A 99,603-nucleotide genomic window follows, 5' to 3' on the forward strand; every position below is an offset into this window, starting at 1 on the left:
CCGTGACCGAGGCTGTAGGATAAGTGTGTCCGGGGGAAGGGGCAGCTTGGCCATCAGCGGCTTTGTGCAACAGAGCCACACCGAACCTATAACTGCAGACTCGCCGGGCAGCGCCTCAAGCCCAAAAGGTTGCGGCACCACGGCGTTGCACAGGGGCCGGCCGATGCTCGCAGGAAGCCTTAATCACCCCATCGGAGAATTTGCCCCGTAACGCTATGTCATTCCGCAGCGAGGTGAAGCATGTTCGGACTAGGTATCAGCACTTTCAGCTTCGTGGCTGGTTGGGGTGTCGGAGTGGGGATGGCGACCCGTGCGACAGGTCTGCTGACCGGGGGCGACAGTCTCATGGCGGGCGCGTCCGGCGTGTCGCTCTGGGAGACGCTCGATGCCGCCAGCGGGCTGAGCATCAACAACATCGCGGTCGGCGGCAATAACATCACCGCGGTCCGATCCGAGTTCACGGAGCTGACAAACACCGAACTTCTGGCCTACCCGGTTGTGATCTGGGACGGATCCTACAACGGCTATGACGATCTGGAGGGGGACAAAACCGTCGCCTATGTCGACCTGATTGCCGAGGCCATCGCCGAAATCCCGCATGATCGCTGGCTGGTTGTTCCACCGATCAATCCTTATGGTTCGAGCTATGCTGGCTCCATCCAGGAGGCGATCTGGCTTGAGATGCAGTCGCGCTGGCCCGGGCATGTCTTTCACTGGTCAAACGGGCTGAACCATGACGCCTTCTCGATCGCGACGGATCAATTTGTCGATCCTCCGGCCGACGTTTTTCACTTGTCGCAACTTGGCGCGGACAACATGTCTGCGGCATTGCTTGCCGAGCTGCGCGCGCGCGGCTGGATCGTGACGCAGCGGTTTCACCCGACCGATCTGGCTGGCCTGGTGGCGCTGTACCTGCCGACGGCGGATGCGTCGATCCTTGCTGACAGCAGCGGCGGCAGCGCCGACCTGACGGCGGTGAACGCGGCGAGCTACAGCGCCGGAATGCTGAGTTTCGACGGCTCAGACGACCATTACACTGGTGGTCCGGTGCATGGCGCCGAGCGCACCATCGGCGTCGGTTTCCGAAAGCAGGACAGTCAAATGCGCATCCTTTACGGAGGCCGGTCTTCGACCGATGCGCGATCCTATATCAGCTACAGGGCGACGGGTACGGCGATGTCGGTCGGATCGAATTCGCAGGCGGTGCTGGTGCCGGTGATCAACAGCAATTGGCAGGCCGCAGTCGGCACGCATGACGGCAGCGAGGTCAGGATGCTGATCAACGGCTCGAAGATCTACAAAGCGGCACAGGCGGGTGTGACCACGCCGGGGGTACCTGCGATGCTGGGAACGCTGAATGACAACGGCGCGCCACTGGATGCCTATCACCGTGGGGATCTGTCGGTTGCGGTCGAATATGACAGGGCGCTGAACGACGAAGAGATGCGCAGCCTGTGCAGCTGGATCAGGCGACAGCACATTTGAGGCCACGCCGCGTCTTTCACCCCGGAGACGCGGGCAAGGTTGCCTCAGGGGTGCGGCTCGATCAGGATGGTCTGGCGAAGTTTTCCACTGGTGCGATCAAAGATCAGGATGCGGTTTTCATCGGTCACGACGGCGTACCAGTCGGGGCCTTGCGTATAGGCGGAGGCCGTCGCGCCGTCCGGCAGGGTGATGACATCGGGCAGCGGCGCACGCGCTGTCGTGTTCCGGATGACAACCAGCCCGAGGAGCGTTATCAGCCCGAGGATCATCACGCCCGTCAGCACCGTAACCAGAAGACGCAGGAAGCGCAGGTTTGGCGGCTCGGGCAGCTGTTCTTCGGGGTCGGGAGCCTGTGACATGGAAAATCCTCTGCGCATCGTCATCGGGGAGGCCCCGCCTGCGCGTCTTGATAAGGCGCTCGCCCGCGATGTGCCAGAGGAGGCGGCACTCTCGCGGACGCGGCTTGCAAAGCTTATCGCCGATGGCGCGGTGATGCGCCGGGGCGAGGTGCTGAGCGATCCCAAGGCAAAGGTCGTCGAGGGCGACGAGATCGCCATCATCCTGCCCAAAGCCGAGGAAAGCCATATTGGCCCCGAGGACATCCCGCTCGACATCGTCTGGGAAGATGCCGACCTTGTGGTCGTCAACAAGCCGGTCGGCATGGTGGTGCATCCTGCGCCCGGCACGCCGAAGGGCACGCTGGTCAACGCCTTGCTGCATCATTTCGGCGGCGCTCTGTCGGGGGTGGGTGGCATCGCCCGTCCCGGCATCGTGCACCGTATCGACAAGGACACATCCGGCCTGCTGGTGGTGGCGAAATCCGACCGGGCCCATCACGGGCTTGCCGCGCAATTCGAAGCGCATAGCGCCGATCGGGCCTATCTGGCGCTGTGCCATGGCGCACCCAATGCGGGCGATCCGCGTTTGCTGGGCACGCGGGGCGTTTCGATGGAATCGGGCAATGTGATCCGCATCCAGTCCGGGCTCGCCCGCCACAAGACCGACCGGCAACGTCAGGCGGTGTATTTCGACGGGCAGGGCCGACATGCGGTGACCCGGGCGCGGGTGCTTGAAAGCTTTGGCACGCCAGCGTCGCTGGCGCTGGTGGAATGCCGGCTCGAAACCGGGCGCACGCACCAGATCCGCGTCCACATGGCCCATGCCGGGCATGGGCTGGTCGGCGATCAGACCTATGGCGGGCGGCGCAAGCCCTCGCCAGCCGCCTTGGGCGAAGCCGCCGCCGCAGCGGTCACCGGGTTTCCCCGCCAAGCGCTGCACGCCGCCGAGCTGGGGTTCGACCATCCCGTGAGCGGCGAACAATTGCTGTTCGAGGCACCTTTGCCCGAAGATATGGCCAGACTTCTATCCGTGCTTCGCGGTGAAGTTTGAGCGCATATGCACATATTGGCTGCATTATTTGCGAATTCCGCTTCATGCGCACAGCTGACATAGTATTCCCGATACCGTGAGTCAGGAAATAATGCGAACCCGGCGACGGAATTTCGCGTTATCTTCGTAACACTCAAAGATGGTCCTGTTCGGTGGCGCCGTCGCGCTACCGCCGGGCCGACCCTTGAAAAACGATCCGGGCCTTCCCATCTGGGATGTTAAGCCCCATAACATTGGAGGTAACAGGGCACGTGAGCAATATGAGCAAATACGCCAATCTTCCGGCTCCGTCGCCGGAAGCAGGCCTAAGCCGCTACCTGTCCGAGATCCGGAAGTTTCCGCTTCTGGAACCCGAAGAAGAATACATGCTGGCCAAGCGCTGGGTCGAGGATGGCGATTCCGCCTCGGCGCACCGGATGGTCACATCGCATCTGCGGCTGGCCGCCAAGATCGCCATGGGCTATCGCGGCTACGGTCTGCCGCAGGCCGAGGTGATCTCCGAAGCCAATGTCGGCCTGATGCAGGCGGTGAAACGCTTTGACCCGGAAAAAGGCTTCCGCCTTGCCACCTATGCGATGTGGTGGATCCGGGCGTCGATTCAGGAATACATCCTGCGGTCGTGGTCGCTGGTCAAGCTGGGCACCACATCGGCGCAAAAGAAGCTGTTCTTCAACCTGCGCAAGGCCAAGTCGCGCATCGGCGCGCTTGAAGAGGGCGATCTGCGCCCCGAGCATGTCGAGAAGATCGCCACCGATCTGGGCGTGACCGAGGCCGAAGTCATCTCGATGAACCGGCGTCTGTCGGGGGGCGATGCCTCGCTGAACGCCACGGTCGGCAGCGACGACGATGGTTCGATGCAATGGCAGGACTGGCTGGAAGACGAAAGCGCCGATCAGGCCACCGATTACGCCGAGCGCAACGAGCTCGACGCGCGGCGCGCCCTGCTGGCAGAAGCGATGGATGTGCTGAACGAGCGCGAACGCGATATCCTGACCCAGCGCCGTCTGGCGGAACAGCCGGTGACGCTTGAGGATCTGTCGGGCGTCTACGATGTCAGCCGCGAACGCATTCGCCAGATCGAAGTGCGGGCGTTCGAAAAGCTGCAAAAGCGCATGCGCGATCTGGCGCGCGAGCAAGGCATGATGGCCACGGCCTGATCTGCTGACACGGCCCTCCGGAAACGGGGGGCCTTTTTTTCATCCCCAGCGAGGCGCAGCATGCCAAGGGTTGTTCTGGTCACCGGCGGTGCGCGTGGCATCGGCCATGCCATCGCCGCGGAGTTCGCCCGCGATCATGCGGTCGCTATCACATGGGCCACCACCGTTCCAAGGGGCCTGCCGGACGAAACGCTGGCAATCCGCGCCGATCTGCTGGCGCAAAGCGCCGCCGAGGCGATTGTGTCGCAGGTGTTGAACCGGTTCGGCGCGCTTGATGTGATCGTCAACAATGCCGGGCAGATCGGCATGTCGCCAGCGCAGGACTTCGATGCTGCGCCCCTGCAAGACATGCTTGGCGTCAATCTGCTGGCGCCGCAGGCGCTGCTTGCGGCGGCTTTGCCACATCTGAAGCCGGGCGCGGCCATCGTGAATATCTCGTCGGTGAATGCCGTGCTGCCGCCGCACGGCGCGTCGATCTATGGCGCCAGCAAGGCGGCGCTGAACTTGTGGACCCGTGCCATGGCCAAGGAATTGGGCCCGCAGGGGATTCGCGTCAACGCCGTTGCGCCGGGGGCGATCGACACGCCGGAATCCTCGCGCTCCGATGATCTCAAAGGGTTGTTCGTGAAGGACACCGCGCTTGGGCGGATCGGACAGCCACAGGATGTCGCGCGCGCGGTGCGCTTCCTCGCCAGCGAAGAGGCCGGGTTCATCACCGGCGAAATCCTGACCGTCTCGGGCGGCTATCGACTGTAGCAAAGACACCCCGCCGCCGGTTCGCGGCGGCGGGGCATTGGCTCAGATCTGGCGAACAGCGCCCTTTGCGGCGCTGGTGGTCAGCGCGGCATAGGCCTTGAGCGCCTTGGACACCTTGCGCTTGCGCTTTTCCTCGGGCTGCCAGCCGGCTTCGTCGCGCTTGAGGCGGCGTTCGGCGATCACCGCATCATCGACGGCAAGATGGATCTTGCGGGCCGGGATGTCGATCTCAATCAGATCGCCTTCCTCGACAAGGCCGATGGCGCCGCCCTCTGCCGCCTCGGGCGAGACATGGCCGATGGACAGGCCCGAAGAGCCGCCCGAAAACCGCCCGTCGGTGACCAGCGCGCAATCCTTGCCCAGCCCCTTCGATTTCAGGTAGCTCGTCGGATACAGCATTTCCTGCATTCCCGGCCCGCCGCGCGGCCCCTCATAGCGGATCAGCACCACGTCGCCGCGATGGATCTTGCCGGTCAGGATCGCGCTGACAGCCGTGTCCTGCGATTCAAAGATCCGTGCCGGGCCGGAGAAAACGAGGATCGATTCGTCGACCCCGGCGGTCTTCACGATGCAGCCATCCTCGGCGAGGTTGCCGTACAGAACCGCAAGCCCGCCATCCTTGGAAAAGGCGTGCTCCGCATCGCGGATGACGCCGTTCTGGCGGTCGAGATCCAGCGTTTCGAAGCGCCGATCCGTCGAAAACGCCTGCGTGGTGCGCACGCCGCCGGGCGCGGCGCGGAAGAAGTCATGCACCGTTTCGGAATTGGTGCGCGACACATCCCAGCGATCCAGCGCGTGGGCCATGGTCTCGGCATGCACGGTGGGCACCGAGCTGTCGATCAAGCCCGCCCGGTCGAGCTGGCCGAGGATCGCCATGATGCCGCCGGCGCGGTGCACGTCTTCCATGTGCACGTCGTCCTTGGCCGGTGCGACCTTGCACAGCACCGGAACATTGCGCGACAGCTTGTCGATGTCGGTCATATCAAAAGCGACCTCACCCTCGCTGGCGGCGGCCAGCAGGTGCAGCACTGTGTTGGTCGATCCGCCCATGGCGATATCCAGCGTCATCGCGTTCTTGAACGCCTCGAAGGTGGCGATGGAACGCGGCAACACCGACGCGTCGTCCTGCTCGTAGTAGCGCTTGGCAAGATCCACGATCAGATGACCGGCTTCGACGAACAGGCGCTGGCGGTCGGCATGGGTGGCAAGGGTCGACCCGTTGCCCGGCAACGACAGGCCAAGCGCTTCGGTCAGGCAGTTCATTGAGTTGGCGGTGAACATCCCAGAGCAGGACCCGCAGGTCGGGCAGGCGGCTTCCTCGATCGCCTGCACCTGTGCGTCGGTGTACTTGTCGTCGGCGGCAGCGACCATGGCGTCGACCAGATCGAGCGCCTTTTCCTCGTCGTCCCAGACGACCTTGCCCGCTTCCATCGGCCCGCCAGACACGAACACCACCGGGATGTTCAGCCGCATCGCCGCCATCAGCATGCCCGGCGTGATCTTGTCACAGTTCGAGATGCAGACCATGGCGTCGGCGCAATGGGCGTTGACCATGTATTCCACGCTGTCGGCGATGATCTCGCGCGAGGGCAGGGAATAGAGCATGCCGTCATGGCCCATGGCGATGCCATCATCGACCGCGATGGTGTTGAACTCCTTGGCGACACCGCCAGCCTTCTCGACCTCGCGCGCGACCATCTGGCCGAGGTCCTTCAGGTGCACATGGCCGGGCACGAATTGGGTGAAGCTGTTGACGATGGCGATGATCGGCTTGTTCCAGTCGCCGTCGGTCATGCCTGTGGCACGCCACAGGCCGCGGGCGCCGGCCATGTTGCGGCCGTGGGTGGTGGTGCGGGAACGGTAGGCGGGCATGGGTCTCCCCCTTCTTGGCTGTATCGGCGTTGTGTAACGCCCGCCGACCGTTGCGGCAAGGGTGCCGCCAAAAGGGGGCCAGCCCCCCTCGGCCTTGCGGCCTCACCCCCCCGGGATATTTCCTGCCAGAAGAAGTTGGGCGCCGCGCTCTGGTTTCTTCTGGCTCAAAAATATCCCCGCCGGAGGCTGGCCGTCGCTCTCAGCTCGCGGGGCTGTCCGGAACGGTGCGCCGCGCCCGCGCGCGCGAGGGCCGGGGGGCGACCTTTGCTTCGATGTGGTCGATCACCATTCCGGCGATGTCCTTGCCGGATGTGCGCTCAATGCCTTCGAGCCCTGGAGAACTGTTGACCTCGAGTACCTTCGGTCCGTCATCACCGCGCAGCAGGTCGACTCCGGCCACGTCGAGTTTCATCGCGCGGGCGGCGCGGATCGCTATCTCGCGTTCTTGTTTCGAGATCTTCGCCGACTCGGCCGTGCCGCCCTGGTGAAGGTTGGAGCGGAAATCGTCGGGCTTGCCGATGCGGCGCATCGCGGCGACCACTTTGCCGCCAACGACAAAGCAGCGGATGTCTTCGCCAGCCGCTTCCTTGACGAAGCTCTGCACGAGGAAATCCGCGCGCAGGCCCTGAAAGGCCGAGATCACCGATTCCGCCGCCTTCTTGGTTTCCGCCAGAACCACGCCCTTGCCTTGCGTGCTTTCCAGCAGCTTGAGCACCAGCGGCGCCCCGCCGACAAGGCTGATGACATTGGCCGAATCCTTGGGGCTGCGCGCAAAGGCCGTGGTCGGCATGCCGATGCGGTGGCGTGCCAGCACCTGATGGGCGTGCAGCTTGTCGCGTGAAGTGGTGATGCCTTCGGAGCCGGCAAGGCAATAGGTGCCGATGGTCTCGAACTGGCGCACCACCGCCGTGCCGTAGGAGGTGATCGACGCCCCGATGCGGGGGATGACCGCATCGTAATGGGGCAGCTTGCGCCCGTCGTAATGCACTTCGCCGCCGACCGAGTGGATGTTCATGTAGCAGCGCGAAGTGTCGATGACCTCCATCGTATGGCCACGCATCTCGGCGGCGGCAATCAGCTTGCGGGTCGAATAATTGTCCGGCTCGCGGGTCAGGATTGCAAGGCGCAGCGCGCGGCGGTGGCGTTCGTTGCGCGGAATGCCGTGGTAGGCATCGAAGGACAGTTCCGGCTGGCAGAAGCTTTGCGTCGGCTGCACCACCATGTCTTCATCCAGCGCGGTGCGGCCCAGCAGCATCCGATAGGCCATCGATCCGCGGTCGGTCAGCGTGACCTCGATCGGCCATGACCGATCGCCCATGGTCACCGTGGTCTCGATCACGAAGCGCAGTTCGGTCTCGCCGTTCGACGAGGTGACCTCGCGCCGGTCCTTCATTGGGGCCGAGCAGATCATTTCCAGCAGCGGATCGCCCGGATCGGGGTGGATCGCAAAGCGCACCATCGGCTTTCGTGCCGAGCCGAAGGGTTCGATGGCAAAGGCATGCAGCGCCGAGGTGCGCGCGCCGGTGTCCACCTTGGCGCGCACCGCTGGCAGGCCTAGGTCGGGCATCGAAAGCCATTCTTCCCATCCAAGCGTGAACTGCGTCATGAGGTTTCCTTTCAGACGGTCGGTTGCGCGCTTTAGCGCTGCTGTGTGACGGGGACAATACGAAGGCTGCAAGAGGCAATCTACCGCCCTTTGCGTGGCTTTCCGGGCGCAGCTTTGGCAAAATTTTCCGGTGAACTGATCAAGCGTCATGCATGTTTTGGGGATCGCTGCGACATGCGGCGAGAAAACCGCAGGCATTGCGGGAATAATCATCGGTGTTCGGACATTTCGCGGGCACACTGGCCGCAGGATTCAACAAACAGGAGGCTGCCATGGCGGCGACACTTCGGGATGGCGACGGAAAACTGTCGCTGACGACGCGGATCATGATCGCGATGTGCGCCGGACTGGTGCTTGGAGTGATCCTCAATATTGCCCAGATCGGGTTCATCAACACCCATGTGGTGGGTGGGCTGTTCTACATGATCGGCCGGATGTTCGTGAACGCGCTGCAGATGCTGGTGGTGCCGCTGGTGTTCTTCTCGCTGATCTGCGGTGTGGCGGGCATTGGCGATGTGCGCATCCTCGGGCGGGTCGGCGGCAAGAGCTTTGCGCTGTACCTCGCGACCACCGCCACGGCGATCGCGGTGGCGATCCTGATCGCACTGGTGGTGGCGCCCGGCAACGGCTTTGTCATGGATGGCATCGACACCTCGGGCGTGTCGGGCAGGGAGGCCCCCAGCGTCTGGGACACCTTTGCCAACATCGTGCCACGCAACCCGGTCGCGGCCTTTGCCAATGGCGAGATGCTGCAGATCATCTTCTACACCATCACCCTTGGCGTGGCCGTGCTGATGCTGGCAGAGCGTTCGAAGCCCTTCGTCGAAGCCTGCGAGTACATGAATGAGGTGATGATGAAGATCGTGCAGATCGTCATGGCCTTTGCGCCCTATGGCGTGTTCTGCCTGATCGCGAAAACCTTTACCGAGCAGGGCATCGGGCTGTTCCTGCCGGTGCTGTCCTATGTTCTGGTGCTGGTCGGGGCGTTGCTGCTGCATCTGTTCGTGACGCTGATGCTGTTCCTCAAGCTGTTCTCGGGGCTGAACCCGTTCATCTTCCTCAAGAAGATCCGCCCGGCGCAGATCTTTGCCTTTTCGACGGCCTCGTCGAACGCGACCATCCCGATCACCCTGCGCTGCGTGACGGAACGCATGGGCGTGAAAAGCGGTGTGGCGTCCTTTACCGTGCCGTTCGGGGCGACGATCAACATGGATGGCACCGCGATCATGCAGGGCGTGGCGACGGTGTTCCTTGCCAATGTCTACGGCATCGACCTTGGCCTTGGCGGCTATATCACGGTGATCGCGATGGCGGTTCTGGCGTCGATCGGCACCGCCGGTGTGCCGGGGGTTGGCCTTGTGATGCTGACCATGGTGCTGGGGCAGGTGGGGCTGCCGATCGAGGGCATCGCGTTGATCCTTGGCGTCGACCGGCTGATGGACATGATCCGCACCGCGGTGAACATCACTGGTGATGCGGTGGTGTCGACCATCGTCGCCAAGGGCGAGGGGCAGATCGACATGGAGGTCTACGGCGATCCGCTCGCTGGCGAGCAGCGGGAGGATGATCTGCACATCGACGAAGAGGCCGAGGTGGTTCTGGCGCGCGCGGCGCAAAAGCCCGGCGAATGAGGTTTGCGGATGGCCGGGGCGATCCCGGCCATCCGGTTTAGAACACGCTTTGCCGGGCTCTCGACAGAAAGAAGCCATGGCCACTGTCGTTGCGGCACTCGAGCCCCTGCCGGCTCGAGCTGCACAGGATCCCCCCGATATCCCAGCGCTGACCGTATTGCAAAACCTGCGAGCCGGGGTCGCTCGGGCGGGCATAGGATTTGCCCGGCTGGTCGCATTCGAGGGTGACCGGGCCGCGGTTCAGCATCGACACGGTGTGCCCGGCGCTGCGGCAGTTGCCGGGGCGCGGCAGGGTCGGCGTGCGCTCGTATATGGTGCAGAAAATGTCGGAGACGTTGGCTTCGATTCCCACCGAGCAGTGAATATTACCCGACGGGGTGCTGAAGAAATCCACGTCGGCGACGGCGGGGCTGGCAAGAAGGCAAAGGATAAGGGTGGGTCTGAACATGGGATCACCTGAAACCAAGGGGCACTATGCCAACAAGGGTTCCGCAGTCCTGCCCCTGCGTCAAGTTCAGAACACGCCCACCGCATCGCGGGCCAGCACGAACCCGTGCCCGTCGGCATTGTGGCACATCAGCCCGCCCGGGTCCGAGGTGCAGCGGATCGGCCCCCAGTTGGCCGAGATGCCATAGGGCGCGATGTCCTGCCGCGCGGCGCGCCCTGCCGGACCGCCACAGATCAGGTGGACCGGGCCTTCGGACAGCAGCACGTAGCGGTGGCCCCAGTCGCTGCCGCACTCGCGCGGCCCTTTGCCGGACAGCGGCACCGCAAGGTCGAACACCGAACAATCCAGCGATCCCGACGTGAGGCGGCATTCCACATCGCCCGAAGGGGTGGCGAAGGGCATGGGTTCGGCCTGTGCGGGCAGGGTGGGCAGGGAGGCAAACAGGGCCAGAGCGGCAAGGCGATACGACATGGACAGGCCTTCAGACGAAAACGAGGCAGGTCCTCCCTGCCTCGAACCCTGCGCCTGTCGCGGTTTCCGATCAATGAGCGCCGCCTGCGCGGCATCGGCAATCAGCCCGCGGCGATCAGTTCCGCCTGTTTGACGATCACTTCGGCCTGCTTGATCGAGGCAATGTCGACAAGGCGGCCCTTGTAGACCGTCGCGCCCTCGCCCTTGGCCTTGGCGGCATCCATCGCGGCGAGAATCTCGCGCGCTTCGCTGACGGCCTTGTCCGACGGGGTAAAGACCTCGTTGGCCAGCGTCACCTGCTTGGGGTGGATCGCCCATTTGCCGACCATGCCCAGCGTGGCCGAGCGCAGCGCCTGCGCGCGGAAGCCCTCGTCGTCAGAGAAATCGCCGAACGGGCCATCGACCGGCAGCACGCCATGGGTGCGGCAGGCGGCGACGATGGCGGCCTGCGCCCAATGCCACGGGTCCGACCAGTGCTTGGCCCCTTCGTGCAGCATGTAGTAATTTTCCTGCGTGCCGCCGATGCCGGTGGTCGACATGCCCATGCTTGCCGCGAAATCGGCAGCGCCAAGGCTCATGGCCTCAAGGCGGGGCGAGGCGGCGGCGATCTCCTCGACATGGGCGATGCCGGCGGCGGATTCGATGATCACCTCGAACTTGATCGGCTTGCTGCGGCCCTTGGCGCGTTCCACCGCCGTTACCAGCGCATCGACGGCATAGATGTCGCCCGCGCAGCCGACCTTGGGGATCATGATCTGGTCGATCCGCTCGCTGGCCTGTTCCAGCAGGTCGACCACGTCGCGATACCAGTACGGCGTGTCCAGCCCGTTGATCCGCACCGACAGGGTCTTCTTGCCCCAGTCGATATCGCCGATCGCCTGAATGATGTTGGCGCGGGCGCTGTCCTTGTCGGACGGGGCGACGCTGTCTTCCAGATCGAGGTTGATCACGTCCGCCGCCGAGCCGGCCATCTTTTCAAAGATCGCTGGGCGCGAGCCCGGTCCGAAAAGCTGGCAGCGGTTCGGGCGGGCCGGGGGGGCGGGCTGAATGCGGAAGCTCATGAGGTCTCCTCGGGGCTGAATGGCGGTGAAAGGATGTTTCGTTTTGTGCTGCCTATGGGTTATTAAATTGCGGATCGGCAAGCAAGGGAATTTTGCTGCAGGTGCGACATGTCGTGGAATACCGCTTTGCGCGGGCAGTGTTGATCGCGGGCAACGCCATCGTTTCAGCTGTTGCGGTCGGTCCGATGCTGTCGCTACGGTCCCGGGCGAACACTGCCAGAGATGAGACATCCACGTTATGACTGAATTGACCGGGGCATGCCTGTGCGGGGCCGTTGCCTATTCAATGGCCCAACCCCCAGCGAGAACGACGATCTGCTACTGCAACTTCTGCCAGCGCGCGACCGGGGGCGCGCAGGGCATTCTGCCAATCGCGCCGCTGGCCGATCTTGCCGTGACCCACGGGGCGCCGGACACCTATGCGCATGTCTCCGAGGGCAGCGGTAAACAGGTTATCCTGCATTTCTGCGCGTCCTGCGGGACAAAGCTCTACATGACCTACGAACGCTGGCCGGATATGGTTGGTCTCTATGCCGGCACGCTTGACGATCCGGTGGCGGTCAGGCTCGATCCGGCGAACAGCAAGCAGATCTTTGTCGCCTCCGCCCGGCCGGGAACGGTTGTGCACGCCGGAATTCCGGCCTTCTGGGAGCACGCGGCGACAGCGGATGGCCTGCCCGAACCGTCGTTTGTTCTTGAGACTCCGACAGCGGTCGAAGACCTGAAACGAGGGTGACGCCCTGTGCCCGGCGCGACCTGCATGGCGGTCGGCGGGGGCAGGCAGGGCGGGCTTTATGATGTGCTTTCAGCATCGGGCGCGGTCTGACGCCCGGCGGTTGCTGGCGATTGGTAAAAATTTTGAGCAGATCGCCCCATCGCGAAAGATTCTTCGCAAGCATCCCTGCTGCAAGTGCGAAAACGACATCGCTTTGCGCAGGGCGCACGCTAGGTTCGGCCCAATCGCATGACGGGGCCGCGCGGCCCCGAACGAACAAGGAGACTGCCATGATCGAGACCCCCTATCTGCTATTCCTCGGCGACGCGCCCGACCCGCTCGCTGCCAAGGTCGCCCAGGGGATCAAGGACTGGCGTCCGGAAAACTGCGTTGGCCAGCTGCGTCTTGAGGGCTGCAAGGCCGACATGAAGCTGCCCGACATGACGCTGGCCGAAGCCAAGGCTGCCGGTGCCAAGACGCTGGTGATCGGCGTGGCAAACCGCGGTGGGATGATCTCGCAGACTTGGAAAAAGGTGCTTGTCGAGGCGCTTGAAGAGGGCTTCGATCTGGCCTCCGGCCTGCACAACCTGCTGCGCGAGGAAGAAGACCTTGCCGCCGTCGCCAAGGCCACCGGCCAGAACCTTTGGGACGTGCGCATCCCGCAGGTGAAATACCCCATCGCCAACGGCGAGCCGCGCAAGGGCAAGCGCCTGCTGGCTGTCGGCACCGATTGTTCGGTCGGCAAGATGTACACCGCGCTGGCGATGGATGCCTGCATGCGCGAAAAGGACATGAAATCGACCTTCCGCGCCACCGGCCAGACCGGCATTCTGATCACCGGCGACGGTGTGCCGCTGGATGCGGTCATCGCCGATTTTATGGCTGGCTCGATCGAATACCTGACCCCCGACAACGATGATGACCACTGGGACATCATCGAAGGGCAGGGCAGTCTGTTCCACGTGTCCTATTCCGGCGTGACCATGGCGCTGGTGCATGGCGGTCAGCCCGACGCACTGGTGCTGTGCCACGAGCCGACCCGCACCCATATGCGCGGTCTGCCGGGTTATCAGCTGCCGACGCTCGAAGCGGTGCGCGATGTCGCGCTGACGCTGGCGCAGGTGGCGAACCCGGCGTGCAAGGTGATCGGCGTGTCGATCAACACCCAGCACATGGGCGACGACGAGGCACTGGCCTATTGCGCCGAGGTCGAGGCGCGCCTTGGCCTTCCGACCGTCGATCCGTTCCGCCACGGCGCTGATCGCCTTGTCGAGGCGCTTGCCGCCTATTGATCCCTTTGACAGGGGTGTAACCATCACGGGCGGCGGCGCGTTCGGGCGCCGCCGGGCCGTACGTATATACTGGAAAGATGAAAGGGCAAGCGCATGATCGAAGTGACGCGGGACACGTTCAAACTGGCGCAGGTCTTTACCATTTCGCGCGGCAGCCGGACCGAGTCCAAGGTGCTGACGGTCAAGGTGACGCAGAACGGCGTGACTGGCTGGGGCGAATGCGTGCCCTACGCGCGCTATGACGAGACGCTGGACAGCGTCGAAGCCGAAATCATGGGGCTGCCGGGCGATGTGAGCCGCGAGGCGCTGCAATCGCTGCTGCCCGCCGGTGCCGCACGCAATGCTGTCGATTGCGCGCTGTGGGATCTGGAAGCCAAGACCACTGGCAAGCGGGTGTGGGAGCTGCTCGGGATGCCCAAGCCCGGCCCCGAGATCACCGCCTATACCCTGTCGCTCGACACGCCCGAAGCGATGCGCGCGCAAGCGCAGAAAAACGCCTTTCGCCCGCTGCTCAAGATCAAGCTGGGCACGCCCGACGATATGGCCCGGCTTGAAGCCGTGCGCGAGGGCGCGCCGAAATCCACCATCATCGTCGATGCCAACGAAGGCTGGTCGGCGCAGGTATACGCCGATCTGGCGCCGCATCTGGTGCGGCTGGGCGTGGCGATGGTCGAACAGCCGCTGCCTGCCGGAGAGGACGAGGCGCTGATCGGCATGGATCGTCCGGTGCCGGTCTGCGCCGATGAATCCGCCCATGACCGGGCCTCGCTGCCGGGGCTCAAGGGCAAGTATGACATCGTCAACATCAAGCTCGACAAGACCGGCGGGCTGACCGAGGCGCTGGCCCTGCGCGAGGCCGCGCTGGCCGAGGGTTACGGCATCTTTGTCGGCTGTATGGTCGGCTCGTCGCTGGCCATGGCACCCGCCGTGCTGCTGGCGCAGGGGGCCGGGTTCACCGATCTGGATGGCCCGCTGCTGCTGGGCGAGGATCGCGCCGTGCCGCTGCAATTCGACGAGGCCGGGGTGCACCCGTCCTCGCCGGAGCTCTGGGGGTGAGCGGTGTCAGTCGACGCTCAGCGACATGCAGGCTTCGTTGCCGCTCAGCGTGACGGAGTCGCGCCGGGTGATTTTCGGGTCTTCGACGCTGACGCAAAGGCTGAACTCCTTGTCCGACAGACGCAGGTAGCGGATGTCGCTGGCCATTGCGGTCAGGGTCTCGGGGTGATCGGCGCAGCTCAGCGGGTCGATGGTTTCGGGCAGGGCGGGCTTGTCGCGCAGGCAGGTCCGCAGATCCCAGGACAGCGCGTTCAGGTCACTCAGGCGGGCGGCGTCGCGCGCCTCCAACCGGCCCCGTGCCGGGCCGCCGATGCTGGCGTATGTGGCGCCGAGCACCAGCACCACAAGACCGAGCAGCCCTGCCGCAGCGGGCAGACGACCCCGCTCCTGACGGAAATAGCCCAGCACCAGCGCGGCCATGGCCGCGACCGCCAGCGATTTGCCCAGAAACCGCGATGTCACCATGCCATCGAGGAACGTGTAGATCAGCCACAACGCGTCGCTGAGCAATGTGATGGCCGCGATCAGCAGCGCCAGCGAGCTGAGCCAGCGGCGCACGGTGCCGTGCCGCCGCGCCGGGTCGGCGTCAAGGCTGCGCCGGTCGGCCCGGTCGAGCAGCCAGAACGTCGGGGCGAAGACGATCAGCGCCGCCATCGACCAGCGCGCCCCGCCGCTGCTGCCGCCGCTGCGGCTGGCCGGATCGGCAAGGTGACTGTCGATCTGCGCGAAGAGCAGCGCGATGACATGGCCCGCCACCATGCCGAAAGCCACGAACAGCAGCGCGTAGAACAGCGCATCGCGCGCCGCCGTGCTGCGCACCGGGCGGGGGATCGCACCCGCCGGGCCGGTGCTGTCGGACCAGCCCGCCAGCGCGGCGTCGGTTTCGCGCGCCGTCCAGCCCTCGGCCTGCAACTGGCTGCGCAGGGCTTGCTTGGATACGCCCTGCGCCATTGCCCGGCCGATATAGGCCGCAAGCCTGTCGTCTTCCACCATGTCTGCCCCTCTTGCATTGGTTGTTCTGCGCATAGATGGGCATTCGGCATTTGTCATCCAACCGCGCGCGGGCTAACGCTTTCCCGCCGCGACGTCATACGCGGCACTGCCGCCCCCCAAGCCAAGGAGCTTTGTTCATGACCCGGACCGTCTATCTCAACGGTGAGTATCTTCCCGAGACCGAGGCGAAAGTGTCGATCTTCGACCGCGCCTTCCTGATGGCGGATGGCGTCTACGAGGTGACCTCGGTGCTGGGCGGCAAGCTGATCGACTTCGAAGGCCATCTCAAGCGGTTGGAACGCTCGCTGAACGAGCTGGACATGAAGAAGCCCGCTGCCTTTGACGATCTGCTCGAGATCCACCGCAAGCTGGTGGAGCTGAACGGCATCGACGAGGGGCTGATCTATCTGCAGGTGACGCGCGGCGCGCCCGGCGATCGCGATTTCGCCTTTCCCGACCCCGAGACCACCGAGCCGACGCTGGTGCTGTTTACCCAAAGCAAGCCGGGGCTGGCCGACAACCCGACCGCGAAAAAGGGCATCAAGGTCATTTCGATCGATGACATCCGCTGGGGCCGCCGCGACATCAAGACGGTGCAGCTGCTCTACCCGTCGATGGGCAAGATGATGGCCAAGAAGGCTGGGGCCGACGATGCCTGGATGGTCGAGGACGGCTTTGTCACCGAAGGCACGTCGAACAATGCCTATATCGTCAAGGACGGCAAGATCATCACCCGCAACCTGTCGACCGACATCCTGCACGGCATCACCCGCGCTGCGGTTCTGGCCTTTGCCCGCGAGGCGCAGATGGCGGTCGAAGAGCGGCCCTTTACCATCGATGAGGTCAAGGCAGCGGACGAGGCGTTTTACACCTCGGCGTCGTCCTTCGTGATGCCGGTGGTCGAGATGGATGGCGCGGCCATCGGATCGGGTACGCCCGGCCCGGTCGCGGCGCGGCTGCGTGAGATCTATCTGGCGGAAAGCCTGAAGGTCGCGATCTGACCTTTCGAAAGGTTTGACAGGCGGCGCCCGGTTTTCGGGCGCCGTTTTGCGTTGTGGGCTGCCTCCGGCGGGAGTTTATCTGGCAAGATGAAGCTGCGGGCGCGTCAGGAAACGAAGCGTGCTGCGGCTTGTCCGGCCCAAAGCCCGGTGGCAAGGCAGGCATTCAGCAGGTAGCCGCCGGTGGGGGCTTCCCATTCCAGCATCTCTCCGGCGCAGAAAGTGCCGGGGCGGGCGGTGAGCATCAGATTTTGATCGAGCGCCGCAAAGGGCAGGCCCCCGGCGGTCGAGATCGCCTCGTCGAGCGGGCGCAGCCCAGCATAGGGGATGGGCAGCGCCTTGAGCAGCTTTGCCAGCGCCTGCGGATCGCTTGGCAAGGGGCGGGCGCATTCCATCAGCAGGGCGCGGGTTTGCGCATCGAGGCGCAGCTGTTTGCGCAGGTGGTTGGACAGGCTCTGCTTGCCGCGCGGCTTGCTTAGCTTGGCGATGAGCGCGTTGGTGGTCAGGTCGGGGGCAAGGTCGGCGTTCAGCGGCGCGCCGTCGCGCAGCGCCGAGGTCAGCGGGTAGAGCCCGCCGCCTTCGAGCCCGCGGGCCGAGATCACCGCTTCGCCGCGCGAGGTCAGCGCGCCTGCGTGCCAAGCGATGCCTTTCAGCGGTGCGCCGAGATGCTGGGTCATATGGGCGGACCAGCGCATCACCAGCCCGGCATTGGCGGGTGAAAACGGGGTGAGGGCGATGCCGTCACGCCCAAGGATCTGCGCCCAGCCGCCATCCGATCCAAGCCGCGCCCAGCTTGCGCCTCCAAGCGCCAGCACGGTGACTTTGGGTGTCAGCGCGCGGGCGCCTTCCGGCGTGTCGAAGGTGCAGGCGGCGCCGTCCCAGCCCGTCCAGCGCCAGCGGGTGCGGGTCATCACGCCCATCGCGCCGAGCCGCGCGGCCCAGGCGCGCAGCAGTGGCGAGGCCTTCATCGCGACCGGAAACACCCGCCCGGTGGAGCCGGTAAAGCAGGGCTGGCCCAGCCCTTCGGCCCAGCCGCGAACGGCGCTGGGCGGGAAGCTTTCCAGCATCGGGCGCAGATCGGTGGTGGCCCGGCCATAGGCGGACAGGAAGGTTTCGAACGGTTCGTCCTTGGTCAGGTTCAGCCCGGATTTTCCCGCCATGAGGAATTTGCGCGCCACCGAGGGTTTGTGATCGGCAATCAGCACCGACAGTCCGGCTGCGGCCAGCGCATCCGCCGCCATCAGCCCGGCGGGGCCTGCGCCGACAATCAGCGCGTCTGGGCTGTCTTGATCCATATCGCCTCTTGATTGCAGCGGGTCAGGGGCCAGTCTGTAGCCCTGCGCGCCCCTGCGGCGCAAGAGGTGCCCGATTGACCGACGAGAACGCCCCCATCTGCCCGCTATGCCTGCGCCCGATCCCGCGCGAGGCCCGGCAAAGCCTGCACCATCTGGTGCCGAAGCTGAAAGGCGGCAAAGGCGGGCCGACCGTGCTGCTGCACCAGATCTGCCACAACGAGATCCACGCCAGCTTTACCGAAGCCGAACTGGCGCGGGAGTTCAACACCCCCGAGGCGCTGCGGGCGCATCCCCGGATGGAGCGATTCCTGAAATGGGTGGCGAAACGGCCACCGAGCTTTCATGCAAGATCGAGCGGCGGACGGCGCAAGCGGTAAGCCACGAGCGGGGGCGCGACGGTTGGGCCCCCCGGCGGCCACGGGGGACTTGACGGATTTGCACTGTCGATGAAACTCGGACCCAGGTTGCAGTTTTGCGTTTTCCATCATGAGGTGACCGATGTCTCGGTGTCTTTCCCTTGCCCTTCTCCTCGTGGCGGGGCTGTGCAGTGCCCGGCTTGCAAACGCGCAGCAGAGGCTGGACACCGTGCCAGAGCCGATGCGGGGGATCTGGGTGCAGTCCGAGCACGCGGCGGATTGTTCGAGCGGGCGTCACAATTTCTGGATCCTGGGCCCGGCGTCGGACCTGTACTATATCGGTCCGGCCGAAACCTACACGATGACCTACACGGACATCCCCGCCTATGACGGCGATCGCATCCACCTTGTCTTCGAGGACGATACCAGCGAAGTCGTGCAGCTTGGGGGCGAACGCCTTGCAACCTATTTCATCGAAGACCCGAAGCCGATTCCGGCCGAGGAGATCGAAGCGGCGATGAATGGGGCCAAGCGAGTCGCCTACACGCGCTGTGAGGGCTTGTCGGTGGAGGGCGGGGCGTTGCTGCTGGCGGAACTGGCCGCGCTACACCTGAGCGATGTGGTGCCGGTCTGCCTCGCCGGTTCCGCAGGCTGCGGGGATGCGGTGTTCGGGTTTCTCGACCTGTCGGGGGATGGCGCCCTGTCTGCCGCCGAACTGGCACGCGGCCTGCGCGTGGCAACACTGGCCAGCGTCAGCGCAGAGGACATGGAGCCGCGTACGCCCCTTCCTTCGAAATTCCGGAGCTTTCAGACACTTCCGGAGACCGCCGCCCGGATCGTCGCGCAGCTTGACTACGACGGGTCGGGCACGATCGGGCGCGACGAGCTGGATGCCGATCTCGGTCGCTTTGGCGGGAACGAGATCTGGCAGTTGATCTTTGCGCTGCTGACCGGCGAGGCAGGTCCCGACGATATCGCAAAGATCCGAGCCGCGTTTCCGGTGCGCTGAGCCGCGTCGCTGCTCAGTCCTGCACCGGCCTTGGCGTCAGCGTTGCCAGCTGTTCGACCCAGGCGATGTGGCGCGGCAGGCAGCGGGTCTGCAGATCGTAATGCTCGCGCACGAAGGCACGGGCCGCCTTGCCCATGCGGTCGCGGGCCTGCGGATCGTCAAGCAGGGCGCAGGTTTTTTCGATGATGCCGTCGACGTCGAAGAAATCGACCATCACGCCGGTCTCGCCCTCGCTCAGCACCTCGCGCACCGGCTTGGTGCCCGAGGCGACGATGGCGCATTCCGCGCTCATCGCTTCGAGCAGCGACCAGCTGAGCACGAAGGGATAGGTCAGGTAGACATGCACCCGGCTGATCTGCATCATCGCCAGAAAGCGCTCATAGGGCACCCGGCCAAGGAAATGCACCCGCGCCCAGTCTTCGGGGGTCATGCGCTCGGCGATCTCGTCGATGAAGATCTGCTTCCATGTCTTGCCGTCAGGGGCTTTGGAGCCATAGCTGACCTCGTCGCCGCCGATCAGCACCACCTGCGCGTTCGGGCGCCGCTTCAGCAGCTCGGGCAGGGCGCGCATGAAGATGTGATAGCCCCGGTAGGGTTCCAGATTGCGGTTGATGAAGGTGATGACCTCGTCGTCGCGGCTGAGCACGCGGCCATCGGTGACCTCGAGCGTTGCGTCCGGCTTTGGCACCACCAGATCGGTGTTCACGCCGTCATGCGCCACGGTGATGCGGTCTTGCCAGTGGCCCGGAAAGGTTTCGGCCTGAAACGCGGTGGGCGAGATGCCCGCATCCATGATTTCCTCGTGCAGGCGGTTGTTGAGGTTCTTCAGCCGCAGCCGCAGCGGGTCGGACTGGGTCTGGGCGCGCTGGAATTCGGGATCGAACGCGGTGAAGTCGGGCAGGCTCTGGTGGTAGAGTTCGCAATACAGCCCCATGCGGGCACCCGGCCAGACATCCTTGAGGAACAGGCTCTCGCCCCAGCCGTGATGGGCAAGGATCACATCGGGGGTGAAGCCGCGCTCGCGCAGCGCCAGCGCGCCGTTGCAGCACGAGGTGGCGCGGATCAGCTTGGTTTCGAAATCCTGAAGCCATGGGTGGATGTCGGGGGCCGACTTGCCGCGGATCGCATAGGGCAGGATGCTGACCCCCTGCCATTTCGTCGGCTTCTTGACCTTGAGTGTCAGGGCCACGACCTCGTGCCCGCGGGCGGCCAGCGCCGGGGCGAGATGCTTGTACTGTCCGGGGAAGTTCTGGTGGATGCAGAGGATCTTCATGGCGGCCCGCGCTTGCTTGTGCTTCGATTGGTTGTCGCATGGGCAAGCCGTTCGGCCAATGCGCGACTATGCGGATGGCGGCGGTGCGTTGCGGGAATGTCGCCCGCAGGCGGGGGCCTGTGTGGGGGCGGGTCGGCCCAGTGGTGGAAGACCGGGCGGTCGCCACAAAGCCGCCCTGTCGCCCGCGAAACGGCACGCTTGAGGCTGGACTTTGCGCGGGGATGGGGTTCCCTTCCTGTGCGAACGATCAGAAAGGACCCCCGATGCAGCTGCTTTTCGAACACGACGAATACCGCGCCCGCGTGGCAAAGGTGCAGGCGGCGATGCGGGGGCGGGGGATCGACGTCTTGCTGGTGTCGAACCCGGCAAACCAGTTCTGGCTGACCGGCTATGACGGCTGGTCGTTCTATACGCCGCAAATGGTGGTGGTGCATGTCGATGCCGCCGAGCCGTTCTGGTTCGGGCGCAAGATGGATGCGGTCGGGGCGAAGTTCACCGCCTATCTGGCGGAAGAAAACGTCATCCCCTATCCGGACAAATACGTTGGCAGCGACACGCTGCACCCGATGCAATACCTTGTGGACCTGCTGAAGCAAAAGGGCTGGGACAAGGGGCGCATCGCCGCCGAGCAGGATGATTATTACTATACCGCCAAGTGGAATCGCATCCTTGTGGCGGGGCTGGGGCAGGGGGAATTCGATGACGGGTTTCTGCTGGTCAACCGCTGCCGCATGGTGAAATCCGAGCGCGAATTGATCTACATGCGGCAGGCCGGACAGATCGCCGCGCTGGCGCAGGACGCGGCGCGGCAGATGTGCAAACCCGGCGTGCGGCAATGCGACGTGATGGCAGAGCTTTACCGCGTGACCACATCGGGCACGCCGGAATTTGGCGGCACCTTTCCGTGCAAGCCGCCCAACGCCATGGTGGGCGAGCGCGCCTCGGCCCCGCATCTGAGCTGGACCGACGCGCCGCTAGAAGAGGGCGAGATCTTTTACATCGAGATGGGTGGCATCCGGCACCGGTATCACGCGCCGCTGTCGCGCTGCGTCTATGTGGGAACGCCGCCTGCGGAGCTGGTCGAGACGACGAAGATCATTCGCGAGGGGCTGGAGGCCGCGCTGGACGTGGTCAAACCCGGCATCGCCTGTCAGGACATGGCAGCGGCTTGGGACGCGGTGATCCGCAAACATGGCATCGAGAAGGACAGCCGCATCGGCTATCCGGTCGGCATCGGCTTTCCGCCGACATGGGGCGAGCTAACCTGTTCGCTGCGCGCCGGAGACATGACAATCATGGAAGAGAACATGACATTCCACTGCATTCCGGCGCTCTGGCGCGACACATATGGGCTGGTGGTCTCCGAGACCTTTGCCGTCACGCCGCAGGGGGCAGAGTGCTTTGCCGACTGCCCGCGCGAATTGCTGGTGGCATGATGGGGTTCACGACACGCCCCGAGATCCGCGGCACGTTTGGCGTGGTGACATCGACCCACTGGATTGCGTCTGCGGTCGGCATGGCGGTGCTGGAAAAGGGCGGCAATGCGTTTGATGCCGCCGTGGCCACGGGGTTTGTCCTGCAGGTGGTGGAGCCGCATCTGAACGGCCCGGCGGGCGATCTGCCGGTGATCTTCAAAACGGCGTCTGAAGCGCCGCTTGTGCTATGTGCGCAGGGCACCGCGCCGATGGCGGCCACGCCCGAGCGGATGGCGCAAGAGGGGATCGAGGGGCTGATCCCCGGCTCGGGCCTGCTGGCGACGGTGGTGCCCGGGGCGTGGGATGGCTGGCTGTTGCTGCTGCGCGATCATGGCACCATGGAGCTGGCCGAGGTGCTGGCCCCCGCCATCGGCTATGCGCGCGATGGCCACCCGGTGCTGCCCTCGGTGTCGGCGGCGATTGGCGGGCTGGCCGGCTTCTTTGCCGCGCATTGGCCATCGAGCGCCGATCTCTGGACGCCGGGCGGCGAGATCCCGGAGCAGCAGGCGCTGTTCCGCAACCCCGATCTTGCCGCAACATGGGAGCGTCTGGCGCAAAGCCCCGGCGACACCCGCGAAGCCCGGATCGACGCCGCCCGTGCCGCGTGGCGCAGCGGTTTTGTCGCCGATGCGATCTGCGACTACCTGTCCGAGGCAAAGGTGATGGATGTCACCGGCGCGCGGCATGGCGCGCTGCTGTCGCGCGAGGATCTGGCAGACTGGCAGGCGCGATACGAGCCCCCCGCGCGCATCGACTATCACGGCTGGGCCCTGCACAAGACCGGCCCGTGGGGGCAGGGGCCGGTGCTGCTTCAGGCGTTGCAGATCCTCAAGGCGTTTGATTTGGCCGCGATGGATCCGCACGGCGCCGAGTTTACCCATACCGTTATCGAGGCGATAAAGCTCGCCTACGCGGACCGCGAGGCCTATTACGGCGATCCTGATTTCAGCGACATTCCGATGGATGTGCTGCTGTCCGAATCCTATGGCCGCGAGCGGGCAAAGCTGATCGGGCCGCAGGCCAGCCTTGAGCAGCGCCCCGGCCGCATTCCCGGCTATGAGCATTGGGCCGATGCCGCCATCGCCCGCGCCGCGCGGCACATCGAGGTTGCCACCGACCCCGCCACCGGTGAGCCGACCATGGCGCATCTGACCGACCGCAAGGGCGACACGGTGCATCTGGACATCATTGATCGCTGGGGCAACGCGGTGTCGGCCACGCCGTCGGGGGGCTGGCTGCAGTCCAATCCGGTTGTCCCCGGCCTTGGCTTTGCGCTCAATTCGCGCGTGCAGATGTTCTGGCTTGATCCGGGGCTGGCCTCGACCCTGCGGCCCGGATCGCGCCCGCGCACCACGCTGACCCCGACCATCGCCACCAAGGGCGACGATCTGCTGGCTTTTGGCACCCCCGGCGGCGATCAGCAGGACCAGTGGCAGCTGGTCTGGTTTCTGCGCTTCGTGCATCACGGTATGGATCTGCAGCAAGGCATCGACGCGCCGCTGTTCCATTCCCAGCACTTTCAGGGCTCGTTCTATCCGCGCAGCGCGCAACCGGGCCGCCTGATGATCGAAGAGACCATCGGGCAGCCGGTCATCGACGCGCTGCGCGCAAAGGGGCACGAGGTGATCGTGGCCGCGCCCAACACCGTCGGTCGCCTGACGGCGGCGCGGCGCCACCCGGATGGGATGCTACAGGCGGCGGCGACCCCGCGCCTGATGCAGGCCTATGCCATCGGACGATAGGAGCAACACATGGACATCACCCGCATTCGCGGCCCCTATACCGGGCGCAATTCCGGCACCAGCTACAACGGCATGGGCTGGGCCGTTGCGACCACGCAGATCGACACCGACGATGTGTTCGAGCAGACCGCCAGCACGCTTGCGCGCCTTGACGAGAGCCTCCGCGAGATGGGCACCGACAAGACCCGCCTGCTGAGCGCGACCATCTACCTGACCGACATCGCGCAGAAAGACGCGATGGACCGGGCGTGGACCACATGGATCGGCGATGATCCGGCGCATTGGCCGCAACGCGCCTGCGTGCAGAGCGGCCTTGCGGCGGGCCATCTGGTCGAGATCGTGGTGCTGGCCGCGGTCTGACATTGCCCCGGCGCGCTGCGCGCCCTACCGTTTGCGGGCAACCGTGACGGGAGACGCGCATGGCCTTCGATTTCATCCTGATGCTGACCGAGAACGACCGCACCATCCCTGATGCGCGGGCGCGGATCGACGAGGCGCTTGAGGGCGGCGTGCGGCATATCGGCTTCAAGGACGTGGGCCTGCCGCTGGGCGAACTCAAGGGCCTTGCCGAGGCGATCCGCGCGGCGGGCGGGCGCAGCTATCTTGAGGTGGTGAGCCTTGACGAGGCCAGCGAGCTGGCTTCGGCCCGCGCGGCGGTCGAGCTGGATGTGGATTGCCTGCTGGGCGGCACAAGGCCTAAGGCGGTCAGCCGGGTCACCCGCGACCACCCGCTGCGCTATTATCCGTTTGCGGGCGAGATCACCGGCCATCCCAGCGTGTTGCAGGGACCGATCGAGGCGATCACCGACAGTGCGCGGCAACTGGCGGATCTGGAACATGTGCATGGGCTTGACTTGCTGGCCTATCGCTTTGCCGGCGATGTGCCGGCGCTGATGCACAGCGTCTGCGCGGCGGTGGGCAAGCCGGTGATCATGGCGGGCAGCATCGACAGCGACGCGCGCATCATGGCGGCGGCCGAGTCCGGCGCGGCGGGCTTTACCGTCGGCACCGCAGCGCTTGCCGGGGCGTTTCCCGCCGAAGGGCCGGGATTTGCCGCGCAGGTGCGCGCCATCCTCGCGCTGACGCAGGCGGGGCAGGCGCGCTCGACCGCGCCGCGCAACATCGCGCTGGCCGCGCATGATACCCGCAAGGCGCATTTGCGCGCATGGGTGCTGCGCCATGCCGGCGCGCTGGAAGGTCACCGGCTGATCTGCACCGGCGGCACCGGGCGGATGATCGCCGAGGCCGCGCCGCAGCTGACCCTGCGCCGCCTGTCGCGGGGCTCGCGCGGGGGGGATCAGCAGCTTGGCGCGCTGATCGCCACCGGAGAGCTGGACGCGGTGATCTTTTTCGCCGATCCCACCGTGCCGCACGGCGGCGAGGCCGATCTTCAGGCACTGACCCGGCTTGCGGTTCTGCACGACACGCCGCTGGCGCTGGGCCCGTCTGCCGCCGACATGATCCGCGGCGCGCTGCTGTAACGGCAGGGCGAAATTCCGGCGCCGGGTCCAACTTTCGCCCAAATCAGAGCTTATGGATCACAGTCGCAACGGTGGGGGCCGTTCGTGCTGCTGAAGGAGCGTCCGATGCGTCGCAAAACCGGGTTTCTGGCCCTGTCGCTGGGTCTGCTTGCCGCCCCCGCCATGGCCGAGGTGCATTATGTGCTGATGATGGGAAGCGGCTATTTCCCCGATGCGGTCTACCCCGCGATCGGGGATCAGGTGAAATTCGTCAACCAATCCGATATCGCCATGGCGGCCACCGCCACCGATGCCAGCTGGACCACCGGCATCATGCTTCCCGCCGCCGAGGTGCTGCTGGATGTGAGTGAGGGCATGACCCAGACCTTCACCGATACCGTCAATATCGACAGCATCGCCGAAGGCACCATCGATTACGTCAATCCGCCGCCGCTGGATCTTGCGACCAACGCGCAAAGCAACTGAGCTAAAGCGGGCGGATCAGCTGCGGGCCGCTGGCGCGGTTGGAGTTGACCTCGCTTGCAACGCGGTGCCAGCGCAGGCTGCCTTCGGGCGCGGGTTGCATCAGCCGCGCCGCGCCATGGCCGGTTTCGCCCAGCCAGAGCGGCCAGTCCTCGGGGCGCAGGATCACCGGCATCCGGTGGTGGATCTCGGCCATAGCGCCCTGCGCCTGCGTGGTGACGATGGCGCAGGTCCGCAGCTGCGCGCCGTCAACCTCCCAGTCCTGCCAGATTGCGGCAAAGACCAGCGCGGTCTCGTCGGTTGGATGGATATACCACGGCAGGCGCTTGCCGTCGGCATCCTTGGTCCATTCGTAATAGCCACTGGCCGGGATCAGGCAGCGCCGCGCGCGGGCGGCGGCGCGAAAGGCGGGCTTTTCCGCGAGGGTTTCGGCGCGGGCATTGATCAGCAGCGGGCCATCCGACAAGGTTTTGTACCAATGCGGCACAAAGCCCCAGCGCATCGGCGCAAGGCTGCGCAGCCCGTCCGCGCTGCGCACCGTGGCCACCTGCACCGTCGGGCAGACGTTGAAATTCGGTACCGGGGGCAGGTCGTTGGCGGGGGCGGCGTCGAACATCTGCGCCATGGCCTCGGGGGCGAGGGTGATGGCGTAGCGCCCGCACATGTCAGCGGATCATCGCCTTGATCGCAGCGGCATGGGCCGGGCTTGCGTCCAGCGTGTCGGCGCAAAGCGCCCGCGCCTCGACCAGCAGCGTATCGGGCGGGGCGAGGCGGTCGATCAGGCCCCAAAGCTGCGCCTCTTCGACGGGGATCTTCTGCCCCGCCATCAGGATCATTTTCGCGCGCGCCGGGCCGATCAGCGCCGTCAGCCGCACCGGATCGGAGGGCTGCGGCAAAAAGCCCAGCTTCATCACCGGGTAGAACAGCTTGGCCCCCGGCGCCGCGAGGCGCAGATCGCAGGCCAGCACCATCCCCAGCGCGCCGCCAGCCGCCGTGCCGTTGAGCGCCGCCACCGTCAGCCCCGGCAGACGCGCGATTGCTCCGGACAGCCGCTCCCACAGCGGCGAGGTTGCAAGCCCGGCGCGCGCGGCCTCAAGGTCGGCCCCGGCGGAAAACACCTTTCCCGCGCCGGTGAGGATCAGCGCCTGCGCCTCGTGCGCGGATTCGGCGATCTCGCACAGCTGTTCGAGCATCTGCGGCGTCAGCGAATTGGCCTTGTCCTGCCGGTCGATGGTCACGATCCACAGACCGGCATCTTTTTCCAGAGAGATCACGCCACGCCGACCTTGCTGCGGATGTCCGGATCGCGCAGCGAGACCTCGTCGCCGCACCAACCGTCTGCCTCGGGCGAACACATCCAGACCAGCGCCTCGGCCACCCATTCGGGCGGAATATGGTCGGACCAGTCAAGCTGGCTGACCGGGTTGATGCCGCTGGCCTTGATGGCCTTTTGCATCTGGGTCGCCACGGTGCCCGGCGACAGAGATATCGCCCGAATGCCGCTTTGGCTGTATTCCTCATGCGCGGCGCGGGTCAGCATCAGCGCGGCGGCCTTGCTGGAGCAATAGGCCGACCACCCCGATAGCGGGCGATGCGCCGCCCCTGATCCGATGGTCAGGATGCTGCCGCCCCCCGCCGCCAGCATCACCGGAAGCGCCGCGCGGATGCCGTGGAACACCCCCTTGGTGTTGATGTCCAGCGCCGCGCCCCAGGCGTCGGGGTCGGCCTCGGCCAGCGGCGCGATGGGGTCGATCACCCCGGCGTTGTTGACCAGCACATCCAGCGAGCCAAAGGCGGTGAGGCAGTTTTGCACCGCCTGCTCGACCTCCCAGTAGCGCGACACCTCGCAGGGGATCGCCGCGGCGTCAGGGCCGATTTCTCCGGCGATTTCGGCGATGGCGTCCTTGCTGCGCGCCACAAGGGCGACCTTGGCCCCGGCTGCGGCAAAGCGGCGGGCAGCGGCGGCGCCGATGCCGCGGCTTGCCCCGGTGATCATCACTGTCTTGCCTGTCAGATCCACGTGAACCCCCCTTTGTCTGCGACTCGCTTCTTGGTAATGGCTGGCCCTGCGACGGTCCACCCTCTTGACCCGAGGGAGCCGCGCGCCAACGTTAGTTACAGGTAGACGCAGAGCGGGAGAGGGTGATCATGCTCGTATCAAAACAGGGGCTCGCGGTTGCGGCGATGGCGCTTTGCCTGGGCCATCCGGCGCTGGCCGAGGTATCGCCCGAACAGGTCTGGCAGGAGCTCGAGGCCTATGTCACCGACATGGGTTACGATCTGCGCGCCAGCCAAAGCCATGCCGGGGGCGCGCTGCGTCTGTCGGATGTGGCGATACACATGCCCTTTCCCGAGGGCGACGGCGAGATGACCGCCCAGATCGGCGAGATGCTGCTGACGCCTGCGGGCGGGGCGGTCAAGGTGGCACTGCCCGCGCGTTTTCCGATCACGCTGACCGCGACGCCGAAGCCCGAGGAAGATATCGAGGCCGTCGACATGACCATCGAGGTCTCGCTCGATGCCCCCGAGATGACGGTGTCGGGCGATCCGGGCGACACCACGTGGGACTATGCTTTCGAGCGCATTGGCATGGCGCTGAGCGAGCTGATCGTCGATGACGCGACGGTAGGTCGCGATGCCGCCCGCGCTCAGGCTTCTGCCGGGCCAGTCAGCGGCACCAGCCGCATGGCGCTGGCCGACGGCTTGCGCAAGATCGACCAGAAGGTCAGCTTTGGCGATCTGACATGGGATCTGCTTGGCAACGATCCCGACAGCGCGAATGGCGGCACCCTTGCTGGGGCGCTGACCGGGCTGCGCTCGCAAACCCGCGCCAACCTGCCGCAGGGCGACGCACAGAACATGTCGGCGCTGCTCGGCGATGGGTTCGACGTGGCGGCGACGCTGAACTGGGACAGCAGCCAGACCGCCTTTGCCGTGACCGAGACCGGGAGCGAGACCACGGGCAGCACCCGCAGCGGGGTTGGTGCAGTCGAGGTGGCGATGGGGCCGCAGGGGCTGCGCTACGACCTGCAAAGCGCGGACATGTCGATCGAACTGTCGCCGCCGGGAATGCCCTTCCCGTTGTCTGCGGCGATGCAGAGTTTCGAGATGAAGCTGGCAGGCCCGGTTGGCCCGGCCGAAGCCCCGCAGGACATCGCCATCGGCCTGACGCTGGGCGAGCTGACCCTCTCAGAGATGATCTGGGCGATGATCGATCCGCAGGCAGTGCTGCCGCGCGATCCGGCGACGCTGGCGCTGGACATCACCGGCAAGGTCACGCCCTACATGGAGATGTTCGACCCGGCGAAGCTGGCTGAGCTGGACAGCGGCAACGTCAAACCCGGAGAGCTGAACGCGCTGACCCTGAACGGCCTGACGCTGGAGGCGGCGGGGGCAAGGCTGAGCGGCACCGGCGCGTTTACCTTCGACAACGACGATCTTGAAAGCTTCGATGGCTTTCCCGCGCCCGAAGGCACGCTCGATCTGGCCCTGAGCGGGGCGAACGGGCTGCTCGACAAGCTGATGGCGCTGGGGCTGGTCGATGAGACACAGGCGATGGGCACGCGGATGATGCTGGGAATGTTCGCCGTCCCCGGCAATGCCGAGGACAGCCTGACCTCGACCATCGAGATCAATGGCCGCGGGCAGATCCTTGCCAACGGCCAGCGCATCAAGTGACCCTCAGGCCTGACGCAGCGCCGGAAGCCCGACGCCGGTGGAGTCAAACCCGCCATCCACCGCCAGCACCTGCCCGGTAATATAGGATGCCTTGTCCGAGGCGAGAAAGACGATCGCCTCGGCCAGCTCGCGTTCCGAGCCGTAACGGTTCAGCGGCAACGCATCGTGATAGGCTGCGATGATCTCGGGGCTGTGCACGGCCATGGCAAGCTTGGTGCGCACCGGGCCGGGGGCCACGCAATTGACGCGCACGCCATGCTCGCCAAATTCGGCGGCGTATTGCTTGGTCAGCTGGATCACGGCGGCCTTCGACGTGCCATAGGCCACCCGCAGCGTGGATGCCCGAAGCCCACTGATCGAGGCGATGTTGACGATGCTGCCCCGGCTTTGCTTCAGCGCGGGCGTCGCGGCCTGACTGCACAGGAACACGCCGTCGAGGTTGGTCGCCATGACACGGCGCCACGCGGTAAAATCACAATCGGCGATGGGGCCGAATTCGGCCACGCCGGCATTGTTCACCAGCGAATCGATGTGCCCGGCCCAGTCGAGGGTTTTGGCGATGATGGCGTCGACCTGTTCGGGAATCGACACGTCGAGCGGTAGCGCCAGCATGTCGGGCCGCTCGGCGGCGGCCTGCGCCAGTTCGCTCTGATCCCGGTCAACCAGCGCAACCTTCCAGCCGTTTTCGGCAAACAGATCCGCCGTGGCCAGCCCGATCCCGCGGGCCGCCCCCGTGACAATGGCGCATTTCGAAGTCATGTCCGTCTCCTCCCGTCGTGACAGTCGGGCAGGTTGTGGCACGGACGGCGCGACAGGGAAAGATCAGCCTGCATCTGTGAGGGCAGAGGGGGGCCAGCCCCCCGCCTTCGGCTCCCCCCGGAGTTTATCCTGCAAGATGAAGATGGGGCGCGGCGCCTCGGCTTCATCTTGCCGGTTAAACTCCCGCCGGAGGCAGGCGCAGGATCGCGGCCGGGCGGCGCGCTTGGTCAGTGGCGCATCAGTTCGGGCAGATCTCCGGTGATCCCGGCGGCTTCGCGCATGAAATTCCGGCGCAGGCCGGGCAGGGCGTTTACCGCTGCCATGCCAAGATCCCTGCCCAAGCGCAGAAGGGGATTGTCGTTCGAAAAAAGGCGGTTGAACAGGTCGGTCGCTCCGGCCAGAGATGCGGTGTCAAAACGTCGCCATTGCTGATAGCGCTCCAGAACCAGTGGCGCGGCGATGTCTTCGCCGCGGGCTTTGGCTTGTGTCAGCACGTCGGCCAGTGCGGCGACATCGCGCAGCCCGGCGTTCAGCCCTTGGCCCGCGATGGGGTGCATGCCGTGCGCTGCGTCGCCGACCAGTGCGAGGCGCTCGGCGACAAATGCATTCGCCAAGGTCAGGCCGAGCGGGTAAGTGAACCGCTGGCCCGCGAGTGAAATCTCGCCAAGGAAATCGCCGAAGCGGGGGCGCAGCACCTTCAGGTAGTCTTCGTCGGGCAGTGCGTGGATGGCGCGGGCGCGCTGATCGCTTTCGCTCCAGACGATGGAGCTGCGGTTGCCCGGAAGCGGCAAGATCGCCAGCGGCCCCGCCGGCATGAAGAACTGGTGCGCCACGCCGCCATGGGGTCGCTCGTGTGCGATGGCGCAGACCAGCGCGGTTTGCCCATAGCGCCAGCCAGTGCGCCTGATGCCAGCGCGAGCCGCAGTGCCGCTTTGCCGCCCGTCGGCGCCGATCAGCAGTCTGGCGCTCAGCGTCTTGCCGTTGTCGAGCGTTACCGTCACGCTGTCCTGCGTCATCTGTTGGGCGATCACTGTCGAGCTGGCGCGATGTGCCGCCAGCGGCGCGGCGTCCATCGCCTCTAGCAGGGCGCGGCGCAGGTGGCGATCTTCGAGCATCTGGCCCATCGGGCCTTCCTCGATCTCGGCGCTGTCGAAATGCAGGCCGAGGAAGACCTTTGCCTCGCCCACCCGCCCGTCGGTGACCTTGATCTCGCGCATGGCTTGCGCGTTGGGCTCCAGCGTCTCCCACAGACCGAGTCTGGCCAGCATCCGCACCGAAGACAGCGCCAGCGCATAGCTGCGCCCGTCGAAATCGCCGGCCTGTCGCGCCGCCTCGGGCAGCGCATCGACGACGATGCTGGAAAGTCCCGCCCTGGCGCAGGCAAGCGCAAGCGCGGGGCCATTCAGCCCGCCGCCCACGATGAGGATGTCGCAATCATGTTCCATGACGGCAAATATGCGCCCCGCGGCGGGATTGTCCATGCGCTGCTCTGCCGCTACCAATGCCGCGAAGACAGGAAAGGGCGACGATGAGCGACGTGACGGAAATGAGCGCAACCGCGCTGGGGCAGGGGATCGAACGGGGAGACATAGACCCGGTGGCGCTGACGCAGGCGTTCCTCGACAAGATCGCGGCGCATCCGATGGCGAATCGCATCTACGCCCGCGTCACGCCGGACCGGGCCCTCGCCGAGGCCGCCGCCGCCAAGGCGCGCGCCGACGCCGGGCAGCGCCGCTCGCCGCTCGACGGGGTGCCGGTCAGCTGGAAAGACCTCTTCGATACTGCCGGCATCGCCACAGAGGCCGGCTCGAAGCTGCTCGAGGGGCGCGTGCCGGACGCCGATGCCCCGGTGCTGCGCACGGCCACCGCGATGGGGCTGGTCTGCCTTGGCAAGACGCATATGTCGGAACTGGCCTTTTCGGGGCTGGGGCTGAACCCGATGACGGCAACCTCGCCTTGCATCAACGATCACGCTGCCGTGGCCGGAGGCTCATCCTCGGGCGCGGCCGCCTCCGTGGCCTTCGGGCTGGCCGCCGCTGCCATCGGGTCCGACACCGGCGGATCGGTGCGCATCCCGTCGTGCTGGAACGGCCTTGTCGGGCTCAAGACCACCTCGGGGCGGATCTCGCTCGACGGCGCCGTGCCGCTGGCGGCGGGCTTCGATACCGTCGGCCCGCTGTGCCAAAGCGTCGATGACGCCGCGCAGGTATTCGCCGCGCTCGAAGGCCGCGCCGCCCCCGATCTGCAAGGTGCCAGCCTCAAGGGCCGCCGCTTCGCCCGCCTCACCACCATCGTGCTCGACGATCTGCGCCCCGAACCGGCCCGCGCCTACGCCGAGGCGCTGGACAGGCTCGCCGCCGCCGGGGCCGAGATCGTCGATCTCGGCGTGCCGGAAATCGCCATCCCGATGGCCGACGCGGGCATCCTGTTCACCACCGAAGCCTGGGCGACCTGGGGCGAGGCCATCGACGCCAATCCCGACGCGATGTTCGCACCGATCCGCGAGCGGTTCGAGGCCGGGCGCAACACAAGCGGCGCCGATTACATCCGCGCGAAAAACCGCATGGCCGCCGCGCGCCAAGCCTATGCAAAGGCGAGCGCAGGCTTTGACGCGGTGCTCTGCCCGACGGCGCCGATCCTGCCGCCCAACGCCGAGAAACTGCTCGAAGGCGGCAGCTACTACGTCACCGAAAACCTGCTCGCCCTGCGCAACACCCGAGTCGGCAATGTCATGGGCCTGTGCGCGTTGACCCTGCCCACCGGCGTGCCGTCCTGCGGGCTGACGCTGATGGCAGCGCCAAATACCGAAGACCGGCTTTTGCGTCTGGGCAAGGCCGCCGAAGAGGCGCTGCGCCAGCCCCTTCATCTTGCCCAATAAACTCCGGGGGGGGCGTAGCGCGGGGGCTGGCCCCCCTGCGGCCTCCCGGCAACACCATGGTGCGGGGACGGCGCGCGGCATTTTTCAAAGGCCCTGCGACTTTCCCGCCACATCCCCCACCCAACCCCTGATGGTGCTGGACGAAACGCCCCCCCATCCCGTATCGTGCCGGGCAAGAGGGGCGGAAAACGACCCCCTGAATAACAGCAGTACGTCAGGCAGCCCGAGGCAGAGCCCAATGTTTCCAGAGCGGTTTTCGAACCTGCCGCCCTATGCGTTTCCGCGCCTGCGGGCGCTTCTCGACGCACACGCGCCGGGCGGCGATGTCACGCATATGTCAATCGGCGAACCCAAACATGCCTTCCCGGCATGGGTGGGCGATGTGTTGGCCGCGCATGTCGCTGAATTCGCGAAATATCCGCCCAACGACGGCACGCCCGAACTGCAGGCGGCGATCACCGACTGGATCGACCGGCGCTATGGCGTGCGGCTCGACACCGCGCAGGTCATGCCGCTGAACGGCACCCGCGAGGGGCTCTACAACGCTGGTATGGCGCTGTGCCCGGAATCCAAGGGCGGCCAGCGCCCCGCCGTGCTGATGCCCAACCCGTTCTATCAGGTTTACGCGATCTCGGCGGCGTCGGTGGCGGCGGAGCCGGTCTTCGTCAACGCGACCCGCGAAACCGGCCATCTGCCGGATTACGAAAGCCTGCCGACCGAGATCCTGAACCGCACCGCGCTGTGCTACATCTGCTCGCCGGCCAATCCGCAGGGCGCGGTGGCGGACGAAGCCTATTGGAAGCGCCTGATCGCGCTGGCCGAACGGCATGATTTCCAGATCCTCGCCGATGAATGCTACTCCGAGCTTTACCGCGACACCCCGCCCCCCGGCGCGTTGCAGGTGGCGCAGGCGATGGGCGCCGATCCCGAGCGGGTGGTGATCTTTCACTCGCTCAGCAAGCGCTCGAACCTGCCGGGGCTGCGCTCGGGTTTTGTCGCGGGCGGGCCGGAAACCATGAAACGCATCCGTCTGCTGCGCGCCTATGCCGGCACGCCTTTGCCGCTGCCGATCCAGCGGGTCAGCGAAAAGGTCTGGGCAGATGAAGAGCACGTCATCGAGAACCGCGCGCTGTACCGGCGCAAGTTCGACATGGCCGACCGCATCTTCGGCAATGTGCCGGGATACGCGCCGCCGCAGGCCGGGTTCTTTTTGTGGCTGCCGGTGGAGGATGGCGAACAGGCGACGCTGAAACTGTGGCAAGAGACTGGCGTGCGGGTTCTGCCCGGCGCCTACCTGTCACGTGATACTGATCAAGGAAACCCTGGGAAGGGATATATCAGGGTGGCTCTCGTGGCACCCGAAGCACAGACCGAAAAGGGACTCATGGCAATCCGTGACTGTCTCTATGGCCCATAAGAAAAAAACGACGAGGCAAGCGATGGCATATCAGGCACGGGGGAGGGACCCCCTCTTCGACAGGAACATGCAGGCCGCGATCGAGCGGCGGGGCAAGGAACTGGCGGGCCTTGGCCTGGTGATCCTCGGGCTGATGGCCGCCGCGACCATCGGCAGCTACACGCCCGAAGACCCGAGCTGGCTGTCGGCCACCGATGCGCCGGTGCAGAACTGGATGGGCCGGATCGGTGCCTCCATCGCGGCGCCGCTGTTCATGATCGTCGGGCAGGGCGCGTGGGGGCTTGCGCTGGTTCTGCTGGTCTGGGGAGTGCGCCTCGCCCTTCATGCTGGTGAAGATCGCGCTTTTTCGCGCATCGTCTTTGCACCGATCTGGATCGCGCTGTCCGCCGTCTATGCCGCCGGTCAGACCGTGGGGCCGGAATGGACCCACAGCTTTGGCCTTGGCGGGCTGTTCGGCGACATGATGATGGGCACCATTCTGGGCGTGTTGCCGATCGGGGCAGGGCTGGGTCTCAAGCTGGTGATGATCGTGCTGGCGGTGGGGCTGCTGGCGCTGGGGGCCTTTGTGCTTGGCTTCACCCGCGAAGAGCTGAAAGCCATCGCGCGCTTTCTCTTGCTGGGCATGGTCATGGCCTATGCCTCGGTGCTGCAGCTGCTGGGCCGCGGGGCTGGTGCCTCGCTCGCCGCCGCGCGCCAGTTGCAGGCGGCGCAGGCCGATCGCCGTGATCGCCGCCGCGCCGAAGAGGCCGAGGCTGCCGCATGGGCCGCCGCGCAGGAAGCCATCCCGGCGCCGCCGCGCGCTGTGCCCGCTGCCGCAGCGGCGCAAACCCGCGTGCACCGCGTTGCTGCCGAGCCTGTCGGTGTCGGCCATCCCGAAGCCGCTCCGCGTCGCCCAGTGCCACAAGCTGCGCCCCAGCCTGTGCCTCAGCCCATGTCTGCACAGGCGCCCGCGCCGCAGCCGACGCTTGTTGCGCCGCGCCGTGCAGCCCCGGCGCCGCAGCCAGAGCTTGACGAGCCGCCGGTGATCGACGCGCAGGATCCCGCCCCGTGGCAGGATCTGCCCGAGCCGAAAAAGCCCGGCCTGCTGGCCCGCGTCATCAAGCATATCGAACCTAGCCCCGAACCCGATCCTCAGGATGATTTCGACACCGAAGCCTGGGGCGAGGAAGAATTCGACATGGGCGACGAGCGCATCCGCAGCAAGATCGCCGATGTGATCCGCAACCGCCGCAACGGCCCGCGCCCCGCGCCGAGCTTTGTCGCCGACCCCAGCAAGCCGCTGACCAAGGGGCGCGGCGTACGCCCGGCGCCGCTGATCATCCAGACCGGCCCGAAGCTGCGCCGCGAGCCGCCGATCACCGCCGCCCACACCCCGCCGACGCTACCGCCCGAACCGCCGGTGACAGCGCCCAAGCGGTCCGCCGCGATGATGGCCGCGCCCGCCACCGTGCGGGCCGCCGTGCCGCGCGCTCCGGCGGCGATCCCTCCGGCGCCGGACCTTCCCGCCGCCCGCGCCGTGCCGCCGGCACCGCGCGCCGAGCCGGAAGCCTTCCGCCCCCTGCCGGAAACCGAACTGCCGGAGGATGATTTCGCCGACGTCTATGACGAGCCGTGGGTCCAGGAGCCGCCGGTTGCCGCCGCGCCCGCCGCGCCCGTCGCCCGGCCGCGCGCCCGCCAGCGCCCTGCCGATGATCTGGGTTATGATGAATTCACCCCGACCGAACATGTTCCCGCCCGCTACACCGCCGCGCGCGCGGCGCAGGATGAGTACGACGACCTGCGCGATTTCGACGATTACGGCGAGGATGACGCAGAGACCGGCGAAGACGGGTCCGGCGTCAATATCTTCCGCGAGAACGACGACGACACCCCGCGCGCATGGGACGACACGGACGAGGATGACGCCAGCTTCAACCCCGAGGATTACGCCCCGCCGCCCATCCTGCGCGGTGGCGTGGAACCCTCCGAGCGCATGACGACCCCGGTTGCCGAACCCAAAAAGCTCGTGCAGCCCGACATCCGCAAGCCGATCCAGCCGTCCCGACGCGCCCAGGCGGAATCGCAATCCGCGCTTGGCCCGCAGGATCAGGACAGCGGCTACGAGCTGCCGCCGCTCAGCCTGCTTGGCAGCCCCGATGCGATCGAGCGTCACCACCTGTCGGACGAGGCGCTGGAAGAAAACGCCCGGATGCTGGAAACGGTGCTCGACGATTATGGCGTCAAGGGCGAGATCGTCTCGGTCCGCCCCGGCCCGGTGGTCACCATGTATGAGCTCGAACCGGCGCCGGGCCTCAAGGCCAGCCGGGTGATCGGCCTGTCCGATGACATCGCGCGCAGCATGTCGGCGCTGTCGGCCCGCGTGTCGACCGTTCCGGGGCGCAGCGTCATCGGCATCGAACTGCCCAATGAAAACCGCGAGATGGTGTCTTTCCGCGAGATCCTGTCGAGCCGGGATTACGGCGATGGCAACCAGAAGCTGCCGCTGGCACTGGGCAAGGATATTGGCGGCGACGCCATGGTCGCCAACCTTGCGAAAATGCCCCACCTGCTGATCGCGGGCACCACCGGTTCGGGTAAATCCGTCGCGATCAACACCATGATCCTGTCGCTGCTCTACAAGCTGACGCCGGACGATCTGCGCCTTGTGATGATCGACCCCAAGATGCTGGAACTGTCGGTCTATGACGGCATTCCGCACCTGCTCTCGCCGGTTGTGACCGACCCGAAAAAGGCGGTCGTTGCGCTGAAATGGGTCGTGGGCGAGATGGAAGACCGCTACCGCAAGATGTCCAAGATGGGCGTGCGCAACATCGATGGGTACAATGGCCGCGTCGCCGAAGCCCTGAAAAAGGGCGAGATGTTCAGCCGCACCGTTCAGACCGGCTTTGACGACGATACCGGCGAGCCGGTGTTCGAGACCGAGGAAATCGAGCCCAAGAAAATGCCCTATATCGTCGTCATCGTCGACGAGATGGCCGACCTGATGATGGTCGCGGGCAAGGAAATCGAAGCCTGCATCCAGCGCCTTGCGCAGATGGCGCGGGCCTCTGGCATTCACCTGATCATGGCGACGCAGCGCCCCTCGGTCGATGTCATCACCGGCACGATCAAGGCGAACTTCCCGACCCGGATCTCGTTTCAGGTCACGTCGAAGATCGACAGCCGCACCATTCTGGGCGAGATGGGCGCCGAGCAGCTGCTGGGCATGGGCGATATGCTGTACATGGCGGGCGGCGCCAAGATCACCCGCTGCCACGGCCCGTTCGTATCGGATGAAGAGGTTGAAGAGGTGGTCAACCATCTCAAGGCCTTCGGTCCGCCGGAATATGTCGGCGGCGTGGTGCAGGGCCCGGATGACGAAAAGGCCGACAACATCGACGCGGTGCTGGGGCTGAACACCGGCGGCAACACCGGCGGCGAGGATGCGCTGTACGATCAGGCGGTGGCGATCGTCATCAAGGACCGCAAGTGCTCGACCTCCTACATCCAGCGCAAGCTGGGCATCGGCTATAACAAGGCCGCGCGTCTGGTCGAGCAGATGGAAGACGAACAGGTGGTCTCGCCCGCCAACCACGTCGGCAAGCGCGAAATTCTGGTGCCCGAACAGGCCTGATCTGTGATCACAAGGAAAAAGGCCCCTCCCCTGCTGCGGGGAGGGGCCTTTTTCATGGCTGCAAACTCATAGAACCGAGGCGGGCGTCACGGCATCGCGCCCCAGCGCCGCGCCCACGGCAAGGTTGGTCAGCGTGCCCGCGTGCACGTTCAGACCTTCGGCCAGATGCGGATCATCCTTGCAGGCTTGCCGCCAGCCCTTGCCCGCCAGCGCCAGCACGAAGGGCAGCGTCGCGTTGCCCAAGGCAATCGTCGAGGTGCGCGGCACCGCGCCGGGCATGTTGGCAACGCAGTAATGCCGGATGCCGTCCACCTCGTAGACCGGATCGTCATGGGTGGTCGCCTTCGAGGTTTCGAAACAGCCGCCCTGATCAATGGCCACGTCCACCAGTACGGACCCCGGCTTCATGTCGGCCAGCATTGCGCGGCTGATCAGCTTGGGAGCGGCGGCCCCGGGGATCAGCACCGCGCCGATCACCATATCCGCCTCGCACAGCAATTCGGCCAGCGCACCGGCGGTGGAATAGCGATTGCGGAAGCTGCCAGAGAACACGTCATCGAGATAGCGCAGCCGGGGCAGGGACCGGTCCAGAACCGTGACATCGGCCCCCATGCCGCCAGCGATCCGCGCCGCATGGGTGCCAACCACGCCGCCGCCCAGCACCAGCACCTTGGCCGGGCCGACGCCCGGAACACCGCCCATCAGCACGCCGCGCCCGCCATTGGCCTTTTGCAAGGCCCATGCGCCCATCTGCGGCGCAAGACGCCCCGCCACCTCGGACATCGGCGCCAGCAGCGGTAGCCCGCCGCCTGGCGCAGTAACCGTCTCGTAGGCGATGCAGGTCGCGCCCGAGGCCAGCAGATCGTCGGTCTGCGCCGGATCGGGCGCAAGATGCAGATAGGTGAACAGCAGCTGGCCCTCGCGCAGCATGGCGCGCTCGCCAGCTTGCGGCTCCTTGACCTTGACGATCAACTCGGCGTCGGCGAACAGCTCTGCCGCGGTGTCGACGATCTGCGCGCCTTGTGCGGTGTAATCGGCATCGGCAAAGCCCGCGCCATCGCCCGCGCTGGCCTCGATCAGCACCTCATGGCCCGCCGTCACCGCGTCGCGCACCGCATATGGCGTCAGCCCGACCCGGTATTCCTGCGGCTTGATTTCCTTCGGACATCCGATCTTCATGATAAATCCTCCTCTTCCCCCGTCATCTTGCGCGCCTTGGCTTGCAATTTCCGCGCAGATTTGATGCGTAGCGCAACAGGTTCTTCGCAGGGCCTTCGAAAAAATTCGCATCCGACGAAAGAATCCGCCATGGAGCTTGATGACATCGACCGCCGCATCCTGCGGGTGCTGCAAAAACAGGGGCGGATCTCGAACGCCGATCTGTCCGAGCAGGTCAACCTGTCGGCCTCGGCCTGCCACCGCCGCGTGCAGCGGCTGGAAAGCGATGGCTTCATCCGCGATTATGTCGCCCTGCTGAACGCGCGCAAGATGAACGTGCCGACCACGGTGTTCGTGGAAATCACCCTCAGCGCGCAGGCGGACGAGGTGCTCGACGCCTTCGAAAAGGCGGTGGCGCGCATTCCCGATGTGCTGGAATGTCACCTGATGGCGGGGTCGGCGGATTACATTCTCAAGGTCGTCGCCGAGGATACCGAGGATTTCGCCCGCATCCACCGCCAGCACCTGACGCGCCTGCCGGGGGTGGCACAGATGCAATCGAGCTTTGCGCTCAAGACCGTGTTCAAGACCACTGCGCTGCCGGTCTGAGCGCGCCAAGGTTGCGTCCCTTGATTGCCTGACCTAAGAATTGTCCGACATTTGAGGGGGAGGGGCGCCAATGTCTTGGGACCACGTCATCATCGGCGCGGGCAGTGCGGGTTGCGTTCTGGCCAAGCGGCTGTCCGAGGCGGGCCGCCGGGTGCTGCTGCTCGAGGCGGGCGGGCGCGACAGCTATCACTGGATCCACATCCCGATGGGGTATCTTTACTGCATCGACAATCCGCGCACCGACTGGTGCTACCGCACCGCGCCCGATCCGGGGCTGAACGGGCGGGCGCTGATCTATCCGCGCGGCAAGGTGCTGGGAGGGAGCAGCTCGATCAACGGCATGCTCTATGTGCGGGGGCAGGCGGCGGATTACGACGGCTGGCGGCAGATGGGACTGACAGGCTGGGGTTGGGACGACGTGCTGCCGTATTTCCGCAAATCCGAGGATTTCGTCGAAGGGCAAAGCGAATTTCACGGCGCGGGCGGCGAATGGCGGGTGGAAAACCAGCGCCTGCACTGGCCGGTGCTCGACGATTGGATGGAGGCCGCCGCGCAGGCCGGTATCCCCAAGGTCGCCGACTTCAACACTGGCGACAACGAAGGCGTCAGCTATTTCCGCGTCAACCAGCGCGGCGGTTGGCGGATGAACACCGCCAAGGCGTTTCTGCGCACCAGCAAGGCCGACACCCTGCATGTCGAAACCGGCGCCCATGTGCTGGGCCTGATCTTCGAGGGCCGCAAGGTCGTGGGCGTGCGCTACGAGCAGGGCGGCACCACGCATGAGGCTCGCTGCGGCAACGACGTGATCCTGTCGGCGGGCGCGGTGAACTCGCCGCAGATCCTGCAATTGTCGGGCATCGGTCCCGGCGCGTTGCTGCGCGAGCACGGCATCGAGGTCATGCACGACGCCCCCGGCGTTGGCGAGAACCTGCAGGACCACCTGCAACTGCGCTGCGCATGGCGGCTGAGCGGCGCGAGAACGCTCAACCAGCTGGCCAATTCTTTGATGGGCAAACTGGCAATCGGGCTGGAATACGTGGCGCGGCGCTCCGGCCCGATGTCGATGGCGCCCTCGCAGCTCGGCGCCTTCGCAAAATCCCGCGAAGGGCTCGCCACCGCCGATGTCGAATTCCACGTGCAGCCGTTGTCGCTCGACGCCTTTGGCTCGCCGCTGCACAGCTACCCGGCCATCACCGCCAGCGTCTGCAACCTGCGCCCTGAAAGCCGCGGCAGCATCCGCATCGCCTCCAGCGATCCCCGTGCGGCCCCGGTGATCGCACCCAATTACCTCTCGACAGATGCCGACCGCCGCACCGCCATCGACAGCATCAAGCTCTCGCGCCGCGTCATGGCGCAAGGCGCGATGTCGAAATACACCCCCGAAGAGATCAAGCCGGGCCCGGCCTACCAGAGCGACAAAGACCTCGCCCGCGCCGCCGCAGATATTGGCACCACCATCTTCCACCCCGTCGGCACGGTGCGCATGGGGAGCGACACCGCCGCCCCGCTGGACGCGGAATGCCGCGTCAACGGCATCGCAGGGCTGCGGGTTGTCGATGCGTCGATCATGCCGCGCATCGTCAGCGGCAACACCAATTCCCCGACGATCATGATTGCCGAAAAGGCCGCCGACATGATCCTGCGCGCCTGACAAGCAGGAACAAGGCTGCGATGCCAGACGTCTCCGGACCAAGAAAAGCCGGGCGCCGCGCCGCGTCTTCATCTTGCCAAATAAACTCCGGGGGGCCCGAAGGGCGGGGGCAGCGCCCCCTCCGGGCCATCCGCCGCGCGAACCGCCAGTTCCTCAGTCAGACCGCAGCGCGCCGGGATCAGTCCTGCTTGGGCGCGTCATCATACTGGCCCGACAGGATACGCGCGGCGTTGCCCTCGGGGTCGTCATATTGCCGGGTGCGTACGGTGATGACAAAGAACACGAGCCCTGCGCCGCCCAGAAACAGCGAAATCGGGATGAGATACAGCAGGATGGTCATGACCGGTCCTTCCGGGGTTACTTCAGTCTCAGCGCGTTCAGCGACACGGTAATCGACGAGGCCGACATCGCCAAGGCCGCGATCAGGGGCGAGCACAATCCCGCGATCGCCAAGGGCACGGCGATGACATTGTACCATGTGGCGATAGCGAAATTCTGCCGGATGCGCCGGGTGGCGCGGGTTGCGGTGGCCAGCGCCTCCGGGATCGGGGCCAGCGTGGTGCCAAGCAGCACGATGTCCGATGCGACCCGCGCCGCATCCAGCGCCGAGGCGGGCGAGATCGACACATGCGCCGAGGCCAGCGCCGCCGTATCGTTCAGCCCATCCCCGACCATCAGCACCTTCGCGCCTGCGTCCGACAGGGCCTTGACCCGTGCGGCCTTGTCCTGCGGCAGGGCCTCGCCGCTCCACTGCGGGATGGCAAGGCGCAGGGCCATCGCTTCGACCGCCGCTGCCGTGTCGCCCGACAACAGGATCACCTGCTTGCCGCTGGCGATCAGCTCGCGGATTGCCGTTTCGGCCCCGTCGCGCAGGGTGTCGGCAAAGGTGAACATCTGCGCTGGCCCGTCGCCAACCCGCAACCATGCCGAAGTCAGCGCAGATTGCCCCCCACCAACCCAGGCCGAGCGGCCCAGCCGTACCCTCTGCCCCTGCCACATCCCTTGCGTGCCATGCCCCGGCACTTCGCACAGATCGCTCAGCGCCGCGGGCGTGACGCCCTGCGCTCGCAGCGCGGCACTCAACGACAGCGACAAGGGGTGCGAGGATCCCTCGGCCAGCGCCAGCGCGATCTGCAGATCGCGCGCAGAGAAATCGCTCAGGTTGGTCGCCTCGGGTGTTCCCGTAGTCAGCGTGCCGGTCTTGTCAAAGATCACCGTATCGACCTCGGCCAGCCGTTCCAGCGCGGTGCCGTCCTTGATCAGCAGGCCCTGCCTGAACAACCGTCCCGACGCGGCCGTGGTCACCGCAGGCACCGCAAGACCCAGCGCGCAGGGGCAGGTAATGATGAGAACCGCCGCCGCGATGTTCAGCGCCACGCGGAAATCCTGCGCCCAGAGCAACCAGCCGACAAAGGCCAGCGCGGACAGGATATGCACCCCCGGCGCATAGAGCTTCGCCGCCTTGTCGGCGAGCGGCGTGTAATTGGCCCGCCCCGATTCCGCCACCGCGACCAGATCCGCCATGCGGTGCAGCGAGGTTTCCCGCCCGACCGCCGTGGCACGCACCACCAGCGGCCCGGTCAGATTGACCTCGCCGGCGCTGACCTGCGTGCCCGGCGCGGCAAACACCGGCAGCGTCTCGCCGGTCAGCAGGGATCGGTCCAGTTCGGACTGGCCTTCAGTGATCTCTCCGTCCACCGGCATCCGTCCGCCGGGGCGTACCCGCAGCAGATCGCCCACCGCCAGATCGGCGACGGAAACCTGTTCTTCGCCATCCGCCGTCAGCCGCCACGCGCGCGGCACCTCGAGCGCGGCCAGCTCTTCGGCGGCAGAGCGGGCGATCGAGCGGGTGCGATGGTCAAGATAACGCCCGGTCAGCAGAAAGAAGGTCAGCGCGATCGCCGCGTCGAAATAGGCGTGCTCGCCCGACAGCGAGGTTTCCCAGAGCGAGGTCACCACCGCCAGCAGGATCGCCAGCGAGATCGGCACATCCATGTTCAGCCGCCCGGCCTTTAGCGCGCCCCAGGCGCTGCGAAAGAACACCTGCCCGGAAAAGGCGATGGTCGGAAGGGTGATCGCCGCCGAAATCCAGTGGAACATGTCGCGCGTCGGCCCGTCCGCACCGGACCAGACCGAGACCGACAGCAGCATGACATTCATCATGGCAAAGCCCGCCACCGCCAGCCGCATCAGCAAATCGCGCCCGGCCTTGTCGGTCTGCGTGGCGGACAGGGCACTGGCATCCAGCTCATGCGCCTCATAGCCTGCGGCGGTGACCACCGGGATCAGCTCTTCGGCGCTCAGCCCGGCGTCGGCGTCGATGGCAACGCGTTTCAGGGTCAGGTTGACGCGGGCAGAGCGCACACCGGGATGCGCTGTCAGCGCCTCTTCGACGCCGCGCATGCAGTTGGCGCAATGGATGGTGGGCAGTGACAGCACCACGCTGGCCTTTGTCGCAACCTCGGCCAGCGCGGCGGCGGTAGGGGCGGCAGAGCAGGCAGGGCAGGCCGAGACCGGCGGGCGCATGGCGGTGGTCATGGCGGCTTACCGGACGCGCAGCGACAGGCGTTGCTGGAACTGGGTGCCGTCAAAGGCCTCGGCGCTCAGCCAGACGTTCCAGTAACCGGGGGCCAGCGGGTCGCTGGCGCTATAGGCGCGCCCGTCAAAGGTGAACTCGGGCGTGCGGTCATCCTTGGCGCTGGTGGTGCGCCCGACCTTGGCGCTCAGCGTTTTTGGCTGCACGGGGTAGCCCTTGGCATCGGTGATGGCGAGCACGATCTGCCCGTCTGCCGCAGTTGCCTCGACCGTCCAGCCAAGCGCCTCTTGTGCGGAGCGGCGGGCGTCGAAGGTCTGGCTGGCAACGTAGGAGTTGGCGACCTCGAGGCCGGGGAAGGTGGCGACGGCGTTCCACGCCAGCGCAAGGTTCACCCCGATGATCACGCCAAAGGCCCCGACGAAGATCGCCAGAACATGCCAGCCGTTCAGTCTGAAGTCGCGTGCCATCAATTGTCCCGTCCGTTGAAGACCGTTTCCTTGGTCGCCATGTCGCCTGTGGTGGTGTCTTCGAGCCGCAACACGAATTCTGTACGCTCGTTCTGCGCCTCGGGCGTGCCGCGGGCGGCGGTCACATAGACGCGTTGAAGATACGTCTCGTTGGCGCGCACGTCCACGGTGGTGTCATCCTCGCCCTCAAGCGTGATTGTCAGCGCCGGAGCATCATCGATCGACAGCGCAAACAGGCGATCCTCGCCGTGCTTGTTGCGCAGGCGCACATCGTAGGTGTTGCGGATCGATCCGTCGGACAGCATCACGAAGGTCGGGTTGCGCACCGGGGCCACGGTCATCTCGACCGGCGGGCGCAGCACAAGCGCGACGACAAGTCCGACGCCCACCAGCGTCCAGAGCGCAGTGTACAAAAGGACGCGCGGGCGAAACACATGGGTCCATACCGGGCGCGGCGCGTTGCCGGCGCGCTCGCGGGTTTCATCCGACAGCGCGAGATAATCGATCAGCCCGCGCGGCTTGCCGATCTTTGCCATCACGTCGTCGCAGGCATCGATGCACAGCGCGCAGGTGATGCAGGCCATCTGCTGCCCGTCGCGAATGTCGATCCCCGTCGGGCAAACGTTGACGCAGGCGCGGCAGTCGATGCAATCGCCAAGGGTCTCGGCGCCCTCCGCCTTGCGGTGCTTGCCGCGCGGCTCGCCGCGCCAGTCACGGTAGCCGACGGTCAGGGTGTCTTCGTCCATCATCGCGGCCTGAATGCGCGGCCACGGGCAGGCGTAGATGCAGATCTGTTCGCGGGCAAAGCCGCCAAAGGCAAAGGTGGTGGCGGTCAGCACGAAGATGGTGGTCCACGCAACAGGATGGGCCTGCAGCGTCAGCAGATCCCGCAGCAGCGTCGGCGCATCGGTGAAATAGAACACCCAGGCCCCGCCCGTCGCCATGGCGATCAGAAACCACGCCACCCATTTGGTCACCCGCAGCCGGGCCTTGCGCAGATCCCATTGCTTTTGCCGGTGCAGGCGCAGGCGGGCGTTGCGGTCGCCCTCGATCCAGCGTTCCACGAGGATGAACAGGTCGGTCCAGACCGTCTGCGGGCAGGCATAGCCGCACCACACCCGCCCGAGCGCCGAGGTGAACAGGAACAGCCCCAGCCCGGCCATCACCAGCAGCCCGGCGACGAAATAGAATTCATGCGGCCAGATTTCGATCCAGAAGAAGAAAAAGCGCCGGTTCGCCATGTCTAGCAGCACCGCTTGATCGGGCAGCGCCGGGCCACGGTCCCAGCGGATCCATGGGGTGATGTAATAAATCCCCAGCATCACCGCCAGCAGCGCCCATTTCAGGTTGCGGAACGGGCCGCTGACCCGGCGCGGAAAGATTGGCTCGCGCGATTCATAAAGGGAGGGGGCAGAAGGAGGGGTATCGGCCACGGGGATTCGCCTTCGCGTCGGTTGCCTGTTTGCGGGCGGTTCTGGACCGGACGCGCGCGGCAGGCTTTGACATGCATCAATTACTATATCGGCGATGAAGCTTTTGCCGCCTCCCGGCGCAGCCACGATACGAAGTGTCGCAGGGGCGCGCGCAGGATGCCGGGGCGGGTGACCATCCAATAGCCCTTTTGCCGCGCGTCCTGAAACAGCAGGCGCAGACGCCCGGCCACAAGATCCTGTTCAACGAACAGCCGTGCGGTGATGGCGATGCCCTGACCTTGACGGGCGGCCTCGATCATCAGGTTGCCCGGCAGGCCGGTCATGCCATGGGCGGTGTCCGGGGTCACGCCGTATTCTGCTAGCCAGTCGGTCGCCTCGGAGGTGCCCAGTTCCTGAAGCCATGGATAGGCGCGCAGCTCGGCCGGATCGGTGATCGGGCGTGGCACCAGCGCCGGGGCGGCCACCACCACGATGGGCGACAGGAACAGGCGTTCGGCCTCCAGCCCCGGCCAGTTGCCATTACCATAGCGGATCGCCACGTCCAGCCCGCCGGGCTGGAGGCTGCGCAGCTGCGACGAGGGGTCGATGGCAAGGCTGAGCGAGGGATGCCGTTCCCGAAATCCGGGCAGGCGCGGCATCAGCCATGTTGCGGCAAACCCCGGCGTGGCCGAGATTTCCAGCGCCCGCCCGGCATCGCGCCCGGTCATCTCGGCCAGCGTGCGAGCGATGCCGCCAAACCCGTCGAGCAGTGCTTCGGCAAGGCGCTCTCCGTCAGGTGTCAGCGTCATGCGGCGGCCATGCCGGTCGAGCAGCGCAAGGCCAAGATGGGTTTCAAGATTGCGGATCTGCTGGCTGATCGCGGCGTGGCTGACATTGAGCGCATTGCCGGCCTGTTCGACCGAGCGGTGCTCAGCATAGGCGGCAAAGGCACGCAGCGCGGAAAGCGGTGGGATCGCGGTCCAGTCCATGTCAGCTCAGCTTACATCATGTCAGGCTTCCTGACTGGCCTGAATCGGCGGATCAGTCAATATGAATGGCATGGATGTGCCAGACAGGAGAAAAGACGATGCTTGGAATTTTCGCCAGAACTTTCATGACCGCCAGCCGCACCGAGCAGCAGGCAGATCGTTGGCGCCCGGTGCTGCGGGCCGAGGCCGAAGCCCGGCTGGAGCGTTTTCGCAAGGACGAGAGGCTGCGGTAACCTCCCGTGGTCCGGGCCGATTTGTGCAAAAAGATGTGCCAAGGGCCAGAGTTTTGCGCAATCTGCCTTGATTGATGCGCGACCACCGCCATACTCAGAAAACACCTCATGTGACCGGTGTGCGAGCCGGGCACGAAAAACGCCGGTGCCCCTGAAAACGCGCGAACAGGAGGGGGCGCCGGCGTTTGCCTTCAGACCCGAAGGCCTGAAGGTGTCTTTTTTGGGGGTTACTCGGCCGCTTCGCCGCCCCCCAGACCGTGGACATAGGTTGTCACGGCGCGGATTTCGGCGTCGGACAACTGGGCGCCGCCCATCGGGGGCATGACGCCGAAGCGGGCGTTCACCACGGTCTCGTGGATGCTGGCGTAGTCGCCGCCGTACAGCCAGATCGCATCGGTCAGGTTGGGCGCGCCCTGAAAGCGGTCGCCCGCGCCGTCTTCGCCGTGGCAGGACGCGCAGTTGATGTCGAACACCTCGGCGCCAGCGGCCACCAGATCGGGCGCGGGCGGGGTTTCGCCTGACAGCGTCATGACGAAATTTGCCACCTGCGCGATTTCCTCTTTCGGCAGCAGATCGTCGCGGCCAAAGGCGGGCATCTCGGAATAGCGCGCATCGAGGTCCTGTTCGTTGCGGATGCCGTGCGTGACGGTGTAGTGGATGTCTTCCATCGTGCCGCCCCAGAGCCAGTCATCATCGAGCAGGTTGGGATAGCCGACGTTGCCCGCCGCGCCCGAGCCATGGCACTGCGCGCACCATGTGCGGAACACCGCCGCGCCGGCGTTCTGGGCATAGGTGTTCAGCTCGGGGTTTGCCGCGATATCCTCGAGATCGACAGAGGCCAGCTGGGCGTTGATCGGTGCCAGTTCGTTGGCGTGATCGACGATGGCCTGCTCCACGTCGCCGCGCGTCGACCAGCCGAGGATGCCCGCGGTGGCCGATTTCACGCCGGGCCATGCCGGGTACATGATGCTGTACCCGATGCCCCAGACGATGCAGGCGTAGAAGATCATCAGCCACCATCTGGGAAGCGGCTTGTTGTACTCCTCGATGCCGTCCCACGAGTGGCCGGTGGTTTCGTAGTCGTGGTCCTGGTCGTTTTTCTTGTGGTCACTCATTTGTCGTGTCCCTCGGTCTCGTCCGCCGGCGGCGCCGGTTTGTCCTCGTTGCGGAACACCACCGTGGCCGCGTCCTGATGCGCCTTGCGGCTGCCGGGGCGCAGGGCCCAGACGATCACGCCGACAAAAAAGACGAACATCGCCAGCAGGCCCCAGCTGTCCGCAAAATGGCGCAGGGCGTTATAGGTTTCGTGTCCCATATTGCCCCCTAGCGGCTTGCGTCCGGCTCGAAGGTCGAGAAATCGACCAGCGTGCCGAGCATCTGAAGATAGGCGATCAGCGCGTCGAGTTCCGAGATCCCCGGCTGGCTGTCGAAGTTGCGCACGTTGGTTGCCTCGCCGTAGCGCTCGAGCAGGCCGTCGTAGTCACGGTCGGGGTTGGATTGGGCAAGGAAATCCTGATACCCGGCCTCGATCATCTCGTCGGTGTAGGGCACGCCGACAAAGCGATGGGTGCTCATCAGATCCTGAATGTGCTCGCCGTCGATCAGCGTCGCCTCGAGGAAACCGTATTTCGGCATCACCGATTCCGGCACCACCGATTGCGGGTCACGCAGGTGATCGACATGCCAGTTGTCGGAATAGCGCCCCCCGACGCGGGCCAGATCCGGCCCGGTGCGCTTGGACCCCCATTGGAACGGATGGTCATACTGCGATTCCGCCGCGAGGCTGTAATGGCCGTAGCGTTCGACCTCGTCGCGCATCGGGCGGATCATCTGGCTGTGGCAGACGTAGCAGCCCTCGCGGATGTAGATGTCGCGCCCAGCCAGTTCCAGCGGCGTGTAGGGGCGCATGCCTTCGACATCCTCGATGGTGTTTTCGAGGTAGAACAGCGGCACGATCTGCACCAGCCCGCCAATGGTCACCACGAGGAAGGCAAAGATCGCCAGCAGCGTGACGTTCTTTTCAAGCACGCCGTGTTTTTCGAGAATTCCCATGATCCTGGCTCTCCTTATTCGGCCGGGTTCGCATGAGCCGCGGCGGCGGTGGCTTCGACAGCCGGTGCCTTTTTCACGGTCATCCAGAGGTTGTAGCACATGATCAACCCACCCGCGACGTAGAGCAGGCCGCCAATGGCACGTACGACATACATCGGGAACTTGGCGGACACGGTGTCGGCAAAGCTGTTGACGAGGAAGCCGTTGGCGTCGACTTCGCGCCACATCAGGCCTTCCATGATGCCGGTCACCCACATCGAGGCGGCGTACAGAACGATGCCGATGGTGGCGAGCCAGAAGTGCCAGCTGACGAGGCTGAGGCTATAGAGCCGCTCGCGGTTCCACAGGCGCGGCGTCAGGAAATACAGCGCGCCAAAGGTGATCATGCCGTTCCAGCCAAGCGCGCCAGAATGCACGTGGCCGATGGTCCAGTCGGTGTAATGGCTCAGCGAGTTGACGGCGCGGATCGACATCATCGGGCCCTCGAAGGTCGACATGCCGTAAAAGCCGATCGAGATCACCAGCATCCGCATGATCGGATCGGTGCGCAGCTTGTCCCATGCGCCGCTCAGCGTCATCAAACCGTTGATCATCCCGCCCCAGGACGGCATCCACAGCACGATCGAGAACACCATGCCAAGGGTCGAGGCCCAGTCGGGCAGGGCGGTGTAATGCAAATGGTGCGGACCGGCCCAGATGTAGATGAAGATCAGCGCCCAGAAGTGCACGATCGACAGCTTGTAGCTGAACACCGGGCGCTCGGCCTGCTTGGGCACGAAGTAATACATCATGCCAAGGAACCCGGCGGTCAGGAAGAAGCCCACGGCGTTGTGGCCGTACCACCATTGCGTCATGGCATCCTGCACGCCGCTGAACACCTGCACCGATTTGCTGCCCCAGATCGACACCGGGATCGACAGGTTGTTGAACACGTGCAGCATGGCGACGGTGATGATGAAGGACAGGTAGAACCAGTTGGCCACGTAGATATGCGGCTCGCGGCGCTTGACGATGGTGCCGACAAAGACCGCAAGGTAGCATAGCCAGACCACGGTCAGCCACAGATCGATGTACCATTCCGGCTCGGCGTATTCCTTGGACTGGGTGCCGCCAAGGATATAGCCGGTGGCCGCCAGTACGATGAACAGGTTGTAGCCCCAAAACACGAACCACGCGAGATTACCGCCCCAGAGCCGCGCGGCGCTGGTGCGCTGGACAACGTAGAAGGACGTACAGATCAGCGCGTTGCCCCCAAAGGCGAAGATCACCGCCGAGGTGTGCAGCGGGCGCAGCCGCCCAAAGTTCAGGTAGCCGTTGGCCCAGTCGAAATTCAGCGCCGGAAAGGCAAGCTGGCTGGCGATGAACGTCCCGGCAAGAAAGCCGACAACGCCCCAGAAGGCGGTGGCGATCACACCGGCGCGGATCACGTCATCCATGTAAGAGGTCTGCAGCACCGCGGCTGGCACCGGTTCGTCGGTGCTGCGCAGGGTCCACAGGAACATCCCTGCCGCCACCAGAAAAATCAGGATGGCGTGAACCTGGTAAGCCAGATCGCGTGCGTAATTGGAGGCGATCAGCGCGAAAATCGCGATCATCCCCAGCACGATCAGCTTGAAGTAATTGATCATTTTTCGTCCCTTCGTCTCTCTCGCACGATTCGGCGCCGCGCGAGCGGTTTTAGGCTTACCGCTTAATGGGCATTCCTCCGTCACCTATCCTTGATCTGTATCAAGGCTTTTCTGCCCAAGCATTGCGCATGGTCAAAGTGCGTCCCATTTTTCGGACGTAGCATCCGCTGACAGACATATGCCGAGGAGAGCATGGCATGGGCTACAAAACAATCCTGACGGTCGTCACGGACGAGGCACTTGCCCAGTCGACCATTGAACACGCCGCCGCCATCGCCAAGGATTGCGATGCGCATCTGGACGTCCTGTGCTTTGGCGTCGATCGGACGCAGACCGGGTATTACTATGCCGGTGCCAACGCGATGATCCTGCAAGAGAGCATCAGCCGTGCCACCGCCGACGCCGAGGCGCTGGCGGCAAGTTGCCGGAAGATCCTTACCGGGTACGATTGCCGCTGGGCCGTCGAAGAAAGCGTTGCGCAGCTGGCCGACATCGGTCGCCATGTGGCAGGCCGGGCGCGGTTTTCCGATCTCGTGGTGCTGCCCAAGCCCTATGGCAAGGATCATGGCGTCGAGCTGGAGCCGGTCACCGAGGGCGCACTGTTCGAAGGCCAGACCCCGGTGTTGATCGTGCCCGAAGGCACGGCCCCGACCGCGACGCCAAAATGCGTGGTGATCGGCTGGAACGAAAGCAGCGAGGCATTGCGCTCTGTCCGCGCGGCGCTGCCAATGCTCGGCTCGGCAGAGAAGGTGCATGTGTTGGTCATCGACCCGCCGCAGCATGGGCCGAACCGGTCCGATCCGGGCGGCGCGCTGTCGCAGTTCCTTGCCCGGCACGGCGTGAAAGCCGAGATCGACGTGCTGTCAAAGACCATGCCACGGGTGTCGGATTTGCTGACCCGCCACGTGCAGGACGTGAACGCCGATATGGTGGTGATGGGGGCCTATGGGCACTCGCGCTTCCGCGAGGCGATCCTTGGCGGGGCGACCCGGAACATGCTGGAACAGGCCCAAGTGCCGGTGTTCCTGGCACACTGACCCGAAGGAGAGCGGATCAGTGCAGGGCGGTGCCTTCGGGCGCCGCCCTTATTTATCGGACCGTGTCCAGCAGCGCCTTCAGCGTCGCAGGATCCGCGCCAAGATCGCCGTCCAGCGCATCATGTTCGGCGCGCCATGCCGGTAGCGCAGACTTGAGCAGCTCGCGCCCCTCGGTGGCCAAGGTCAGCTGGCGGTTGCGCCGGTCCGCCGGGTCGGGGGCGCTGGCCACCAGCCTGCGCCGTTCCAGCACCTTGAGTGCAGCGGTCAGCGTGGTGCGATCCATCGCAAGGAATGGCGACAGGTCCGAGATCCGCGGCGGCTCTGGCCGGTTCAGCGCCATCAGGATCGAAAACTGGCCATTGGTCAGCCCGAATGGTTTGAGCGCCGCATCAAAGCGCCGCGCCAGCACCCGCGCGGCACGCTGCGCCGACAGGCACAGGCAGCGTTCGCGCACTTCAAGAGTTGTGGTCAGGGGGAGGTCGGGGTCCATGTTGCGCCTGCGTTGATATCAACGCAGCATCGCCGCGCAAACACCCGGATGCAACCGACACATATGCTCAATCACGAAGGTATCAGGCGAAAACACCGCCATCGGCGTCGTCGCCCGCTTCTTCTAGCAGACGCGTCATGTCGGGCACGGTGACGTGGCGCTTGCCTTCCAGCGCGATCACCCCGTCCTTTCGCAGCGCAGAGATCTGCCGCGACACGGTTTCCAGCGTCAGGCCAAGGTAATCAGCCATCGCCTCGCGGGTGAGTGGCAGGTCGAACACGATGTCGCCGGTGGCGGTGCGCAGGTTGATCGACGCATCGCGGCGGGCGATGATCGACAGCAACGAGGCGATCTTTTCCCGCGCCGTCTTGCGCCCCAGCACCAGCATCCATTCGCGGGCCGCGTCAAGCTCGTCCAGCGTCATTTCCAGCAGGCGCTGCGCGATGTGGGGCGTGCGGTTCATCAGGTCTTCGAACGGCGTCTTGCGGAAACAGCACATCACCAGATCGGTGGTGGCGGTCACGTCATAGGCCGCCGCGTGGCGGCCCGGCCGCCCGACGAAATCCGACGGCAGCAACAGGCCAACCATCTGGGTGCGACCGTCTTCCATGGTCTGCGTCAGCGTGGCGATGCCCGACACCACCGAGCCGACGAAATCCATCCGATCGCCTGACCAGATCACCGTCTGGCCTGCCTCGAATTTGCGGTAATACTTGATCTCGTCAAGCCGCGCGAGCTCGTCCGTTTCGCAACGGGCACAGACCGCCCTGTGGCGGATGGGGCATTCGTTACAATCCTGAGAAAATGCAGGGCTGCGGTCGTTGAGCATGGTGTTCTCACAGTCCTGTTGTCGATCAAGCCCATTGCGGAACGGGCTCTTGATCTGGGTCAAAGTCTCGTCTTACGCGCAATCTTAAGTGTAGGCGCATGATCACGCGAACACAACTCTCCCGCCTCGGGCTTTTCGACGCGAAAGTGCCCCGGTACACCAGCTATCCGACGGCGCCGCATTTCTCGGATTCGGTGTCAGCGCAGGATTTTACCTCGTGGATCGAGGCGATCCCGGCCAACGGTACGGTGTCGCTGTATCTGCACGTGCCGTTCTGTCGCAGGCTCTGCTGGTTCTGCGCCTGCCGCACCCAAGGCACCACGACCCTGTCGCCGGTGGCGGGGTATGTCGAAACGCTGATGGCCGAGCTGGAACTGCTCAAGGCGCATCTGCCGCGCGGGGTAAAGTTGTCGCGTCTGCATTGGGGCGGCGGCACGCCGACGCTGCTGACGCCGGACATGATGCGCGCGCTGCTCGACAAGGTCCGGGAGGTGGCGGATTTCGCCGAGAATGCCGAATTCTCGGTCGAGATCGATCCCAACGAGATCGACGGCGAGCGGCTCGATGTGCTGGCGGCGGGCGGGATGAACCGGGCCTCGATCGGGGTGCAGGATTTCAACGCGCAGATCCAAGAGACCATCGGCCGCCCGCAAAGTTTCGAGATCACCCGCAACGCGGTCGAGATGATCCGCGCGCGCGGCGTGGCGAGCCTGAATGCCGACATCCTCTTTGGCCTGCCGCATCAGACCCGCGAGCGCATCACCGAAACCGTGCAGAAGCTGCTGAGCTTCGCGCCAGACCGGGTGGCGCTATATGGCTATGCGCATGTGCCGTGGATGGCCAAGCGCCAGCAGATGATCCCGTCTGACGCGCTGCCCAGCCCGGAAGACCGGCTTGCGCTGTTCGAGACCGCGCGCCGGCTGTTCGCCTGGGATGGGTATGCGGAAATCGGCATCGACCATTTCGCCGCGCCCGACGACGGGCTGGCCATCGCGCAGAAGACCGGCAAGCTGCGGCGCAATTTCCAAGGCTATACGGATGATACCTCCGAGGTGTTGATCGGGCTTGGGGCGTCTTCGATTTCGCGCTTCCCGCAAGGCTATGCGCAGAACGTCTCGTCGACCTCGGCCTATCAGGGCGCAGTGCGCGACGGTGGTTTTGCCACGGCCAGAGGCCATGCCTTTCGCGGCGACGACCGGCTGCGCGCCCGCATGATCGAGATGCTGATGTGCGATTTCCATACGCGCAACGACGAGCTGGTGCGCTCTTACGGCGCCGAGCACGAAGCGCTTGCTGCAATCTATGCAAAGGTGAACGACGCGTTCGACGGGCTGCTCAGGGTGAGCGGCGAGGGGCTGTTCATCCCCCAAGACGCCCGCCCGCTGACCCGCCTCGTCGCGCGCGCCTTCGACAGCTACGATACGGCCAAGGCAAAGCACAGTTCGGCGATCTGAGCGCCGTCGAAACCGGCCGCGCGCTGGGTTATCCCGCCAGATCGAAGGCCGCCGCGAACAGCTTGCGGGTATAGTCCGTCTGCGGATTGGAAAAGATCGCTGCCGCCTCGCCGGTTTCGACCACGTCGCCCTGTTTCATCACGATGATCTTGTGCGACATCGCCTGCACCACCTTCAGGTCATGCGAGATGAACAGGTAGGCCAGATCATACTTGCGCTGCAATTCACGCAGCAGCTCGACGATCTGCACCTGCACCGTCATGTCCAGCGCCGAGGTCGGCTCGTCCAGCACCACCAGCCGGGGCCGCAGCACCATGGCCCGCGCGATGGCGATGCGCTGGCGCTGTCCGCCCGAGAATTCATGCGGGTAGCGGTGCTTTGTCGCCGGATCGAGCCCAACCTCGCGCATCACCTCTTCGACCGCCTGTGCCGCCGGCTTGCCATCGGGCGAGCCATGCACGCCCAGCCCCTCGGCGATGATCTGCTCGCAGGTCATGCGCGGCGAGAGCGAGCCGAACGGGTCCTGAAACACGATCTGCATTTCGCTGCGCAGGCGGCGCAATTCGCGGGTCGACCAGCCGCGCACGTCGCGGCCGCGATAGGTGATGCCACCCTCGGACGCGATCAGCCGCATCACCGCCAGCGCCAGCGTGGTCTTGCCCGAGCCAGATTCGCCGACGATGCCGACGGTTTCACCGGCGCGCACGGCAAAGCTGGCCTCGTTCACCGCCTTCACATGGCCTACCGTCTTTTTCAGAAAGCCGCGCTGGATCGGGAACCAGATCTTCAGCTTGTCGGTGCGCGCCACCTCTTCGGCATCGGGCGCAACCGGGTTCGGCAGGCCGCTGCTTTCGGCGGAAATCAACATCTGCGTATAGGGGTGCTGCGGGTTGGCGAACAGCTCGCCCGTTGGGCCCTGCTCGACGATCTCTCCCTGTTTCATCACGCAAACCCGATCGGCGATCTTGCGCACGATCTTCAGGTCATGGGTGATGAACAGCATCGACAGCCCCATCGAGCGCTTCAGCTCGGCCAGCAGTTCAAGGATCTGCGCCTGAATGGTCACGTCCAGCGCCGTTGTCGGCTCGTCAGCGATCAGCAGGTCCGGGCCGTTGGCCAGCGCCATGGCGATCATCACCCGCTGACGCTGCCCGCCAGACAGCTGGTGCGGATAGGCCGACAGCCGGCTTTCCGGCTCGCGGATGCCAACCTTGGTCAGCAACTCCAGAATGCGCGCCTGCGCCGCATCGCCCACCAGCCCCTGATGCAGCGCAAGGCTTTCGCCGAGCTGCTTTTCCAGCGTGTGCAGCGGGTTGAGCGAGGTCATCGGTTCCTGAAAGATGAAGCTGATGTCATTGCCGCGCACCGCGCGCAGCTTGGCGGGCGAGGCACCGATCATCTCGGCCCCCTTGTACTGCACCGAGCCCTCGACCAGCGCGGAATCTCCCAGCAGCGACACCGTCGACAGCGCCGTCACCGATTTGCCAGACCCGGATTCGCCGACCAGCGCCACCGTCTCGCCCTTGGCGAGCGAAAACGATACGCCCTTGACCGCTTGCGAGGTCTTGCCGTCCTGCCGGAAGCTCACCTTCAGGTCGCGCACATCGAGCAGGGTCATGAAAAGGTCTTCCTTGGGTCGAACGCATCGCGCACGCCTTCAAAGATGAAGACCAGCAGCGAGAGCATCAGCGCGAACACGGTAAAGGCGGTAAAGGCAAGCCACGGCGCTTGCAGGTTCTGTTTCGCCTGAAGCGTCAGCTCGCCCAGCGACGGCGCCGAGGACGGCAGCCCGAAGCCAAGGAAATCCAGCCCCGCCAGCGTCGAGATCGTGCCGGTGACGATGAACGGCAGCATGGTCAGGGTGGCGACCATGGCGTTGGGCAGCATGTGGCGGAACATGATGACGGTGTTGCTGACCCCCAGCGCCTTGGCCGCGCGCACGTATTCAAGGTTGCGCGCGCGCAGGAATTCGGCGCGCACCACGCCCACCAGCGCCGTCCAGCCAAAGGCGATGGTCAGGAATACCAGAAGCCAGAAACTGCGGCCCAGAATGGCGAAGAGGATGATGATGATGTAGAGCGACGGGGTCGATGACCAGATCTCGATCACCCGCTGAAAGATCAGGTCGAGCCAGCCGCCGAAATAGCCCTGAAGCGCCCCGGCGATGATGCCGATCAGCGAGGCGCAGACCGTCACGATCAGGGTGAACAGGATCGACAGGCGAAAGCCGTACAGCACCCGCGCCGCGACATCGCGCTTGGTGTCATCGGTGCCCAGCCAGTTCTGCGCGTTCGGGGGCAGGGGGGCGGCGCCGGGGCGATCCACCGGGGTGTTGAAGCTGTAGGGGATCACCGGCCAGAGCATCCAGCCGGGCTGGGCATCAATGCCAAGATCCTCGCCCGCGTCGACCTTTGCGATCAGCCCGTCGGGGTCATCGAAACAGGCCTCGAGCCCGCCGGTGCGGATCAGGCATTTGACCTCGGGGTCCTGATAGGCGGCCTCGGTGCGGAAATCGCCGCCAAAGTCGGTCTCGGCGTAAAAGCTGAAGATCGGCATCCGGTACTCGCCGCGATAGTTCACGAGGATCGGCTTGTCGTTGGCGATGAACTCGGCGAACAGCGACAGGGTGAACAGGATGGTAAAGATCACCAGCGACCAGAACGCCCGCCCGTTGCGGCGGAAATTGCGCCAGCGCCGCGCGTTCAGCGGCGACAGGGCAAAGCGCGCCCGGCTCTGCGGGATCGGGCCTGCGCCCGGTTCGGGGTTGGGGCGCAGCGGAGAGGATTCGTAGCTCATCTCAGCCCTCGCGCTTTTCGAAGTCGATGCGCGGATCGACGAGGACATACATCAGGTCCGACAGGATGCCGACCACAAGGCCAATGAGGCCGAATATGAACAGCGTGCCGAAGATCACCGGGTAATCGCGCGCCACCGCGGCCTCGAAGCCCAGCCGGCCAAGCCCGTCGAGCGAAAAGATCGTCTCGATGATCAGGCTGCCGGAAAAGAACACGCCGATGAACACCGCCGGAAAGCCTGCGATGACGATCAGCATGGCGTTGCGGAAGACATGGCCGTACAGCACCCGGCGTTCGGTCAGCCCCTTGGCGCGGGCGGTCATCACGTAGTGTTTCTTGATCTCGTCGAGAAAGCTGTTCTTGGTCAGCAGCGTCAGCGTGGCAAAGGCCGAGATCGTCGAGGCCAGCACCGGCAGCGTGATGTGCCAGAAGTAATCGGCGATCCTGGCGGGCCGGCTCAGCGCCTCCCAGTTGTCGGAGGTCAGGCCGCGAATGGGGAAGATCTGCCAGTAAGAGCCGCCCGCGAACAGCACCAGCAGCAGGATGGCGAACAGGAAGCCGGGGATCGCATAGGCGACGATGATCGCGCCGGATGTCCATGTATCAAAAGCGGTGCCATCCTTGACCGCCTTACGGATGCCCAGCGGGATCGAGATGATATAGGCGATCAGCGTTGACCACAGGCCCAGCGAGATCGACACCGGCATCTTTTCCATCACCAGATCGATCACCGAGATCGAGCGGAAGTAACTCTCGCCGAAATCGAAACGCATGTAACTCCACAGCATGGTCAGGAAACGTTCGATTGGGGGCTTGTCGAAGCCGAATTCCTTTTCGAGATCGGCGATGAAATCGGCAGGCAGGCCCCGCGCCCCGGCGTATTGATCCGCGCCGCCGCCGCCACCGGCCGCCACCTCGCCGCCGCCACCCGAGAAGCCCTCGAACACGTCGCCGCCGCCCTGAACCTGCGCAATGATCTGCTCGATCGGCCCGCCGGGCACGAACTGAACCAGCGTGAAGTTAATGATCATGATCCCCAGTAGGGTCGGGATGATCAGCAGCAGTCGTCTGAGAATATAGGCGCCCATAGGGGGTTACAGCTTTCCTGCGGCGCGCAGCGCGTCGGCCTTGGCCGTGTCCCACCACCAGATCGACATCTCGCCCAGCCCTTGCGGGGGCGGCGTGTCGGAGGGGCGGTCATAAACATCCAGATAGGCGATGTTGTGCACGCCCTTGTACCATTGCGGCACCCAGATGTGCAGCGCCCTCAGCACCCGGTCTAGCGCATGCACCGCCACGGTCATGTCTTCGCGGCTTTCGGCATCGGCGATGATGCGGATCAGACGGTCGACCGCCTCGTTCTTGAGCCCCGCAGTGTTCATCGAGCCGGGCACATCGGCGGTTTCCGAGCCAAAGACCGAGCGCAGCTCGTCGCCGGGGGTCTGGCTCATGGAAAAGCGCTGGGTGACGATATCGAAGTTGAAGTTCTTTTCGCGCTCCTGCGCTTCGGCGGAATCGACGCGGTTGGCCGTGGCTTCGATCCCCAGCCGCCCGAGGTTGTCGATCATCGGGTTGATGATGCGGTCGAACGAGGGGCTGTCGTTGAGCACCTCGAGGGTCAGCCGCTGGCCGTCCTTGTAACGGAACCCGTCATCGCCGACGATCCAGCCCGCATCTTCGAGCAGCTTGCCGGCCGCGCGCAGGCTGCGGCGGTCGGCAAGGTCTTCGACGCTGGACACCGGGGGCACATAGGCCGGTTCGCTGAACACGGTTTCGGGGATGTACTCGCGCAGCGGTTCAAGCAATTCCAGTTCCTCGGGCGAGGGCATCCCCGTCGCCTGAAGTGTCTGCGAGTTTTCCCAGAAGCTGTCGGTGCGCTCGTAAAGCCCGTAGAACAGGCTTTCATTGGACCATTCGAAATTGAACGCCATGCCGATTGCCTCGCGCACGCGCGGATCGGCAAACTTGTCGCGGCGCAGGTTGAAAAAGAACCCCTGCGTGCCCGCCGGTCGACCATCGGGCAGGGTGTCGACCTTGATCGTGCCGTCCTGCGTGGCAGGGAAATCATAGCCGGTGGCCCAGAGCTTCGACAGGAATTCCTCGCGGTAGGTATAGGCGCCGCCCTTGAACGCCTCGAAGGCGGTGGTGTAATCGGCGAAATATTCGACGCGCAGCACGTCGAAATTGTTCTGCCCGACATTCACCGGCAGATCCTTGCCCCAGTAATCGTCGCGCCGCTTGTAAGCCACCGAGCGCCCCGGATCGACCGACAGCAATTCGTACTGGCCCGATCCCATCGGTGGCTCGAGGCTGCTTTCGGCAAAGTCGCGATCCGCGTACCAGTCTTTCGAGAACACCGGCAGCCCGCCCGCCGTCATCAGCAATTCGCGCAGCGGCCCGTCGGGGTTGAAGGTGAATTTCACCGTATGGGCATCCAGCGCCTCGGCGCCGAGGATGTCCTTGAACTGCACCCTGAAGCTGGGCAGGCCCTTGTCGACCAGCGTTTCGAAGCTGAACACCACGTCCTGCGCGGTGACGGGAGAGCCGTCGCGAAAGGTTGCCTCGGGGCGCATGTGAAAGATGATCCACTCGCGGCTTTCGGGGTATTCCACGCTGCTTGCCAGCAGGCCGTACATGCTGTCGGGCTCGTCCAGCGTGCCGGTCAGCAGGCTGTCGTAGAACACCGAAGACAGCGCCGCAGCGTTACCCTTGAGGATGAACGGCGTCAGGCTGTCGAAGGTGCCGAAGGCCCATGTCGACATCTCGCCGCCCTTGGGGGCGTCCGGGTTGACGTAATCGAAATGCGCGAAGCCTTCGGGGTATTTCAGCTCGCCAAAGGACGACACGCCATGGGCGTGAATGACGGTGTCATCCTGTGCCAAGGCCGGGCTGGCAAGGGCCAGAGCAAGCGCAAGGCCAAACTTGGGGATCGAAGATCCAAAGAAACGGGCGGGTCGGGTGGCTGCGGCGCGCGTCGTCCGGATCATGAGATCTCCCTGTCTGTGGCTGTTGTGGCGAGTCCGTTCGGCGACAGTCTGCCGCCTGTGCAAGCTACGAGAGCCACAGGGCCATGTTCAAGCGATCATTGCTAGAGTTTGCGTGATCGCCCCGCGATGTGCCGGGCGATCTTGCAGCTGGGCGGTCCGGTATCGCAAGGGCCGTGACGATCCGCGGCCCCCTGTCCCCTGCCTTGCGCCGGTGTCGATCAGCCGTCGAGACCGTCGAGATAGGCGATCAGGTTCACCCGGTCTTCGGGCTTTCTCAGCCCGGCAAAGCTCATGGTGGTGCCCGGAGCAGCCGCCTTGGGGCTTTCGAGGAAGTTGAACAGGTTCTCGGGCGTCCATGTGTCGCCCACCTGCAGCAGCGCGCCGGAATAGTTGAAGCCGTCGACCGCGTTGACCGGGCGGCTCACCACGCCGTCAAGATGCGGGCCGGTGGCATTGCTGCCGTCAACCTTGTGGCAGGCGCGGCACTTGCCGAACACTTTCTCGCCCGCGCCGGCATCGGCGCTGGCCATGAGGGTGGCGAAATCGACCGGGGCTTCTTCTTCGGCGCCGCCGCCCTCGCTGCCGGTGTCGATCACATAGGCCGCCGCGTGTTCTTCGCCATGGCCACCCATGCTGTACAGGGATTCACCAACCCAGCTGCCCAGCAGGTAGACCAGAAGCGCGCCACATGCGCCGCCAACGGCCTTGGTCATCGTCATCGTGTCGAACATGATCGCGTATCCCTAAGTTCTCCTCGCGGTTTTCTACGGGTTCCCATGGTTTCTGGCAAGGTATATGAGGCGCGACCAAATGTGCACCAACCGCATTGCGTGTGCAAAACATCACTGACCGGATGAGTATGACATGAGCAACCGTATCGCTTTTCAGGGAGAGCTTGGCGCCTATTCGCACGAAGCCTGTGCAAATGCCCGCCCCGATATGGAGCCGCTGCCCTGCGCGACCTTCGAGGATGTCATCGCGGCGGTGCGCTCGGGCGAGGCCGCGCTGGCGATGCTGCCGGTCGAAAATACCACCTATGGGCGGGTCGCCGACATCCACCGCCTGCTGCCCGAAAGCGGCCTGCGCATTGTCGGCGAGGCCTTTGTGCGGGTGCATATCTCGTTGATGGCGCTGCCGGGCGTGACGCTGCAAGAGCTGAAAAATGTGCGCGCCCATGTGGTGCTGCTGCCACAGGCGGCCAGCTTTCTGACCAAATACGGCATTCGCGGCGAAGCCTATGCCGACAGCGCCGGGGCGGCGGCAGAGCTTGCGCGCAGCGGCGATCGCACGATGGGTGTGCTGGCGTCGGATCTGGCGGCCGAGACCTACGGGCTGGAGATCCTTGCACGGCATATCGAGGACCACGCCCACAACACCACCCGTTTCGTGATCATGTCGCCCGATGCAGACCTGTCCCGGCGCGGCAGCCACGGCATGATGACCACTTTCATCTTTCAGGTGCGCAACATCCCGGCGGCGCTGTACAAGGGGCTTGGCGGCTTTGCCACCAATGGCGTCAACATGACCAAGCTGGAAAGCTACATGGTCGGCGGCTCGTTCGAGGCATCGCAGTTTTATGCCGATATCGAGGGCCATCCGGAGGATCCGGCCGTGGCCCGCGCGCTTGAGGAACTGGACTATTTCACCGAGCGGCTTGAAATCCTCGGGGTCTACCCGCGCGATCCACGCCGGGACTGAACGCCAAGGGGGGCAGAATGAGCGAAGAGATCATTGCGACCGTAAGCACATCCGGCGCCCGGCGGGTGACGGGCGTGGGCACGCTGGGGCTGCTTGGGGGGTTGCTGGTCTGGATGGCGGCGAGCCAGCCCGCCGCAGGCCTGGCCTGGCAGCTGTCGCTGGCGCTGATGGGGGCGGCGGCGCTGTGGATGGCGGTCCGGATGTGGCGTGACACCGCCCGCAATCTGGTGCTGACCGACGTCGAGCTGCGCGACAGCACCGGCGCGGTGCTGGCCCGCGTCGATGACATCCAGAAGGTCGATCGCTCGATGTTCGCGATGAAGCCGTCGAACGGCTTTGTCATCCGGCTCAAGACGCCCGGCCCGCGGGCGTGGCACCCCGGCCTGTGGTGGCGGTTTGGACGCCGCGTCGCGGTGGGCGGGGTCACGGCGGGGCGCGATTCAAAGCCGCTGGCCGATGCGCTCGCCATTCTGGTCGCCCGCCAGTCAGGCAGCTGATCCGCGACGCCGGGCGCCCTGAAACGCCGGCGCCGGCCCCAAAGGGCCGGTGCGCGCTGCCATGGGGGCTGCGGTTCTAGCCGCGGTGATCGCGGTCGGGATAATCCGAGGTGGCTTCGTTGTTGTCGGTGCCATCGATGTTGCCCTCTGCCGAGGTGCTGTCGGATACCAGAGCATCGATGTAGAGCCCTTCGTCCAGCCCTTCCCACGACACCTGATTGGTATAGCGCGGGCGGGTGAAGCTGTAGGTGGTCAGCTCCATCTCTCCGAGGCCCGGCGCGCTGTTGCGCAGCCCCACGATGCGCAGCGCCGGGGTCCAGTGTTCGCTGGTTTCAACGAGGATCACCTCGTCGCCCGACTGCATCTCGGGGATTCGCGCCGCATAGTTGCTGCTTAGATTGCTGTTGCTCATCGGGATCATGCCGCCGCGGGCCTCGGACCACTTCACCGCCAGCGCGTTGCTGCCATCCGCGTAAAGCACATTCTTGACCACTGTGATGCGCATCGAGATGTCATAGGCGCTGATGGTCTCTGTTTGGACGGATTCAAGGCCATCGGTGTCGGTGACCGTGGTGCTGATGGTTCTGCTCACGGGCTCGGTGCCGGTGTGCGTCAGCAGCGCCAGCATCTTGTAGGTGTTGTCGATATAGGCGTCGTTCAGCTCGTCAGTTTCGCGCGACAGCATGTCGCCGATGGCAAAATTTGCCTTCTGGCCCACCGCCTGCTGGCGGAAGACGTCGAAGTAGATCCAGCTTGCGGCGAACAGCGTGAACAGGGTCGGCAGGATGATCGCCACCTCGACGGTGGTGTAGCCTTCGGTATCCTTGGCGAAGCGACGCAGCCCGTGGCGCAGCGATGTCGAAATTGCGGTAACATTTAACATCACACTGCCCTCAGGTTGGTTCGTAAACGAAGATGCCGGTCGACACCACGGCGGTGTAGCCCAGCTCGTCCGAGACGCCGGCCCCGGCGAGGAAAGATCCCGGCGTGGCGGTCTTGTACTTGTAGCAGGCGCGCAGGATCATGGTCTGGTGCGCGATGCCGTTCTGGAAGTTGCGCGCCGGGGTCAGGCGGTCTGTCAGCGGAATGTCTTCGCCGATTTCGTTGCTGACGGTGAACAGCTTGATGGTGTCGGTGCACGATGGCTTGTCGTCCGGCGCCACGTAGTCGCGCATGTCGACCCCCAGCATCTCGAGGTTCAGCAGCTCGTTGCAGTTGGTCAGGACCGACGAGCGCGCGCAGATTTCCGTCTTGAGCGCGTCGTGGGTCCAGACCGTACTGGTGTCGAGCTTGACCTCGCGGATGGCCTGATCAAGCGCCCGTTCGAGCGAGACCTGACGCAGCGTGTAGGCGCCAAGATCGACGGTCGAGACGGCGATGCCCAGCATCAGCGGGGTCCAGAGGATGACGGGGACAACTCCGGTGCCGTCTTCGCTGACGCAGAAGCGGCGCAGTTTTTTCAGGACGGCATGTGTCATTGGATAAGCTTCAGCTGATTGATGGATCCGGCGATGGACTTGAAGGTGGCGGCGATCTGGGTGCGGTCGACCGCGTAGTAATGCGACTGCGACGAGGCGCAGGCTTTCATCACGTCACCACCATGTTCGGTGGTCTCGAAGCCGATGGTCCAGATTACGATGCCTTGGTTCTTGGCCGCAGTGCAGATGCTGCTCAGCAGCGAATCGCCGGTAGTGGCGTCGTATTTCTGGGTGTAGAATCCAGAGCGGCTTGAAGATTTCACGTAGCGATTGAGGTAGTACCAGAGGTTGTACTTGCTCCAGTGCACGTATTCGCTGTCGGAATTATAGGCCCAGTCCTGAATGCGGAACGACCGGTCGTGCTGCCCGTCGGTCATCAGCACGATGGCCTTGGCGGTCTCGCCGTCGTCATAGGCGGCCGGGCGGCCCTCGAACACCGTATCGACCGTGTTGTCCGCGATCATCCCCGAGACCATGGGTTGCGTTGACGGGTCAAGCAGCGCGGTGCCCCATTTCATCCCGAGAAAGATCGAGGTGCCGGCGCGCGGCTGAAGGCTGTAGATCTGCGTTTTCAGCGCGGTGGCATCGTTGCTCCATGGCCTGATGCGCTCGTACTCGTAGCGCGGGCAGATGGTATCGCTCAGCGAGTTGTTCGAGCCGTCATAGTTCCACTGGTAATGCTGCATCTGCTCGAACTGGGTGCTGAGGCTCAGCCCGGTCTCGGTGAACAGCGCGTTCGGGAATTCGAGGCAGTGCGAATAGCCGTGCATCCAGTCGACGTTCATGTAGCTCAGGATCTCGGGGCCGGCGTTGACCTGTTCCGAATAGGGCACAAGATTGACCGACGTGTAATCCAGGGCGCCATCCGCCAGCACGGTGTCGATGAACAGCGCAGCCGCATCCTGCATCGAGGACATCTTGTCGCCGTCATCCATCGAGCCAGAGACGTCGAGCACGAGCGAGATTTCGACCTTGTTGAACTTTTCAACAGCGGTCGACAGGCCATATGCCTGAAGCGTCTTGGTCCGCTCGATGAATTCCTGCAAGGCTTTGACCGGCAGCGCGACCTGCGACAGGTTCGACGGCATGGTCTTGTAGCCCTCGCCGGTCACCGTCTTCGAGGTCAGCGTGCTTTGCGCATCAACGCGGATCAGCGCTTCGCCGACCCCCATCTTGGCCATGTAATCCTCGACCACCCCGGTTGCGTCGAGCGTGTTGTCGAGGTCGGCCGCCGCCAGCACGGCACGATCGAGCGTGTTCTGGATCTTGTTGCGGTTCAGCTCGGCATACATGATGTCGATGCTGAAGCCGCCGAAGATCAGCATCAGGGTAACGAGGAACAGCGCCATAAGCGTCATGTTGCCATCATCGCGGGTTGCGAAGTTGCGAAGGCTGCTGCTCAGGGCCGAGATGGCAGTCTCGGTCCGCGGCGCCTGGGCGTTCTCCCATGAAGAACGAATCTGAGTCATCCCGGTTCCTTCCTTCCGGGCGCAGGCCCCGGAAATGCCCCCACATGGCACTTTTTAGAATGGCCAGACTATGCCCTTGTTTCATGGCAGGAATAGGGCGAAGTTTATGGGAAGTATTTGATATTAATGGTATTTGTGGAAACAGATCTGGGCGCTTGCGCGGGTCTGTTTCGGCGGGCCGGACAATCGGCGGGAAACTGGTTTCCCAAACCCTGCAAAGAAGGTGCAAGTTTGTTGAAAAAGAGAATCGTTCACGGCTTCTGAGATTGGAAACCATTCTCTGCGAAGCTGTTCCTGGCAGAATCAGGGCAGAGCAGGCCCTCTTTGCATTCGCCAAAACGGGAGGAGACCGACATGTGCGCAGCACCGGCAAATGAGCCGACATTCCGTCAGAGCGTCGATCTGATGTTCAACCGCGCCGCGGCGCTGATGGATCTGCCCCCGGGGCTCGAACAGAAGATCCGCGTGTGCAACGCCACCTATACGGTGCGCTTCGGGGTGCGGCTGCGCGGGCAGCTCCAGACCTTTACCGGCTACCGTGCGGTGCATTCCGAACATATGGAGCCTGTCAAGGGCGGCATCCGCTACGCCGCCTCGGTCGATCAGGACGAGGTCGAGGCGCTGGCGGCGCTGATGACCTACAAATGCGCGCTGGTCGAGACGCCGTTCGGCGGATCGAAGGGCGGGCTTTGCATCGATCCGCGCGAATATGACGAGCACGAGCTGGAACTGATCACCCGGCGCTTTGCCTACGAGCTGATCAAGCGCGATCTGATCCACCCGAGCCAAAACGTGCCCGCGCCCGACATGGGCACCGGCGAGCGGGAAATGGCGTGGATCGCCGATCAATATGCCCGGATGAACACCACCGACATCAATTCCCGCGCCTGCGTGACCGGCAAGCCGATCAATGCCGGCGGCATTCAGGGCCGCACGGAGGCGACCGGGCGCGGCGTGCAATACGCCCTGCGTGAATTCTTCCGCCACCCCGAGGACGTGGCGGCGGCGGGTCTGTCGGGCAAGCTCGATGGCAAGCGGATCGTGGTGCAGGGGCTGGGCAATGTTGGCTATCACGCGGCCAAGTTCCTGTCCGAGGAAGACGGCGCGCTGATCGTCGGCATCGTCGAACGCGACGGCGCATTGTACGATCCGGATGGGCTTCACGTCGAGCAGGTGCGCGACTGGCTGGTGCGCCACGGCGGGCTGACCGGCTATCACGAGCCCAACACCGTGGCCTCTGGCGCCTCGGTGCTCGAGGCTGACTGCGACATCCTGATCCCGGCGGCGTTGGAAGGGGTGATCAACCTGTCCAATGTGCACCGGATAAAGGCGCCGCTGATCCTTGAGGCGGCCAATGGCCCGATCACCGCCGGGGCCGACGATATTCTGCGCGCCCGCGGCACGGTCATCATCCCCGACCTGTTCGCCAATGCGGGCGGGGTGACGGTGTCGTATTTCGAATGGGTCAAGAACCTCAGCCATATCCGCTTTGGCCGGATGCAGCGCCGTCAGGAAGAGGCGCGCCACCAGCTTGTCGTCGACGAGCTGGAACGGCTCGATGCGGCGATGGGGGATAGGTGGTCGCTGTCGCCTACGTTCAAGGACAAGTACCTGCGCGGCGCCGACGAGCTGGAACTGGTGCGCTCGGGGCTCGATGACACGATGCGCACCGCCTATCAGTCGATGCGCGAGGTCTGGCATGGGCGCGACGATGTCTCCGATCTGCGCACCGCTGCCTTTATCACCGCCATCGACCGCGTGGCGAAAAGCTACCGCGCCAAGGGGCTTTGAGGCATCTCTGCGCAATTCAGCCCGGCGAACACGCGGTTTGCCGGGCTGGGTGGCAGGCGAATGACCTGCCTTGCGCGATTTCCGGCGGGTGGTGGCCGGGGCGGTGACGCCCTTGCGGATCGGGGCGCGTCCGGCGCAGGCTGTGCAAAGCGTCTTGGCGACGCGCTGGTGCTTTCGGCCCCGGATGCCGATGCCGGGGGGGGGTGACGCTGTACTGACGCAAGGGCATCGGCCTCGTCGTGACAGGCGGGGCCGCTTGCTGTATGCGGCGCGGTGTTCTTTTGAGGGGATGGTGATGCGCGCTTTATGGATTGTTGGTGCCCTGCTGCTGGCAGGGCCTGCTCTGGGCGAAACAGGGCGGGGCGAAACGGGCCATGGCAAAACGGGGCAGGGCGAAATGGTGCAGAGCGAAAGCACCTGCGACCTCACCGCGCGGCTGGTTGCCGAAACGGTGGCCGCCCGCGCCGACGGGCAAAGCAGGGCCAAGGCTCGCGCGCCGCTGCGCGAGCGCCTCGGGCGCGAGGCGGGCGACATGCTGGTCGAATGGGTGTGGTCGCTGCCAAAGGACCAGCTGACCCCGGCGGTGGGCGCGGCTTGGAAAACCCAATGTGAGGCGCAATAGCGCGGGCGGGCCGGTGATGCGCGGGACGCCACAACGCGGTGTCTGGACTCGGGGCGCGGCTGGGTGGATATTCGCCCCATGAGTCTTCCCCCCGGTTTCCTTGACGAGTTGCGCAACCGCACGAGCCTGTCTCAGGTCGTGGGGCGCAAGGTCATGTGGGATACGCGCAAATCCAATCAGGCCAAGGGCGACATGTGGGCGCCATGCCCGTTCCATCAGGAAAAATCCGCCTCGTTCCATGTCGATGACCGCAAGGGCTATTACTACTGCTTTGGCTGTCAGGCGAAGGGCGACGCGATTTCCTTCATCCGCGAATCCGAGAACGTCGAATTCATGGAAGCGATCGAGATCCTTGCCCGCGAGGCTGGCATGCCCATGCCCGCGCGCGATCCGCAGGCGGCAAAGAAGGCCTCGCGCCACGAAGAGCTGGCCGAGATCATGGAGCAGGCGGTGCGCTGGTTCCGGATGCAGCTGAACGGCGGGGCGGCGGCGCAGGCGCGCAGCTATCTTGACCGGCGCGGCCTGTCGGCAGAGGTGCGGGACCGTTTCGAGATCGGCTTCGCCCCCGAGGGCTGGCAGAACCTGCGCGACCATCTGCGCGGGCAGGGGGTGTCGGACGAGCTGATGCTTGCGGTCGGGCTGACGCGCGCCTCGGACAAGGGGCGCGATCCCTACGACGTGTTCCGCAATCGTATCATGTTCCCCATCCGCGACGGTCGGGGCCGCGCCATCGCCTTTGGCGGGCGCGCGATGGATCCGAACGACAACGCCAAATACCTCAATTCCCCCGAGACCGAGCTGTTCGACAAGGGGCGCAACCTCTACAACCTGCGCGCCGCGCGCGAAGCGGCGGGCAAGGGGCAGCGGCTGGTGGTGGCCGAGGGCTACATGGACGTGATCGCGCTGTCCGAAGCGGGCTTTGGCGCCGCCGTCGCGCCTTTGGGCACGGCGGTGACCGAAAGCCAGCTTCAGCTGATCTGGCGCGTGTCAGGGGAACCTGTCATGGCGCTGGATGGCGACAAGGCGGGGCTGCGGGCGGCCTACCGGGTGATCGACCTTGCGCTGCCGCTGCTCGAGGCGGGCAAATCGCTGCGCTTTGCCCTGATGCCCGAAGGCAAGGACCCGGACGATCTTTTGCGCGCCGAAGGCGCGGGCGCCGTGACCAAGGTGCTGGATGCGGCGCTGCCCATGGTGCAGCTGCTCTGGCGGCGCGAGACCGAAGCCAAGGTGTTCGACAGCCCCGAGCGCAAGGCGACGCTGGATGCCCGGCTGCGCGACGTGCTGCGCGCCATTCAGGATCAGGGCCTGCGTCGCCATTACGGCGACGAGATCAAGGAACTGCGCTACCAGCTGTTCCGCCCGCAACGCCAGCAGCGCGGCTTTCAGGGCGGGCAGGGGTATCAAGGCGGCGCGCGCGGCAAGGGCAAGTGGCGCAAATGGGACGCGCCGCTGCCCTCGACCTCCAGCGCGCGGGCCTCGCTTCTGGCCTCTGCCGGAGAGCACGCCGAGGCCGAGCTGCGCGAGGCGGTAATTCTCGCCGTGTTGCTGACCATGCCCGAGCTGATCCCCGAATTCGAGCATCAGCTTGATTCGCTCGACTGCGCCGACCCCGATCGCGCCGCCCTGCGTGATGTGTTGATGCGCTGCCGCGAGACCGAACCGGGCGCACTGCGCGACGCCTGCGAGCAGGCAATCGGGCCGATGGCTCTTGAAACCTTGCTCTCGGCACGCCATGTGGCAATCGTTCCCTGCCTGCGCACGCCCGGTGACATCTCGCTCGCCCGCCTGACGGTGGCGGAGGAGCTGGGCAAGATCGACGCGCAGAAAGGGCTGGCCGCCGAGATAGACGAGGCGGAAGAGGATCTACGGGATCTCGCGGACGAGGCGCTGACATGGCGGCTCGGCCAGGCCGCAAAGGCCCGCAACGAGGCTGTCCTGCGCAAGGACGAGGCCCAGACCGACTTTGAGATCGCCCCCAACGGGATGCGAATCGACAGGGAGGAAAAGAAGCGGGCCGAGGCCATCTGGGACCAGATTCGCTTTTCAAAAGGGCCGAACTAGATGTTCGGTCAGAAATTATGGAGGAAATCGCGCTAGGATCTCTGGCCGAATCAGTCGATTCCCATCATGATTCGGGGAATCGAATCAATCTTATCGCGTGAACGCCGGCCCGACGGGGCCGCCTCCCTCGGATGGAGCACTTCTTCTAATGGCAGCCAAAGACAACGACGACGCCAAGCCGGACACCTCTGACGACGCGCACAGCCTCGACATGAGCCAGGCCGCGGTCAAGAAGATGATCGCAGAGGCGCGCGAGCGTGGCTACATCACCTACGATCAGCTGAACCAGGTTCTTCCGCCCGATCAGGTCTCTTCCGACCAGATCGAAGACGTGATGTCGATGCTCTCGGAAATGGGCATTCAGGTCACCGAGGAAGACGAGGAAGCCGACGAAGACGGCAACAGCCCGAACAAGGGCTCGACCGAACTTGTCGACGCCTCGCGCGGCAAGGACGTGGCGCTGTCGTCCGGCGCGACTGAAAAGCTCGACCGGACCGATGATCCGGTGCGCATGTACTTGCGCGAGATGGGCAGCGTTGAGCTGCTGTCGCGCGAAGGCGAAATCGCCATCGCCAAGCGCATCGAGGCCGGTCGCAACACGATGATCCTCGGGCTGTGCGAAAGCCCGCTGACCTTTCAGGCGATCACCATCTGGCGCGAGGAACTTCTGTCCGAAGACATCCTGCTGCGCGATGTGATCGACCTTGAAACCACCTTCGGCAACCAGCTTGACGAAGAGGGCGGTCTTGAAGAGCCGGTGATCGACACCTCGGGCGCCACGGTGGAAAAGCCCAAGCGCGACGAGCCCGAGCTGGACGCTGACGGCAACCCGATCCGCACCGACGACGACGAGGATGAGGACGAGCAGGCGAACATGTCGCTTGCGGCGATGGAAGCCGCGCTCAAGCCGCGCGTGCTGGAAACGCTGGATCGCATCGCGCAGGATTACGAGAACCTTGCCGCCATGCAGGACGCGCGCATCAGCGCGACCCTGAACGAGGATGGCACCTTCGACGCCGATGACGAGGTCATTTACCAGAAGCTGCGCGGCGAGATCGTCGAGCTGGTGAACGGGCTGCACCTGCACAACAACCGCATCGAAGCGCTGATCGACCAGCTTTACGGCATCAACAAGCGCATCATGTCGATCGACTCGGCGATGGTGAAGCTGGCCGATCAGGCCCGCATCAACCGCCGCGAATTCGTCGATGAATACCGTGGCCGCGAGCTTGATCCCAACTGGATGGAGCGGATGAACGAAAAGCCGGGCCGCGCCTGGCAGATGTTCATCGAGCGGTTCTCGGACAAGGTCGAAGCGCTGCGCTCCGACATGGCGCAGGTCGGCCAGTATGTCGGCCTTGATATCAGCGAATTCCGCCGCATCGTGAATCAGGTGCAGAAGGGCGAGAAAGAGGCGCGTCAGGCCAAGAAGGAAATGGTCGAGGCGAACCTGCGTCTGGTGATCTCGATCGCCAAGAAATACACCAACCGCGGTCTGCAGTTCCTCGACCTCATTCAGGAAGGCAACATCGGCCTGATGAAGGCGGTGGACAAGTTCGAATACCGCCGTGGCTACAAGTTCTCGACCTATGCAACGTGGTGGATCCGGCAGGCGATCACCCGGTCCATTGCGGATCAGGCGCGCACCATCCGTATCCCGGTGCACATGATCGAGACGATCAACAAGCTGGTCCGCACTGGCCGCCAGATGCTGCACGAGATTGGCCGCGAGCCGACCCCGGAAGAGCTGGCGGAAAAGCTGCAGATGCCGCTCGAGAAGGTCCGCAAGGTGATGAAGATCGCCAAGGAGCCGATCTCGCTCGAGACGCCGATCGGCGACGAGGAAGACAGCCAGCTTGGCGATTTCATCGAAGACAAGAACGCGATCCTGCCGCTGGATTCCGCCATTCAGGAAAACCTGAAGGAAACCACGACACGGGTTCTGTCGTCGCTGACGCCGCGCGAAGAGCGGGTTCTGCGGATGCGCTTTGGCATTGGCATGAACACCGATCACACGCTTGAAGAGGTTGGCCAGCAGTTCAGCGTGACCCGCGAACGCATTCGTCAGATCGAAGCCAAGGCACTGCGTAAGCTCAAGCATCCGTCGCGCTCGCGCAAGCTGCGCAGCTTTCTGGACCAGTAAGCCATGTCGTTTTTCAAGAAACTGTTCGGCGGGGGCAATTCTGCCCCCGAACCGCAGGCAGAGGCGGTCCCGTACAAGGACTTCCGCATCACCCCCGCGCCGCTCAAGGAAGGCGATGGCTTTCGCATTGCCGCGCTGATCGAAGCCGAGGTCGAGGGCGAGACGAAGTCTCACCAGCTTGTCCGCGCTGACGTGATCCGCGACCGGGAAGAGGCCATCGCGGCTTCGGTCCGCAAGGCGCAGCAGATGATCGACGAGCAGGGCCTGCGCCTGTTCGGCTGACGCTTGTTGGGGCCCGCGCGGGCCCCACGCCTTGGCTTTCATGGCCTTGCCACAACTTATGCAGAGACACCGACACTGCCGTGCCTTTGAGCGGGGCTTGATGGCTTTGGACAAAAAGCTGGGGATAAGGCGGCGCAATCCGTGAGGCTCGTGTCTGAATAAAGGGAACATTAAAGGTTTCAGGGTGTTGATCAGGCAAGAGTAACAGGGAAGCCCGCCATGATGTTCCGCCTTGCCGCCCTTAGCGTTGCCGCCGCGATGATCGCTGTCACCGGTTTTGCCGCCACCGATGCGATGATCACCGAGACCCCCGAGGTCATCCGGATCGAGGTTGCGCCGGATCAGCTTGCCGATTGTGAACGCGCGCTGCGCGAGGTCGGTGCGATGCCGGGTGTGGCGGACGATGGCAGTCCGCTCTTGTTCGAAGGCAGCGCCGGGTTGCCAACCGTGGTCTGCGCCATCTCGATCGACGCCTGAGCCACCCTATGCCCCGTGTTCGGGGCCATACCGCGGGACCGCCCATGCAGACCATCTTTACCATTCCGACGCGGGGGCAGGGGCTTTACGAATTCACCCGCGATGTCGCCAATTGGGTCGAGGGCACCGGGCTGCTGACGTTGTTCATCAGGCACAGTTCGGCTTCGCTGCTCATTCAGGAAAACGCCGATCCCGAGGTGCGCAGCGATCTGCGCGCCTTTTTCCATCGTCTGGTGCCGCCGACCACCGACCCCTCGATGCGCTATCTCACCCACACTTACGAGGGCCCCGATGACATGCCTGCGCATATCAAGGCAGCGCTTCTGCCGGTGTCGCTGTCGATTCCGGTGAGCGAAGGGGCCCTCATGCTGGGAAGATGGCAGGGGATCTACCTGTTCGAACATCGCGACGCAGCGCATCAGCGCGACGTGGTGGCGCATCTTTCACCCTGATCCAGGGCCTGCATGTTGTTGCGGCATTTACGGGCTACCCAAGGTCTGGCGGCTCGCCTATAGTCTCTGTGGATAAGTGGGGCAAACCCCACACCAGAGGCGGGATAGGATAGGGGGACAGACCATGCGCTGCCCGTTTTGCGGACATATCGACACCCAAGTGAAGGATTCGCGCCCGGCGGAAGAGCATGTCTCGATCCGCCGTCGCCGGTTCTGCCCGGCCTGCGGTGGCCGCTTCACCACCTATGAACGCGTGCAGCTGCGCGATCTGGTGGTGATCAAGTCGAACGGGCGCCGCGAGGATTTCGACCGCACCAAGATGGAACGCTCGATCCGCATCGCCCTGCAAAAACGCCCGATCGAGCCAGAGCGCGTCGAGCAGATGATCAGCGGCATCGTGCGACGGCTGGAAAGCCTTGGCGATACCGATATCGCCTCGAAGCAGATTGGCGAGATCGTCATGGAAACCTTGGCCCGGATCGACACCGTGGCCTATGTGCGCTTTGCCAGCGTCTACAAGAATTTTCAGGCGGCGGATGATTTCGATAAATTCGTCAGCGAGTTGCGGCCGGTCGGCCCCGTCGACAAGTGATCTCTGATCACGACCACATGGCGCACGCCCTGCGGCTTGGCCGCAGGCGGATGGGGCAATGCTGGCCCAACCCGGCGGTCGGCTGTGTCATTGTAAAGGATGGTCGCATCGTGGGGCGGGGCGTGACCGCACCCGGTGGTCGCCCCCATGCCGAACCGCAGGCGCTGGCGCAGGCTGGCGATGCGGCGCGCGGTGCCACCGCCTATGTCACGCTGGAGCCCTGCGCTCATCATGGCAAGACGCCGCCCTGTTGCGAGGCGCTGGTGAACGCTGGCATCGCGCGGGTCGTCGCGCCGATGACCGACAGCGATGCACGGGTGTCGGGGCGGGGGTTTGACTATCTGCGCAAGCACGGGGTCGAGGTTGTCACCGGCGTGCTTGGCGAGCAGGCCGCGCGCGATCACGCGGGGTTTTTCCTGCGGGTCGCAGAGGGCCGCCCGCTGGTCACGCTGAAACTGGCCAACAGCTTTGACGGGCGCATCGCCACCGCCACCGGCGAAAGCCAGTGGATCACCGGGCCAGAGGCGCGGCGCTATGTGCATGGGCTGCGGGCGCGCCACGATGCGGTGATGGTCGGCGCAGGCACGGCGCGGGCGGATGACCCGGCGCTGACGGTGCGCGAGTTTGGCGCGACGCGCCAGCCGGTGCGGGTGATCGCCTCGCGGCTGATCGACGTGCCGCTGATGAGCAAGCTCGCCAGCAGCGCCCGCGAGGTTCCTGTCTGGGTGGCACATGGCTCCGACGCCGCGTCGCTGACGCGCAAGGCGTGGGAGAGCTGCGGCGCGAAGCTGCTGCAATGCGACATTCGCGCCGGGCGCATCGATCCGGCCTCGCTGCTGGCGAAACTGGGGGCCGAGGGGCTGACGCGGGTGTTTTGCGAGGGTGGCGGCCAGCTGGCGGCCTCGCTGCTGGCGGCGGATCTGGTCGACGAGCTGGTCGGGTTTACCGCCGGCATCGCGCTGGGGGCCGAAGGGCGGCCGGGCATCGGCGCCATGGGCGTCGACCATCTGGCCGAAGCGCCCCGGTTCGTGCTGGAAGAGGTCCGCGCCATCGGCGGCGATGTGCTGCATCGCTGGCGGCGCGGATAGGGCGGGGCCGAAGCCCCGCGATCAGTGCACCGTCACCGGCGCAAAATCATTTTGCCGTGCCAGCTGAAACGCCAGATTGCGATCCTTGACCAGCGCCAGCCGCTCGCCAAGCGCATTGTGCACGGCGTAAAGCGTCTTGAGCCCGCCCAGCTGGTCCTGCACCTCGGCGGGCAGATCCTCGGCGTCGACAGGGCGCACGTAGACGATGCGATCCGCATCGTGCTGAGTGAAATCGTATTTCGTGTCCATGAGTTACCCCTTTCTGATCTGGATCGTCTGCACCACGGTCTCGGGTCTCGAGATGGTCAGATCGACGTGAAGAAGACCATTCTCGATGATGGCCTCGCCAATCTCGACCCCGTCGGCCAGCACAAAGCTGCGCTGGAACTGCCGTGCGGCAATGCCGCGATGCAGAAAAATTCGCTCGGCCGAATCGTCGCGCTGGCGTCCGCGGATGACCAGTTGGCGGTCTTCGACGGTGATGCTCAGATCGCTTTCGGAAAACCCGGCCACGGCCAGCGTGATGCGATAGGCGCTGTCGGATGTCTGTTCGATGTTGAAGGGCGGATAGCCCTCGCTGGTCTTGGCGGTGCGTTCAAGCAGACGCTCGAGCTGCTCGAAACCAAGCATATGGGGATACGATCCCAGGGTCAGTTTGCTCATGACACGTCCTTTGCGGAAAAGCGACCGTCGGTCGGGCCCCGCGCTTGCGGCAACCCTTGTGGGAATAATATGGGAAAGGCGCGAAGGCGGCGCAAGCCCCTTGCAATGGCTTTGCCAAGCCGCGACAGTTTGTTAATCTAAATACCTGCATTGCAAGGAGATCGCCCGAATGGATGCGCCGCAAGACATCTCGATGAAAACCGAGGAGGTGCTGCGGATCGAGCTGGAGGTTTTCAAGCGAGAACACCGCGATCTGGACGATGCCATCAACGCGCTGCACGAACGGGGGGTGGCCGACCAGCTGACCCTGCAGCGCCTCAAGAAGAAGAAACTGTTCCTGAAGGACAAGATCGCCCTGATCGAAGATCGCCTGACGCCTGACATCATTGCCTAAAGCTGCGATGCCGTCTCCTTGAGCATTTCGGCCGAGCGGCGCAGTGCCTCGGACTCGGCGCTGGACAGCTCGGGGCGCAGCGTGGCGATGACCCCCTCGCGCCCGACGACGCGCGGCAGGCTGAGCGCGACGTTTTCGACCCCCTCGACCTCGGGCGTGGCAATCGACACCGATAGCACCGAGCGCTGATCGCCGCCCACCGCCTGCACGATGCGGGCCAGCCCGGCGCCGATTCCGTACCATGTGGCGCCCTTGCCTTCGATGATGCGATAGGCGGCGCGGCGCACGGCGTCGTCGATCTGATCGCGCACATCCTGGGTGATCGGCGCCCCGACCTGCGCGGCAAAGCGTTCGACCGGCTGCGAGCCTGCCCGCGCCGAGGCCCAAGCCAGAACCTCGGAATCACCATGTTCGCCAAGCACATAGGCATGCACCGATTGCGGTGCGATGCCGAGGTGCTGCCCAATCAGGCTGCGGTAGCGCGCGGTGTCGAGGATGGTGCCAGATCCGATCACCCGCTCTGCCGGAAGGCCGGAAATGCGCAGCGCCACGTCGGTCATGATGTCGACCGGGTTCGACGCCACCAGCAGGATCGCATCTGGCGCGGCCTTGCGCACGCCGGAGATCACCTGCGCAAAGACATCGGCGTTGCGGGACAACAGGCTGAGGCGGGACTCGCCCGGCTTTTGCGCGACCCCGGCAGCGAGAATGACCATTTCAGCCCCCTCGAAGGCCTCGTACCCGCCGGCAAGCACCCGGCAGGGATGCGCGAAGGGCACCGCGTGCGAGATATCTTCGGCCTGTGCGCGGGCAAAGGCAAGCGACTGATCTACAAGCACGATCTCGCTCGCTCCGCCGCGCAGCGCGAGCGCATAGCCCGCGGCCGATCCGACCATGCCGACCCCGACGATTCCTACCTTCATGACGCGTTTCCTCATGGCTGTTCGGGTTCAAATTGGCATGCATGTCGCGGGATGAACAGGGCGTCACTCTGGCAGGGATCACGCGGCCCCTGAACAGCGCCAAGCGGGGCGCTTTTTAAGAGCGTTCCGATGCGTTCGGACGCAAATTTGTGATGGCGATCAACGGCTTGGGTCAGAACAGCGGGGCGTAGCGCCAGTTGTCGGCATCCGGCGTCACCTCGTCGAGGTTATAATCCGCGCCTTGAAGCCGCTGCGCGATCTCCAGCCCGGCGTGTGCCGCCCGGTCGATCATGTCCCGCCCGCGCGCTTCGTCCTGCCGGGTGCCGAAGCCGCGCATCAGGTCGAGCCCGTGGTTGAACTGGCCCACCGGATCGCCCGCCTCGGCGGCTTGCCTGTCCCAGTCGGCGGCCGCTTCGGGATTGAACGCGCCGCCAAAGCCGTTCTGCTCCATGTAGCTCATCCATGTCATCGCGCGGGTATAGCCCGCCGCGGCGCAGGCTTCGAAGATCGCGCGGGCGGTGTCATGATCGCCGGATTTGGTCATCATGTAGCCCGCGGCGCAGGTCATCATGTCGGTCTGCCCGCGCTCTGCCTTGTCGCGCACCGACCGCCATGTCAGCTCTTCGGGGTTGGTGGTGCCGTATTGATCCGCCAGAGCGGGGCTTGCCAGCAAGGCAAGCATCCAAAGGTGTCGCATGTCTTCCTCCCTTTGCGGGGCATCAGCGCTCGAAGGGCCTGCCTTCGATCAGCCCCCGGTTGGCCGGAAGGCCGCGCCCCATGGGTAGCGGCCCACCTTGATCGTTTTCACCGCCTTGCGTGTGGCCACGTCGACCACCGTCACATCGCCCGAGACGCCATTGGTGGTGAACAGCTGCGCGTGATCGCGATCAAAGGCCATGTGCCAGACGCGCCGCCCCACAAGGATATACTGTTCGACCTCGTAGGTCTCGGCGTTCACCACCGCGAGGTGGTTCGACGGCCCAAGCGCGACAAAGGCGGTCTTGCCGTCCGGCGTCAGCTCGAACCCGACGGGCTGGATCAGATCGTCATGCACGCCCTTGATGGCGAAATGCAGTTTCGCCTTTTCCGACTGATCGGATGTGTCGAACACCGTCACCGTGCCGCCGATCTCGGCGGACACCCAAAGCTCGGCGCCGTCTTTGACGAATTCTGCGTGACGGGGGCGCGAATCGACCAGCGTGTTGGCAAAGATCGTCTCGGTGCCGGTGTCGATCCAATGCGCCATGTTGGTGGTTTCCGAGGTGGTGATCACCGTCTTGCCATCGGGGCTGACCGCCATGCCTTCGGGTTCGATGCCAACGTCGATCTGTGCAATGACGCGGCGGGTCTGCGTATCGACCACGGTGGTGATCGCGTCATCCTCGTTGGCGATGTACAGTCGCCGGTTGTCGGGGTGCAGCACGAATTGTTCAGGGTCTTCGCCCGAGGGCAGATCGTGCAGGATCTCGCCTGACACCGGGTCCATCACCTGCACCGCGTCGCTGTCGGAGGCGCAGATAAAGACCACGGAATGATCGGCGGAAAAGGTGATGCCGCGCGGGCGCTCTCCGGTGGCAATGGTGCGTGTGACCTCCAGCGTGGCGGTGTCGATCACGCTGATGGTGTTGTCCTTTTCATTGGTCACCCAGATTTCATCCGCAAGGGCGGGGGTGGCCAGCAGCAAGGCAAGGGCGGTAGTGCGAAACATGGGATGCCTCATTGAAACGCGGTGCAGGCGGAATCCGGGGCGTCGAGCCCCAGCGTGTCGAGTTCGTTGCCCTGATGCAGGAAACCTTCGAGCGGGGCAGAGGCCACCACGGCGCGTGCGGTGACCAGCGGGATCGGTTGGCGCAGCTGGCCGTTCCAGTCGCGATAGCTCAGCGGGCGACCCTTGAAGCCGGCCAGTTCGAATGCGTCCGACAGGATATAGGCGCGCAGCGTTGCCAGATCGTCCGATCCGGTGCGGGTCACCGCCTCGCCGAGCGTGCGCAGGGCGGCCCAGGCGCCATAATCGGCACTGCGCATGTCGCGCTGGGCGCTGTCTTCGAAGCGTGATTGCAGCTGCGCCGCGCCCCATTGTTCCATCACCGGCGCCCAGGCTTCTGGCACCAGCTCTTCGGATCCGGCGACGGGGCGCGGATCCCATGTGTTATAGGCGATGTAGCGCCCGAAATCATGCGTCTCGTCAGCGATCAGCAGCACGTCGTGATCGCCCAGTTCCTGCGTGAACAGCGGCACTTCGGACGAGGCGCTGCGGCGCATGTCGGCGTCAAAGCGCCACGGCTTTTCGCCCACCAGATCCAGCTGGAATTTCTGCGCCGAGGCTTTCAGCGCATCGGCAAAGGCGATGTCCTCGGGGTGCGGGCCAGAGATCAGCGCAACATCGCTCCAGCGCCGCGACACGAGGAACTGCGCCAGCGCATCGGCGCGCATGGCATTTGACGGCGCGCTGTGCAGCAGGTTGGCGCGGCAATCCATGCTGCGCAGCCGCGTTTCGGGGGCGGTGGCGTTGAACAGCAGCGCGCCCTGTGCCTCGGGAAGATCGGCGATCTGCAACAGGGTCCCGGCGGGGGCGTCGATCACCAGCAGCTTTGTTGACGCCAGCGCGGCCCGCGCCGCGGCCAGCGCATCGCCGCCCGGTGGGACGCGGGTTTCCTCCATCTGCCATGTCTGCCCCATGAAGCGCCCGGTGGTGGCGTTGTCGCTCAGCCCCAGCCGCGCGCCCGCAACGCCAAGATCCGCCGGGTCGGGATCGAGGTTCGACAGCACCGGCGGCGCGATGCGATCGACGCCAAGATAGCCGATCCGCAGCGTGGTTTCCGACGCGGCAGCCGCGCTTAACGTCAGCGAACACAGGGCGGCAAGACCCAAGATGCGCATGAAATGTCCTCCTTGCCGATACGCTACCCTGCGCCGGGGCGCCATGCCGTAGGACCATGGTCGCAGATCGGGGGGCTTCGCGACCAAGGTGCAATATTGCGGCTGCGGGGGGCTTGCTAGGCATCGACGAAGAGACGCATCCGGAGGAGGTTCCCAGCATGTCAACGATGACCCGTGCCGCGCTTGCCAGCGCTGCCGCTTTGTTCAGCGCAAGCCTTGCGCTGGCCCATGGCGATGTCGCCCCGCAGCCGGTCAACACCGATGCGCTGCCCGATATCGGCGAAGACTGGCTGACCGAAAACCCCTACCGCGATGCCGGTGAAGAGGTCTGGCAGGCGGCGGTGAGCATCGGTGCGTCGGGCTACAACCAGAATTGCGCGCGTTGCCACGGGCTCGAGGTGATCTCGGGCGGGCTGGCCCCCGATCTGCGCTTTCTCGAGGCAGAGGAGTATGGCGATGAGTGGTTCATGGAGCGGTTCCGCGAAGGCTATACGCAAAATGGCATCACCAAGATGCCCGCCTTTGGCGAGTTGCTGGGGCAAAAAGCCGCCTGGGCGATCCGCACCTATGTCGAAACCCGCCCTGATGACGCCATGATCGACGAGCGGCAGGACGAGCTGAAGGCGATCCGCGATCACCTTGCCTCGGGCGATGTGGACGTTGACGCCACCGTGGCGCGGTTGACCGAGATCGCCGGCGAGATCGAGACCCTGTCGGGCGCGCCTATTGCCGACAGCATCGCCTTTCGCGCGGCAGGCCAGCTTCAGGCGCATCCCGATGATCTGACCCATGCGGCCGAAACGCTGACCATCGGGCTGTCGGCGGCGCATTGATGAAACGTCGCCTGTTGCTTGCCGCGCTGGCCGGGCTTGCCGTTGCAGGCCCGGCTTTCGCGCGTTGTGAAGACTGGGTTCCGCAGGCCAAGCCGCAGAACGCCAGCCGCGATATTGTGGGCAAGGATCTCGACGAGATCATCGAGCGTGGCTACATCGACATCGCCGCTTACGAAGATTTTGCGCCTTGGTCCTTTCAGCAGGGCGGCAAGCCTGCCGGGGTCGATATCGACATCGGGCGGCTGATCGCCAAGGGGCTGGGGGTCGAGGCGCGGTTCCATCTGGTGCCCGCCGCCGAAAATCTCGACGGTGATCTGCGCAACACCATCTGGCAGGGGCCGGTGGTGGGCGGGGCGGTGTCAAACCTGATGATGCATGTGCCCTATGACAGCGAATACGCTTGCCGTGTCGATCAGGTGGTGTTCACCGGGCAATACGCCGCCGAGCAAGTGGCCATCGCCTATCGCACGGACGCCTACCCCGAAGACCCGCCGGTTCCGGCCTATTTCCGCTTTGACACGGTTGCGGTCGAAAACGATTCCATCGCCGATTTCTACCTCACCTCCTTTGCGGGCGGGCAACTGGCGCAGGGGGTGCGGCGCTATCCGTCCTATGGTGCGGCGATGCAGGCACTGAGCGCGGGCGAGACCATGGCCGCAATGGGCCCGCTGGCGCAGCTGGAATACGGGCTGGGCGCGGGCGCGGCGATCCACCAGCCGCCACTGGCGGGCTTTGCCGTCAGCCACTGGACGGTGGGGGTGGCGGTGCACACGCGCTACCGGGCGCTGGGTTATGCGGTCGACGATGCCATCCGCGCCGGGCTGGAGGACGGCAGCATCGCGGCGATCTTTGCCCGATACGGGCTGACGCATCTGGCGCCGGAACGCTAGGGGTCAGGCGGGCAGGCGGCGCAGGTTGCCGCCCGCGTCCACCAGCGTGACCCGGGCCGGAATGTGGCGGATCGCAGCGCGGATCGCCGCTTCGTCCATCAGGCAAAACCCGGTCGACAGCGCATCGGCCAGCGCCGCGCTGGGGCATTCCACCGAGACCGTCGACCAGAGGGCCGCGCCGCCCTGCGGGCTGAGAATATGCGCCTGAGCCCCCAGCATCAGCGCCGACGGGCTGGAGCTGGCCACCGCGCCGCCGGTCAGCGTGCGTGAGCCCAGCAGACCCTGATCGGGGTCCGCCAGACCCAGCCGCCACGGCCCGCCAAGCGCCCGGAATTCCCCGATATTGACCAATGCGCTCCCGAACCCCCGGGTTTCCAGCAGATCGACCACGGCGTCGGTGGCATAGCCCTGCGCGATGCCGTTGAAGGTCAGCGCCTGACCCTTGCTCAGCACCACTTGCGGCGCGCGCTGGACCGTTTCCCAGCCGATCAACTGGCGCGCGTCGCCGCTATCTTGGCCCCGCGCCAGCGCCTGCCAGAGCGGCTGAACCGTGGGGTCGAACTGCCCCTGGGTCGCCCGATGCACCCGATCCGCCAGCGCCATCAGCGCGGCAAAGTCTTGCGAGGGCACCAGTCTGCCCGCGCGGTTGAGCCGCGACACTTCGGAGTCGGGGTCATACAGGCTGAACGCCGCCTCGATCTGGCGCAGGCGGGCGATGGCGCGGGGCAGGGCCTCGGTGGCGCCGGGGCCGTGCAGGGTGATCTGCGCCTCGGCGCCCAGCGCGAGGCCGCTCCAGCGAGCGGGCGCAGCGCTTGCCCCCATACTGAGCGCGGCGGCGGAAATGCTCAGGAAGCGGCGGCGCGACAGCATCATTCGGCAGGCTCCAGCGGCGCAACGGGCCGGCCCTTGCGGGCGGTGAGCACGAGGGGCACGCATTGTTTGGGATCGGCGTAGATCTGAACGCAGTCAAGGCATTGGAAGCATTCGGAATAGGCGATCTTGCCGGATTTCTCGATCGCCCCGTAGCGGCAGCGCACGCGGCACAATTGGCACGGCGCGCCGCACCCTTTGCGCCGCGCGATCCAGTCGCGCCTGCGCAGCAGCCCGCCGATAGCCATGAGCGCGCCCAGTGGGCAGAGGTAGCGGCAAAACCCCTTGAACAGCACCATCGACAGCGCCAGCAGCCCCGCCGCCCACAGCACATAGGGCCATGCGCGCTGGAAATAGGTGGTGATCGCGGTCTTGAACGGCTCGATCTCGGCCACGGTGTCGATCTTGCCGGGCGCAAGGAACACCGTCGCCACCATGCCCGCCAGCACCACGTATTTGAGCCCTTTCAACCGGCGATCCCAGCGCGGCGTTGGGTCGATCTGCGGCAGGCGCAATCGCCGCCCCAGATGCGCCGCGAATTCCTGCAACGCGCCGAACGGGCAAAGCCAGCCGCAAAAGAACCCGCGCCCCCATAGCACGAACCCGGCCCCCGCCGCGAGCCACACCAGCAACGAGAACGGATCATAGAGCAGGAAGGCAAAGCTGCCGCCCTCAAGCGCCGTGCGCAGCACGCCCAAAGGCGTCACGATCGACAATTGCCCCTGACCCCAGAACCCGACGAAGCCGGTCATCACCGCCAGCAGCCCCAGCCGCAGCGGCGTCAGCACCGGGCGCCGCGCGATATGCTTTTGCAGCGGGCCGACGGCGATCAGCAGCACGACAAGGAAGCCGCACAGCAGCAGCAGATCGGTCTGCCGGCCCCGGATCGCCTCGCGCCACGGCGGCAGGGTCTGCACCACCTGCGGCTTGAGAAAGAACCGTTCGGGCGTCTGCGCAGAGACAAGGATTTCCTGCCGTCCGATTTCGGGCTGGAACATGCCATGGGCGCGCACCGCCTCGACCTTCAGCGTCCATTCGCGCGACGGGTCAAAGCCCAGCCGCCGGTCGGTGCGCAGGATCATCGCGGTGCCATCCTGCAGGGCGTCCGGCAGCCCGGCCGCCAGTTCGACCAGCAGATCGGCGTCGCGCAGCGCAATCGGCAGCCCGTCCTGTTCGGCGGCCAGCCGGTCGGGGGCGGTGTTGCGTACGAAATCCTCCGACACCAGCCCGTGCCGCCCGCTTTCGATCAGCAGCAGGGGCTCCTCGTCGGGCGAGATATCAAGGAACCGCTGCAATTCGCCCAGCGTATCGGGCGAGAGCACCGCGCGCGCGATGCTGGGCGGGCCGATGTCGATCACCCAGAGGTCAAGATAGGGCGCATCGGGGGCCTCGCTCGCCGCCGGGTCGTCATCGGCCCAGATCGTGCCGGCGAACAGCGCATCCACCGCAGCGTTGCTGGTGAGGTGATGGGTGGCGATGCCTTGGTCCACCAGCGCGTCCCAGCCCAGCGGCTCGTCGTAATCAGGATCAGGCCGGGCGGGCGGGCCCGAAGACACTCCCGCCAGCTTTTCGCGCGCCACCTCGCGGGCGGCGGCCATGATGCTTTCATGCGCGATGCGCACACTGGCCGTCGCCTTGGTCACCCCGTCCAGATAGACAAGGCCAGAGCCGTCGGCGGCGCTGCCATAGGCACTGCCAACCACCATGGTTTCGGAAATCGAACGCCCGGCGTATTGTTCGAGAAAGCCGCGAAACGGCGCCTCGCCCAGCCCCGAGACAAAGATCGGCTCGTTATGGGAGATCAGCTTGACGTCGCGGATTGCCCCTTCGAGATCGAGCATGACGAAGACGTTGATCGGCGCGCCGGAAAAGCCCGGCAGCGGGGCCATCAGCGCGGTTTCAAACGCATAGCCCGCAAGGCCGCCGCCAGAGTTGAGAAGCTCCCACACGCCCTTGTCATTGACGGGCTCGCCAAGCCCGTAGGGGGCATAGACAAAGCGTTCCATCGCGGCGCGATCCATCGGATCGGCGCGGGCGGACAGGGCGGCAAGGCCAAGCAGAAGGGCAAGAAGCAGGCGCATGGCGCATTGGTATCCAAGACCGTGCGGTCTGCCGATTCGACCAAAGTCGCGGGGATATTCGGCTCGCGTCTGTGCGAGGTGGATGCGGCCTGAGCGGCTGTTGCAGGCAGGCGTAGGGAAAGGGCGCGGTGGTCTCGTGGGGAAGGCGCACAAGCCACCGCGCTGGATCGCCGCGCCAACCAGCGCAGCGATCTTGCGTGTCCGGGGCACGGCGCTTGCGCAAACCCGCCCCGGACAGGAGGAGCCTTTAGAAGAAGCCCAGCTTGTTGGGGTTGTAGCTCATCAGGATGTTCTTGGTCTGCTGGTAGTGGTCGAGCATCATCTTGTGGTTCTCGCGCCCGACGCCCGATTGCTTGTAGCCGCCAAAGGCCGCGTGGGCCGGGTAGGCGTGGTAATTGTTGACCCAGACACGCCCCGCCTGAATGTTGCGGCCAAAGCGGTAGCAGCGGTTGGCATCGCGGGTCCAGACACCGGCGCCAAGCCCGTACATGGTGTCATTGGCGATGGCGAGCGCCTCGGCCTCGTCCTTGAAGGTGGTCACCGACACCACCGGGCCAAAGATCTCCTCTTGGAAGACGCGCATCTTGTTGTGCCCCTTGAGGATCGTCGGCTGGATGTAAAAGCCGTTCGACAGATCGCCGTCGAAACGCGCCGCTTTGCCCCCCGTAAGCACTTCGGCGCCTTCTTCGCGCCCGATGGTGAGGTAGGACAGAATCTTGTCCTGCTGTTCCGCCGAGGCCTGCGCGCCGACCATGGTTTCGATGTCGCGCGGATCGCCTTGCTTGATGGCCTGCACCCGTTCGATGCAGCGCGAGATGAATTCGTCGTAGATGTCTTCCTGAATAAGCGCGCGGCTGGGGCAGGTGCAGACTTCGCCCTGATTGAAGGCGAACAGCACGAAGCCTTCGACGGCCTTGTCGAGGAAGGCGTCATCTTCGGCCATCACGTCGCTGAAGAAGATGTTGGGGGATTTGCCGCCCAGTTCCAGCGTGACCGGAATCAGGTTTTCGGTCGCGGCCTGCATGATCTTGCGGCCCGTTTCCGTGGAGCCGGTAAAGGCGATCTTGGCGATGCGCGGGCTGCGGGCCAGCGGCGCGCCGACATCGGCGCCCATGCCGTTGACGATGTTCAGCACACCGGCGGGCAGCAAATCGGCGATCAGTTCGGCCAGCACCATGATCGCGGCGGGGGTCTGTTCGGCAGGCTTGAGCACCACGCAGTTACCAGCCGCCAGCGCGGGCGCCAGTTTCCACGCCGCCATCAGGATCGAGAAATTCCACGGGATGATCTGGCCGACCACGCCGAGCGGTTCATGGAAATGATAGGCCACGGTATCGTGGTCGATTTCCGACATGTTGCCTTCCTGCCCGCGCAGAACGCCCGCGAAGTAGCGGAAGTGGTCGATGGCCAGCGGAATGTCGGCGGCCATGGTCTCGCGGATCGGCTTGCCATTGTCCCAGGTTTCGGCCTGCGCGAGGATTTCAAGGTTGGCTTCCAGCCGGTCGGCCAGCTTCAGCAGGATGTTGCTGCGCTCGGAGGCCGAGGTCTTGCCCCAGGCTTCGCGGGCGGCATGGGCGGCGTCCAGCGCCTTTTCCACATCCGCCGCGCCAGAGCGGGCGACCTCGCAGACGACGCCGCCGGTGATCGGGGTGATGTTGTCGAAATACTGGCCGCCCACGGGCGCGACCCAGTCGCCGCCGATGAAGTTGTCGTAGCGGGCCTTGAAGGGCGAAGCGTACTTGCCTTCGGTTTCACTCATGACGTTCATTGCGTGTCCTCCTGAAGAATGCCGGGTCCTCCACCCGGCTCTGCGCTGACCATGGGCTGCCGTCGGGGGCCGTGTCATCGGCGTGCGCGCCGCGCCGGGGGCGAAGTGTCTCATCCCTGAGACAGGTCTTTACGAATGTTCAATCTGTGCGGGACTAGACTGCCCCACCGGCGTGTCACACCGGGGAAGGCGAGGGCGCATGAGACGGATAGATGAAAAGCTGGCGAAGATCGCCGCGGGAAACTATGGCCCGCGCGATTTCATCATCACCTTCGCCAAGGATGCCGACCTGCTGCGCGGCTGTTCCGCCAGCGGGCTGGATGCGATGGGGCAAGGCCGGTCGCTGTCGTCCTATCGATCGGATGTAAGGCGGGTAATCGAATCGGATCTGGCCGACATCGTCCTCACCTCGCTGTCGACCGCCGAGGCGCTGGCCGACGATGGCGCCTACCTGCGCTCGAACGCGACGCCGGCGGTGCGGCTGAACGATCCGACCGAAAGCTGGCGCGTGCGCGGTGGGGCTTATGTCACCGCGCAGGGGCTGCCGTTTCGCTCGTCGCGCTTTGATGCCGTCAAGCCGGTGGCCAGCCTCGGGCTGTACGGGATGACCTTTTACAACGATCCGGCGCGCGATCACGCGACGCTGGCCGCCTATACGGAATTTCGCGATATCGCGGGGCGGGTCGGCATCCGGCATTTCCTTCAGGTGAGCGACCCCTGCGTCGCCGTGGAAACCGGCGAAGCCAAGCCCGAGGGCTATCGCAACGACATGCTGGCACGGATGCTGGCGGGCATCGCGCGGCGCGAACGGCCGATGTTTGTGGAAACCGAATATCACGGCCCCGCCGCGATGGAGGAACTGGCGTCATGGGATCCCTCGCGGCTCGTGGTCGGCATCACCAGTTGCACCGAAGGCACGACCCGCGACTGTCTCGAACGGCTGGCGCAGGCGGAAAAGCACGGTGCGCGGCTTTGCGGGCTCAGCCGGAGCAGCGCTGATTGCGACGATCCGGTGCTGATGCTGACCGCGATGCGACGGGTGGTGCACGATGGCGCAAGCTCGTTCGAAGCGGTGCGCATCTATCATGACGAGCTGACGGCGGCGGGGGTGACGCCGCGCCGCGCGCTTCAGGATGATGTCGAACTGACCAACCCGCTGCTCAAGGCGCACGCCGCGAAAGCCGCCTGACCGCTTTGCCCTTTCCCCTTCTGCGCCCCCGTGCCAGACCCGTCGCGGCACGGGCAGGGGATGGCGCTTGGAACAAACGGCAGGATTCTGGATCGCGGCGGCGGCGGCCACTTTCTTTATCGGCATGTCCAAGGGCGGCATTCCGATGGTTGCCATGCTTGGCGTGCCGATCCTGTCGATCTTCATCCCACCGGGCATGGCAGCGGGACTGCTGCTGCCGATGTACATTCTTGCCGATGCCTATGCGATCTGGCTGTTTCGCGGGCAATATTCGCTGCGCAACATCCGCATTCTGGTGCCCGCCGGGGCGATCGGCGTGTTGATCGCCTTTGTGCTGGTCAGCCGCGTGCCGGTCGAGGCGACCAAGCTGGTTGTTGCGCTGATCGGCCTTGGCTATCTCGCCGATGCGTTGCGCAAACGGTTGAAGCGCGATTATCGCGCGCGCGATGCCGATGTGGCGCGCGGTCTCTTCTGGGGCGCGCTTTCGGGCTTCACCAGCTATATCAGCCACGCCGGCGGTCCGCCCTATCAGGCCTATATGCTGCCTCAGAAGCTGCCGAAAATGACCTTTGCCGGCACGACGGCCATCGTCTTCGCCTGCATCAACTGGATGAAGGCACCGACCTATGTGCTGGCGGGTCAACTGACGTGGGACAGCCTGAAACAGGTGGCGGTGCTGGCGCCGGTGGCGCTGCTTGGGGCATGGGCGGGCTTTCGCTTCACCCGGCTGCTGCCCGAACGGTTGTTCTTTACGCTAATCTATTCGGCGCTGGGGCTGTTGTGCCTGAAGCTGCTGTTCGAGGTGGGCGCGGCGTGGCTCTAAGCCCTTGCCGGGGCCGGGGCGGATCGCTACCTCGAAGGGCGGAAAGGAACCCCGATGACCCAAGCTGACTGGATCGCTGTCGAACTTGGCTCCGACAAGATGCTGACATGGCAGATGCGTGGCCCCGATGTGCTGGCCCGCCACGATGCCGCGCCAGAGCCTCTGTCGGAACTGGGGGCAGAGCTGCCGGATCTGCCGGTGCTGCTGTCCGGTGCTCGCGGCCACGAGGCGCAAGTGCCCTGCGCGATCCCCGCCCCGCTGCGGGTCGGGCGGTTCCATCTGCTGCCCGGCGTGCGGCAGGCGCAGCCGTTTGACGACATGGGCTTCGAGGCGACGCGGATCGCGGGTTTCCTCGCGCTCAACCCCGGGTTCGACGGGGCGCTCTGCCTGCCCGGCGCGGTGACCCGCTGGGTGCAGATCAGCGCGGGCGAAATCGTGAGTTTTCGCAGCTTCCTGACCGGAACGATGCTGCGCCTGCTTCAGGCCCCCGAGGCGCTGGGCGTCCTGGACGACGCGCTTGATCCGGAAACGCTGCGCGCGGCGGTGGATCGCGCCATGGGCCGCCCGGCGGCGCTGACCGGCGATCTTGCGGGGCTGCGGGCGCGCCTCATGGCGGGGCAGGGCGGAGCGGCCCGCTCCGAAGCGCTGGGCTGGCTGATCGGGGTCGAGCTGTCGGCGGCAAAGCCGTGGTGGCTGGGGCAGAACGTGGCGTTGATCGGGGACAGCGCGGCGCATCGCATCGCGCTCGAGGCGCAGGGCCTGCCGGTGCTGGTGGCAGATGGCGCGCGCATGGCGCTTGAGGGTCTCAAACGCGCCTATGCCGGGCTTGAGGCCGCGACGTGACGCAGCAAAGCCCGACCGATCTGGCTGACATCGGCCCAAGGCCGCAGCGCGCGCGCGGCAAGGCGCGCCTGTCGGCGAAGCTGCGCAATGGCCGCAGCACCATCGACGATCTGCATATGTCGGGCAGCGCCAAGCTGCTGTTCCCGCGTGGGAAAGATGAATTGCAGGCGGTCTATCTCAACAGTTCGGGCGGGGTGACGGGGGGTGATGCCTTTGATGTCGCCGCCCATGCGCAGACAGGCGCGCATCTGGTGATGACCACGCAGGCGGCCGAGCGCATCTACCGCGCGGTGCCGGGGCAGGTGGGGCGCGTTGCCACGCAGCTGACGGTTGATGCTGGCGCGCGGCTTGACTGGTTGCCGCAGGAAACGATCCTGTTCGAAGGCGCGGCGCTGAACCGCCGGCTGAGCATCGACATGGCCGAAGATGCCCGTCTTGTCGCCTGCGAGTCGTTCATCTTTGGCCGCCGCGCGATGGGAGAAGTGCTGCACGACATCCACCTGCGCGACCGGATCGACCTGCGCGTCGGCGGCAGGCTGGTATTCGCCGACCGTCTGCGGCTGGACGGCGATGCGGCGCAGATCCTGTCGCAGCCGGCGACAGCCAATGGTGCGGGGGCGATGGCAACGGTGATCCGCGCCGCCCCCGGAGCCTCGGGTTGCGTCGAGCGCTTGCGTGAAATGCTGCCGCAGACGGCGGGCGTGTCCGCCCTGACGCCGGATCTTGTTGCAATTCGTATGGTTTCCGTTGACGGCTTCGCTTTGCGAGGCCACCTTGCCTCTGTCCTGCGCTATCTGTGCGGCGCTGAACTCCCACGACCCTGGATGATCTGACCAATGCAATTGACCCCCCGCGAAAAGGACAAGCTGCTTGTCGCAATGGCTGCCGAAGTGGCAAGAAAACGCCTCGGACGCGGCGTCAGGCTGAACTATCCCGAGGCTATCGCGTTGATCACCGACGCTGTAGTGGAAGGTGCGCGCGATGGCCGTTCGGTGGCCGATACGATGGAGGCTGGTGCACGGGTGATCACCGCCGAGCAATGCATGGAGGGTGTTCCCGAGATGATCCACGAGGTGCAGGTCGAAGCGACCTTCCCCGATGGCACCAAGCTCGTCACCGTTCACAACCCGATCCGCTGATCTCGCCAAGGAATCCTGGAATGAAATACGCCTTGCCTCTCGTGCTTTTTGCAGCGCCTGCTCTTGCCCATACAGGCGAGGGTGCCCATCTGCATCCTCATGACGGCGCATCATGGCTGGTGACCGTGGCGGTGCTTGGCATCGCCGCCTTGGCGGGCCATATGGTGCTGAAGCGGGTGAGGTCGCGCAAGTGATCCCCGGAGAGCTGTTTCCCGCCGAGGGTGATCTGGAGCTGAACGCCGGGCGCGAGGTCATCGTGCTGATGGTGGCCAATACCGGTGATCGGCCCGTACAGGTCGGCTCGCATTACCACTTTGCCGAAACCAACCCGGCGCTCGATTTCGACAGGGAGGCCGCGCGCGGCACCCGGCTTGACATCGCGGCCGGGACTGCGGTGCGGTTCGAGCCTGGACAACGGCGCGAGGTCGCGCTTATCCCCCTTGCGGGTGCCCGCAAGGTTTATGGATTCAATCAGAAAGTCATGGGTTCACTATGAATATGTTCAACGACGTGCTTGCCTGGCAGCGCAGCATGGTCAAGATCGGCTCGCTTGTGGCCGAATCCCAGCAGGTCATCGCCTATCGTGTGCTCGGCATGGCCGGAATGTGGTCGGTCGAACCGTCCGAAAATGCGCGGATGGTCAATGAAAAGGGCCCGGCCTTTCTGCAAAGCTGGTGGAGCGCCAGCCGCGCCGCAATGAACGGTGACGCGCCGGAACGGGTGCTGGATGCATGGACGGTCCCGCTCGAGCGCAAGGCGCGCTCGAATCGCAAGCGGCTTGCCCGTCGCGGGCCGAACCTCTGACGATGCGACGCTGACACAGGGCACGCTCAAGGAGGGCAGGCCGATGTTTCCGATCACACCGATGGACTGGACGAAGGTTGCCTTGCGCGGAAGCACGCAGGTCATGGCGCTGCAACTGAGGCTGGCGCGCGCCATGGTCGGCATGGCGCTCGACCAGCAACGCAAGGCGATCGGCCTTGCGCGGGTGCCGCTGCCCGGAGCGACGGGCAACATCTGCGCCCCGCTTCGCCGCCCCGGCCATCCGCGTGCGCGCCCGTCTGCGGGGCTGCGCTCGGTGCCGTCCTGCGGCAATGCCGGGCAAACGCCGCCCCGGCCAACGACGCTCGCGCCGGTGCGCGATGCCGAAGCGCAGGACTGAGGATCGCCCATGGTCACCCGCCCGCTGCTGAGTGACGATCAGCTAAGCCCGCTTGCAGCCGAGGTCTTCGCCGACATCCGCGCCACCCGCGGCACTGATTTCATCAATAATTTCTGGCGCGCGCTGGCCCATGATCCCGAAACGCTGCGGGCGACATGGGACCGGCTGAAGGTCTTGATGGCGCCCGGCGCGCTTGATCCGCTGACCAAGGAAATGATCTATATCGCGGTGTCCGCCGCCAATTCCTGCGCCTATTGCTGCCATTCCCATACGGCTTCGGCAAAGGCCAAGGGCATGAGCGACGCCATGCTGAACGAATTGCTCGCCGTGATCGGCATGGCGAGCCAGACCAACGCCATCGCCAATGCGCTTCAGGTGCCGGTGGATGAGGTTTTCAAGGAATAGGGCCGGCAGGCCAGCCAAAAAACGGGCGCGGGTCACGCGCCGACACGACAGACGAGGACACACCCATGCCCGCACGGATTTCCCGCTCCGATTATGCCGCGATGTTCGGCCCCACCACCGGGGACAAGCTGCGCCTTGCCGACACCGACCTGATCATCGAGGTCGAGCGTGACCTGACCGCCGAAGCGGTCGGGCAGGCGGGCGGTGGCAATGCGCCGATCTACGGCGAAGAGGTGAAATTCGGCGGCGGCAAGGTGATCCGCGACGGCATGGGGCAGTCACAGGCGACCCGCGCCGAGGGGGCTGTCGATACCGTCATCACCAACGCGCTGATCGTCGATCATACCGGCATCTACAAGGCCGACGTCGGCCTGCGCGGCGGGCGCATCCATAAGATCGGCAAGGCGGGCAACCCCGACACCCAGCCCGGCGTCAACATCATCGTCGGCCCCGGAACCGAGGTCATCGCGGGCGAGGGACGCATCCTAACCGCCGGTGGCATGGACAGCCATATCCACTACATCTGCCCGCAACAGATCGAAGACGCGCTGCATTCCGGCCTGACGACAATGCTCGGCGGCGGCACCGGCCCGGCCCATGGCACGCTGGCCACCACCTGTACCCCCGGCCCGTGGCACCTTGGGCGGATGATGCAGGCTGCCGATGCCTTCCCGATGAACCTCGCCTTCGCGGGCAAGGGCAACGCCTCGCTGGCGGCCCCGCTTGAAGAACAGATCAAGGCCGGTGCCTGCTGCCTCAAGCTGCACGAAGACTGGGGCACCACCCCCGCCACCATCGACAACTGCCTGAGCGTTGCCGATGCGTGGGATGTGCAGGTGATGATCCACACCGACACGCTCAATGAATCGGGCTTCGTGGAAAACACCGTCGCGGCGATGAAGGGCCGCACCATCCACGCCTTCCACACCGAAGGCGCGGGCGGCGGCCATGCCCCCGACATCATCAAGATCTGCGGTGAGGAATTCGTGCTGCCCAGCTCGACCAACCCGACGCGGCCCTACACCGCCAACACGCTCGAAGAACATCTCGACATGCTGATGGTCTGCCACCATCTCGACAAGTCGATCCCCGAAGACGTGGCCTTCGCCGAATCCCGCATCCGCAAGGAAACCATCGCCGCCGAAGACATCCTGCACGACATGGGTGCCTTCAGCATCATCGCTTCCGACAGCCAGGCCATGGGCCGCGTCGGCGAGGTGATCATCCGCACCTGGCAAACCGCGGACAAGATGAAGAAACAGCGCGGCAAGCTCAGCGACGAAACCGGCGACAACGACAATTTCCGCGTCCGGCGCTACATCGCAAAATACACCATCAACCCGGCCATCGCCCATGGCATCGCAACCGAGATCGGCTCCATCGAAGAAGGCAAGCGCGCCGACCTAGTGCTCTGGTCCCCGGCCTTCTTCGGGGTGAAACCGGAAATGGTGCTGATGGGCGGCAGCATCGTCTGCGCGCAGATGGGCGATCCCAATGCCTCGATCCCGACGCCACAGCCGGTCTACAGCCGCCCGATGTGGGGCGCTTATGGCCGCTCGGTCGAACATTCGGCGGTGATCTTCGTTTCCGAAGCGGCGCAATCCGAAGGCATCCGCAATACGCTCGGCCTCGCCAAACAGACCGTGGCGGTCAAGAACACCCGCGGCATCGGCAAATCCCACCTCAAGCTCAACACTGCCACGCCGCAGATCGAGGTGAACCCCGAAACCTACGAGGTCCGCGCCAATGGCGAGCTGCTGACCTGCGAGCCCGCGACCACACTTCCCATGGCGCAACGCTATTTCCTGTACTGACCGCAGGATCGGGGCGCGGCCCCGCCCTTCATCTTGCCCGGTAAACTCCGGGGGCCCGAAGGGCGGGGGCAGGCCCTCTCGGCGCCATGAAGGCGCGTAAAATTTAGTTCAATATTAAACCATCAGCCATGCGCTGTGCGAAACCCGACTTTGCAGTTGCAGCATTTGTAAACTTGGGCAGCATCATTTACCTATTGAGCCAAGGGAGGGGACCTGATGACCAACTGAAAGGTTTCCCAATGGCATTTCTCACTGCGAGCCACGCACAACACACCGCACCGTTCCTGAGCCGCTTCTTTGCCGCGCTTGGCAACGCCATCGTCGCAATCGGCGAAGCAAACCCGCGCCTGCGCCGCGTCGAAGCGCTCCAGCGCCTGTCCGACGAGCAGCTTGCCGCCAAGGGCCTGCGCCGCGAAGACATCGTGCGCCACGTATTCCGCGACGTCTACTACCTGTGATCCCGGGCCTCGGCCCCGGTTCACCCTGGCGAGGTACCGCGCAAGCTCAAGGCATTCGGGGTCACGTGACCGGTAAACCCGGCGCGTGGCCTTGTCTTTTCGGGGCAACTGAAGTGATCTGGCGTTCGCATCACGAAAGAGTCCGCCATGCCGCTTCCCACCTCACATGACATTCTGCGCAAGGCCGAAGGCACCGCTGCCGACAGGGTTGTGCTCAGTTACGACGACCGTTTCTTGCGCCGCAAGGTGCTGACCACCGAGGGTGGCACCGGCTTTCTGGTCGATCTTGCCCATACCGAAAGCCTCGACGAAGGCGATGCCTTCTTGCTCACCGACGGGCGCTGCATCGCGGTGGTCGCGGCGGTTGAACCGCTGCTCGAAATCACCGGCGCGGCGCTGCACCGCATCGCCTGGCACATTGGCAACCGCCACACCCCGTGCCAGATCGATCCCGACCGCCTGCTGATCCAGCGCGATCACGTCATTGCTGACATGCTGTCCCGCATTGGCGCGACTGTCCGTGAAGTCGACGAACCCTTCACTCCAGAAGGCGGCGCCTACGGCCACGGGCGCACCCATGGTCACGACCATTCCCATCAGCACGGGCCTGAGACCCACAGTCACTCCCACACGCATGACCATGAGCACGGATGATCTGACGCTGCACCAGCTGTTCTCGCCCGCGTTTCCAACCGGCGCCTTTGCTTGGTCGCACGGGCTGGAAACCGCGATACAGGATCGCAGCGTGACAGATTCGGCGACGCTGCGCGCATGGCTGGAAACCGCGCTGCGCCATGGTTCCGGCTGGTCCGACGCGGTGCTGATGTCCTGCGCCGCGCGGGGCGAAGACCCCGTTTTCCTGACAGAGCTGGGCCTCGCTCTCAGCCCCTCGACCGAGCGCCGCGCCGAGACCGACCAGCAGGGCAGGGCCTTTTCCTCCACGGTCTGCGCGGTCTGGGGCGTTGCCATCCCGCCCGCGCCCTACCCGGTGGCGGCGGGGCTGGCGGTGCGCGCACTCGGCCTGCCGCTGGTCGAGGCGCTGCGCCTGTACCTACAGGCTTTCGCCGCCAACCTCACCAGCGCCGGGGTGCGGCTGATCCCGCTAGGCCAGACCGACGGCCAGCGCATCACCCTTGCGCTTGCGCCGCTCTGCGCCGAGCTTGCCGATAGGGCGCAAAGCGCGACGAGCGACGACATCGGCGGGTTTGCCCCGCTGATCGACATTGCCAGCCAGCGCCATGACATGCTTTATTCCCGGACCTTTCGATCATGAGGAACCTCTGATGAGCTCTCCCAACGGACCTTTGCGCGTCGGCCTTGGCGGGCCGGTCGGCGCCGGCAAGACCACGCTGACCGCCGCGCTGGCGCGTGCGCTGCGCGAGCGGCTGTCGATGGCCGTCATCACCAACGACATTTACACCCGCGAGGATGCCGAAGAGCTGATGCGCCAGCAGGTGCTGCCGCTGGATCGCATCAAGGGGGTCGAGACCGGCGGCTGCCCGCACACCGCGATTCGCGAGGATGCCTCGATCAACCTTGCCGCCATCGCCGAGCTGACGACAACGCACCCCGATCTGGATCTGGTGCTGATCGAAAGCGGCGGCGACAACCTGTCTGCGACCTTTTCACCAGAGCTGGCAGACGTGACGATCTATGTGATCGACGTCGCCGCGGGCGAGGAAATCCCCCGCAAGGGCGGCCCGGCGATCACCAAATCGGATATCCTCGTCATCAACAAGACCGATCTTGCGCCCCATGTGGGCGCCTCGCTCGAGGTGATGCAGCGCGACGCGGCGCGGATGCGCGCGGGCAAACCCTTTGTGTTTGCGCAGGTCAAGCATGGCAAGGGCGTGGACGAGATCGTCGAGCTTCTAACGCAGATCGGCGGCCTGGCGCTGGCCGAGGCCGCCGAGTAACCTGTCAGGCGCTGCCGTCGAGCAGCGCCTGAAATTCACGCCATTCGCCCTTGGACATGCCAGAGCTTTCCTGCGTGACGTCCTCACCCTTTAGCATGCGGCGGATGCAGTCCATGCCCTTGCCCGACACCTGCGCGCCGCCCATGCGGTAATCTTCGAACGCGCCAAAGGCGGCGGGCACCCAGTCGCGCACCACGTCGCAGATTGCGTCGGCATAGACGCGAATCTCGTATTGCGCATGGGAATCGGCGCGCAGCCGCAGGAAATGCAGCAGGTTGTGCAGATCGACCTTCCAGTACCATTGCGTATAGATGTTCGCCGGCAGGTTCATCCGGGCCAGTTCGCGCGCGAGGCCCTGCTGGCCCTCGGTCGAGATCATCTCGGCGTAATGATCGAAAGCGCGCGAAGCATCGTCGCGCAGATAGCGCAGCACGCGGTCGGCTTCCTCGCCCGACAGCGCCTCGCCCCGGCCCTGATTGTTGACCACCGATTGCGCCGCCAGATGTTCCGGCGCCGGGACATAGAATTCCCGATCGAGGATCGAGTAGCGCGCCGAATACTCGTTCACATTGGCGGTCCGGTGGCGGATCCACTGGCGCGCCACGAAGATCGGCAATTTGACGTGCAGCTTGATCTCGCACATTTCGAAGGGGGTCGAATGCCAATGCCGCATCAGATAGCGGATCAGCCCTTCGTCATTGCTCACCGACTTGGTGCCGCGCCCATAGCTGACTCGCGCCGCCTGACAGATCGCGGCATCGTCGCCCATGTAATCCACCACCCGGACAAAGCCGTGATCCAGCACCGGGTAGGCGGTGTAGAGATGCTTTTCCATCCCCGGTGCCGTGGCGCGCAGCGTGCCTTGCGGGGCGGCGCGCAGCGTGTCGATTTCTGACTGCTGATCGGGGCTGAGCGGCATTGGGGGTCCTCATAAAGCTGTGTGTTGCGGGCGGGTGTACACAGATTTGCAGCTGCGTTGAAGGTTATTGAGGCCTTTTGAGCGGGCAAACTGCACGTGGCCGCCGCCAGCATTGGGGGCAATGTGGGCTGGCCACGGCGACGAGGCGTTCGAACCTGACCGCCACAAGGCGGGCGTGGCGGCGAATCACGACCGCTCCGGCGGTGCCACGCCTGGCTTGTGGTGGGGCAGAATGCGGCTTTGCAGCACGGCAGGCTCGACTTATGCGTCCTGCTCTCTACTGTTTTCCTCAGCACGAATGGAAAGGAGTGCCCCCAATGGGCATCAAGTATCTGCACACCATGGTCCGCGTTGCGGATCTGGAAAAATCTGTTGAATTTTACAAACTGCTGGGCCTGAAGGAACGCCGCCGCAGCGAAAACGAAAAGGGCCGGTTCACGCTGGTGTTCCTGTGCCCGCCCGATCAGGATGACGGCACTGCCGATGTCGAGCTGACCTATAACTGGGATGGCGACGACGGGCTGCCGTCGGATTCGCGGCATTTTGGCCATCTCGCCTATACCGTGCCCGACATCTACGCGATGTGCGCCGCACTGCAGGCCGCCGGGGTCACCATCAACCGCCCGCCGCGCGACGGGCACATGGCCTTTGTCCGCTCGCCCGACAATATCTCGATCGAACTGCTTCAGCAGGGCGATGCGCTGCCGCCGCAAGAGCCATGGGCCAGCATGGAGAATGTCGGCCATTGGTAAGGCTGGCGCTCTGGTCGGTGTTTTTTGCGCTCGGGCTTGCGGGTGCTCCCGCGGCGCGGGCCGAAGGGTGCCGACTGGCGTTGTTGCTTGCGCTTGACGTGTCATCTTCGGTCGATGCCGAGGAATATAGCCTACAGAAACAAGGCATTGCCGCCGCGTTGTCGGATCCCGACGTGCGCGGCGCGCTGCTGGATGGCGATCAACGGGTTGCGCTGTCGATCTATGAATGGAGCGGTCGGCGGCAATCGACCGTGGTGCTGCCTTGGGTGACGCTCGACAGCGCGGCGACGCTGCAGGGCGCGGTGACGAGGTTGCTTGCCGCGCCGCGCAGTTTTGACCGGTTTCCCACCGCGATGGGCTTTGCGCTGGGGTTCGGATCCGAGCTGCTCCGCGAGGCGCCGCCCTGCACGCGGCAGGTGATCGACATATCGGGCGACGGCATCACCAACGATGGCTTCCGCCCGCAGCAGGCCTATCAGCATTTTCCCTTTGCCGGGGTCACGGTGAACGGGCTGGCGGTGATGGGATCGGATCCGCGCGTGGTCGAGTATTTCCGCGGCGAGGTGGCGCATGGCCCCGGCGCCTTTGTCGAGATCGCCGAAGGATATCAGGACTTTCGCCGCGCCATGACGCTCAAGCTGTTTCGCGAGCTGAACGACATGATCGTCGGCTCGCTCGAGCCTTGAGGCGCAGGAGCGTCAGCACTGCTGTCGTAAGGTAACAGAAAAATGACCATCTCTCGAAATGCGGCATTGTGACGCGGCAATTCCGTGTTAGCCTTCTCGGCGAGGAGGAACCTGAATGACACCATACCTGATTGGCCTTTGCATCGGCCTGTTGATCATGGCCCCTGTGATCGGGCTTGCGCTTTATGCCGGATTGATTGCCCGCAAAGAGGGTGGAATGCAGCGCGATTTCGCGGGCGGCTTCCAGCCAGCGTTGCGCGTCGTCGGGGGCAGCGCCGCCCGTTGATCAGCCCGGCGCGCGGTGCGGCCCGAGGAGGGGTAGGCACTGCGTTCGGGGTCTTGTGGGCGAGCCTGTTGTTGGTCTGACGCCACGCGAAACACGTCTCTGAACGGTCGTTCCTTCGGGAGCGGCCGTTCGTGTTTTCAGCCTCATCTGCGGTGATTGCGAATCTTGGGGGTATCGTCATGCCGCGCGCGACGCGGGGGCAGTCGCACCATCAGGGCAATGCGGCGGGCGTTGTGGCGAAAGGCCGAGCGGATCGCGTGCAAATGGCGCTGCCGGTGAGGGGCGCCGCCAAGGCGCTGAGAGACAACGCCACAGGTGTCGTCAATGCAGGCGCGCGCTGCGGGGCCCCGGGGGGCCCCCCCCCCCCCGGCCCCCCGGGCGGTGATTTTGGGGGGGGGGGTTTTTAACAAAACCCCCCCCCCCCCCCCCCCCCCCCCCGGGCGTTTCGCCGTTGGGCGGGGGGGCGCCCCATAATTAACCTTTTTCGGGGGTGAAAACCCCCCGGGGGGGGGGGGGGGGGGGCCCCCCCCCGGGCCGTACGTATATACTGGAAAGATGAAAGGG

The 99,603-nt window shown here is 65.1% G+C and carries 100 protein-coding genes; 56 read left to right on the forward strand and 44 right to left on the reverse strand.

What is annotated here, in order from left to right; genetic code table 11:
- Positions 1-300 precede the first annotated feature (300 nt).
- Positions 301-1,485: a hypothetical protein gene (locus Q4543_RS07405; RefSeq protein WP_303437177.1), complete on the forward strand. Its 1,185-nt coding sequence runs from the start codon at positions 301-303 to the stop codon at positions 1,483-1,485.
- Positions 1,486-1,529: 44 nt separating this feature from the next.
- Here Q4543_RS07405 and Q4543_RS07410 read toward each other — a convergent pair whose 3' ends face one another.
- The gene (locus tag Q4543_RS07410; RefSeq protein ID WP_303437178.1) at positions 1,530-1,844 is read right to left on the reverse strand and encodes a DUF6476 family protein; all 315 of its coding nucleotides are present in this window, start codon (positions 1,842-1,844) and stop codon (positions 1,530-1,532) included.
- On the opposite strand from Q4543_RS07410, the gene Q4543_RS07415 reads away from it, so the two are divergent.
- The 3 genes from Q4543_RS07415 to Q4543_RS07425 all read left to right on the forward strand — a co-directional run bounded on the left by Q4543_RS07415 (position 1,843) and on the right by Q4543_RS07425 (position 4,787).
- Entirely contained in the window at positions 1,843-2,874 is a 1,032-nt protein-coding gene (locus tag Q4543_RS07415) for an RluA family pseudouridine synthase (RefSeq protein WP_216005094.1), read from the forward strand. The two genes, Q4543_RS07410 and Q4543_RS07415, sit on opposite strands and share 2 nt — an antisense overlap.
- Positions 2,875-3,134: 260 nt before the next feature.
- A complete protein-coding gene (gene rpoH / locus Q4543_RS07420; protein ID WP_303437283.1) occupies positions 3,135-4,031 on the forward strand; it encodes an RNA polymerase sigma factor RpoH in 897 nt (298 codons plus the stop codon).
- Positions 4,032-4,091: 60 nt separating this feature from the next.
- Positions 4,092-4,787 (forward strand): SDR family NAD(P)-dependent oxidoreductase, encoded by a 696-nt coding sequence (locus tag Q4543_RS07425; RefSeq protein WP_303437179.1) that lies wholly within the window; start codon positions 4,092-4,094, stop codon positions 4,785-4,787.
- A 42-nt stretch (positions 4,788-4,829) separates the two neighbouring features.
- Here the strand turns inward: Q4543_RS07425 and ilvD are convergent, their stop codons facing one another.
- Both ilvD and rimK read right to left on the reverse strand, forming a co-directional pair.
- The gene (gene ilvD, locus Q4543_RS07430; protein ID WP_216005092.1) at positions 4,830-6,659 is read right to left on the reverse strand and encodes a dihydroxy-acid dehydratase; all 1,830 of its coding nucleotides are present in this window, start codon (positions 6,657-6,659) and stop codon (positions 4,830-4,832) included.
- 199 nt (positions 6,660-6,858) lie between these two features.
- Complete coding sequence (gene rimK, locus Q4543_RS07435) at positions 6,859-8,265, reverse strand: 30S ribosomal protein S6--L-glutamate ligase (RefSeq protein ID WP_303437180.1); 1,407 nt, start codon at positions 8,263-8,265, stop codon at positions 6,859-6,861.
- Positions 8,266-8,537: 272 nt separating this feature from the next.
- Here rimK and Q4543_RS07440 point away from each other — a divergent pair, with 272 nt between their 5' ends.
- Complete coding sequence (locus Q4543_RS07440) at positions 8,538-9,896, forward strand: dicarboxylate/amino acid:cation symporter (RefSeq protein ID WP_303437181.1); 1,359 nt, start codon at positions 8,538-8,540, stop codon at positions 9,894-9,896.
- Positions 9,897-9,933: 37 nt separating this feature from the next.
- Here the strand turns inward: Q4543_RS07440 and Q4543_RS07445 are convergent, their stop codons facing one another.
- The 3 genes from Q4543_RS07445 to Q4543_RS07455 all read right to left on the reverse strand — a co-directional run bounded on the left by Q4543_RS07445 (position 9,934) and on the right by Q4543_RS07455 (position 11,876).
- Positions 9,934-10,344, reverse strand: a complete 411-nt coding sequence (locus Q4543_RS07445) for a DUF6636 domain-containing protein (protein WP_303437182.1) — start codon at positions 10,342-10,344, stop codon at positions 9,934-9,936.
- A 66-nt stretch (positions 10,345-10,410) separates the two neighbouring features.
- Positions 10,411-10,815, reverse strand: coding sequence for a DUF6636 domain-containing protein (locus Q4543_RS07450; RefSeq protein ID WP_303437183.1), 405 nt, complete (start codon positions 10,813-10,815; stop codon positions 10,411-10,413).
- A gap of 101 nt (positions 10,816-10,916) precedes the next feature.
- The gene (locus Q4543_RS07455) at positions 10,917-11,876 is read right to left on the reverse strand and encodes an L-malyl-CoA/beta-methylmalyl-CoA lyase (protein WP_216005087.1); all 960 of its coding nucleotides are present in this window, start codon (positions 11,874-11,876) and stop codon (positions 10,917-10,919) included.
- Positions 11,877-12,162: 286 nt separating this feature from the next.
- On the opposite strand from Q4543_RS07455, the gene Q4543_RS07460 reads away from it, so the two are divergent.
- The 3 genes from Q4543_RS07460 (at position 12,163) to dgcA (ending at position 14,939) form a co-directional block, all read left to right on the forward strand.
- The gene (locus Q4543_RS07460; RefSeq protein WP_303437184.1) at positions 12,163-12,612 is read left to right on the forward strand and encodes a GFA family protein; all 450 of its coding nucleotides are present in this window, start codon (positions 12,163-12,165) and stop codon (positions 12,610-12,612) included.
- Between the two features lie 269 nt (positions 12,613-12,881).
- Positions 12,882-13,883, forward strand: a complete 1,002-nt coding sequence (dgcN, locus tag Q4543_RS07465; RefSeq protein WP_303437185.1) for an N-acetyltransferase DgcN — start codon at positions 12,882-12,884, stop codon at positions 13,881-13,883.
- Positions 13,884-13,976: 93 nt separating this feature from the next.
- On the forward strand, positions 13,977-14,939 hold the full coding sequence (gene dgcA, locus Q4543_RS07470; RefSeq protein ID WP_303437186.1) for an N-acetyl-D-Glu racemase DgcA: 963 nt from the start codon (positions 13,977-13,979) through the stop codon (positions 14,937-14,939).
- Between the two features lie 6 nt (positions 14,940-14,945).
- Here dgcA and Q4543_RS07475 read toward each other — a convergent pair whose 3' ends face one another.
- The gene (locus Q4543_RS07475) at positions 14,946-15,932 is read right to left on the reverse strand and encodes a DUF5671 domain-containing protein (RefSeq protein ID WP_303437188.1); all 987 of its coding nucleotides are present in this window, start codon (positions 15,930-15,932) and stop codon (positions 14,946-14,948) included.
- A gap of 137 nt (positions 15,933-16,069) precedes the next feature.
- Between Q4543_RS07475 and Q4543_RS07480 the strand changes: the two genes are divergently transcribed.
- Complete coding sequence (locus Q4543_RS07480; RefSeq protein ID WP_303437189.1) at positions 16,070-16,933, forward strand: D-amino-acid transaminase; 864 nt, start codon at positions 16,070-16,072, stop codon at positions 16,931-16,933.
- A gap of 104 nt (positions 16,934-17,037) precedes the next feature.
- Here the strand turns inward: Q4543_RS07480 and Q4543_RS07485 are convergent, their stop codons facing one another.
- The gene (locus tag Q4543_RS07485) at positions 17,038-18,225 is read right to left on the reverse strand and encodes a TIGR03862 family flavoprotein (protein WP_303437191.1); all 1,188 of its coding nucleotides are present in this window, start codon (positions 18,223-18,225) and stop codon (positions 17,038-17,040) included.
- A 74-nt stretch (positions 18,226-18,299) separates the two neighbouring features.
- Between Q4543_RS07485 and Q4543_RS07490 the strand changes: the two genes are divergently transcribed.
- Entirely contained in the window at positions 18,300-18,602 is a 303-nt protein-coding gene (locus Q4543_RS07490) for an HNH endonuclease (protein WP_216005080.1), read from the forward strand.
- 121 nt (positions 18,603-18,723) lie between these two features.
- Positions 18,724-19,590, forward strand: coding sequence for a hypothetical protein (locus Q4543_RS07495; RefSeq protein WP_303437192.1), 867 nt, complete (start codon positions 18,724-18,726; stop codon positions 19,588-19,590).
- A gap of 13 nt (positions 19,591-19,603) precedes the next feature.
- Here the strand turns inward: Q4543_RS07495 and Q4543_RS07500 are convergent, their stop codons facing one another.
- On the reverse strand, positions 19,604-20,863 hold the full coding sequence (locus tag Q4543_RS07500) for a glycosyltransferase (RefSeq protein WP_303437193.1): 1,260 nt from the start codon (positions 20,861-20,863) through the stop codon (positions 19,604-19,606).
- Between the two features lie 263 nt (positions 20,864-21,126).
- On the opposite strand from Q4543_RS07500, the gene Q4543_RS07505 reads away from it, so the two are divergent.
- The 5 genes from Q4543_RS07505 to Q4543_RS07525 all read left to right on the forward strand — a co-directional run bounded on the left by Q4543_RS07505 (position 21,127) and on the right by Q4543_RS07525 (position 26,026).
- Positions 21,127-22,299 (forward strand): Xaa-Pro peptidase family protein, encoded by a 1,173-nt coding sequence (locus Q4543_RS07505; RefSeq protein ID WP_303437194.1) that lies wholly within the window; start codon positions 21,127-21,129, stop codon positions 22,297-22,299.
- On the forward strand, positions 22,296-24,080 hold the full coding sequence (locus Q4543_RS07510) for a gamma-glutamyltransferase family protein (RefSeq protein ID WP_303437195.1): 1,785 nt from the start codon (positions 22,296-22,298) through the stop codon (positions 24,078-24,080). Before Q4543_RS07505 ends, Q4543_RS07510 begins: the two co-directional genes overlap by 4 nt.
- Positions 24,081-24,089: 9 nt before the next feature.
- Positions 24,090-24,440 (forward strand): RidA family protein, encoded by a 351-nt coding sequence (locus Q4543_RS07515; RefSeq protein ID WP_303437197.1) that lies wholly within the window; start codon positions 24,090-24,092, stop codon positions 24,438-24,440.
- 59 nt (positions 24,441-24,499) lie between these two features.
- Positions 24,500-25,561, forward strand: coding sequence for a methylglyoxal synthase (locus tag Q4543_RS07520; protein ID WP_303437198.1), 1,062 nt, complete (start codon positions 24,500-24,502; stop codon positions 25,559-25,561).
- A 105-nt stretch (positions 25,562-25,666) separates the two neighbouring features.
- Positions 25,667-26,026 carry a hypothetical protein gene (locus Q4543_RS07525; protein ID WP_303437199.1) on the forward strand — a complete coding sequence of 120 codons (360 nt, stop codon included), beginning with the start codon at positions 25,667-25,669 and terminating at the stop codon, positions 26,024-26,026.
- Between the two features lies 1 nt (position 26,027).
- Here the strand turns inward: Q4543_RS07525 and Q4543_RS07530 are convergent, their stop codons facing one another.
- The 3 genes from Q4543_RS07530 to Q4543_RS07540 are packed head-to-tail and all read right to left on the reverse strand — an operon-like array spanning position 26,028 to position 28,043.
- Positions 26,028-26,687, reverse strand: coding sequence for an SOS response-associated peptidase (locus tag Q4543_RS07530; protein ID WP_303437200.1), 660 nt, complete (start codon positions 26,685-26,687; stop codon positions 26,028-26,030).
- Between the two features lies 1 nt (position 26,688).
- Complete coding sequence (locus Q4543_RS07535; RefSeq protein WP_303437202.1) at positions 26,689-27,297, reverse strand: enoyl-CoA hydratase/isomerase family protein; 609 nt, start codon at positions 27,295-27,297, stop codon at positions 26,689-26,691.
- Positions 27,294-28,043 carry an SDR family oxidoreductase gene (locus Q4543_RS07540; protein ID WP_303437203.1) on the reverse strand — a complete coding sequence of 250 codons (750 nt, stop codon included), beginning with the start codon at positions 28,041-28,043 and terminating at the stop codon, positions 27,294-27,296. The genes Q4543_RS07535 and Q4543_RS07540 overlap by 4 nt, the downstream gene beginning before the upstream one ends.
- A gap of 128 nt (positions 28,044-28,171) precedes the next feature.
- Here Q4543_RS07540 and Q4543_RS07545 point away from each other — a divergent pair, with 128 nt between their 5' ends.
- Complete coding sequence (locus Q4543_RS07545; RefSeq protein ID WP_303437204.1) at positions 28,172-29,701, forward strand: DUF2125 domain-containing protein; 1,530 nt, start codon at positions 28,172-28,174, stop codon at positions 29,699-29,701.
- A 3-nt stretch (positions 29,702-29,704) separates the two neighbouring features.
- Here Q4543_RS07545 and Q4543_RS07550 read toward each other — a convergent pair whose 3' ends face one another.
- Positions 29,705-30,460 (reverse strand): SDR family NAD(P)-dependent oxidoreductase, encoded by a 756-nt coding sequence (locus Q4543_RS07550; protein WP_303437205.1) that lies wholly within the window; start codon positions 30,458-30,460, stop codon positions 29,705-29,707.
- A 227-nt stretch (positions 30,461-30,687) separates the two neighbouring features.
- Positions 30,688-31,941 carry a UbiH/UbiF/VisC/COQ6 family ubiquinone biosynthesis hydroxylase gene (locus Q4543_RS07555; RefSeq protein ID WP_303437206.1) on the reverse strand — a complete coding sequence of 418 codons (1,254 nt, stop codon included), beginning with the start codon at positions 31,939-31,941 and terminating at the stop codon, positions 30,688-30,690.
- Positions 31,942-31,988: 47 nt separating this feature from the next.
- Between Q4543_RS07555 and Q4543_RS07560 the strand changes: the two genes are divergently transcribed.
- The 3 genes from Q4543_RS07560 (at position 31,989) to Q4543_RS07570 (ending at position 38,368) form a co-directional block, all read left to right on the forward strand.
- Positions 31,989-33,338: an amidase gene (locus Q4543_RS07560; protein ID WP_303437208.1), complete on the forward strand. Its 1,350-nt coding sequence runs from the start codon at positions 31,989-31,991 to the stop codon at positions 33,336-33,338.
- A gap of 238 nt (positions 33,339-33,576) precedes the next feature.
- Entirely contained in the window at positions 33,577-34,755 is a 1,179-nt protein-coding gene (locus tag Q4543_RS07565; protein WP_303437209.1) for an aminotransferase class I/II-fold pyridoxal phosphate-dependent enzyme, read from the forward strand.
- A gap of 67 nt (positions 34,756-34,822) precedes the next feature.
- Entirely contained in the window at positions 34,823-38,368 is a 3,546-nt protein-coding gene (locus Q4543_RS07570; RefSeq protein ID WP_303437210.1) for a DNA translocase FtsK, read from the forward strand.
- A gap of 66 nt (positions 38,369-38,434) precedes the next feature.
- Here the strand turns inward: Q4543_RS07570 and ald are convergent, their stop codons facing one another.
- Complete coding sequence (ald, locus tag Q4543_RS07575; RefSeq protein WP_303437212.1) at positions 38,435-39,547, reverse strand: alanine dehydrogenase; 1,113 nt, start codon at positions 39,545-39,547, stop codon at positions 38,435-38,437.
- A 129-nt stretch (positions 39,548-39,676) separates the two neighbouring features.
- Here ald and Q4543_RS07580 point away from each other — a divergent pair, with 129 nt between their 5' ends.
- The gene (locus Q4543_RS07580) at positions 39,677-40,135 is read left to right on the forward strand and encodes an Lrp/AsnC family transcriptional regulator (protein ID WP_216005063.1); all 459 of its coding nucleotides are present in this window, start codon (positions 39,677-39,679) and stop codon (positions 40,133-40,135) included.
- Positions 40,136-40,205: 70 nt separating this feature from the next.
- The gene (locus Q4543_RS07585; protein ID WP_303437214.1) at positions 40,206-41,786 is read left to right on the forward strand and encodes a GMC family oxidoreductase; all 1,581 of its coding nucleotides are present in this window, start codon (positions 40,206-40,208) and stop codon (positions 41,784-41,786) included.
- A gap of 178 nt (positions 41,787-41,964) precedes the next feature.
- Here Q4543_RS07585 and ccoS read toward each other — a convergent pair whose 3' ends face one another.
- From ccoS to Q4543_RS07610, 5 genes are all read right to left on the reverse strand, one after another.
- Complete coding sequence (gene ccoS, locus Q4543_RS07590; RefSeq protein WP_216005061.1) at positions 41,965-42,126, reverse strand: cbb3-type cytochrome oxidase assembly protein CcoS; 162 nt, start codon at positions 42,124-42,126, stop codon at positions 41,965-41,967.
- Between the two features lie 17 nt (positions 42,127-42,143).
- Positions 42,144-44,324, reverse strand: coding sequence for a heavy metal translocating P-type ATPase (locus Q4543_RS07595; protein ID WP_303437217.1), 2,181 nt, complete (start codon positions 44,322-44,324; stop codon positions 42,144-42,146).
- A 6-nt stretch (positions 44,325-44,330) separates the two neighbouring features.
- Positions 44,331-44,789: a FixH family protein gene (locus Q4543_RS07600; protein ID WP_303437219.1), complete on the reverse strand. Its 459-nt coding sequence runs from the start codon at positions 44,787-44,789 to the stop codon at positions 44,331-44,333.
- The gene (ccoG, locus tag Q4543_RS07605; RefSeq protein ID WP_303437221.1) at positions 44,789-46,222 is read right to left on the reverse strand and encodes a cytochrome c oxidase accessory protein CcoG; all 1,434 of its coding nucleotides are present in this window, start codon (positions 46,220-46,222) and stop codon (positions 44,789-44,791) included. Before ccoG ends, Q4543_RS07600 begins: the two co-directional genes overlap by 1 nt.
- Positions 46,223-46,305: 83 nt before the next feature.
- On the reverse strand, positions 46,306-47,190 hold the full coding sequence (locus Q4543_RS07610; RefSeq protein ID WP_303437222.1) for a LysR family transcriptional regulator: 885 nt from the start codon (positions 47,188-47,190) through the stop codon (positions 46,306-46,308).
- Between the two features lie 98 nt (positions 47,191-47,288).
- Between Q4543_RS07610 and Q4543_RS07615 the strand changes: the two genes are divergently transcribed.
- A complete protein-coding gene (locus tag Q4543_RS07615) occupies positions 47,289-47,423 on the forward strand; it encodes a hypothetical protein (RefSeq protein WP_303437224.1) in 135 nt (44 codons plus the stop codon).
- Positions 47,424-47,650: 227 nt separating this feature from the next.
- Here Q4543_RS07615 and ccoP read toward each other — a convergent pair whose 3' ends face one another.
- Genes ccoP through ccoN form a run of 4 tightly spaced genes read right to left on the reverse strand, consistent with a single transcriptional unit; the run spans position 47,651 to position 51,103 of the window.
- A complete protein-coding gene (ccoP, locus tag Q4543_RS07620) occupies positions 47,651-48,538 on the reverse strand; it encodes a cytochrome-c oxidase, cbb3-type subunit III (RefSeq protein ID WP_303437225.1) in 888 nt (295 codons plus the stop codon).
- The gene (locus Q4543_RS07625) at positions 48,535-48,738 is read right to left on the reverse strand and encodes a cbb3-type cytochrome c oxidase subunit 3 (RefSeq protein WP_216005055.1); all 204 of its coding nucleotides are present in this window, start codon (positions 48,736-48,738) and stop codon (positions 48,535-48,537) included. The genes ccoP and Q4543_RS07625 overlap by 4 nt, the downstream gene beginning before the upstream one ends.
- Before the next feature lie 8 nt (positions 48,739-48,746).
- Positions 48,747-49,475, reverse strand: a complete 729-nt coding sequence (gene ccoO, locus Q4543_RS07630; protein ID WP_216005054.1) for a cytochrome-c oxidase, cbb3-type subunit II — start codon at positions 49,473-49,475, stop codon at positions 48,747-48,749.
- A 14-nt stretch (positions 49,476-49,489) separates the two neighbouring features.
- Positions 49,490-51,103: a cytochrome-c oxidase, cbb3-type subunit I gene (gene ccoN / locus Q4543_RS07635; RefSeq protein ID WP_303437227.1), complete on the reverse strand. Its 1,614-nt coding sequence runs from the start codon at positions 51,101-51,103 to the stop codon at positions 49,490-49,492.
- Positions 51,104-51,300: 197 nt separating this feature from the next.
- Between ccoN and Q4543_RS07640 the strand changes: the two genes are divergently transcribed.
- Complete coding sequence (locus Q4543_RS07640; RefSeq protein ID WP_303437228.1) at positions 51,301-52,140, forward strand: universal stress protein; 840 nt, start codon at positions 51,301-51,303, stop codon at positions 52,138-52,140.
- Between the two features lie 52 nt (positions 52,141-52,192).
- On the opposite strand, the gene Q4543_RS07645 is transcribed toward Q4543_RS07640, so the two are convergent.
- Together Q4543_RS07645 and fnrL are read right to left on the reverse strand one after the other, a co-directional pair.
- On the reverse strand, positions 52,193-52,630 hold the full coding sequence (locus Q4543_RS07645; protein ID WP_303437229.1) for a MarR family winged helix-turn-helix transcriptional regulator: 438 nt from the start codon (positions 52,628-52,630) through the stop codon (positions 52,193-52,195).
- An 82-nt stretch (positions 52,631-52,712) separates the two neighbouring features.
- Positions 52,713-53,459: a transcriptional regulator FnrL gene (gene fnrL, locus Q4543_RS07650; RefSeq protein WP_303437284.1), complete on the reverse strand. Its 747-nt coding sequence runs from the start codon at positions 53,457-53,459 to the stop codon at positions 52,713-52,715.
- A 98-nt stretch (positions 53,460-53,557) separates the two neighbouring features.
- On the opposite strand from fnrL, the gene hemN reads away from it, so the two are divergent.
- Positions 53,558-54,913 (forward strand): oxygen-independent coproporphyrinogen III oxidase, encoded by a 1,356-nt coding sequence (gene hemN / locus Q4543_RS07655; RefSeq protein ID WP_303437230.1) that lies wholly within the window; start codon positions 53,558-53,560, stop codon positions 54,911-54,913.
- 28 nt (positions 54,914-54,941) lie between these two features.
- On the opposite strand, the gene Q4543_RS07660 is transcribed toward hemN, so the two are convergent.
- The 5 genes from Q4543_RS07660 to Q4543_RS07680 all read right to left on the reverse strand — a co-directional run bounded on the left by Q4543_RS07660 (position 54,942) and on the right by Q4543_RS07680 (position 61,426).
- Complete coding sequence (locus Q4543_RS07660) at positions 54,942-56,531, reverse strand: ABC transporter ATP-binding protein (RefSeq protein ID WP_303437232.1); 1,590 nt, start codon at positions 56,529-56,531, stop codon at positions 54,942-54,944.
- Entirely contained in the window at positions 56,528-57,709 is a 1,182-nt protein-coding gene (locus Q4543_RS07665; RefSeq protein ID WP_252737677.1) for an ABC transporter permease, read from the reverse strand. Before Q4543_RS07665 ends, Q4543_RS07660 begins: the two co-directional genes overlap by 4 nt.
- A 1-nt stretch (position 57,710) precedes the next feature.
- Positions 57,711-58,796 carry a microcin C ABC transporter permease YejB gene (locus Q4543_RS07670; protein ID WP_303437234.1) on the reverse strand — a complete coding sequence of 362 codons (1,086 nt, stop codon included), beginning with the start codon at positions 58,794-58,796 and terminating at the stop codon, positions 57,711-57,713.
- A gap of 6 nt (positions 58,797-58,802) precedes the next feature.
- Positions 58,803-60,695 carry an extracellular solute-binding protein gene (locus Q4543_RS07675; RefSeq protein ID WP_303437235.1) on the reverse strand — a complete coding sequence of 631 codons (1,893 nt, stop codon included), beginning with the start codon at positions 60,693-60,695 and terminating at the stop codon, positions 58,803-58,805.
- Between the two features lie 218 nt (positions 60,696-60,913).
- Entirely contained in the window at positions 60,914-61,426 is a 513-nt protein-coding gene (locus Q4543_RS07680) for a cytochrome c family protein (protein ID WP_216005045.1), read from the reverse strand.
- Between the two features lie 133 nt (positions 61,427-61,559).
- On the opposite strand from Q4543_RS07680, the gene Q4543_RS07685 reads away from it, so the two are divergent.
- A complete protein-coding gene (locus Q4543_RS07685) occupies positions 61,560-62,393 on the forward strand; it encodes a prephenate dehydratase (RefSeq protein WP_216005044.1) in 834 nt (277 codons plus the stop codon).
- Positions 62,394-62,410: 17 nt separating this feature from the next.
- Positions 62,411-62,890 carry a hypothetical protein gene (locus Q4543_RS07690; protein ID WP_303437236.1) on the forward strand — a complete coding sequence of 160 codons (480 nt, stop codon included), beginning with the start codon at positions 62,411-62,413 and terminating at the stop codon, positions 62,888-62,890.
- Positions 62,891-62,966: 76 nt separating this feature from the next.
- On the opposite strand, the gene Q4543_RS07695 is transcribed toward Q4543_RS07690, so the two are convergent.
- Genes Q4543_RS07695 through Q4543_RS07705 form a run of 3 tightly spaced genes read right to left on the reverse strand, consistent with a single transcriptional unit; the run spans position 62,967 to position 65,837 of the window.
- Positions 62,967-63,773, reverse strand: a complete 807-nt coding sequence (locus tag Q4543_RS07695; RefSeq protein WP_303437237.1) for a TadE/TadG family type IV pilus assembly protein — start codon at positions 63,771-63,773, stop codon at positions 62,967-62,969.
- Positions 63,774-63,783: 10 nt separating this feature from the next.
- Positions 63,784-64,368: a TadE/TadG family type IV pilus assembly protein gene (locus Q4543_RS07700; protein ID WP_303437238.1), complete on the reverse strand. Its 585-nt coding sequence runs from the start codon at positions 64,366-64,368 to the stop codon at positions 63,784-63,786.
- A complete protein-coding gene (locus tag Q4543_RS07705) occupies positions 64,365-65,837 on the reverse strand; it encodes a TadE/TadG family type IV pilus assembly protein (RefSeq protein WP_303437239.1) in 1,473 nt (490 codons plus the stop codon). The genes Q4543_RS07700 and Q4543_RS07705 overlap by 4 nt, the downstream gene beginning before the upstream one ends.
- A 354-nt stretch (positions 65,838-66,191) precedes the next feature.
- Here Q4543_RS07705 and Q4543_RS07710 point away from each other — a divergent pair, with 354 nt between their 5' ends.
- The 9 genes from Q4543_RS07710 (at position 66,192) to ribD (ending at position 75,345) form a co-directional block, all read left to right on the forward strand.
- Positions 66,192-67,628 carry a Glu/Leu/Phe/Val dehydrogenase gene (locus tag Q4543_RS07710; RefSeq protein WP_303437240.1) on the forward strand — a complete coding sequence of 479 codons (1,437 nt, stop codon included), beginning with the start codon at positions 66,192-66,194 and terminating at the stop codon, positions 67,626-67,628.
- 295 nt (positions 67,629-67,923) lie between these two features.
- Positions 67,924-68,250, forward strand: a complete 327-nt coding sequence (locus Q4543_RS07715) for a hypothetical protein (protein ID WP_303437241.1) — start codon at positions 67,924-67,926, stop codon at positions 68,248-68,250.
- A 78-nt stretch (positions 68,251-68,328) separates the two neighbouring features.
- The gene (gene dnaG, locus Q4543_RS07720; RefSeq protein WP_303437242.1) at positions 68,329-70,311 is read left to right on the forward strand and encodes a DNA primase; all 1,983 of its coding nucleotides are present in this window, start codon (positions 68,329-68,331) and stop codon (positions 70,309-70,311) included.
- A gap of 148 nt (positions 70,312-70,459) precedes the next feature.
- Entirely contained in the window at positions 70,460-72,454 is a 1,995-nt protein-coding gene (rpoD, locus tag Q4543_RS07725; protein WP_216005036.1) for an RNA polymerase sigma factor RpoD, read from the forward strand.
- Between the two features lie 3 nt (positions 72,455-72,457).
- Positions 72,458-72,736, forward strand: a complete 279-nt coding sequence (locus Q4543_RS07730) for an HlyU family transcriptional regulator (protein WP_303437243.1) — start codon at positions 72,458-72,460, stop codon at positions 72,734-72,736.
- Positions 72,737-72,955: 219 nt separating this feature from the next.
- Complete coding sequence (locus Q4543_RS07735) at positions 72,956-73,213, forward strand: hypothetical protein (RefSeq protein WP_303437244.1); 258 nt, start codon at positions 72,956-72,958, stop codon at positions 73,211-73,213.
- Between the two features lie 44 nt (positions 73,214-73,257).
- The gene (locus tag Q4543_RS07740) at positions 73,258-73,665 is read left to right on the forward strand and encodes a secondary thiamine-phosphate synthase enzyme YjbQ (RefSeq protein ID WP_303437245.1); all 408 of its coding nucleotides are present in this window, start codon (positions 73,258-73,260) and stop codon (positions 73,663-73,665) included.
- 124 nt (positions 73,666-73,789) lie between these two features.
- Positions 73,790-74,257 (forward strand): transcriptional regulator NrdR, encoded by a 468-nt coding sequence (gene nrdR / locus Q4543_RS07745; protein ID WP_303437246.1) that lies wholly within the window; start codon positions 73,790-73,792, stop codon positions 74,255-74,257.
- 17 nt (positions 74,258-74,274) lie between these two features.
- On the forward strand, positions 74,275-75,345 hold the full coding sequence (ribD, locus tag Q4543_RS07750; protein WP_303437247.1) for a bifunctional diaminohydroxyphosphoribosylaminopyrimidine deaminase/5-amino-6-(5-phosphoribosylamino)uracil reductase RibD: 1,071 nt from the start codon (positions 74,275-74,277) through the stop codon (positions 75,343-75,345).
- 21 nt (positions 75,346-75,366) lie between these two features.
- Here ribD and Q4543_RS07755 read toward each other — a convergent pair whose 3' ends face one another.
- Complete coding sequence (locus Q4543_RS07755; RefSeq protein WP_216005030.1) at positions 75,367-75,594, reverse strand: DUF1150 family protein; 228 nt, start codon at positions 75,592-75,594, stop codon at positions 75,367-75,369.
- A 3-nt stretch (positions 75,595-75,597) separates the two neighbouring features.
- Positions 75,598-76,008, reverse strand: a complete 411-nt coding sequence (locus Q4543_RS07760) for an Hsp20 family protein (protein ID WP_303437248.1) — start codon at positions 76,006-76,008, stop codon at positions 75,598-75,600.
- 169 nt (positions 76,009-76,177) lie between these two features.
- Here Q4543_RS07760 and Q4543_RS07765 point away from each other — a divergent pair, with 169 nt between their 5' ends.
- Complete coding sequence (locus Q4543_RS07765) at positions 76,178-76,402, forward strand: YdcH family protein (RefSeq protein ID WP_009502421.1); 225 nt, start codon at positions 76,178-76,180, stop codon at positions 76,400-76,402.
- On the opposite strand, the gene Q4543_RS07770 is transcribed toward Q4543_RS07765, so the two are convergent.
- The 4 genes from Q4543_RS07770 to Q4543_RS07785 all read right to left on the reverse strand — a co-directional run bounded on the left by Q4543_RS07770 (position 76,399) and on the right by Q4543_RS07785 (position 80,205).
- The gene (locus Q4543_RS07770; protein WP_303437250.1) at positions 76,399-77,325 is read right to left on the reverse strand and encodes an L-lactate dehydrogenase; all 927 of its coding nucleotides are present in this window, start codon (positions 77,323-77,325) and stop codon (positions 76,399-76,401) included. The two genes, Q4543_RS07765 and Q4543_RS07770, sit on opposite strands and share 4 nt — an antisense overlap.
- Before the next feature lie 172 nt (positions 77,326-77,497).
- Positions 77,498-78,022, reverse strand: a complete 525-nt coding sequence (locus Q4543_RS07775; protein WP_216005027.1) for a tetratricopeptide repeat protein — start codon at positions 78,020-78,022, stop codon at positions 77,498-77,500.
- A gap of 48 nt (positions 78,023-78,070) precedes the next feature.
- Positions 78,071-79,033 carry a YVTN family beta-propeller repeat protein gene (locus Q4543_RS07780; protein ID WP_303437251.1) on the reverse strand — a complete coding sequence of 321 codons (963 nt, stop codon included), beginning with the start codon at positions 79,031-79,033 and terminating at the stop codon, positions 78,071-78,073.
- Between the two features lie 8 nt (positions 79,034-79,041).
- Positions 79,042-80,205 carry an ABC transporter substrate-binding protein gene (locus Q4543_RS07785; RefSeq protein WP_303437252.1) on the reverse strand — a complete coding sequence of 388 codons (1,164 nt, stop codon included), beginning with the start codon at positions 80,203-80,205 and terminating at the stop codon, positions 79,042-79,044.
- 167 nt (positions 80,206-80,372) lie between these two features.
- On the opposite strand from Q4543_RS07785, the gene pedF reads away from it, so the two are divergent.
- Both pedF and Q4543_RS07795 read left to right on the forward strand, forming a co-directional pair.
- Entirely contained in the window at positions 80,373-81,038 is a 666-nt protein-coding gene (pedF, locus tag Q4543_RS07790) for a cytochrome c-550 PedF (RefSeq protein WP_303437285.1), read from the forward strand.
- A complete protein-coding gene (locus Q4543_RS07795) occupies positions 81,038-81,928 on the forward strand; it encodes an ABC transporter substrate-binding protein (RefSeq protein WP_303437253.1) in 891 nt (296 codons plus the stop codon). Before pedF ends, Q4543_RS07795 begins: the two co-directional genes overlap by 1 nt.
- Positions 81,929-81,931: 3 nt before the next feature.
- Here the strand turns inward: Q4543_RS07795 and Q4543_RS07800 are convergent, their stop codons facing one another.
- From Q4543_RS07800 to adh, 3 genes are all read right to left on the reverse strand, one after another.
- Positions 81,932-82,801: an FAD:protein FMN transferase gene (locus Q4543_RS07800; RefSeq protein WP_303437254.1), complete on the reverse strand. Its 870-nt coding sequence runs from the start codon at positions 82,799-82,801 to the stop codon at positions 81,932-81,934.
- Complete coding sequence (locus Q4543_RS07805) at positions 82,798-84,879, reverse strand: 4Fe-4S binding protein (RefSeq protein ID WP_303437256.1); 2,082 nt, start codon at positions 84,877-84,879, stop codon at positions 82,798-82,800. The genes Q4543_RS07800 and Q4543_RS07805 overlap by 4 nt, the downstream gene beginning before the upstream one ends.
- A 247-nt stretch (positions 84,880-85,126) precedes the next feature.
- Complete coding sequence (adh, locus tag Q4543_RS07810) at positions 85,127-86,647, reverse strand: aldehyde dehydrogenase (protein ID WP_303437258.1); 1,521 nt, start codon at positions 86,645-86,647, stop codon at positions 85,127-85,129.
- A gap of 199 nt (positions 86,648-86,846) precedes the next feature.
- Here adh and Q4543_RS07815 point away from each other — a divergent pair, with 199 nt between their 5' ends.
- The 14 genes from Q4543_RS07815 (at position 86,847) to ureG (ending at position 96,396) form a co-directional block, all read left to right on the forward strand.
- Positions 86,847-87,836, forward strand: a complete 990-nt coding sequence (locus Q4543_RS07815) for a hypothetical protein (protein WP_303437260.1) — start codon at positions 86,847-86,849, stop codon at positions 87,834-87,836.
- A gap of 67 nt (positions 87,837-87,903) precedes the next feature.
- Positions 87,904-88,659, forward strand: a complete 756-nt coding sequence (locus Q4543_RS07820) for a sulfite exporter TauE/SafE family protein (protein WP_303437261.1) — start codon at positions 87,904-87,906, stop codon at positions 88,657-88,659.
- Positions 88,660-88,713: 54 nt separating this feature from the next.
- Positions 88,714-89,502: a 2-dehydro-3-deoxygalactonokinase gene (locus Q4543_RS07825; RefSeq protein ID WP_303437262.1), complete on the forward strand. Its 789-nt coding sequence runs from the start codon at positions 88,714-88,716 to the stop codon at positions 89,500-89,502.
- Positions 89,499-90,335, forward strand: coding sequence for an urease accessory protein UreD (locus Q4543_RS07830; RefSeq protein WP_303437263.1), 837 nt, complete (start codon positions 89,499-89,501; stop codon positions 90,333-90,335). Before Q4543_RS07825 ends, Q4543_RS07830 begins: the two co-directional genes overlap by 4 nt.
- A gap of 3 nt (positions 90,336-90,338) precedes the next feature.
- A complete protein-coding gene (locus Q4543_RS07835; RefSeq protein ID WP_303437264.1) occupies positions 90,339-90,641 on the forward strand; it encodes an urease subunit gamma in 303 nt (100 codons plus the stop codon).
- Positions 90,642-90,831: 190 nt separating this feature from the next.
- Entirely contained in the window at positions 90,832-91,137 is a 306-nt protein-coding gene (locus Q4543_RS07840; protein WP_303437287.1) for an urease subunit beta, read from the forward strand.
- Positions 91,134-91,445 carry an antifreeze protein gene (locus tag Q4543_RS07845; protein WP_303437266.1) on the forward strand — a complete coding sequence of 104 codons (312 nt, stop codon included), beginning with the start codon at positions 91,134-91,136 and terminating at the stop codon, positions 91,443-91,445. Before Q4543_RS07840 ends, Q4543_RS07845 begins: the two co-directional genes overlap by 4 nt.
- 43 nt (positions 91,446-91,488) lie before the next feature.
- Positions 91,489-91,803 (forward strand): hypothetical protein, encoded by a 315-nt coding sequence (locus Q4543_RS07850; RefSeq protein ID WP_216005014.1) that lies wholly within the window; start codon positions 91,489-91,491, stop codon positions 91,801-91,803.
- A 9-nt stretch (positions 91,804-91,812) separates the two neighbouring features.
- Entirely contained in the window at positions 91,813-92,208 is a 396-nt protein-coding gene (locus Q4543_RS07855) for a carboxymuconolactone decarboxylase family protein (protein ID WP_303437269.1), read from the forward strand.
- A 65-nt stretch (positions 92,209-92,273) separates the two neighbouring features.
- The gene (gene ureC, locus Q4543_RS07860) at positions 92,274-94,022 is read left to right on the forward strand and encodes an urease subunit alpha (RefSeq protein ID WP_303437271.1); all 1,749 of its coding nucleotides are present in this window, start codon (positions 92,274-92,276) and stop codon (positions 94,020-94,022) included.
- A 239-nt stretch (positions 94,023-94,261) separates the two neighbouring features.
- A complete protein-coding gene (locus Q4543_RS07865; RefSeq protein WP_216005011.1) occupies positions 94,262-94,480 on the forward strand; it encodes a DUF1127 domain-containing protein in 219 nt (72 codons plus the stop codon).
- A 147-nt stretch (positions 94,481-94,627) separates the two neighbouring features.
- Positions 94,628-95,134 (forward strand): urease accessory protein UreE, encoded by a 507-nt coding sequence (gene ureE / locus Q4543_RS07870; protein WP_303437272.1) that lies wholly within the window; start codon positions 94,628-94,630, stop codon positions 95,132-95,134.
- The gene (locus tag Q4543_RS07875; protein WP_303437273.1) at positions 95,121-95,753 is read left to right on the forward strand and encodes an urease accessory protein UreF; all 633 of its coding nucleotides are present in this window, start codon (positions 95,121-95,123) and stop codon (positions 95,751-95,753) included. The genes ureE and Q4543_RS07875 overlap by 14 nt, the downstream gene beginning before the upstream one ends.
- Positions 95,754-95,763: 10 nt before the next feature.
- On the forward strand, positions 95,764-96,396 hold the full coding sequence (gene ureG, locus Q4543_RS07880; protein ID WP_303437275.1) for an urease accessory protein UreG: 633 nt from the start codon (positions 95,764-95,766) through the stop codon (positions 96,394-96,396).
- Positions 96,397-96,400: 4 nt separating this feature from the next.
- Here ureG and thyX read toward each other — a convergent pair whose 3' ends face one another.
- Positions 96,401-97,315 carry an FAD-dependent thymidylate synthase gene (gene thyX / locus Q4543_RS07885; protein ID WP_303437276.1) on the reverse strand — a complete coding sequence of 305 codons (915 nt, stop codon included), beginning with the start codon at positions 97,313-97,315 and terminating at the stop codon, positions 96,401-96,403.
- Between the two features lie 317 nt (positions 97,316-97,632).
- Between thyX and Q4543_RS07890 the strand changes: the two genes are divergently transcribed.
- The 3 genes from Q4543_RS07890 (at position 97,633) to Q4543_RS07900 (ending at position 99,039) form a co-directional block, all read left to right on the forward strand.
- Positions 97,633-98,067: a VOC family protein gene (locus Q4543_RS07890; RefSeq protein ID WP_303437278.1), complete on the forward strand. Its 435-nt coding sequence runs from the start codon at positions 97,633-97,635 to the stop codon at positions 98,065-98,067.
- Positions 98,034-98,753: a DUF1194 domain-containing protein gene (locus tag Q4543_RS07895; protein WP_303437279.1), complete on the forward strand. Its 720-nt coding sequence runs from the start codon at positions 98,034-98,036 to the stop codon at positions 98,751-98,753. The genes Q4543_RS07890 and Q4543_RS07895 overlap by 34 nt, the downstream gene beginning before the upstream one ends.
- Before the next feature lie 115 nt (positions 98,754-98,868).
- Positions 98,869-99,039, forward strand: coding sequence for a hypothetical protein (locus tag Q4543_RS07900; RefSeq protein WP_303437281.1), 171 nt, complete (start codon positions 98,869-98,871; stop codon positions 99,037-99,039).
- Positions 99,040-99,603 lie beyond the last annotated feature (564 nt).

The sequence above is a fragment of the Salipiger sp. 1_MG-2023 genome (genome assembly GCF_030547555.1).
In the GTDB taxonomy this organism is placed as follows: domain Bacteria; phylum Pseudomonadota; class Alphaproteobacteria; order Rhodobacterales; family Rhodobacteraceae; genus Salipiger.

Coding starts and splice junctions, on each gene's coding strand:
- Q4543_RS07600 (WP_303437219.1), bottom strand. CDS start 44,789: ATGGCACGCGACTTCAGACTGAACGGCTGGCATGTTCTGGCGATCTTC.
- ureC (WP_303437271.1), top strand. CDS start 92,274: ATGCCCGCACGGATTTCCCGCTCCGATTATGCCGCGATGTTCGGCCCC.
- Q4543_RS07670 (WP_303437234.1), bottom strand. CDS start 58,796: ATGGGCGCCTATATTCTCAGACGACTGCTGCTGATCATCCCGACCCTA.
- Q4543_RS07800 (WP_303437254.1), bottom strand. CDS start 82,801: ATGATGCTGTCGCGCCGCCGCTTCCTGAGCATTTCCGCCGCCGCGCTC.
- dgcA (WP_303437186.1), top strand. CDS start 13,977: ATGATCGAAGTGACGCGGGACACGTTCAAACTGGCGCAGGTCTTTACC.
- Q4543_RS07700 (WP_303437238.1), bottom strand. CDS start 64,368: ATGACACATGCCGTCCTGAAAAAACTGCGCCGCTTCTGCGTCAGCGAA.
- Q4543_RS07625 (WP_216005055.1), bottom strand. CDS start 48,738: ATGGGACACGAAACCTATAACGCCCTGCGCCATTTTGCGGACAGCTGG.
- Q4543_RS07680 (WP_216005045.1), bottom strand. CDS start 61,426: ATGTTCGACACGATGACGATGACCAAGGCCGTTGGCGGCGCATGTGGC.
- Q4543_RS07615 (WP_303437224.1), top strand. CDS start 47,289: ATGCTTGGAATTTTCGCCAGAACTTTCATGACCGCCAGCCGCACCGAG.
- Q4543_RS07770 (WP_303437250.1), bottom strand. CDS start 77,325: ATGAAGGTAGGAATCGTCGGGGTCGGCATGGTCGGATCGGCCGCGGGC.
- ureE (WP_303437272.1), top strand. CDS start 94,628: ATGCCGCTTCCCACCTCACATGACATTCTGCGCAAGGCCGAAGGCACC.
- Q4543_RS07695 (WP_303437237.1), bottom strand. CDS start 63,773: ATGTTAAATGTTACCGCAATTTCGACATCGCTGCGCCACGGGCTGCGT.
- fnrL (WP_303437284.1), bottom strand. CDS start 53,459: ATGCTCAACGACCGCAGCCCTGCATTTTCTCAGGATTGTAACGAATGC.
- Q4543_RS07445 (WP_303437182.1), bottom strand. CDS start 10,344: ATGTTCAGACCCACCCTTATCCTTTGCCTTCTTGCCAGCCCCGCCGTC.
- Q4543_RS07740 (WP_303437245.1), top strand. CDS start 73,258: ATGCAGACCATCTTTACCATTCCGACGCGGGGGCAGGGGCTTTACGAA.
- Q4543_RS07475 (WP_303437188.1), bottom strand. CDS start 15,932: ATGGTGGAAGACGACAGGCTTGCGGCCTATATCGGCCGGGCAATGGCG.
- Q4543_RS07645 (WP_303437229.1), bottom strand. CDS start 52,630: ATGGACCCCGACCTCCCCCTGACCACAACTCTTGAAGTGCGCGAACGC.
- ald (WP_303437212.1), bottom strand. CDS start 39,547: ATGAAGATCGGATGTCCGAAGGAAATCAAGCCGCAGGAATACCGGGTC.
- nrdR (WP_303437246.1), top strand. CDS start 73,790: ATGCGCTGCCCGTTTTGCGGACATATCGACACCCAAGTGAAGGATTCG.
- Q4543_RS07505 (WP_303437194.1), top strand. CDS start 21,127: ATGCAGCTGCTTTTCGAACACGACGAATACCGCGCCCGCGTGGCAAAG.
- thyX (WP_303437276.1), bottom strand. CDS start 97,315: ATGCCGCTCAGCCCCGATCAGCAGTCAGAAATCGACACGCTGCGCGCC.
- Q4543_RS07480 (WP_303437189.1), top strand. CDS start 16,070: ATGACCCGGACCGTCTATCTCAACGGTGAGTATCTTCCCGAGACCGAG.
- Q4543_RS07580 (WP_216005063.1), top strand. CDS start 39,677: ATGGAGCTTGATGACATCGACCGCCGCATCCTGCGGGTGCTGCAAAAA.
- Q4543_RS07900 (WP_303437281.1), top strand. CDS start 98,869: ATGACACCATACCTGATTGGCCTTTGCATCGGCCTGTTGATCATGGCC.
- Q4543_RS07415 (WP_216005094.1), top strand. CDS start 1,843: ATGGAAAATCCTCTGCGCATCGTCATCGGGGAGGCCCCGCCTGCGCGT.
- Q4543_RS07715 (WP_303437241.1), top strand. CDS start 67,924: ATGCGCGCTTTATGGATTGTTGGTGCCCTGCTGCTGGCAGGGCCTGCT.
- Q4543_RS07410 (WP_303437178.1), bottom strand. CDS start 1,844: ATGTCACAGGCTCCCGACCCCGAAGAACAGCTGCCCGAGCCGCCAAAC.
- Q4543_RS07660 (WP_303437232.1), bottom strand. CDS start 56,531: ATGACCCTGCTCGATGTGCGCGACCTGAAGGTGAGCTTCCGGCAGGAC.
- Q4543_RS07765 (WP_009502421.1), top strand. CDS start 76,178: ATGGATGCGCCGCAAGACATCTCGATGAAAACCGAGGAGGTGCTGCGG.
- Q4543_RS07610 (WP_303437222.1), bottom strand. CDS start 47,190: ATGGACTGGACCGCGATCCCACCGCTTTCCGCGCTGCGTGCCTTTGCC.
- Q4543_RS07525 (WP_303437199.1), top strand. CDS start 25,667: ATGCGTCGCAAAACCGGGTTTCTGGCCCTGTCGCTGGGTCTGCTTGCC.
- Q4543_RS07550 (WP_303437205.1), bottom strand. CDS start 30,460: ATGACTTCGAAATGCGCCATTGTCACGGGGGCGGCCCGCGGGATCGGG.
- Q4543_RS07815 (WP_303437260.1), top strand. CDS start 86,847: ATGAGACGGATAGATGAAAAGCTGGCGAAGATCGCCGCGGGAAACTAT.
- Q4543_RS07730 (WP_303437243.1), top strand. CDS start 72,458: ATGTCGTTTTTCAAGAAACTGTTCGGCGGGGGCAATTCTGCCCCCGAA.
- Q4543_RS07440 (WP_303437181.1), top strand. CDS start 8,538: ATGGCGGCGACACTTCGGGATGGCGACGGAAAACTGTCGCTGACGACG.
- Q4543_RS07425 (WP_303437179.1), top strand. CDS start 4,092: ATGCCAAGGGTTGTTCTGGTCACCGGCGGTGCGCGTGGCATCGGCCAT.
- hemN (WP_303437230.1), top strand. CDS start 53,558: ATGATCACGCGAACACAACTCTCCCGCCTCGGGCTTTTCGACGCGAAA.
- Q4543_RS07520 (WP_303437198.1), top strand. CDS start 24,500: ATGGCCTTCGATTTCATCCTGATGCTGACCGAGAACGACCGCACCATC.
- Q4543_RS07895 (WP_303437279.1), top strand. CDS start 98,034: ATGGGCCAGCATGGAGAATGTCGGCCATTGGTAAGGCTGGCGCTCTGG.
- Q4543_RS07785 (WP_303437252.1), bottom strand. CDS start 80,205: ATGCGCATCTTGGGTCTTGCCGCCCTGTGTTCGCTGACGTTAAGCGCG.
- Q4543_RS07560 (WP_303437208.1), top strand. CDS start 31,989: ATGAGCGACGTGACGGAAATGAGCGCAACCGCGCTGGGGCAGGGGATC.
- Q4543_RS07865 (WP_216005011.1), top strand. CDS start 94,262: ATGGCATTTCTCACTGCGAGCCACGCACAACACACCGCACCGTTCCTG.
- Q4543_RS07500 (WP_303437193.1), bottom strand. CDS start 20,863: ATGAAGATCCTCTGCATCCACCAGAACTTCCCCGGACAGTACAAGCAT.
- Q4543_RS07760 (WP_303437248.1), bottom strand. CDS start 76,008: ATGAGCAAACTGACCCTGGGATCGTATCCCCATATGCTTGGTTTCGAG.
- Q4543_RS07845 (WP_303437266.1), top strand. CDS start 91,134: ATGAATATGTTCAACGACGTGCTTGCCTGGCAGCGCAGCATGGTCAAG.
- Q4543_RS07705 (WP_303437239.1), bottom strand. CDS start 65,837: ATGACTCAGATTCGTTCTTCATGGGAGAACGCCCAGGCGCCGCGGACC.
- Q4543_RS07405 (WP_303437177.1), top strand. CDS start 301: ATGGCGACCCGTGCGACAGGTCTGCTGACCGGGGGCGACAGTCTCATG.
- Q4543_RS07875 (WP_303437273.1), top strand. CDS start 95,121: ATGAGCACGGATGATCTGACGCTGCACCAGCTGTTCTCGCCCGCGTTT.
- Q4543_RS07510 (WP_303437195.1), top strand. CDS start 22,296: ATGATGGGGTTCACGACACGCCCCGAGATCCGCGGCACGTTTGGCGTG.
- Q4543_RS07780 (WP_303437251.1), bottom strand. CDS start 79,033: ATGTTTCGCACTACCGCCCTTGCCTTGCTGCTGGCCACCCCCGCCCTT.
- ccoN (WP_303437227.1), bottom strand. CDS start 51,103: ATGATCAATTACTTCAAGCTGATCGTGCTGGGGATGATCGCGATTTTC.
- Q4543_RS07825 (WP_303437262.1), top strand. CDS start 88,714: ATGACCCAAGCTGACTGGATCGCTGTCGAACTTGGCTCCGACAAGATG.
- Q4543_RS07795 (WP_303437253.1), top strand. CDS start 81,038: ATGAAACGTCGCCTGTTGCTTGCCGCGCTGGCCGGGCTTGCCGTTGCA.
- Q4543_RS07585 (WP_303437214.1), top strand. CDS start 40,206: ATGTCTTGGGACCACGTCATCATCGGCGCGGGCAGTGCGGGTTGCGTT.
- Q4543_RS07835 (WP_303437264.1), top strand. CDS start 90,339: ATGCAATTGACCCCCCGCGAAAAGGACAAGCTGCTTGTCGCAATGGCT.
- ureG (WP_303437275.1), top strand. CDS start 95,764: ATGAGCTCTCCCAACGGACCTTTGCGCGTCGGCCTTGGCGGGCCGGTC.
- Q4543_RS07775 (WP_216005027.1), bottom strand. CDS start 78,022: ATGCGACACCTTTGGATGCTTGCCTTGCTGGCAAGCCCCGCTCTGGCG.
- Q4543_RS07515 (WP_303437197.1), top strand. CDS start 24,090: ATGGACATCACCCGCATTCGCGGCCCCTATACCGGGCGCAATTCCGGC.
- Q4543_RS07755 (WP_216005030.1), bottom strand. CDS start 75,594: ATGGACACGAAATACGATTTCACTCAGCACGATGCGGATCGCATCGTC.
- ccoP (WP_303437225.1), bottom strand. CDS start 48,538: ATGAGTGACCACAAGAAAAACGACCAGGACCACGACTACGAAACCACC.
- Q4543_RS07675 (WP_303437235.1), bottom strand. CDS start 60,695: ATGATCCGGACGACGCGCGCCGCAGCCACCCGACCCGCCCGTTTCTTT.
- dgcN (WP_303437185.1), top strand. CDS start 12,882: ATGATCGAGACCCCCTATCTGCTATTCCTCGGCGACGCGCCCGACCCG.
- dnaG (WP_303437242.1), top strand. CDS start 68,329: ATGAGTCTTCCCCCCGGTTTCCTTGACGAGTTGCGCAACCGCACGAGC.
- Q4543_RS07495 (WP_303437192.1), top strand. CDS start 18,724: ATGTCTCGGTGTCTTTCCCTTGCCCTTCTCCTCGTGGCGGGGCTGTGC.
- ccoS (WP_216005061.1), bottom strand. CDS start 42,126: ATGACCATCCTGCTGTATCTCATCCCGATTTCGCTGTTTCTGGGCGGC.
- Q4543_RS07850 (WP_216005014.1), top strand. CDS start 91,489: ATGTTTCCGATCACACCGATGGACTGGACGAAGGTTGCCTTGCGCGGA.
- ribD (WP_303437247.1), top strand. CDS start 74,275: ATGGCGCACGCCCTGCGGCTTGGCCGCAGGCGGATGGGGCAATGCTGG.
- Q4543_RS07460 (WP_303437184.1), top strand. CDS start 12,163: ATGGCCCAACCCCCAGCGAGAACGACGATCTGCTACTGCAACTTCTGC.
- Q4543_RS07890 (WP_303437278.1), top strand. CDS start 97,633: ATGGGCATCAAGTATCTGCACACCATGGTCCGCGTTGCGGATCTGGAA.
- Q4543_RS07855 (WP_303437269.1), top strand. CDS start 91,813: ATGGTCACCCGCCCGCTGCTGAGTGACGATCAGCTAAGCCCGCTTGCA.
- Q4543_RS07565 (WP_303437209.1), top strand. CDS start 33,577: ATGTTTCCAGAGCGGTTTTCGAACCTGCCGCCCTATGCGTTTCCGCGC.
- Q4543_RS07805 (WP_303437256.1), bottom strand. CDS start 84,879: ATGCGCCTGCTTCTTGCCCTTCTGCTTGGCCTTGCCGCCCTGTCCGCC.
- Q4543_RS07450 (WP_303437183.1), bottom strand. CDS start 10,815: ATGTCGTATCGCCTTGCCGCTCTGGCCCTGTTTGCCTCCCTGCCCACC.
- rpoH (WP_303437283.1), top strand. CDS start 3,135: ATGAGCAAATACGCCAATCTTCCGGCTCCGTCGCCGGAAGCAGGCCTA.
- Q4543_RS07710 (WP_303437240.1), top strand. CDS start 66,192: ATGTGCGCAGCACCGGCAAATGAGCCGACATTCCGTCAGAGCGTCGAT.
- Q4543_RS07545 (WP_303437204.1), top strand. CDS start 28,172: ATGCTCGTATCAAAACAGGGGCTCGCGGTTGCGGCGATGGCGCTTTGC.
- Q4543_RS07485 (WP_303437191.1), bottom strand. CDS start 18,225: ATGGATCAAGACAGCCCAGACGCGCTGATTGTCGGCGCAGGCCCCGCC.
- Q4543_RS07640 (WP_303437228.1), top strand. CDS start 51,301: ATGGGCTACAAAACAATCCTGACGGTCGTCACGGACGAGGCACTTGCC.
- Q4543_RS07455 (WP_216005087.1), bottom strand. CDS start 11,876: ATGAGCTTCCGCATTCAGCCCGCCCCCCCGGCCCGCCCGAACCGCTGC.
- Q4543_RS07735 (WP_303437244.1), top strand. CDS start 72,956: ATGATGTTCCGCCTTGCCGCCCTTAGCGTTGCCGCCGCGATGATCGCT.
- ilvD (WP_216005092.1), bottom strand. CDS start 6,659: ATGCCCGCCTACCGTTCCCGCACCACCACCCACGGCCGCAACATGGCC.
- adh (WP_303437258.1), bottom strand. CDS start 86,647: ATGAACGTCATGAGTGAAACCGAAGGCAAGTACGCTTCGCCCTTCAAG.
- Q4543_RS07555 (WP_303437206.1), bottom strand. CDS start 31,941: ATGGACAATCCCGCCGCGGGGCGCATATTTGCCGTCATGGAACATGAT.
- pedF (WP_303437285.1), top strand. CDS start 80,373: ATGACCCGTGCCGCGCTTGCCAGCGCTGCCGCTTTGTTCAGCGCAAGC.
- Q4543_RS07570 (WP_303437210.1), top strand. CDS start 34,823: ATGCAGGCCGCGATCGAGCGGCGGGGCAAGGAACTGGCGGGCCTTGGC.
- ccoO (WP_216005054.1), bottom strand. CDS start 49,475: ATGGGAATTCTCGAAAAACACGGCGTGCTTGAAAAGAACGTCACGCTG.
- Q4543_RS07690 (WP_303437236.1), top strand. CDS start 62,411: ATGAGCGAAGAGATCATTGCGACCGTAAGCACATCCGGCGCCCGGCGG.
- Q4543_RS07665 (WP_252737677.1), bottom strand. CDS start 57,709: ATGAGCTACGAATCCTCTCCGCTGCGCCCCAACCCCGAACCGGGCGCA.
- Q4543_RS07530 (WP_303437200.1), bottom strand. CDS start 26,687: ATGTGCGGGCGCTACGCCATCACCCTCGCCCCCGAGGCCATGGCGCAG.
- Q4543_RS07685 (WP_216005044.1), top strand. CDS start 61,560: ATGAGCAACCGTATCGCTTTTCAGGGAGAGCTTGGCGCCTATTCGCAC.
- Q4543_RS07595 (WP_303437217.1), bottom strand. CDS start 44,324: ATGACCACCGCCATGCGCCCGCCGGTCTCGGCCTGCCCTGCCTGCTCT.
- rimK (WP_303437180.1), bottom strand. CDS start 8,265: ATGACGCAGTTCACGCTTGGATGGGAAGAATGGCTTTCGATGCCCGAC.
- rpoD (WP_216005036.1), top strand. CDS start 70,460: ATGGCAGCCAAAGACAACGACGACGCCAAGCCGGACACCTCTGACGAC.